The 89,973-nt window shown below is 36.9% G+C and carries 49 protein-coding genes (1 of these 49 running past the window's edge); 29 read left to right on the forward strand and 20 right to left on the reverse strand.

The features are described 5' to 3' along the window. The 8 genes from A3EE_RS0102475 to glmM all read right to left on the reverse strand — a co-directional run. A protein-coding gene (locus tag A3EE_RS0102475; protein WP_018341849.1) for an alkene reductase crosses the window boundary here: on the reverse strand, positions 1-262 show its 5' end (the start). The gene continues 827 nt to the left of window position 1, outside the view; 262 of the gene's 1,089 nt are visible here — the first part of the coding sequence; its start codon is at positions 260-262; the stop codon falls past the left edge of the window. Positions 263-460: 198 nt separating this feature from the next. Then, a complete protein-coding gene (locus A3EE_RS0102480; RefSeq protein ID WP_018341850.1) occupies positions 461-1,024 on the reverse strand; it encodes an RDD family protein in 564 nt (187 codons plus the stop codon). A gap of 223 nt (positions 1,025-1,247) precedes the next feature. Further along, a complete protein-coding gene (locus A3EE_RS0102485; RefSeq protein ID WP_018341851.1) occupies positions 1,248-2,522 on the reverse strand; it encodes a cation:dicarboxylate symporter family transporter in 1,275 nt (424 codons plus the stop codon). 114 nt (positions 2,523-2,636) lie between these two features. Next, positions 2,637-3,752, reverse strand: coding sequence for a hypothetical protein (locus tag A3EE_RS0102490; protein WP_157446844.1), 1,116 nt, complete (start codon positions 3,750-3,752; stop codon positions 2,637-2,639). 52 nt (positions 3,753-3,804) lie between these two features. Beyond that, the gene (locus A3EE_RS0102495) at positions 3,805-4,863 is read right to left on the reverse strand and encodes a hypothetical protein (RefSeq protein WP_157446845.1); all 1,059 of its coding nucleotides are present in this window, start codon (positions 4,861-4,863) and stop codon (positions 3,805-3,807) included. 137 nt (positions 4,864-5,000) lie between these two features. Beyond that, positions 5,001-5,546, reverse strand: coding sequence for a hypothetical protein (locus A3EE_RS0102500; RefSeq protein WP_018341854.1), 546 nt, complete (start codon positions 5,544-5,546; stop codon positions 5,001-5,003). 12 nt (positions 5,547-5,558) lie between these two features. Next, the gene (locus tag A3EE_RS0102505; protein ID WP_018341855.1) at positions 5,559-6,686 is read right to left on the reverse strand and encodes a cysteine desulfurase family protein; all 1,128 of its coding nucleotides are present in this window, start codon (positions 6,684-6,686) and stop codon (positions 5,559-5,561) included. Continuing rightward, positions 6,667-8,070 carry a phosphoglucosamine mutase gene (gene glmM / locus A3EE_RS0102510; RefSeq protein WP_018341856.1) on the reverse strand — a complete coding sequence of 468 codons (1,404 nt, stop codon included), beginning with the start codon at positions 8,068-8,070 and terminating at the stop codon, positions 6,667-6,669. Before glmM ends, A3EE_RS0102505 begins: the two co-directional genes overlap by 20 nt. Positions 8,071-8,241: 171 nt before the next feature. Here glmM and mazG point away from each other — a divergent pair, with 171 nt between their 5' ends. Continuing rightward, the gene (mazG, locus tag A3EE_RS0102515; RefSeq protein ID WP_033417427.1) at positions 8,242-9,045 is read left to right on the forward strand and encodes a nucleoside triphosphate pyrophosphohydrolase; all 804 of its coding nucleotides are present in this window, start codon (positions 8,242-8,244) and stop codon (positions 9,043-9,045) included. A gap of 144 nt (positions 9,046-9,189) precedes the next feature. Here mazG and A3EE_RS0102520 read toward each other — a convergent pair whose 3' ends face one another. Both A3EE_RS0102520 and A3EE_RS0102525 read right to left on the reverse strand, forming a co-directional pair. Further along, positions 9,190-10,011, reverse strand: a complete 822-nt coding sequence (locus tag A3EE_RS0102520) for a DMT family transporter (RefSeq protein ID WP_083921237.1) — start codon at positions 10,009-10,011, stop codon at positions 9,190-9,192. A 114-nt stretch (positions 10,012-10,125) separates the two neighbouring features. Beyond that, on the reverse strand, positions 10,126-11,172 hold the full coding sequence (locus A3EE_RS0102525) for an RluA family pseudouridine synthase (protein WP_018341859.1): 1,047 nt from the start codon (positions 11,170-11,172) through the stop codon (positions 10,126-10,128). A gap of 144 nt (positions 11,173-11,316) precedes the next feature. On the opposite strand from A3EE_RS0102525, the gene A3EE_RS0102530 reads away from it, so the two are divergent. The 5 genes from A3EE_RS0102530 to A3EE_RS0102550 all read left to right on the forward strand — a co-directional run bounded on the left by A3EE_RS0102530 (position 11,317) and on the right by A3EE_RS0102550 (position 18,164). Then, positions 11,317-12,213, forward strand: coding sequence for a 1-aminocyclopropane-1-carboxylate deaminase/D-cysteine desulfhydrase (locus tag A3EE_RS0102530; RefSeq protein WP_018341860.1), 897 nt, complete (start codon positions 11,317-11,319; stop codon positions 12,211-12,213). A 123-nt stretch (positions 12,214-12,336) separates the two neighbouring features. Beyond that, entirely contained in the window at positions 12,337-13,722 is a 1,386-nt protein-coding gene (locus A3EE_RS0102535) for a dipeptidase (RefSeq protein WP_018341861.1), read from the forward strand. A 163-nt stretch (positions 13,723-13,885) separates the two neighbouring features. Further along, positions 13,886-14,557: a protein-disulfide reductase DsbD domain-containing protein gene (locus A3EE_RS0102540; protein WP_026209554.1), complete on the forward strand. Its 672-nt coding sequence runs from the start codon at positions 13,886-13,888 to the stop codon at positions 14,555-14,557. Then, on the forward strand, positions 14,557-16,239 hold the full coding sequence (locus A3EE_RS0102545) for a protein-disulfide reductase DsbD family protein (protein ID WP_026209555.1): 1,683 nt from the start codon (positions 14,557-14,559) through the stop codon (positions 16,237-16,239). Before A3EE_RS0102540 ends, A3EE_RS0102545 begins: the two co-directional genes overlap by 1 nt. A 350-nt stretch (positions 16,240-16,589) precedes the next feature. Next, the gene (locus tag A3EE_RS0102550; protein WP_018341862.1) at positions 16,590-18,164 is read left to right on the forward strand and encodes a hypothetical protein; all 1,575 of its coding nucleotides are present in this window, start codon (positions 16,590-16,592) and stop codon (positions 18,162-18,164) included. A gap of 11 nt (positions 18,165-18,175) precedes the next feature. On the opposite strand, the gene A3EE_RS0102555 is transcribed toward A3EE_RS0102550, so the two are convergent. Together A3EE_RS0102555 and A3EE_RS0102560 are read right to left on the reverse strand one after the other, a co-directional pair. Further along, a complete protein-coding gene (locus tag A3EE_RS0102555; RefSeq protein ID WP_018341863.1) occupies positions 18,176-18,583 on the reverse strand; it encodes a winged helix-turn-helix transcriptional regulator in 408 nt (135 codons plus the stop codon). A 135-nt stretch (positions 18,584-18,718) separates the two neighbouring features. After that, positions 18,719-18,937, reverse strand: a complete 219-nt coding sequence (locus A3EE_RS0102560) for a hypothetical protein (RefSeq protein ID WP_018341864.1) — start codon at positions 18,935-18,937, stop codon at positions 18,719-18,721. A 235-nt stretch (positions 18,938-19,172) separates the two neighbouring features. On the opposite strand from A3EE_RS0102560, the gene A3EE_RS0102565 reads away from it, so the two are divergent. From A3EE_RS0102565 to A3EE_RS0102580, 4 genes are all read left to right on the forward strand, one after another. Next, the gene (locus A3EE_RS0102565) at positions 19,173-20,120 is read left to right on the forward strand and encodes a hypothetical protein (protein ID WP_018341865.1); all 948 of its coding nucleotides are present in this window, start codon (positions 19,173-19,175) and stop codon (positions 20,118-20,120) included. Positions 20,121-20,169: 49 nt separating this feature from the next. Then, positions 20,170-21,744 (forward strand): FMN-binding glutamate synthase family protein, encoded by a 1,575-nt coding sequence (locus tag A3EE_RS0102570; RefSeq protein WP_018341866.1) that lies wholly within the window; start codon positions 20,170-20,172, stop codon positions 21,742-21,744. Between the two features lie 61 nt (positions 21,745-21,805). Further along, a complete protein-coding gene (locus tag A3EE_RS0102575) occupies positions 21,806-23,761 on the forward strand; it encodes a sensor histidine kinase (RefSeq protein WP_018341867.1) in 1,956 nt (651 codons plus the stop codon). A gap of 63 nt (positions 23,762-23,824) precedes the next feature. Further along, on the forward strand, positions 23,825-24,469 hold the full coding sequence (locus A3EE_RS0102580) for an OmpH/Skp family outer membrane protein (RefSeq protein WP_018341868.1): 645 nt from the start codon (positions 23,825-23,827) through the stop codon (positions 24,467-24,469). A gap of 126 nt (positions 24,470-24,595) precedes the next feature. Here A3EE_RS0102580 and A3EE_RS0102585 read toward each other — a convergent pair whose 3' ends face one another. The 4 genes from A3EE_RS0102585 to A3EE_RS0102600 form a co-directional block, all read right to left on the reverse strand. Continuing rightward, positions 24,596-25,231 carry a peroxiredoxin gene (locus A3EE_RS0102585; RefSeq protein ID WP_018341869.1) on the reverse strand — a complete coding sequence of 212 codons (636 nt, stop codon included), beginning with the start codon at positions 25,229-25,231 and terminating at the stop codon, positions 24,596-24,598. A gap of 132 nt (positions 25,232-25,363) precedes the next feature. Next, positions 25,364-25,573, reverse strand: a complete 210-nt coding sequence (locus tag A3EE_RS0102590) for a hypothetical protein (RefSeq protein ID WP_018341870.1) — start codon at positions 25,571-25,573, stop codon at positions 25,364-25,366. Positions 25,574-25,583: 10 nt separating this feature from the next. Then, a complete protein-coding gene (locus tag A3EE_RS21585) occupies positions 25,584-25,862 on the reverse strand; it encodes a hypothetical protein (protein WP_083921238.1) in 279 nt (92 codons plus the stop codon). Positions 25,863-25,869: 7 nt separating this feature from the next. Then, positions 25,870-27,360, reverse strand: coding sequence for a dihydrolipoyl dehydrogenase family protein (locus tag A3EE_RS0102600; protein WP_018341872.1), 1,491 nt, complete (start codon positions 27,358-27,360; stop codon positions 25,870-25,872). A gap of 457 nt (positions 27,361-27,817) precedes the next feature. Here A3EE_RS0102600 and A3EE_RS0102605 point away from each other — a divergent pair, with 457 nt between their 5' ends. From A3EE_RS0102605 to A3EE_RS0102620, 4 genes are all read left to right on the forward strand, one after another. Further along, complete coding sequence (locus A3EE_RS0102605) at positions 27,818-29,284, forward strand: circularly permuted type 2 ATP-grasp protein (protein WP_026209556.1); 1,467 nt, start codon at positions 27,818-27,820, stop codon at positions 29,282-29,284. A 13-nt stretch (positions 29,285-29,297) separates the two neighbouring features. Beyond that, on the forward strand, positions 29,298-30,245 hold the full coding sequence (locus A3EE_RS0102610; RefSeq protein ID WP_018341874.1) for an alpha-E domain-containing protein: 948 nt from the start codon (positions 29,298-29,300) through the stop codon (positions 30,243-30,245). 69 nt (positions 30,246-30,314) lie between these two features. After that, the gene (locus A3EE_RS0102615) at positions 30,315-31,040 is read left to right on the forward strand and encodes a proteasome-type protease (RefSeq protein WP_018341875.1); all 726 of its coding nucleotides are present in this window, start codon (positions 30,315-30,317) and stop codon (positions 31,038-31,040) included. Positions 31,041-31,142: 102 nt separating this feature from the next. Then, a complete protein-coding gene (locus A3EE_RS0102620; protein ID WP_018341876.1) occupies positions 31,143-32,060 on the forward strand; it encodes a hypothetical protein in 918 nt (305 codons plus the stop codon). 483 nt (positions 32,061-32,543) lie between these two features. Here the strand turns inward: A3EE_RS0102620 and A3EE_RS0102625 are convergent, their stop codons facing one another. Continuing rightward, on the reverse strand, positions 32,544-34,160 hold the full coding sequence (locus A3EE_RS0102625) for an ABC-F family ATP-binding cassette domain-containing protein (protein ID WP_018341877.1): 1,617 nt from the start codon (positions 34,158-34,160) through the stop codon (positions 32,544-32,546). A gap of 131 nt (positions 34,161-34,291) precedes the next feature. Then, positions 34,292-35,215 (reverse strand): glycosyltransferase family 2 protein, encoded by a 924-nt coding sequence (locus A3EE_RS0102630; protein ID WP_018341878.1) that lies wholly within the window; start codon positions 35,213-35,215, stop codon positions 34,292-34,294. A gap of 149 nt (positions 35,216-35,364) precedes the next feature. On the opposite strand from A3EE_RS0102630, the gene A3EE_RS0102635 reads away from it, so the two are divergent. Both A3EE_RS0102635 and A3EE_RS0102640 read left to right on the forward strand, forming a co-directional pair. Then, the gene (locus tag A3EE_RS0102635) at positions 35,365-36,717 is read left to right on the forward strand and encodes a neutral/alkaline non-lysosomal ceramidase N-terminal domain-containing protein (protein ID WP_018341879.1); all 1,353 of its coding nucleotides are present in this window, start codon (positions 35,365-35,367) and stop codon (positions 36,715-36,717) included. A 135-nt stretch (positions 36,718-36,852) separates the two neighbouring features. Then, entirely contained in the window at positions 36,853-37,623 is a 771-nt protein-coding gene (locus A3EE_RS0102640; RefSeq protein ID WP_157446846.1) for a hypothetical protein, read from the forward strand. On the opposite strand, the gene A3EE_RS0102645 is transcribed toward A3EE_RS0102640, so the two are convergent. Both A3EE_RS0102645 and mfd read right to left on the reverse strand, forming a co-directional pair. Then, a complete protein-coding gene (locus A3EE_RS0102645) occupies positions 37,620-38,561 on the reverse strand; it encodes a sensor histidine kinase (RefSeq protein WP_157446847.1) in 942 nt (313 codons plus the stop codon). The genes A3EE_RS0102640 and A3EE_RS0102645 overlap by 4 nt on opposite strands. Positions 38,562-38,991: 430 nt before the next feature. After that, positions 38,992-42,360 (reverse strand): transcription-repair coupling factor, encoded by a 3,369-nt coding sequence (gene mfd, locus A3EE_RS0102655; RefSeq protein ID WP_018341883.1) that lies wholly within the window; start codon positions 42,358-42,360, stop codon positions 38,992-38,994. 385 nt (positions 42,361-42,745) lie between these two features. Here mfd and A3EE_RS0102665 point away from each other — a divergent pair, with 385 nt between their 5' ends. The 13 genes from A3EE_RS0102665 to A3EE_RS0102730 form a co-directional block, all read left to right on the forward strand. After that, a complete protein-coding gene (locus A3EE_RS0102665) occupies positions 42,746-47,317 on the forward strand; it encodes an Ig-like domain-containing domain (protein WP_051081592.1) in 4,572 nt (1,523 codons plus the stop codon). Positions 47,318-47,322: 5 nt separating this feature from the next. After that, positions 47,323-49,389 carry a fibronectin type III domain-containing protein gene (locus A3EE_RS0102670; protein WP_018341886.1) on the forward strand — a complete coding sequence of 689 codons (2,067 nt, stop codon included), beginning with the start codon at positions 47,323-47,325 and terminating at the stop codon, positions 49,387-49,389. A gap of 90 nt (positions 49,390-49,479) precedes the next feature. Next, positions 49,480-65,769, forward strand: coding sequence for a right-handed parallel beta-helix repeat-containing protein (locus A3EE_RS0102675; protein WP_157446848.1), 16,290 nt, complete (start codon positions 49,480-49,482; stop codon positions 65,767-65,769). 84 nt (positions 65,770-65,853) lie between these two features. Then, positions 65,854-67,548, forward strand: a complete 1,695-nt coding sequence (locus tag A3EE_RS0102680; protein WP_026209557.1) for a TonB-dependent receptor — start codon at positions 65,854-65,856, stop codon at positions 67,546-67,548. Between the two features lie 41 nt (positions 67,549-67,589). Further along, positions 67,590-74,702, forward strand: coding sequence for a fibronectin type III domain-containing protein (locus A3EE_RS0102685; RefSeq protein ID WP_018341889.1), 7,113 nt, complete (start codon positions 67,590-67,592; stop codon positions 74,700-74,702). 1 nt (position 74,703) lies between these two features. Next, a complete protein-coding gene (locus A3EE_RS0102690) occupies positions 74,704-75,618 on the forward strand; it encodes a hypothetical protein (protein ID WP_018341890.1) in 915 nt (304 codons plus the stop codon). A gap of 249 nt (positions 75,619-75,867) precedes the next feature. Beyond that, complete coding sequence (locus tag A3EE_RS0102695; protein ID WP_018341891.1) at positions 75,868-76,374, forward strand: REP-associated tyrosine transposase; 507 nt, start codon at positions 75,868-75,870, stop codon at positions 76,372-76,374. Positions 76,375-76,564: 190 nt separating this feature from the next. Then, complete coding sequence (locus A3EE_RS0102700; protein ID WP_018341892.1) at positions 76,565-77,602, forward strand: hypothetical protein; 1,038 nt, start codon at positions 76,565-76,567, stop codon at positions 77,600-77,602. Between the two features lies 1 nt (position 77,603). After that, on the forward strand, positions 77,604-77,882 hold the full coding sequence (locus A3EE_RS0102705; protein WP_018341893.1) for a hypothetical protein: 279 nt from the start codon (positions 77,604-77,606) through the stop codon (positions 77,880-77,882). Positions 77,883-77,997: 115 nt separating this feature from the next. Further along, positions 77,998-79,767: a T9SS type A sorting domain-containing protein gene (locus tag A3EE_RS0102710; protein ID WP_018341894.1), complete on the forward strand. Its 1,770-nt coding sequence runs from the start codon at positions 77,998-78,000 to the stop codon at positions 79,765-79,767. A 126-nt stretch (positions 79,768-79,893) separates the two neighbouring features. After that, positions 79,894-81,954, forward strand: a complete 2,061-nt coding sequence (locus A3EE_RS0102715; protein ID WP_211208912.1) for a tetratricopeptide repeat protein — start codon at positions 79,894-79,896, stop codon at positions 81,952-81,954. A gap of 6 nt (positions 81,955-81,960) precedes the next feature. Next, positions 81,961-83,034, forward strand: a complete 1,074-nt coding sequence (locus A3EE_RS0102720; RefSeq protein WP_018341896.1) for a TIGR03032 family protein — start codon at positions 81,961-81,963, stop codon at positions 83,032-83,034. Between the two features lie 1,479 nt (positions 83,035-84,513). Next, positions 84,514-89,973: glycosyl hydrolase family 8 (locus A3EE_RS0102730; protein WP_425386815.1), on the forward strand; the 5,460-nt coding region annotated here is incomplete at its 3' end.

The following is an 89,973-nucleotide window of genomic DNA, read 5'->3' on the forward strand; positions in this document are numbered from 1 at the left end:
CTTTTGTAACTTTCTTCCAGCCTTCAACTTGTTCTTTGCTGTAAATACCCGGGATACGTGCATAACCCAAACCGTTTGGTGAAGGTGAAGTTCCTTCTGTGATGATCAAGCCTGCTGCTGCACGCTGACCGTAATACGTTGCCATTAAATCGTTTGGAATATTACCGGTTGCTCTTGAGCGCGTCATCGGTGCCATTACAATACTGTTGGCTAGAGAAATAGAACCGATTTTCAGTGGTTCAAATAATTTAAATGTTTTCATCAGATAAAAGGATATGTTGGATAAAAGTGTGTTGAAAGACTATAAGCGGGAACACATATTATTAGTTCCGATTTACAGGTTACCAAATAGTAACCAATGTTATAGAAGGTATAAAAAATAACTGAGTTAAAAAATTCCAATAAAAAAAGCCATGGTTAAATTTTAACCATGGCTTTCAATAATAGATAAATCTATTAATTATTTAATATCTGATTTTTTGAAGACAGCAGTCTTAGCAACTAAATCATGTAATGCTTGTTTCTTTGCACCTAATACAAAAAAGCATCCGATGAAAATAACTAAACCTACAATACTACCAACTGTTCCAAGTATAGCAACACCTAAAATAGCACCTAATAAAGATAAGATGTTACCGCTTGCTTTAACAGCCCAACGAGTGATTAATGTACCAATTGGAGCAGCAGTACCATCCTGATTAGCAACTTTAATACCCAGGATTAATTTACCTAATGTAATACCAGTTAATCCTTCGATTAAATAATACACTACGTAAACTAAAGGCAAAACTACTATTAATGCCAAAAAAGTTCCTATAATTCCACCAGCTGCAGCTGCCACTGCCGGATCTGCACCAGTACTACCCGCAGCCTCAGCAGTAGCTGTTGCAGCTGCTGCACCTAGAAAGCCACCTAAAATTGGTGATAGTACAAATGAAATTCCGAAAACAATTACTACGTCTAAAAGTAGTGCTCCTAATCTAGAGCCAAAACCTACGCGTGTTACTTCTGTTGTGTTTTCCATTTTTTAAAATTGGGGTTTAAAAGTTAAAATTTTTAAAATATTAAATCTAAAAGGTTCAAACGCTAAAAACAATATTTTGTTTCGAATTCAAATTTAACATTTTAAATATATGTAAAAATTGATTTTTCTAAAAATTTTGTGGTAAATAAAACGCAAGACGTGTATATGTTTTTGCAGAATCATTGATCATTTAACGTCGTAGAGGTTTAAAAACCAGGTGATATTAAAAATTTGTATTAAATGCTTCTTCCATTTTAGACCGGTCGAATTCATTTTCATTGTTTGCCAGAAAAACAGTTGCTACACTGTTTCCAATGAAATTAGTAATAGCTCTTGCCTCTGACATAAAACGATCTACTGCAAGCAATAAAGCCAATCCTTCAACCGGAATAACTTTAACGGCTGTTAAGGTTGAAGCCAGAACAATGAAACCACTGCCAGCAACACCTGCTGCACCTTTAGATGTGATCATTAAAATACCAATGATGGAAAGAATTTGTGTGAGGTCAAGATGTACATGAAATACTTGTGCGAGAAATAATACCGACATAGAAAGGTAAATGGTTGTGCCATCTAAATTGAACGAATAACCTGCAGGAACAACCAAGCCTACAACAGATTTGGAACAGCCCATGCGTTCAAGCTTTTCTATGAGTGAAGGCAATGCTGCTTCAGAAGAAGAGGTTCCGAGCACGATTAATAATTCTTCGCGTATATATTTTAATAACGACCACAACCGGATTTTGTAATACCAGAGGATTGCTCCCAATACAATAAAAATGAAAAGCGCCATCGTAGTATACACCGTCAACATAAGTTTGCCTAAAGGCAATAAGGTTGTTAGTCCGTATTTAGAAATGGTGTATGCCATGCCACCCAAAGCACCAATAGGTGCGAGCAACATAACATAATGCAAGGCTTTAAAAAGTGCTTTGGAAATAGGCTGAAGTTTGCTGATAAAATGTTCACGTCTTGAGTATCGGCTTAAGAGGATTCCTGAAACAATAGCAATCAATACAACCTGAAGTGTTACATTGTCTTTTAAGAAATGTAGCCAGCTGAAATCTTCAGCACCTTTGGTATAGGTAGTGATATCTCCGCCGGAAATTGTTGAAGTGGCAATACCTTCTCCGGGTTGTATGATCCATGCAGCTGCAATGCCTATAAGTAATGCAAAAGATGTTACAATTTCAAAATACAATAATGCCTTTGCTCCAACCTTACCGGCTTTTTTCAAATCACTCATGGAAGCAATGCCTAACGTGATGGTTAAGAAAATAATGGGATTGATAAATATTTTTACAATGGAAATGAACAAACTGCTGAGCAATTCAGCAAAGGTTGTTTTGATTTCTATGTCTGTAATGAAGAGGTTTAATTTTATTGGTTTATCCAGAATAGGCATTAGTGCAGTTCGCGGATAAAAATGTCCAATCCATACACCAAGCACAATTGCGGTAAGCACCCAGAAGGTAAGATTGGAAAAAAGTTTTTTCATAAACGGATAAAGAAAATTTTATTGAAATAGCATGATGTATAATTCGATTAGATGATGCATTTGTGTATCAATAACATGTATGCAAGTAAACCAATATTATCAGTAAAAAATAGTTTAAAAGAAAAATCCTGATGTGACTTCTGCTTGGTGATAAGTAGATAATGTCTTATAAAAATTGAATCCCATGGAACACATTACTTTCATTCGATTATTCTGAAAGCCGAATGTTATTCCCTTATAAATGCTGGTTTGATTTTTTGAATATGACGCACCAAATAAAAATTTTTTGAAGCGCATATTTGCAGACGCATGCAAATAATTTATTTCTGTTAATTGATCCGGGTTAATATTGTATCTGTATTTATTGCTATTAGGCTGAACGTAATGAGCATCTAAGCCGAAGTAATGAATTATGCCAATGCCAAATATTGGCGTAAACGAAAGTGATGTGTTGGGATTTTTACAAAAGGTATAACCTATGTGGAATGTTGATTGAAGGGAATAAAAAATACTATTTTCCGAAATGGGTTGAGTTTCACTTTCTGTATTTGAAGATTTAGCATAGGTTGCATAAGAAATTTGTTCAGAGTAAGAATTTCTTGTAATCCCTAATTTTCCTAATAACAATAGTTTTTTACTGTTCAGTTGTCCACCCACTCCATATCGTAAGGAGGAATTATTATAGGAATACTTGTAATAATTTGTGGAGTCATAATGTAGATACACATGTTCAACAATAGGATTACATAGCATAGTATTTACAGAATTTCCAAGTTCCAGAAAAACGGAAGGAGAAAAAGTATATTTTATTTTATAAGGATTGTTTTTATATGTGATGTTGTATTTAGGAGCAATACAAATACCTAACGTTTTTTGATTTTCAATGGTGTAATATTTTTTATTACGGATGTTCTCAGAAAAGCTAAATTGATAGTTGTCGGTTATTAAATTATCTTTAAAAGAATTCTGCAAATAATAAATACCAACACCACAGCCAAATTTTTCAATCATTTGATCATAACAGATTGCAAGGTTACTTCCCTTACTATCGTCTGAAATAAAATTGTTTGCTCCGATAGATACTCGTTTTTGCTCTTTACTTCCTGCCATAGATGGACTAAGCAATAACGGTAATTGATTTGCCTGAACAAAAGGAATCTGAGCAAATATAAACTGGGTGGATCCAATAAACATAAATAACAAGAATATATAGAGTACTATACGATTCATATTATTTATGGGATTCGTTGATATACGACATTGGCTTTTAATTCAGAGAATTTTAATAATAAAGTGTTGTGCGTGAAGATTCGGGAGTAACAGAACCTCTACCTACTATTTTTTGAAAATAGTGATCTTCAAAAAATAGCAGATTATTGTTACTGTCTTTTTTGCATTCTCTATATCGTATGTCATTGCTGGCAAAGAGATACGTTTTGTAATTGCCCAATTGAGCAGAATTAACTTGTTTATTGAAAAAAGCAGCTTCAGGAAAGCTAATTATGCCATCAGGCATAAGATCAATTGAAAGTTCGTTTTGAAATGGTATATATTCATTTGAATAAGCGGTGTTGTTTAATTGGTTAAGTCCGTATGTATAGATTGGATGTTGATGTGTAAGGTCAGCCGGATCAAAAGTAATTAAACCAAGATCAGGATATACTCCATAAAAAGGATTCGGATAATTTCCACTGGTTGTAATAAAATAATGTGCTACAAATCTTTCTCTATATCCATATAATGCCGGATCATTGGGGTTATAGGGGTTTATTTCGCCTTTACCCAAAAATTCAATAGCCGTATTGCCTACAATAGAAATACTATCGACTAAGTTGTCATTCAAATAGTCAAAAGCAAGTACATAACTAACCTTTTCATTTGAATCATAATAGTATTTATATTTTTTTGATTGAGGAGAATTGTTTGGATTTATTTGAGTATAAGATTCTAAAGTACTTAAGAGTGTATACGGTACAATATTATATGTAAATAATTCTGTTGTAATTGTATTATAACCATTAAGGTAAGATATCTTTTTAGTAAGCCAGCCGTCTGTATAGATAAATAGTATTGAATCACCATTTGCTTTTTGCAAACTATCGTATTTAATTATTTTTCTTAATGAACCATCTGTATAATATTCATACTCATGAATTTTGACATACTCAGTCATTTTATCAAGATATTTAAAAGTAGACTTTTTAGGATGAGTAAAATCAATAGATGTAGATGTGCTTTCACTGGTAGAATTTCCGGTTGGAATTGTTGGTATTGGGTCCTGATGTTTTCTACAAGCCATTAAAAAACTGCTAATACTTAGAAATAGAATAAAATTTTTCATGATATATATCGATTATATCGGTTAGACAGATTAACCTACTAAAATGTTACAGGATAAAAATAGATTTATTTAAAAAAAACCGACGTCAAGTTTTAGAACCTTGACGTCGATATGATACCTATATAATTTCAATATGTCTATTCTTCTGAAAGTACTTCTTCTACTTCAGCTAATTTAGCTGCTGAGTATGCCCCTTTTGTAATGTGAACGATTACTCCTTTTTCATCTAAAATAAAAAAGTAGGGCTCATCGCTTTCGGTAATGTTTAACAATTTTTTATACGAAGCGAATTCACCAATATAGGTTAAGATGTATGGCTGCAATTCTTTTTGTGTATTCTCTTTTATCTTTTTAACTACATCATCTCCTGCAATCTTATTCGTGCCTGTGATCACGGCGACAAAGTATGTATTTACATTATATACTTCAGAAGCAAACATAGTTTTCTTTTTCTGAATGAATGTCTGATAAGCAGGTTGATACCAGGTCAATAAACTTTCTTCTGCTTTTTTAGAAAAGGCAACACCAATAATGCTGTATTTTCCTTTCACACTATCGGGTAAGGGAAAAGCTTGTCCGTTTAATTTTTTTGTCGGAAAATTCGGAAAAGCTGAACCTGTCTGTGCCAGCGCCGAAGCGGAAGCTAAAACAGATAAGAAAATAAATACGATTAATTTTTTCATAACAGGTTACGGTTATTTAATACTCTTTACTAACGTTTGAATGCAGTAATCTATTTCTTCTTTGGTATTATTTCTTCCGAAAGAAAAACGCACATAGCCCCAATCGTCTTTAGCGCCAATGGCTTCCAATACATGCGAACCAATATTTGTGCCACTTGTACATGCGCTGCCGGCAGAAGCAGATATTTTTGCAATATCTAAATTCATCACCAGCATCTCATTATTTTCGGATGGCGGTAAACTCACATTCAACACATGCATCAGACTTTTCTCGGTGTTGGCAGATTCTCCATTGAATAATAACCCGGGAATGCCGTTTAACTCTCCGATCATGTATTTTTTCAACGCAGTAATATGAACGCGATCTTCTTCCATGCGCTGATAGGCAAGTTCTAATGCTTTAGCCATACCAACAATTGCTGCAGTATTTTCTGTACCGCCACGCATGTTGCGTTCTTGCGCGCCACCATGCATGTATGGATAAATGGCAGAACCTGATTTTAAATACAACAAACCGATTCCTTTTGGTCCGTGGAACTTATGCGCAGACCCTGCAATGAAATCGACAGGTAAGGAATATAAATGCAACGGATAATGTCCGATCGTTTGTACGGTGTCGCTGTGAAAAAATGCTTTGTAATTCTGACATAACTCACCAACTTTTTTTAGATCTAGAATATTTCCGATCTCATTGTTGCCATGCATTAAACTTACCAATGCGTTCGGGTAAGTTTTAAGTAAAGATTCTAAATGAGCTAAATCAATCACACCCAATTCATTTACTTCAACATAATGCACCGTAACCCGATTCAGTTTTTCTAAATACTGAACGGTATGCAACACCGCATGGTGTTCCAGCTTACTGGTAATAATGTGCTTGATGTCGTGTTTGTCAACAGCACCGATGATGGCAGTGTTGTCTGCTTCGGTACCGCCCGAAGTAAAAAAAAGTTCTGCAGCAGTTGTGTTTAATAAGTCAGCAATTTTTTTGCGCGCAATCTCAATGGCGGATCGCGTTTCGCGACCATGACTATGAATAGAAGACGCATTACCAAAATGATTGGTTAAATAAGGCATCATGGCTTCAAGAACCAATGGATCTAAAGCCGTTGTTGCTGCATTATCTAAGTAAACACGCATTGGTATCGAGTACTTCTTTGATGTCACTGATTATTTTATGTGCAAGATTATCTGCAGTTGCATGTGTATCCGCTTCTGCGTAGATACGGATGATCGGTTCGGTATTCGATTTACGTAAATGTACCCAGCCTGCTTCAAAATCAAAGCGTACACCATCAACCGTAATCATCGGAGTTTTAGCATAATGATCTTTGATCTTTTCAATTACACAGTCTACATCGATTTCCGGAGTCAGTTCAATTTTATTTTTTGAGATCACATAGTTCGGATAACTTGCACGCATCATGGAAATAGATTTTCCATATTTTGCCAGATGCGATAAGAACAATGCAATACCAACTAAAGCATCTCTACCGTAGTGTAATTCGGGATAGATCACTCCGCCGTTGCCTTCCCCGCCAATCACCGCTTTATTTTTTTTCATGGCTGTAACAACATTCACTTCGCCAACGGCAGAAGCAATGTATTGTTTGCCATGTTTCTCCGTGACATCTTTTAATGCTCTTGTAGAAGATAAATTTGAAACCGTATTACCGGGAGTATGTTTCAATACATAATCTGCAATGGCAACCAATGTATATTCTTCACCGAACATGCTGCCGTCTTCGTTGATGAAACATAAACGGTCTACATCGGGATCTACAACAATTCCTAAATCGTAATGTCCTTTTTCAATTTCATTTGAAATGAAAGAAAGGTTTTCAGCTAAAGGTTCCGGGTTGTGCGGGAAGTGTCCATCAGGTTCGCAATAAAATTCTGAAACCTGTTTTACTCCCAATGCCTTTAATAACAAGGGAAGTGCAATGCCTCCCGTAGAATTTACGCAGTCTATTGCAATATTGAAATTTTTATTTCGGATTGCTTCAATATCTACCAATGGCAATTTTAAAATTGCATCGATATGTTTTTGAATATAATTATCGTCTTTGCGATATGAACCAAAGTGTTTTACATCTACAAAATCAATGTTCTCTTTTTTAGCAAGAACAAGAATTTTTTTGCCGTCACGTTCAGAAACAAATTCTCCGTCTGCATTCAGTAACTTCAATGCATTCCAATGTCCTGGATTGTGGCTTGCTGTAATGATGATGCCACCGGCAGCTTTTTCCCAAACCACGGCCATTTCAACTGTTGGTGTAGTTGATAGACCCAAATCAACGACATCGAAACCCAAACAACGAAGCGTTTCAGTCACAATTGCAGAAACCCACGGTCCGGATAAACGTGCATCACGACCAATTACGATGGTATTGCTTTCAGAATTTGTTTTTGCCCAAGTGCCATATGCTGCTGCAAATTTTGCTACATCGATGGGTGTTAATGAATCTCCCGGCTTACCGCCAATTGTTCCGCGAATGCCTGAAATAGATTTAATTAAAGTCACTGTTAAAAAGGTTTTGTTTCTAATCAAATTTACAAAAAGAAACCATATACAATCTTTTCTTTTAAAATTTATACTAAGAAAAATTTTATCAACAACGACTCAAATTTTCCGCTTGAAAGCAAGTATTAGTTCATAGAATATGGTTATTTGTTAGATAAACGTCTTATCGGTATGAATTCAAGAGAAGAACAATTAAAAGCATTTGACAGATTGTTAACCATCATGGATGAATTGCGCGAACAATGCCCATGGGATAAGAAGCAAACCATTGAAAGTCTGCGCTATTTAACCATTGAAGAAACATTTGAACTTTCGGATGCCATTGTTGAAAAGGACATGGATGAGATCAAGAAAGAAATCGGTGATATCATGCTGCATCTGGTTTTTTATGCGCGTATTGCCTCGGAGACAAAACACTTTGACATCGGTGATGTATTGAATTCGCTTTCTGAAAAAATGATCCGCAGACATCCCCATATATACAGCGATGTAAAAGCAGAAGATGAAGCAGCCGTCAAGCGGAACTGGGAACAGATCAAGATGACCGAAAAACCCAAGGAAGAATCTATTTTGAGTGGTGTTCCAAAATCGTTGCCCGCAATGATTAAAGCAACACGGATACAGGAAAAAGCAAGAGGTGCAGGATTCGATTGGGAAGAGAAAAAGCAAGTGTGGGAAAAGGTAGAAGAAGAGTTGGCAGAATTTAAAGCAGAATTTAACATTGAAGACGATAAAAAAATTGATGCATTTAAAGCCGAAGGTGAACTTGGCGATTTGTTTTTCTCCCTTATTAATTACGCTCGTTTTTTAAACATCAACCCCGAAGATGCATTGGAGCGAACCAACAAAAAATTTATTAAACGTTTTCAGTATTTAGAAACCGAATCGAAGAAAGACGGAAAGCAATTAAATACAATGAGCTTAGCAGAGATGGATGAGTATTGGAACGCTGCTAAAAAGCAAAGCTTTTTATAAATTCCAAAAATCAAAACACAAATTTCAAACGGAGTAAATAGTAGCTTTATTTTCTCTTCTTTTAAAAAATCAAAATATAGAAACGTTGTTGTTGTGTTTTCAGCAGTATGGAATTTATTTTTTGTGATTTGGAATTTCACAACGCTATACAAATACATTAAGTATCATTCCCAAAATCACCAAACCCAGTCCAACAGAAGACTTCAGGCTGATAAACTCTCCAAAGAAAGTAATACCGTAAATAAAAGAAAGTACAATGCCTAAGTAGTACACATAGGAAATATTTTTTACTTCTTCGTGTTTGTATGCTTTTGTTAAGAAGAGTTGCCCGACGTGAGTCGTAATTCCAATGAACAATAAGAACAGCCATTCCCGTGCATCCGGTGTTTTCCATTCGGTGAAAATAAATGGTAGCATACACGGAATCGTGATGAAGGGAAAGTAGAACATGATGACGGAGGTATCGTCGGTGTCACGTAATTTACGTACGACAAAGTGTGCCGTTGCGGTAAAGAATGCTGCACACAAACCCAATATGATTCCCAGTGTTGGAAGCTCTTTGTCCAATCCTTTCATTAACAATACACCTGCAAATGAGATTCCGAAGAAGAGCCATTTTATGTATGGTATTTTTTCTTTCAGAAAAAGAAATGCTAAGAACAAGGTAAAGAAAGGAACCAGATTTCCGATGGTTACTGCTGTCCCCAGCGGAAGCATTTGTATGGAATAGAAAAAGCAGATCAGCGAAAACATACCAACCAATCCGCGCAAGATCAGAAATGTTTTATTATTTCCCCAAACAGAAACCTTTGCTTGTTTGATAGCAATATAACAGAATACAATTGAAAAAATCGATCGCAGGAAAATCGTTTGTACAACCGGAATGTCTGGTATCGTTTTCACACACAAATGCATGAGTGAAAACGAAACGATAGAGAGGAGCATGTAGCGGATACCTAAACTCATAGTTCAGAGTACGGAGTACTAAGTACAAAGTACGTAGCGCTCTAACTTAGATTAATCAATAATAATTTCTTTTTTTGTACTCTGTACTCCGTACTATATACTTAGTACTTCTTCTTATTTTTCTTCGCCCACATAACGCTCCCACTTATCCAATACAGCCTGCATATCATCTGGCAGCTTGCTATCGAACTGCATAAACTCTTTTGTAGTAGGATGTATGAAGCCCAATGTTTTTGCATGCAGTGCCTGACGCGGTAATAGCTTAAAGCAATTCTCAACAAACTGTTTGTATTTACCGGTTACCGTTCCTTTCACAACTGAATCACCACCGTAGCTCATATCATTGAAAAGTGAATGACCAATGGATTTCATGTGTGCACGGATCTGGTGCGTTCTGCCGGTTTCTAAGTTACACTGGATCAATGCTACATAATGATAAGCAGCCAGCGTTTTAAAATGCGTGATTGCAAGTTTACCATCTTCTTCGTTTTCGTAGGTAGTTACGATCTTACGATCTTTTGTACTTCTGCCTAAGTAATTTTTAATGGTTCCGCTTTTAGGATCAGGAACTCCCCAGCAGATAGCATGATAGGTACGTTCAATGCTGTGGTCCGCAAACTGCTTCGCCATAAAGGTCATGGCGTAATCCGTTTTTGCAATCACCAATAAACCGGAAGTATCTTTATCAATACGGTGTATCAAACCCGGACGGATTCTGCCGTTTACGTGCGTCGGTAAATTTTCAAAGTGAAATGCCAATGCATTTACAAGTGTACCTGTCCAGTTGCCATGTGCAGGGTGTACAACCATGCCTGGTTTTTTATTTACAACCAAAATTTGATCGTCTTCATATACAATATCGATCGGAATATCTTCCGGGATCAATACATCTTCGCGTGGTGGGTGCGGCAGAGAAATGGTAATGACATCTCCTGGTTTTACTTTATAGCTCGATTTTGTTGATTTATCGTTTACTTTAACAGAGTCTGTTTCAATACCATATTGTATGCGCGAACGTGTTGCGTATTGAATACGCGACATTAAAAATACATCAATACGTAAGGGAGACTGTCCCGGATCGCAAACAACGCGGTGATGCTCAAATAATTCGTCTTCACTAAAGCCGTCTTCTAATTCTTCCGGTATTTCATTTTCTGCCATAGGGACAAAGATACGGAAAGCCTTTTGTCTGAACTAGGATTATAAAAGGATTAAAGGGATAAAATAGGATTAAAAAAATTTGCAGATTTTCATGTCAATCCTTTTAATCTCTTAAAATCCCAGTTCAGACAATTATATTTGTTTATGCAAAGTCCACTTCAACCCATTATTCTTCCCCAAACCGAAAAGGCTGGTGTGACTTTGTATCTGAAGCGTGACGATCTTATTCACCCTTTGTATGGTGGCAATAAGATCCGGAAACTGAAGTACAATGTGCAGCAATGTTTACGTGAAAGAAAAACAGGCTTGCTTACTTGCGGCGGGGCTTATTCAAATCATATTATTGCAACCGCAGCGTATGGTAAAGAACATGGATTGAAAACCAAAGCAATCATTCGTGGGGAAGAATTGCTGATTGAAAATCCCACGCTGAAAGATGCAGCAGCTTTGGGTATGGAATTCGTTTTTGTTTCAAGAGAAGCATACCGAGCTGTTCGTGAAAAGCCTGAGTTGGCTTTTGATATGAGTCATTCTACTAAAGAAGATTTTTATTTTATTCCCGAAGGCGGAACAAATACATTTGCTGTTGAAGGCGTTGCAGAATTGGTAAACGAAATTGAGATGCCGTTTGATTATATCGCTACGCCATGCGGCACGGGTGGTACGTTTGCCGGTTTGATGAAAGGTATTAAAAATGTGAATGCTAAACTGTTTGTGTTTTCGGCTTTGAAAAATGGCGAGTACGTTATTGATGAAGTAGCAAACTTATTGAAAGAAGATTTTGACAAAAGTAAGTTAGCGCTCTTTACTTCGGAGTATATGTTTGGTGGCTATGGAAAAATGAAACCTGAGCTAATTGATTTTGTAAAAAGCTTTGAAGAACAAACCGGAATTTTGCTCGACCCGATCTACAATGGAAAAATGATGTTTGGTTTGCTGGATAAAATTTCAACCGGATATTTTAAAAAAGGTTCTGTGATTGTGGCGCTGCATACAGGTGGTGTACAAGCGTGGAGAGGATTTCAACCAAGTTTTATGTAATAGGTTTTAAGTTCTAAGAATTTTCTAACATTTTTTGCTGTTGTATTGATTTTCTTTTCTTAAAACCTAAAACTTAAAACCTAAAACTTCTATATTTACATACTATACTCATAACCAAATACTATGTCTCAACTTACTGCTGCTTCTGTTTCTGCTTATGTAGAACAAAATAAAGATCGTTTTATTGGTGAATTGTGTGACTGGTTAAAAATACCGTCTGTTAGTGCAGATAAAAAATTCAAAGCAGATGTAATTCGTGCCGCTGAATTTGCGAAAGAACAATTTTTAAAAGCCGGTGCAGATAAAGCAGAACTATGTGAAACAGGCGGAAACCCGGTGGTATATGCAGAGAAGATGGTTGATCCTTCTAAACCAACAATCCTGGTTTATGGTCATTACGATGTTCAGCCTGCAGATCCGTATGAGTTATGGACTTCTCCCCCTTTCGAACCGGTCATAAAAGATGGCAACATTTATGCACGTGGTGCCTGCGACGATAAAGGTCAGGTGTACATGCACATCAAAGCGCTGGAGATTTTAACAGCGATGAAGGATGTTCCCTGCAACATTAAATTCATGATCGAAGGTGAAGAAGAAGTTGGTTCTGACAATCTTGGTCCGTTCTTAGAAAAAAATAAAGAGAAGCTTAAAGCCGATGTGATCCTGGTTTCGGACACGGCAATCTTTTCTGTAGAAACACCTTCAATCACAATTGGTTTACGTGGTTTAAGCTATCTGGAAGTTAAAGTTACCGGCCCGAATAGAGACTTGCACTCAGGCGTTTATGGTGGTGCGGTTGCGAACCCGATCAACATTTTGTGCGAGATGATCGCGGGTATGAAAGATGAAAACAACCACATTGTTATTCCTGGTTTTTATGGGGATGTTGTTGAATTGACTGAAGCAGATCGTAAAGCATTAAACAGCGCGCCTTTCAATTTAGATAATTATAAAAAGGCATTGGACATCGCCGATGTAGAAGGTGAAAAAGGATACTCCACATTGGAGCGTGTTTCGATCCGTCCAACCTTGGATGTAAACGGAATCTGGGGCGGCTATATCGGCGAAGGTGCGAAAACGGTATTGCCTTCTGTTGCTCAGGCAAAGATCTCTATGCGTCTGGTTCCAAACCAAACACCGGATAAGATCACGGAATTATTTACAAACTATTTTAAAAGTGTTGCTCCAGCATCGGTTAAAGTAGAAGTGATTCCACATCACGGCGGCGAACCAGCTATTACACCAACGGATAGTGCGGGCTACAAAGCAGCTGAAGCAGCCTTTGCTGAAGCATGGAACAAAAAACCGATCCCGATGCGAGAAGGCGGAAGTATTCCGATTGTTGCCTTGTTTGAAAAAGTTCTTGGATTAAAAACCGTATTGATGGGCTTCGGTCTGGATTCAGATGCGATCCATTCACCTAATGAGCACTATAGAGTATTCAATTATCTGAAAGGAATTGAAACGATTGTGTTGTTCCATAAATATTTCAGTAAATCAAACCTATAAGGTTTTTAAAAACTTATAGGTTTGATTTACTTATTAGGATGTTAAATTTCAGTATTCGTCTTTAAAAAGTGTGTGTTTATCTAAAGCTGTCAGGAAATGAATACGGAAACGACTAATTAGTCGTTAGAAACTTAATGGCTTAGAATTTTGTATAGTATTGAATATGAAACGAATTATAGTACTTGCCTTTTGTTTATTGTCGTTGCTTACGCAGGCGGAGAATGTTGATCCTGTAAAATGGTCTTTCTCTTTGTCTTCTAAAGAAATACATATTGGTGATACCATTGAAGTTATTGCAACGGCCAGCATCATTCCGGATTGGTATGTATATTCAAATGACTTTGATCCGAATCTTGGTCCGACAATTACGAAATTTCAATTTGCTGCTGAAAACGGTTATAAGCTATTAGGAAATACGAAAGCCATTAAGCCAAAGAAAAAATACAGTTCTATCTGGGAAGGAGATGTTACCTATTTTGTTGAACATGCAGAGTTCAGACAAAAGATCATCATTTTAAATGATGCTCCCAAAATCGCATTAACAGTTGATTATCAAACCTGCAACGATGTTCTGGGTCGCTGTATTCCCGGTGATGCAGAGTTTGAGTTTACTGGCTTAACGATTTTACCTGCAAAAAAAATTACTAAGTCCTCGGTTGGACAAACAGATCCCGGTCTGCAGGGCAAACCAGCCGAAGGTACAGTCAAAACAAATGATAAAGCAAGTTTAAAAAGCTTAGAGGCTGAAAAGAAAAAGTTGATTCAACGAGACGCACAAGGTAACGATGTGAGTGTTGACTATTTAAAAAGTTTCGTTAAAAAATACAGTAAATAATGAGAGCATATATTCTTTATCTGTTTGCCTTTTTGTTTTTATCCTTTCAGATACAAGCTGCAAAAAATGTTTCCATACCCGAAGCTGAATTGCAGAAACTTGCGCATCATATCGATAATCTCGTTAAGAGAGATAGCATTAATGAAGAGATTATAAAAATTTTACGCGATAGTTTAAAAGGTGAAAGTGCTTCTTTAACAAATCCACAAACAAAAAATGTTGAAGCTTCAACTGTAGAAATCACTGTTAAAGAACGTGGCGGAGTAACCGGAGATACATCTTTATTATTGTTTGTGGTCTTTGCTTTTGCAGCTGGATTGTTATCCATCATTACCCCTTGTGTGTTTCCCATGGTGCCGATGACTGTCTCTTTTTTCTCAAATACTTCTACTTCAAAAAAAGAATCTATCCGCAAAGCAATAATCTATGGATTATCGATTGTTGCTATTTATACATTGATTGGCGTAGTGATTGCACGGATCAATGGTCCGGAGTTTGCAAATTACATGAGCACACATTGGTTTCCGAATGTGCTGTTTACAGTAATCTTTATTGTCTTTGCCCTTTCCTTCTTTGGTTTGTTTGAAATTACACTTCCAAATAGCTTCATCAATAAGATTGATAAGCAATCGGATAAAGGTGGTTATATAGGTATTTTCTTTATGGCTTTCACGATTGTACTGGTATCATTTTCCTGCACAGGTCCGATTGTTAGTACAATCTTATTATCCGCTGCTGGTGGTGAAATCCTGAAACCGATTGTTGGAATGATTGCATACTCATCAGCGTTTGCTTTACCATTTACATTATTTGCTTTATTCCCTAATTGGTTAAAGTCGTTGCCTAAATCAGGTGGCTGGCTGAACACAGTTAAAGTAAGTCTGGGTTTTATTGAATTGGCCCTGGCGTTAAAGTTTTTAAGTATAGCCGATCAGGTTTATGGCTGGGGCTTGCTGAACCGAAACGCCTTTTTGCTGATCTGGATTCTGATCTTCTTCACATTGAGTCTGTATCTGATCGGACTGATAAAATTAAGTGATCACGACAAAGGGAAAATCAGTTGGCCAAGACGCGTGCTGGCGATAATGGTTTTTGTCTTTGCAGGTTATTTGGGAACAGGTGTTGCAGGTAATCCGCTCAAGCAGCTTTCAGGTTATCTTCCGCCCCTCGAAGATTATACAACCAGTACAGATAAAATTTGCGGAACACCAAAGTATAATGATTTTCTACATTTGCCTTTGGGATTACAAGGTTATTTTGATTATAAAGAAGCACTTGCCTGTGCAAAACAGCAAGGCAAACCCTTATTTATTGATTTCACCGGACATGGCTGTTCCAATTGTAGGGAGATGGAACGAAATGTATGGGCAGATTCTACGGTTCTTAAACACCTAAACGAAGACTTTGTTGTAGTCGCATTGTATGTGGATGATATACACGAGCTACCTGAAAAAGAATGGTATACATCAACGAAAGATGGAAAAACAAAAAAATCAATCGGCAAGCAAAATCACGATTTTCAAAATACACGTTTCAACTTTCTGGCTCAGCCATTTTATGTAATTCTGGATCCGAATACAGAAAAAGAATTGACACAGCCGATGGTGTATGAGCGTAATGTTGATATCTATATTGACTTTTTGAAAGAAGGCAAGTCGAATTATAAGAAGTTATACGAATGAGTTCTAAGCCGAAAAGATATTGAAGAGTCCCGCTATATGGCGGGACTTTTTGTTTTTACCGCAATGAATACGCAATGTTCATTTACAATTGCCTTTCATTCTTGGGGCGATGCCCCAAGAAATAAGTAATTTATTCAACCTTTCTTTTAATTTACCCTGAGTCTTTGGAGTAAAAAATTTTTAATAAAGCATGGACAGTAAAAACTACAAAATTCAACAAATTGAAAAATGACCCATTTTATTCAATAATTGTAATAAATCGTGTTAAAAATTAAATTTTACGTTTTCCAACAAATAATTATATTGCACTATAATCTGATTATTAATTCATTTAGGTATTTATAATTACTATGTCTAGGGTTAAGTCAAAAAGTCTATTTGATCTGATACATTCGCTGAGTCCGAATGAAAAAAGACACTTTAAAATCAATCATACTGGCAGCGGAGATCCGGATGATAAGAAAATGCTGCTTTTATTTGACTATTTGAACAAACAAAAGGTGTTTAATGAGGAGCGCGTGTCGGAAGTAATACCAGCAATCAAGTCTTCTCAGCTCTCTAACCTGAAGGCGTATTTGTACGAAAAGGTCATGCTCTCCCTCAGACAGTATAATTTACCTAAAATTCTGGATCTGCAGATCCGGGAACAGATTGATTTTGCGCAGCTTTTATTTGAGCGCCGTTTGTATCAGCAGGGAAAATCCTGTCTGAAAAAGGCTCGTCGCTTGTCTCAGGTACACGAAAATTTGGAGCTCACTCTGGAGATCATCAAACTTGAAAAGAGTATTTTGATGCTGACCATTGATGAGGATATTGAAGAAACGGTTGATACCATCATTGATGATGTGCGGAAAATCAATTCCCAGATCCACAACATCAATATGTTTTCGAATTTGAGCATCAAATTAAATTCCTATTATACCCGTATCGGGTTCATTCGTGATGAAGAAGACTCAATCCGTGTAAAAGAATACTTTATTAGTAATTTGCCTGATTATAAGGAAGAAGCTCTTTCTATTGGAGAAAAAATGACCTTGTATCTTTTATACATCGGTTATTATTATTTTCTGCAGGACTTTTCGAATGGACACCTGTATGCCAATAGGTTAGTGCACTTGTATGAAGAGAATCCAGACCGCATTAAATTTTCTCCAGAAAATTATGTTAAGGCATTGAATAACTTAATGATAGCAGAATTCAAGTTGAATTACTTCAATGAGTTCGTTGAGAGTAAGCATAAGCTGATTAACTTTACAAATGATAGTACCGTATATTTTAATGAACGTTTGAAAACCAGTTTATTAAAGTATTATTTTATTCATGAATTGAACCTTTTTTTCCTTACAGGAGAGTTTCATGCAGGTGTAAAGAAGCTGTTTGTGGACCGAAAAGAGGACATAGATGATCTGCTTCAAAAGCTCGATCCGCACTCTGCTCTGATCTTAATGTATAAGATTTCATGTCTGTATTTTGGAGCCGGACTATACAACCATTGTTTGAGATGGCTGAACAAGATTATCAATATTCCGAACGTTGATATTCGGGAAGATATTCATTGTTTTGCCCGGATCATAAATCTGATCTGCCACTATGAACTTGGGAATTTTGACGTGATCAAATACTATATTATTTCGACGTATCGATTTTTATGGAAGCGTGACGATTTACGGATGTTCCAGAAATACATTCTTAAATTCCTGAAAGATCTGAATGATGATGTAGATGTAAATGAATTGGTAAGCAGATTCCGAACCTTAAAAAATCAGCTGGAACCAATAGAAAATAGTGCTTATGAAAAAAGAGCATTTATCTATTTTGATATTATATCCTGGCTGGAAAGTAAAATTGAAGGAACAACCGTTCAGGAAATTATAATGAGCAAGGCGAAAGCCAAAGGATTTTATCTGGACCCGGAAGAACTATAAAATACGATCCACTACAATTGGTCAAAGAAAGATTCTTCGTCAGCACTTAAATTAAGTGTCGCTGGTTTCGGCTGTTCTGTAGGCGCAGATTTTAAGTCGACCAAAGAACGGCCATAGCTTTCCAGAGCGCTTAATGCAGGAATCATTTCTAATGCTTTTGCTGTTAATTTATAATCAATTTTTGGAGGATTTCCTTCAACAACAACACGTTCAATAAAATTTTCCTCTTCAAGTTCTTTTAATTGTAAGCTTAACATTCTATCTGTAATAGATGGAATGTTTTTTCTTAAATCTGAGAATCTTAGTGGTTTATCAATTAAATTCCAAATTATTATAAATTTCCATTTTCCGTATAGAACTTCGTTTAAAAGCTCTAAACCAGACTTGAACCACTTATTATTATATTTTATATCACTCATAAATTCAATATTTTAATATATAATATACAAATATAAAAAGAATAGTTATTTAATAAAATCCCTTATTTAAAGGTCAAAAAAAAACCTGTCCCGATGGCTATCGGGACAGGTTTTTCCAAATAAGGATTTAATTTTTTAATAAGGGTTTGTATAGCTATTAGGAGCTACAACAATGTACTGACCAACTAAAATCATAATTGCTGAAATTGCAATGATTGCTGCAAACATAACCTCTTTTGATTTTATAATAGCACCGTTGGAATCTCTCATCGCTTTAGCGTTTGAAAGCATATAGCCACTGAAATTTCCTACAATGAAACCTACCACGATCAATATTGTACCTAATGTACCCATAGTATATAACTGTTAATGATTTTAAATTTAATGACCAGCAGAACGCAGAAGCTTTCTACAATGTGAACAAAAATAATAGATACAAATCAATTCCACCACTTTTTTGACCATTTAAATTTTAAAATAACTTTAAATAATAAAAAAACAGCTATCCTTATTCTATATCTCTGTATTCTACTGTGGTTTCACACATTTATTAAGTAAATTTGGCTGTTAACTTAAAAAATTATTGTCTGTGAGAAAGTCTATTACGTTACTGTTTATCTTCTTTTTAACACTTTTCGTTTCTGTTGCACAGTTTAAAAGGCAACGTGAGTATTCAGGCTTTTTCGATACATATTATTATAGAGGTCCAATTACATTTACACTTGGAGGGGGTGTTACAACCTACAGAGGTGATTTAACAGATGGCATAGGCTTAAATGGCTTAGGTGCTGGATTTTCATTGGGTGCAAATTATAAACTATGGCCTCATATCGTATTCGGTGCAGAGTTTTCATATTTAAAATTGCATTCGAATGATTTCAATACAACCCGCAATTTATCTTTCAATACTACAGGTTATGAACTTCAGATCTATGGGAGATTGTATTTGATTGATGAGATTGTTCGCGTAGCTCCCGATAGAAGAAAGGAATCGCAGTATACGTTTTGCAAACCCTATATACATGCGGGTTTAGGCGGATTGTATTACAGTCCGACTGTCAATTACGATCCATCTATACAACTTGGTGGTGTGACGGGCAGCGGCGGGATGACGTTTGTTATTCCAGCAGGTTTAGGTCTACAGTTTACAATTACACAACGTTCATCACTTTGTGTTGAATACATATATAGATTTACAATGACAGATTACTTGGATGGGTTTTCAAATGCAGCTAAGAATGATGGATACGGACTTTTTCAAGCAAAATTCCAGTTTGCACCAACGGCACCTAAAAAGAAAAAGAAACTTAATTTAGCACCTCCGGCTAAATACGAAGGAGCAAAAGGAACAGAGACTTGGAAAACAAGAAAGGCACAAGGAGATACAAACAAACCTCAGAAAGAAGAATATCAAATGCCGGATGAAAACGTCGAACAAAATACAGACACTCAGGAAGGCGAAGAACAAAACCAGGAAGGTGAAAATCAAGAAGGCGAAAATCAGGAAGCACCTGCAGAAGAGGCAACTCCAGAATAAAACCAGTATTGAAATCTATTTTGTTTGAGGTTATTTAAAAGAACAATACATGAAAGAAATTATTGATACGCTTGCTTTAATTCCATGGTGGGTATATCCATCCTTATTGCTTGTGTTTATTGCGGTTAAAGATATTTTCTTTAACAGACGTCATACAATTAAACACAACTTTCCTATTGTTGGCCATTTAAGATATTTATTAGAAAAAATCGGTCCGGAGTTACGTCAGTACATTGTTGCAAACAATAGAGAAGAACTTCCATTCAATAGAAGACAGCGTTCATGGATTTATGCTTCTTCAAAACAAGAAAATAATTACCAAGGCTTTGGTACTGATCAGGATCAAAATAGTCCGGGATTTGTATTCATAAAACCTTCTATGTTTTCGTATGCAGTAAAAGAAGGACATCCAAATAAAAAGAAACCTGATTTTGTGCCTTGCGCAAAAATAATGGGTGAATACAATAAAAGAAGAAGGCCTTATCGTCCGCAATCCATCATTAATATTTCCGGAATGAGCTATGGTTCATTGTCTGCGCGTGCAGTTGAATCATTAAACAAAGGCGCGTTAAAAGCCGGAGCATATCAGAATACAGGAGAAGGTTCATTGGCTCCGCATCATAAACATGGTGCAGATGTTATGTTCCATTTTGGTACGGGTTATTTTGGTGTGAGAGACGAACATGGAAACTTCTCAATGGCTAAAATGAAAAAGCTTGTAGAAGACAATCCATGCATCCGTGTTATTGATGTGAAACTATCACAAGGTGCAAAACCAGGTAAAGGTGGCGTATTGCCAGCTTCTAAGATCACGCAGGAAATTGCTGATATCCGTGGCTTGCCTATGGGTAAAGATGTAATTTCTCCGGCATATCACAGTGCGTTTTCGAATGTTGCAGAGATGATGGATTTCATTGAACGCATTGCTCAGGAAACAGGCTTGCCTGTGGGCTTTAAGTCTGCTGTAGGTAAAATGGAAATGTGGATCGAACTGGCAGATCGAATGTTAGAAAAAGGTTATGGTCCGGATTTTATAACGATCGATGGTGGTGAAGGCGGTACAGGTGCTGCACCTCCTGCTTTTGCAGATCACGTGTCGTTGCCGTTTGTATATGCATTTAGTAACGTCTATAAAATATTTGCAGAACGTGGCTTAACAGACCGAATCGTGTTTGCAGCATCCGGTAAATTGGGTTTCCCTGAAAGTGCGCTAATGGCTTTTTCATTGGGTGCGGATGTCATACATGTTGCAAGAGAAGCAATGATGTCAATCGGTTGTATCCAGGCGCAGGTATGCCATAACAATACGTGTCCGTCGGGTGTGGCAACACAGAACAAATGGCTGCAATCGGGTATAGATGTACCGTTAAAAGCAGATCGTTTATACCATTACGTAAAAAACTTACGAAAAGAAGTATTGGAAATTACACACGCATGCGGCTATGAGCATCCTTCACAGATGACGATGCATGACATCGACATCAGTATGGGAGATAACAATTTAACCATGCCTTTGGTTGATGCGTATAAATATAATAAGGTGCCGGTAAAATTTGAATCAATGCAACAGCTATTGGATTGTGAATATTTAGGTAAGGCGGATCCGACGATAAAATTCAATTAACTTTTAAGGCAGGTTCATTTCTACTTTTTTTGTTTATAGAAATGAACCTGTATGTAATAATGTGAAAAGAACCGTATTGATTTTTTTATTTATTGTAGCCCGAATTTTTGTACATGGGCAATCAAGTCCACTAGTTTTAGAGGATACAACGCAACGCTTTGACTGGTCCAAAGGCTACTATTCCATCTATTATGATTCCTTAAATAAGAGATCATTTGGTGAAATTGTTGAGATCTCTAATAAAGGAATGTTTACACAAACCCTTTCAGATGCACCTAGGCTGCAGTCGTTTAATAAAGAGATGTGGGCAAAAATTGATGTTCAGAATAAAGGAACAACAACAAAAAAATACCTGATCGAATTATATGATTTTCACATAGATCTATATGATGTTTTTGTTTTTAAAAATGATACCCTCCGATATCATTTTTCAGGAGGCGATTTTTTTATTTTCGATTATAGAAAAGTGCAGCATAAAAATTTTATCAATGAAGTAAACTTCGATCCAAATTCCAACTATACTATTTTTGTACGTATTCAAAGCAAGCAATCCGTAACAGCTTTCGGTACAATCCGAACACCTGAAAATCTGGTTTATTATTCAAATAAAGAATATACATTGTTATCCATTTTTTATGGATTCTTATTGTTAATGGCGTTGTACTGTTTTATAGTGTATGTAGTTACCTTAGAAAGAACGTATCTATATTTTACAATAAATGTAATCAGTGTTGCATTGTATAGTCTGTCGAATGATGGTCTTGGATATCAATATCTCTGGGGCAATCATATAGTGTTAAATGAGTATGTTCAAAGCTTTTCCATTGCGTTATTTTCTGCTACTGCATTACTTTATTCCGCCTCTTTTTTGCAGGTATCACGTATTTGTAAAAAATCCATCTTAGCGATCCGTTTGCTAGTTTGCCTGCGTATCGGGATGTTTATTTTTGGTTTGTATTTTTATGAACCCTTGTTGTACATGTATCATTTTGATATTCTTATTTTAATCTTTATTTTTTATATAGGAATCTACGTTTATTATAAACAATTCATTGCTGCACGGTTTTTTATACTGGCCTATAACGCTTTATTTATAGGCTTTACGCTACATTTTCTAATGGTGTTGGGACTTATAGATAACAGTTTATTCACCGTATATGCGCTGAACTTCGGAACCATCTTTCAATTGTTTTTATTTTCTTTTGCGCTTGCAGATCAGGTCCGCCTTGTGAATAGAGAAATACGTATCACGCAATTGAATTTAATTAATCAATTAAAAGAAAATGATGCGTTAAAAGATAAAGTGACGCAGGAACTTGAAGGCAAAGTTCAGGAACGAACAAAAGAACTTGAATATAAAAATCAGCAGCTGGATGCTTTTGTTTATAAAGCCTCACATGATATCAAGGGTCCATTAAAATCAATTATCGGTTTAGCTAAATTGGGTTTACTGGATGTTGAAGATGAAAGTGCCCGGGAATATTTTAGTCATATAGAAAAAAGCTCTGAACGTCTGGATAAACTTGTTGCAGATCTGTTGCAAGTATCAAAAATAAAAAGCTCGTTTGTTAAAAAGACTCAAATTGATTTTGAAGAAATTATTGAAGAAATAAAATACAGTCTGAATAATTTACCCGATTTTGATGCATTTCAAATTGACTTAAATATTATTCAAGACGGAGATTTTTATTCGGACAGAAATATGATTTATTCTATTTTTCAAAATCTGATCGAAAACGCCTTTATCTATAGAGATGTTTATAAAGAGATCTGTACATTAAACATCCGGATAGAAATAGATAAGCAAAAATCCGTTTTTGAGTTTAGCGATAATGGAATAGGCATTAATAAAGACATAAAAGACAAGGTATTTGATATGTTTTTCAGAGCCAGTGATATTTCGGGTGGTTCAGGTTTGGGTTTGTATCTGGTAAAAATGGCTGTAAACAAAATTGGTGGTAGGATAGATATTGAATCAAAAGTGAAAAAAGGAACTACGTTTACAATAGTTATCTAAACTATAATTTTTATCTTTATCAAATAATTACGAATATTGATCAGAACATAAAAAATACTACCCGTGAATCAACGTTTGCCTCTTATTTCTCTAATTTTAAATGGTGTATTAGCCATTGCAGTTATTGTATTGTTTGTATTGCATTTTGATGCTCATAAGTCTCCGTCTGCTGATATAGCTGCTACAGACTCAACGCAGGAAGCAGAACTTACATTGGATAGTCTACCGGATCTGGGTTCAAATAATGGTGCGATTGCTTTTATTGATCTGGAAGAATTGACAAAAAAATATAAGTTCTATAATGATGGTAAAACCAATATTGAAAACTTTTTCAAGAATAAGCAGGCAATGCTTATGAAAAAGAAAGCTCAATTTGAAGAAAATGTGATGCAATACGAACAGCTTGCTCCGAACCTTACACCGGCAGTTAGAGAGAAGCGCGAAAAAGATTTGAATGCTGAGCGTGAGAGTTTAATGGAACTAAACGAAAAACTGAATATAGAATTACAGGATAAAGAACTTAATTTTGAAAAAGAATTTTTATCAAAAATTGATACTTATCTAAAAGTATTGAGCAAGGAAAAAAATTATTCGTATGTATTTACGTATGTGAAAGGAAACCCTGCTACAATCGTTTATGCAAAAGATACATTGAACATTTCAGATCAGGTGATTCACGCACTGAACGAGCAATACAAGAAAAAATAGTACACGATTAAAGAATGTCCAAGTCAGACAAGATTATTTCGTTCTCTTGATTAAAAATTCTTATAATAAAAAAGTCCCCCGATAGCTATCGGGGGACTTTTTTATTATAAGAATAACTTTCTCAACTTATTTATTTGGCTGTGGTGTTGTTCTTAAATAAGGTTTAACACGTGTGTAACCTTTTGGAAACTTCGCAGCAATATCTTCGTCTTTAACTGCAGGCGTAATCACTACATCTTCACCGTCTTTCCAGTTTGCTGGGGTAGCCACGCTGTAGTTAGCAGTTAATTGCAGCGAATCAATCACACGAAGGATCTCGGTGAAATTTCTGCCAGTAGAAGCCGGATAGGTAATGATCAATTTTATTTTTTTGTCATTGCCTATAATAAATAGTGAACGAACAGTGAATTTTTCACTTGCATTTGGGTGAATCATATCATACAACTCAGCTACTTTTTTGTTTTCATCCGCAATGATCGGGAAGTTTACAGTAGTATTTTGTGTTTCATTGATATCTTTGATCCAGCCTTTGTGTGATTCAAGACCATCAACACTTAACGCAGCAACTTTTACGTTACGTTTTTCAAATTCTGATTTAAGTTTAGCAGTAGCACCCAATTCGGTTGTACAAACCGGTGTGTAATCTGCAGGGTGAGAGAATAAAACTCCCCATTTATCTCCTAACCACTCATGGAAAGAAATTGGTCCTTCAGTAGTTTCTGCTGTAAAATCCGGTGCGATATCGCCTAATCGTAAACTCATGATCGTAGATGTTTTATAGTTAATTTTTTAATAAACATGAAATAATGTTCTGAATTTATGAAGTATTTTATTCAATTCAAAATAATATTCTGATTGGTACAACAAGGTGTTCCTGCAGAATGTTCCCTATTCTCAATCTTTTTTATCCTTAGAAATGAAGTGTTTGTATATCAGATAACAGAAATAACCGAAAGCGATAAAAACCAGCACATTTAACAAAAAGTTAAAACTGCTTTGAAAACCTGCATAAGCAGAATTATTCATGATCTGGATCTTTACAAAAAACAGTGTTGTGAGCAAAAGTACAACCAATCCGAAATTATTCAGAAAATCCTTTTTCATAAGACAACTCTTAACGCTTTTTTTCCAGAATGGTGGAATTGATTTCCTCGGATTGGTTTTTTGTAAATCCAGTTACAACATGTGTGGTGCTGTTGGTGAAAAAAGTTAACGTACTATATCCAACAAGGGGATTATCTATGCTAATAGAAACGATGTCTATGAATGCGATGAATGTAGACTTGCTGTTATATATACCGGGCTCTTTGATCTTGATACCTGTAGCTTCAATATGTATTTCTGTAGGGAAAATTTTATTTCCGGAAGATAATCTGGACGAAATATATTTCATGGAAGTATTATCTTAAATAAACAATATCGTTCGTGCAGCCATTTTCATCACATGATTTGCAGGTAAGCATTCCTTTAAAGAACTGAGGTTTTAAAACAGATGTTCCCAACAGCATGCGGATACATTCCTGTATCCCTTCAATGATAGAAGGGTGCGGGTGGATCATGTCTGCCAATTCTTCAACACCTTTATCCATTGAAATCAATAAGGCAACGGCTTGTATGGCACTTGAAGCATGTACACCTACAGCTCGCATACCTAAGATCTTCATTTCATTGTCGTTTGTTACAAGAATTTTAAAGAATCCATCGTTGTTGCGCATTGCAATTGCACGAGGGATCATATCGTAACGGATCTTAACAACTTTATAAGAGATCTTATCTTTTAATGCACGCTTCTCGTTCATTCCAACACCAGCAACTTCGGGCTGTACAAACATAATGGTTGAAACGTTGTTGTATGTAATCGGGTGACTGGAAACACCAAACATTTTTTCAATTACATGTCGGCCTTCTAATTCCGCAACATTCACAAGCGCTACATCAGAAGAAATATCCCCGGCAACATAGATGTTCGGCACGTTTGTTTGTCCGTCTATGTTATCAATATTTCCATTCGGTAAAATGGTTATACCCACATCTTCCAGACCTAAGTTTTTTGTATTTGGAATACGGCCAACCGAAACAAGTACCTTTTCTACACGGTGCATTTCTTTGCGGCCGTCTGTATATTCAATGATGTACTCCACTTCACCATCTACAATTCGCATGCTTAACAAGTTCGATTTTTTATGAACCGTAATGCCTTGTTTCTTCATGTTTGCTTCAACAACATCCGTTACATCATCGTCTTCAAATGAAAGAATACGCTCTGCTTTGTCAATGATGTTTACAGACGTGTAGCCGAAGTTTGAAAAAATGGTTGCCCACTCACAACCAATAACCCCTGCACCTAATATTACCAGGCTCTTCGGGAAGTTCTCAAAATTTTCGACACCATCACTGGTTACAATGATCTTTTCATCAATCGGAATATTTGGAATTTTACGCGGACTGCTGCCGGTCGCAATAACAATATTTTCAACTTCTATGACTTCTCTTTCTGTGCCTGTTATTACTTCAACAGCATGTTGGCCAACAATTTTTGCTGTACCTTTCAGAAATCTAAAGAGTCTTGCTTCCTGCTGAACAAGCGATTCGATCTGGCCTTCAAGATGAAAACGACGGTTGGCAATACCACCGCGAACCTGCGTCAATACTTGCTGATAGGTTACTGAAAAATGTTGATCAGGACTGTATTGCGCTAAACGTTTGCGTGCAGTTTGTATGTCTTTAGATAGCTCCCAGAACGTCTTAGATGAAATTGCTCCGTTATAGAGCCCTGCTCCTCCGATTTTTTCTTTTTCAATTAATAATACAGATTTGTTTAAATCTAACGCTCTGATTGCTGCTGCATAGCCTGCCGGGCCAGCACCTATAATACATACATCGTACTTCATCCTATTGAAATCTCGTTTATACCCCAAATTGCAAAAAAAATGCGCAGTTGCCAATCTTTATTATAAACAGCTCTAAAATTGTATTTTTTCTATAATATAAAAATTCATTAAAATCTATTGAAAAAGTACTATTTAAAAATATTGTGGTCTAAAAATGAATCAATATATAGTATAAATAATCATTTATTTAAAAATATGGTTTAAAAATGAACCAATTATATAATAAATATCTTTTTTGGAAAAGGTTTTTGTCTAAAAACGTAAATTTTAAGAATTATATTAGATTATTTATATTATTTATTATGTATAATTATGTAACTATTAAAATAAGCAAACGTACAAAAATGCTCTTATATGCATTATAGTAAATATATTATTTAAATATTTTGCGAATACAGAATATACCTATATATTGTCAACATATAAATTAAGTTATATAAATTATATCCGTATTGGTATGGAATCACAAACTGGAATATTTAATTCTTACAAGATAGACCCAGCTCATTTTGATGAAGCATGGACTCCAAACGGTGACATTAGAGGGCATTATAAGCATTTAATGGATACATTCAAACATTTAGATATGGATGAATACATCAAGATAAATGAAATTGCAAAAAGTGACTTGTTTAATCAAGGAGTGACTTTTAATGTATATACAGAAGAAAATGAAGGCGTAGAACGGTTATTTCCTTTCGATCTGTTTCCGCGCATGATACCAAGTGAAGAATGGAAGACCATTGAAACCGGGATTAAGCAACGCATTAAAGCACTTAATTTATTTCTTTGGGATATATATCATGAACAAAAAATATTAAAAGATAAAATTGTGCCAAGTGAATTACTTTTTAGTTCACAATTTTATAAAAAGGAAATGATAGGTGTAGACCCGCCAGGAGGGATTTACATTCATATAACAGGTATTGACATCATCAAACACAACGATGGAAAATATTATGTATTGGAAGATAATTTACGTTGTCCATCCGGTGTAAGCTACGTGTTATCGAATAGAGAGACTATGAAAAAAATATTTTTCAATCTCTTTAGCAGATACCATGTTAAACCCGTGATGCAGTATACAGAAAGACTCCTTGCAACAATTCGTTCGGTTGCGCCAGATAGAATTGATAATCCGCTATGTGTAGTACTTACGCCTGGTACATTTAACTCTGCTTATTTTGAGCATTCTTTTCTAGCACATCAAATGGGGATTCAATTGGTGGAAGGAAGAGACATGTTTGTTGAAAATAATTTCGTCTACATGAAGAACATACATGGTCCGAAGAGAGTAGATGTAATTTATAGACGAGTAGACGATGACTTTATTGATCCGCTTGTGTTTAATGAAAAATCGGTATTGGGTGTGCCCGGCTTAATGGCGGCTTATCAAGCAGGAAATGTGAATATTATTAATGCACCTGGTACGGGTGTGGCAGACGATAAAGCAGTGTACACATATGTTCCGGATATCATTAAATATTATTTAGATGAAGAACCTATTTTAAGCAACGTACCAACGTATCGTTGTGAACGTCCGGACGAAATGAAATATGTGTTGGAAAATATGCATAACCTGGTTGTTAAACCTGTGGATGAGTCGGGTGGTTATGGAGTTTTTATTGGTGATAGAAAAACCAAAGAAGAAATCGAAGATTACAAAAAGTTAATACATGCAAATCCTAGAAAATATATTGCACAGCCGATTATGTCTTTATCTATGCTGTCAACATTTATTGAAGATACAAATGAATCAGAACAACGCCACATTGATTTGCGCGCATTTGCTTTGATGGGTAAAGATGGCATCTATGTATTGAATGGAGGTTTAACACGGGTAGCATTACAAAAAGGTAATCTTATTGTAAACTCTTCGCAAGGCGGGGGTTCAAAGGATACATGGGTTATTGAAAATTATTAAAATTCGTTGAAGTATGTTATCTAGAATTGCAGGAAATTTGTTTTGGATGGGTCGTTACCTTGAACGAACAGAACATATCAGTCGTTTTGCACAAGCACATTACTTTTTCAGTATTGATGCACCCAAATCGATCAAGAAAGAACACATATTAGAATCTGTTTTAAACATGGCTGGTTCGTATGTTGAATATATTGGCCTACAAAATAAAATGGAGACCGATGAGGTTGCTTATTTTATTGGCTTGAATGATTACAATTCATCTTCTATTAAACAATCTGTTTGCCAAGCTCGTGAAAACGCCAGAGGCGCAAAGGATTCTATCTCTACGGAATTGTGGGAGTCAATCAATACCTATTACCATTATGTAAAATCAATGGATAAGGCGAAGTTTGAAGAAATAGGTATTTTTGGATTTTCAAAAAAAGTAATTGAGCTAAATGCCATCATAAATGCAAATGTCGACAATACATTGCTGCACGATGAAGCTTGGTCTATCATACATTTGGGAAAACACATTGAACGTACTACTCAGATCATCCGGATTATAGTAACAAAGATCAATGATATCAATCGAATTCCTAAAAAGGAATATTATAACATGATTGAATTATTTGAAAATGTTAATTTGCTTAAGAGTACAGAGGCATACGACATGAGTAAAATCCATTACAGAGAAGTACCCAATGTAAGCCATAGCTTGGAGTTTTTGACTTTAAATAGAAATTTTCCAAAGTCGATTGTATACAATCTAAGACACATTGAAAATTGTTTACTACGGATAACAAATGTTTCTAAGCATCAGCCAAACTCGCTGGAGTTCTATGCAAGTAAATTATTATCTACCGTGCAATACACTTCTATTCAGGATATTGAAAAAGAGCCACTTGCCTTTTATCATGATCTATTGAATAAAGTTGCAAAGCTGGCGGATATGCTTGAAATAAAGTATCTGCAATATTAAGTGATGTTAAGTCATATTTTAAAAACCATAAAAACCGTATATTTCGATTTGAAATAGAATACAATCATTATGACATATTGTTTGGGTGTTAAATTAAAAGATGGATTAGTTGCAATAGCTGATACACGCATAACTTCTGGTACGGATACAACAACTGCTAAAAAACTATTTGTTCATGAAAGCGGACATGGAAGCTTGTTCTTGATGACAAGTGGCTTACGTTCTGTTCGTGATAAAGCTATCACTTACTTCAAAGAAGTATTAAAAGACGAATCGGTTATTTACACACAGTTGTACGAAGCCGTGAATGCTTTTGGAAACCAGCTGCGCAGAGTGGCAGAGGAAGATCGGAAGGCATTGTATGCTGCAGGTTTTGCATTTAATTTACATACCATTGTTGGTGGTCAGTTAAAAAATGATACCGAGCCAAAATTATTTTTATTATACCCCGAAGGAAACTGGATCGAATTGACGCAAACAACTCCGTTTATGATTATCGGTAACAGCGGATATGGTAAGCCTATTCTGAACCGTACAGTCAAATATGAATCAACGCTGGAAGAAGTATTGAAGGCCGGATTTTTATCGTTCGATTCAACACGTGTATCTGCAAATGATGTAGATTTTCCATTGGATGTTGTTATTTATTATAACAATACATTTAAGATGATTGAACACCGTTTTGAGAAAAAAGATATGGAAATTATCTCCAGTACCTGGGATAATGAATTGAAAAAAGCGTTGGATAGCGTACCAGAAGATTGGATGAATGTGGTATTTGATCAAAAAAAGTGATTTAAAAGAAATATCTGTCAGTTGCTTAACTTAAATATATTTTATTATATTTATATAGAAACTAAACTTAAACAACAGACTTTTCATTAACCAACAATCATTATGGCACAAGAAGAAAACAAAAAAAGTAATAATCTGATTTTTATATTAATCATCCTTGCCTTATTGGGTGTGATCGGATATTTATTATTCAACAACAATCAGAAATCGACTAAGATTGAAGAGCAGGAGAAAACAATTATCTTAAAAGACGATTCGTTGGCTACCAAAGTTGCTGAATTAGAAGGCTTACAATTACAGTACCACAGTTTACAAAAACAAGCAGCTGACTTGGGTCAAAGAAATGATTCATTGGATGCTAAAATTGCAGAATTAGATAATGCAATTGCAAGCTTGAAAAAAGGTAACGCTGTTAACATGAAAAAGCTGAACGCTCAGATCGAATCATACAAAAAAGATCTTGAAGTGAAAGAAGCTGAAATCGTTAAGTTGCGTGAAGAAAACAAAAACTTAAATTCTTCTATCGACACATTAAAGCAAGACAAAGCTGTAATGAATGATTCAATCAACAATCTTCGTACAGTTCGTACAGATTTACAGCAGAAATATGAGTTAGCATCTATCTTGAAAGCTGAAAACATAAAAGTTAGTGTGATCAATGCTAAAGGAAAAGAAGAAACTGACACTGAATACAAAGCAAAACACATTGCTAAAATCAAAATTGTATTCACTCTTGCGGATAACAAAGTAGCTCCTAAGAACACAAAAGTAATTTACTTACAGGTTATCGAACCAAGTGGTGCTCCATTGTTTGATAGTTCTTTAGGTGGTGGTTTCTTCAAAACTTCTGAAGGAAAAGAAATTCCGTTTACTGAAAAACAAGCAATCGATTTCAACAACACCAATCAGCCTGTATCATTTGTATATGCTAAAGGTGGTGAATACAAAATCGGTACATACACACTTAAAGTTTGGCAAGATGGCAACTTGATTGGTACTACATCTTTAGTGGTTAAGTAATACGAACACGATTGATAGGATTAAAATTGAATACAGGATTTCCTTCTGTAGTTATTTGAATCCTTCGTTCATAAAATAAAAAGAAGTCCCGTTGATTCATTCAGCGGGACTTCTTTTTTTATTGTTTAATAAGTAAATACAATAGATATAGCATAAACATTATCACTTGTGGCGATATATGAATTTTCATATAAATCTCATTTGTGTTAAGCCTTCTTGTTTATTATGCCGTAGAAAGATTTGGCAACTACTAGTTCTATTGAATGCGAGAACCAAGGCAACTAAGGTTTATTTAATGTCTAAAACCCAATGACAACTATTTGTATTTAATGGAATACAATCCAACTAAAAAGTATTATTACGAATATAATGGATTTTTTTGAAAATATTTAATCCAACAAATAAATCTTCCAAAACAAAAATCCCGATGGAAAACTCTATCGGGATTTTTATTTTTAATTACTGACCACTGTCTACTGACCACTAGTATACCGCCAGCTTTTGTGTTTTTACTTTTTCGTCTTCCAGATATTCTTCGTATGTCATTGTTTTGTCAAGGAAGCCGTTTGGTCCCAGTTCAATGATGCGGTTGGCAACTGTGTTGATGAATTGATAATCGTGCGAGTAGAATAACATCGTACCTTTAAATTCCATCAAGGCGTTGTTTAATGCCGTGATGGATTCCAGATCCAGGTGATTGGTTGGATCATCCATTACAAGCACGTTCGCAGATTCCATCATCATTTTAGAAAGCATGCAGCGCACTTTTTCACCTCCGGATAATACGGTACATTTTTTCAATGATTCTTCACCTGTAAATAACATACGGCCTAAGAAACCACGAATAAAGCTTTCGTCCTTATCTTTAGAGTATTGACGCAGCCAATCCACTAAATTCAAATCTCCATCAGAGAAATATTCAGAGTTGTCTTTAGGGAAATAAGATTGCGAAGTTGTAACACCCCACTTGAATGAACCAGCATCCGGCTGTTCAATGCCCATCAACACATCAAAAAGAGCAGAGATACTTAAAGGATCTTTACTTAATATAGAAACCTTATCTGCCTTTTGTATGGTGAAGGTTAAATCTTTAAATAGATATTCTCCATCCGGCCCTTTTTTACTTAAGCCTTCAACGGTAAGTAATTGATCACCGGCCTCACGTTCAGAGCGGAATTGAATACCCGGATATTTTCTGCTTGATGCAGTAATCTCATCAATTACTAGTTTCTCTAATAATTTTTTACGGGAAGTAGCTTGTTTTGATTTAGAAGCATTGGCAGAGAAACGCTCTACGAAGTCCTGTAACTCTTTACGCTTATCTTCCACTTTTCTGTTCTGATCGGCTTTTTGTTTTGCAGCCAATTGAGAAGATTCATACCAGAAGGTATAGTTACCGGTATATAATTTAATCTTCGCATAGTCAATATCTGCAACGTGCGTACACACGGTATCCAGGAAGTGACGATCGTGAGAAATTACGATTACCGTATTTTTAAAATCAGCTAAGAAATTCTCTAACCACAATACCGAATCAACATCCAAGTCGTTGGTAGGTTCATCTAACAACAATACGTCGGGGTTACCAAAGATGGCTTGTGCAAGTAATACACGTACCTTGATCTTACCATCAACGTCTTTCATCTGCACAGCATGCAGTTCTTCTTTTACACCTAAGCCGCTCAATAATTCAGCCGCTTCTGCCTCTGCATTCCAACCATTTATATCAGCGAATTCAGATTCCAGTTCAGATGCCTTGATACCATCTGCTTCAGAGAAATCCGGGTTTGCGTAAATTTCTTCACGTTCCTTCATGATCTGATACAAACGTTTGTGACCCATGATTACTGTTTCTAAAATCGGAAACTCATCAAATTCATAGTGGTTCTGCTTTAATATCGCCATACGTTCTCCCGGCGACATCTCAACTTTGCCCGTTGTCGGGTCAATTTCGCCGGAAAGGATTTTTAAGAACGTAGATTTTCCGGCACCGTTTGCGCCTATTAAACCATAACAATTGCCTGATGCAAAACGAATGGTAACTTCTTCGAAAAGGGTTCTCTTGCCGTATTTAAGAGAGATATTAGAACAACTAAGCATGGGTATTTATTTATTGAAGTACAAAGGTACAAAAAACCCTACAATCAAGTAACTGCTGGTTCTAAAAAATACTCGAAGCGTCTAAAATTGGGTGGGGAACACCTAAGAGATTTTCAAAACCTCGTAGGTGTTCATTGTCCAGCTTTCGGCTGATTGTGAATATACGCCGTGATTGCTACTCCATAGAGCTTATAACGCAGTTTTTCAGGAAGAACAAACTGTAATATGCCGGCATCAAACAGGTTTAGCCAAAAAGGGTATTTCATCACCGAATACAGACCTTTAAGAAACAGCTTATGTTGGTGTTTTAATATGGGATCCTGGCCATACAGATCGGGCTTTAAGGATGCTGCCAGAATTCTGTTTTTTAAATATGCTTTTGAGCGTTCGGCATATTTTCTAAACGTAAACTGATCCAGATGTACAGCAATTGCGGTATCTAAATAAAACGTTTCAATTTTTTCAACTCTGGCACGTAATGCAAAATCGTAGTCTTCAATATCTTTTAAGGATTCATCAAAGCCTTTGAGTTTATTGAATAAGGATGTTGGAATTGAAAAATTTGCTGCAGATAGCACAACACGCTCACTTGGAATAACAGCGTTTCTATAAGTCTTCAGCGTACTGTTCCAGGTGGTGTTTAAATAATCTTTGTATTTTTTTATTTCAGAATCTTCTTTGGTAGCAGGTTCAAGAATCTCTCCCAATGCAATACGGTTTTTATGTGTGCTATTGAAAGAAATAAATTCCTGTATACAAGAAGAAGCAGGAATCATGTCGTCATCAAAAAATAACAGCAGTTCTGTTGTTGCCTGTGCAGCGCCAGTATTTCGGGCACTTGCGCGCCCGTTGTTTTTCTGTTCAATAATTTTTAACGGAAATAATTTCCATTCGATGCTATGGATGGCTGCCGCACTGCCGTCTGTTGAACCATCCAGTACAACAATCACTTCAAACGAGCGGTATGTTTGCTGTTCCAGAGAATTCAAAAGTCGGATTACTTTATTTCTGCCATTATAGCTCGGAACAATAATGGATACTTGCGGTGATGTCATTAAAAATTATTCTAAGTATTTGATTGCAAATACACTAAAAATTATTCGTTGCGCAAATTTATTGTTAAAGAATTCGGTTAAACATTCTTAGTAAAAAATACTTTTTTTGTCTTTTGAGCGTGTAACTTGCATACATTAATTTTGATACAATGCGTATTTTGAAAAAAGGGATTAAATGGATTTTAATTGTTGCAGCAATACTTATGCTATTAGCAGTATGTATCCTGACAACGGTTGATCGTACACCTTATAAGCAAATGCCTTATTATTCTGCGATGATGAAACAGTTGGATACGTTTCAGATAACGCAGCAAATCAAACAGGGAGACACGTTGCGAGCAGGCTGGTACAAAGTAGCCCTGACGCCTCATGCGTTCCCCTATCCCCTAGCAGGCTATGGTATCCGGGATAAAGCAACAAGGGTTGGTGATACCACTTATGTGCGAACATTTGTACTGGATAATGGTAAGACACGTGTTGGGTATGTGTGTCTTGACCTGTTGATTTTTCCTCCTGCATTAAAAGATCGTGTTCGTTCAGTATTAGAAAAAAAATATAAGTTGAATGTATATCTTACTGCTACGCATACACACAGTGCTGCTGGTGGCTGGGAACCTAAAATTGCAGGCAAGTTTTTAGCTGGTGATTATTCAGAAGAGTATGTTGATCTGCTCTTTGAAGCCATTGAGAAATCGATTGATGGTGCTGTTAAAAAATTACAAATAGTTGAGCAGGCATATGTGCGTGCTATGGCGCCAACCGCAGTGCGCAACCGTTTAAAGGGTGATGAAGCTCCTAAAGATGTATTTATTCGTGGCCTGAAATTCAGAACAAAGAGCGGTGAAGAAGCATGTTTGTTTACGTTTGCTGCACATGCGAATTGTCTGGATTCAGATGTTACCTATATCTCAGCAGATTATCCGGGTAAAGTTTCAGCATTGTTAGAGAAAGAAGGATGGGCTTCTTTTGTAAGTTACGCTGCCGGTGCTGTAGGAAGTCATGGTCCTGGTTTTAGCCAGCTTCAAAACGGTGAAAAGGAAGGAGATACCATCGCTGTAATTTTAGCAACGCAATTAAAAGATGCGAAAATTAATTATTCGTATACCAATACATTATACTATCACCGCTTTCCATTGCATTTACGCGAACCGCATTTAAGAATTGATAAAGATATCCGTATTCGTCCTTGGGTATTTCATACGTTGCTTGGATCCGATGCTCCGGACATTCAATGCATGCAGGTTGGTGAAACAATGTTCCTTGGCATGCCTTGTGATTATTCAGGCGAACTGATGCCGCCTTTGGAAAAACTATGTAGTGCAAATAAAACAAATCTTATTCTAACCGGATTCAACGGCGGTTATATTGGCTACATCACAGACGATGCCTGTTATGACTGGAGCAAAGGTGAAACGATGGATATGAACTGGCATGGTCCATATAACGCAGCTTATTTGACTGAAGTGAATGAGCGCATATTAAAAGGGGTCAGTGGACAGTAAACAGTGGTCAGTCTATGGATAGGGTTGGGTATACCAATGATCAATAAATTAACAAACGAAGAAATCCTGTATTCAAATTTAATCCATTAAATCGTGTATCTTTTGCCTTTTCCTGCATTATGTCAGAAAAAAGATATGAAACAGGCTATCAGCATCAGTATATTTTTCAGCATTTTTATTTCCTGTGCGCAAGTAGAAACCTTTACGATTCCATCCGGATGGGATACAACAGCCATATATTCAAACATCCTGGAACGAGCCATTCCTGATTCAAGTGCTACAGATTTTTTAACGTCGTATGCATCGCTGCGCAAACACATAGAAAGCAAACGCCTTGAATTAAATCTGCAATACATGAAAGCAACAACGCAAGACGCAAAAAATGTATGTCTGGATTCAGCGTCAAGATATTTGCAAATGGCCTTGGTTGAAAATGTATTTCCGTATTGGTATGGAACAGCCTGGGATTTTAACGGGATCAGCGATAAACCTCAGCGTGGATACGTTGCTTGTGGCTATTTCGTTTCAACTACTTTAAAACATTGTGGTATTGAATTGAACCGGTATAAAGTTGCACAGCAATATTCGCATTCAATCGTTAATACATTATGTTCAGATGTTAAAAAATACACCGCATTAAATGCACTGTTGGATTACATAGCGTCGCAACCGGATAATGTATATGTGGTGGGATTGGATAATCATGTGGGTTTTATTTCAAAGCAAAATGAAGCAATCACATTCATTCACTCAAGTTTTGTGGGACCTGCATGCGTTGAATCCGAGCAGGCAAAGGAATCGCCGGTTCTGGCATCTTCAAGATTTTATGTGTTGGGGAATGCTACGGGAAATAAAAATTTATTGCTGCACTGGCTGCAGAGATCACCTGTTGCTATTGTTCCTTAAACTTCTTCCAGCTCAACAATCTTAGGAGGTACGTGACCTTTAAGGTTTGGAAGCGTAATGGTGAAAATAGAACCAACACCTTTTTCTGACCATACCGTAATGCTTCCCTGTATTTTTGTAATTGCTTCTTTGGTAATGTATAAGCCTAAACCACTGCCTTTGGTCTTCTCATCGGTTTTGAAAAACATATCAAAGATCTTATCGATGTATTCTTTATTGATACCTACGCCATTGTCGGCAATGGATATTTCAATATTGGGAGAGAGATTTTTTACTTTTATGTTAACTGTTTTATCATTGTTCGTAGATTTTGAATAACGGAATGCATTTGAAATAATGTTATTCAGAATCATACGTAATCGGTTTTTATCTGTATGAAATTCACCCTCATAATCGCAATCAAGCGTTACGGCAACATTTTCATTGTATACCGAATTCATTTCAATGGAATTTAAAATTTCTTCTTTAAGGGGAACAGGAGAAATTTCAATTTCTAATCGGTTATTTTTTAAGTAATTTAAAATATCAAAAATGAAATTGTCCAACCTACGTAAACACGCTTCTTTCAGCGTTTCGTAGTACTTCAGTTTTTCCGGATCACTTTCTATTTTACTTATTTCGATTAGTCCCAATGCAGACGCAATTGGTGCACGCAAATCATGGCTGATGCTGTATACCAAATGATCCATCTCCGAATTTGTTTTAAGAAGACGAGCATTTTTGTATTCGATCTTTGCTTTAGATAATAAGATCAACTTGCTGGAAACAGAATGGTCGCGAATGATGAACCATGCAAAAAATCCGCATTGGCATAAAGCACATAAAAAATTTATTTGGCCGTTGGTGTTTGTAAAGCCTTCATCCAGTTGTTTAAAGGATTCATTTGTAGGCTGGTTGAAGAACATCAGATACGTACACAAGCCAATTGGCAAAATCATCTGAAATAAGATTAGAGCAATTTTTTTATTGTCGATAATAAATGGAATACCAATTAACAATGGCATATAAAAGCAAAATACCATGGACGCCAAACCTGTTTCGATGCATTGCACAAATACAATGAATGAAACAGTCAGTACCACAATGTTTGCAGCAAGATTTGTATGGTTTTTTTATTTAAAAAAAAGCAGATTCCGAATATTACTAAAACAAAAGAAACGGCAACAATGGTATTAGGCACCCAGTAAATAACTTCAGGGATCGTAGCTAACGAAATGATAAGGGATGCACCTTTGATAAGGTAATCTAAAAGCCTTTTTCGTTTATCTGTACTTTCTAAATTTAAATCTTTGAAAGGTGCTTCCAAGGTTGATACGAATTAAAAATAAGTTTCTCTAAGATCACGAAACTTTTTTACATCTGCAATGATTACTTTGAAACAACGATCGGTTTTTGAATTTCTTTAAGGATTTGTAAACCTTGTTCAATGGATTGAATTTCTGAAATGATGAGAATTAATTTTTTGTTAAGTTCTTTCATTTTACAATTCTTAGAATGAGTTTGTACAAATGTTAAAATAGTGCCAAAAACATCTGATGTATAATAGCTTGTTCGCTCTGAAGGCACAAACTGACAGCGCATTATGCCGCTCTTAATAGTTAGTTTCTCAAAGCCGAGCTCTTGAGCCAGCCAACGAAGTCTGATGGTTTCTGTCAGATCGATCACTTCTTTTGGTAGAGGGCCAAAACGATCTTTCAATGATGTAATAAACTCATTCAGTTCGATTTCATTTTTAATATTATCAATGGTAGAATATAATGACAACCGTTCTGAAATATTATTTACATATGTCTCTGGAATAAGAATGGAAAGATCGGTTTCGATAACACAATCCTGTACAAGATTTTTTAAACGTTGTTGATCCAATTCATTTTTGAATAGGTCTGCAAATTCTGTTTCTTTTAATTCCTGTATTGCTTCATCCAATATTTTGTGATACATATCAAAGCCTAAGTCTGTTATGAAACCGCTTTGCTCTGCACCCAGCATATTACCTGCACCACGAATATCCAGGTCGCGCATGGCAACTTTAAAACCATCACCTAAGTCTGAGAATTCTTCCAGCACACTTAAGCGTTTTCTGGAGTCACCTGTAAGAGCTGCAACCGAAGGTGTTAACAAATAACAGAATGCTTTTTTATTACTTCTTCCTACACGGCCACGCATTTGATGCAGATCAGACAACCCAAACATGTGTGCCGAATTGATGATTATGGTATTTGCATTTGGGATATCTAAACCGGATTCAATAATATTTGTTGAAACCAATACATCGTATTCGCCTTCAACAAATTTCAGCATAACTTCTTCTAACTTGTCACCTTCCATTTGTCCGTGTGCAAAGGTAACACGTGCATCGGGTACCAGTTTCTTAATCAGGAAAGCCATGCCTTCAATATCACGTACCCGATTGTATACAAAGAAAACCTGACCACCGCGTTTCAATTCAAATGCAACAGCATCACGGATAAATGCTTCATCAAATACATGGATCTCTGTTGTAACCGGCTGGCGGTTTGGTGGAGGTGTAGCGATGATGGATAAATCGCGTGCGCCCATTAAAGAGAAATGCAGTGTACGTGGAATCGGTGTTGCAGTAAGTGTTAATGTATCAATATTTATCTTAAACTCACGTAATTTTTCTTTTACCTTAACACCAAACTTTTGTTCTTCATCGATGATCAAAAGACCAACGTTTTTAAACTCAACATCTTTGCTGATCACACGGTGTGTACCGATCAGAATATCTGTTTTCCCTTCTTTAACACGCTTTAAGGTTTCTTTGATCTGAGCCGCTGTTTTAAAACGGTTTATGTATTCAACCACGCAAGGAAACTTTGATAAACGGTCTCTGAATGTTTTGTAATGCTGCATTGCCAGAATGGTAGTAGGTACCAGGATTGCAACCTGCTTGCCATCGCACACTGCTTTGAATGCAGCACGCACAGCGATTTCTGTTTTACCAAATCCTACATCCCCGCATACAAGTCTATCCATAGGGTGTGGCGACTGCATATCTTTTTTTACATCTGCAGTTGCTTTGCTTTGGTCCGGCGTATCCTCATACATAAACGAAGATTCCAGTTCAACCTGTAGAAATGAATCCGGTGAATACGCAAAGCCGGGAGCAGCCTTACGCTTGGCGTAGAGCTGGATCAATTCTTTTGCAATGTCTTTAACCTGACGTTTGACTTTGCTCTTTTTATTTTCCCAATCCGCCGAGCCCAGTTTCGACATCAGAGGCGGTTGTCCGTCTTTACCGCTATAGCGGGAGATCTTATGCAGTGCATGGATAGATACCACCATCAAGTCATCATCACGGAAAACCAAACGAATGGCTTCCTGCGCGTGACCGTTATTTTCAATGCGTTCAAGTCCGGCAAAACGTGCAATACCAAAATCTGAATGCGCAACGAAATCGCCGGGTTGTAATGTGCGTAGTTCCTTGAGCGTGATGGATTTTGATTTTGAAAAACGCTCTTTGGTTTTGTATCTGTGAAAACGATCAAAGATCTGATGATCGGTATAACACAAAACATTGCGTTGTATGTCAATGAAACCTTCGCGCAATGGAGAGATCAGTTCATCAAAGCGTAAGTATGGATCAAGTTCTTCCAGTATGGAATGCAAACGTTGGATCTGCTGATGCGACTCGGATGCAATGATAATTTTATAGCCTTGATTTATCCTGAGTTTCAGGTCATCAAGCAGCATGTTGAACTCTTTATTAAAAGAAGGCTGCGGTTTTGATTCGATCTCAATTTTTTCTGAACCGGAGATATGTGATTGAGAACCGAACTCGATAATGGAAAAATGTTCAATGCTTTTTTTGAATGACGTTTTGTTTTCAAACAAGGCATCGGGTGATGTGATTAGTGCACTGTTGCCGCTTGCAGCAAGAATGGTATCAAACTGTGCTTCTACTTTTGAAAACGATTCTTCAATGACTTCAGTAGTAAGTGTATAGTCTTTGATCCATATCAGCGTATCCTCGGGAAGAAACGTGAACAAAGCTTCACGTTCTTCTTTAAGTAAACGTGTCTGTACGTTTGGTGTGATGGATAAGACCGGAATGGTTGCTATGGAAAGCTGCGATTCCGGATTAAATGTTCTGATGCTTTCTATCTCATCACCGAACAATTCAATACGGTATGGGAATTCATTGGAGTAAGAAAAGATGTCAATGATCCCACCACGGATGGCGTATTGGCCGGCTTCATAAGCAAAGTCGTTGCGTTCAAAGGAATAGCTTTGTAAAAACTCTTCCATGAATTCGCGGTTCAGCTTTTCACCTACCCGGGCAATAAATGTATTTTCAACGAGCGAACGTTTATTGATTACTTTTTCAGAAAGTGCCAAGGGATACGTAACAATGTAAGATGGTTTATCTTGATTGTTAACAATATGATTTAGTGTTTCTGCACGTTGTAAAATATTGGCATTTTCAACCTGCTCGTAGTGATAGGGTTTTTTATAGGATGCCGGGAAAACAAAAACAGGCTGACCCAGCAATTGCTGTAAGTCGTTTTGAAAAAAGTAGGCTTCGTCTTTATCGTTCAGGACGAAAACCTGCGTTTGAGAACTGGTTTTGGCAAGTGCAGCGGCTAAAACAGCATCTAAACTTCCGGATAAGCCCTTTAAAAAGAGATTGTTTGTTCCCCTTTCTTGAAGCTTTTGTTTCAATAGCTGAATATGAGAGTCATTCTCATATATGCCCAATAATTCAGATACTTTCAAAGTGTAATAGCTGCGTACTTCTACAAAAATACAATAAAAATCAGAGGGATTGGCAGAATATTAGAGATTATGGTTGCATTAATAATATTGAATCTGTCAAACATAGGAACACATAAAATGGAATTATATGAAGTAAAAATAAAACTATATGAAGTAAATAATTAATGTAACATTTTAAAAAAATACATACCTAGTTGTAGGTATTTATAATCTGCTTTATGGAATTATTTTAAAATTATAAAAACACAAATTCCCCTATCCCTTATCAGATAAGGTGTTAAGAACGGATAAGTAATTAATAAGTCATTTCAAATGAAATGAAGTATAATTTGTAGTCATGTAATTTTATTCATAGTTTTGAGTCTTATTACCCTGGCTATTAAAAATGAATAAATTACTATTAGTATTTTTTGGAGTTTGTTTTTCAATATCTTCTTCATTCGCACAATTAAATGCCATGGGTGCTGCAAGCCGCACCTTAACTTCTGTAGAAAATGTTGTACAGGGAGCTCAGGCAAAAGTTGATGAAATTGAAAGTGTTCTCAACACTGTTAAAAACAACAATTTATATAAGTCGCTTATTGATGGAAAAGAATTTAAGTTTCCGATAGGCGTACTTCCAAGTGATGCCGACCGCAATTATGCGTTGGTTATTAATAAAGTTTTTATGACACCGGATGGTATGTATGCCGAGGTGTTTATGAAAGTAACTGTTTCATCCAAAACAACGCTTTACTTTTTAGCTGACAGAGTGCCCTATAGCCGTTCCGGTGGTTTTGCAGGAGACCTGCGTTTGTATTTATTGGTAACGGATTCCGTTCAGGTTGGTAAAGGCTATAATATAGAATTTAAGGGATTAGCAAGCTCGCTTAAAGCGAACCAAACAAGCGTGAATCTTGCGCAGGGCAATATAGATGATTGTTGTTTTATTACATTCAACTGTAAAGGCTTCAAAGATGTTACATTAACAGGGTCGGTAAATTTTGATAAAAAAACGATCGTATCAGATTCAAAAACCAAAGCACAGGTTTCAATAAAATATCAGATTCAGGCGGCAAAGAAGGTTTCCAATTTTACACTCGAGCTCAGTGATATTCCCGACTTTGAATTTACAAATCTGCCGGGCTTTAAATGCTCCATGCCGCATTTAATTGTCGATAACAGTGAAGTTGCAAATGCACAGGATTTTGCATTGCCTCAATGGTACAAAGATTCTGTTGCTGTGATAAACAACAAAAATCATGTAACAGCAGCAGATACTGCGGGTACTGGAAAGATTGATGGAGTACAATGGAAAGGTGTTTATATACCGTCTCTCGTCATTGATATACCAAAAGCATTTAAAGAGAAGAATCCGAATGAAATCGTTGTTATAACCGGTGAAGATATTATCATTGATGGAAATGGTGTAACGGCTTTAACACATGCTGAAGGAAAAAATAATACACCGTTTTATGATGGTACATTAAAAGGTTGGGAATATCGAATCGATCAACTCAACTTTAATATGATCGCCAGCTGCCTTTCTTCGGCAAGCATTCTTGGTGGTATTACGTTGCCGGTCTCTAAAAAAGGCGCCCAAGATCAAGTAGGTTTTATACTTCTTGTGTCAAAAAATCTCGCTGATAACGACATGAGTTATGCCGGAAAAGTTAGTCTGGAAAACACAGGTAATAAGAATGGTTTAATTAATGTACAGGCATTTGGGCTTGCAAAAATGCAGATCAGGAGTGCAGACATTTCATTTAATTATGCAGCCGGTCAATTTTCCCCGTCCGTAAGTATAACCGGTTCTCTATCACTAGCACCCAGCAAAAAAACAACAGATACCAGTGCAGCAGCTCAAGCCAAGCCTGCAGCGGGATTTGGAGTTGTCTTTCAGCGATTAATTATTTCCACGCAGGCACCTTATATTGATATTGACAGGACGCATGGCGGTTATTGTAAAATGTCTACAGGCGGACAAACCATGTCGAACTTTCCTGTATCCATTGACACAATTAGTTTGATTAAACAATCCGGCGGGCAACGGGTAGGTATTCAAATATCTTTAACGGTACAACTGCAAAAATCTGGCGGAGGAAGTAGCGGAGGATCAGGTTTTGGTGGCTCTGCAACATTTACCATTTGGGCGAAACGGGATGCTGTTACCAAGAAATGGGAATACGATGATTTCAGTTTAGATCAGATCATTATAGATGTAAATAATGATGCATTTAAACTTCATGGTGAACTGTCAACGTTTAGAGGCGACACACTTTATGGAACAGGCTTCTGTGGCAAAATTAAGCTGTCCTTAATGAAGGAAAAACTGGTTATTGAAGTAGCAGCTATTTTTGGACGAACAAAAGAATATATACCGAGTGTGGATACTCCGGTTGATACAGCCGCGCTTGGAGATAATGCTATTTCTTATCGTTACTGGTTTGTAGATGCCGGCGTTACGTTCCCTGTAATTCCTGTTGCACCAATGGTAGGGATCAATGGCTTTAATGGTGGATTGTATCACCACATGGAAATGTTGAAACCGGGTGCATTACCAAAAGTCCAATCAACAGTCAGCTGTAAAACTACATCCGGCTTAACATACGTTCCCAATAATAATATACACTTAGGTTTATTAGCCGGTATCGGTTTGCAATCGGTGCCTACCGATGCGGTGTTCAATGGTAAGATCACATTTGGTATTGAATTTAATAAAAGTGGTGGTGTAAACATGCTGGCGTTTTTTGGTGATGTAACCATATTTACACCACCTGTTAATGTGCCCGGTTCTGATAAGTTAAAAACAGCAATGAAAGTTGTTGCGGTTGATTCGATCAGCGCCAATAAAGATAAAACCAAAGCAGAAAAGCCGGTGGAAGAAGATCCAAAAGGTTCTGTACGTGTGAAATGGTTTACACAATATGTGTTCCCTACAGAAACATTTACGGGTGATTTTGATGTATATGTAAATGTGATCAATGTAGTAACCGGTGGCGGAGAAGATAAAAAAGCCGGGCACATTGCAGTAATGTTCTCTCCGACGGAGAAGTATGTGTACATGGGTGTACCTTCAGATCCTATATCGTTGGAGGTAGTAAAATTATTTAAATGTCAGGCATATTTCTGTGCCGGAAATAAATTACCGGTTCCTCCTATCATGCCTTTACCAGCTGAATTCGGAACGCCTCCGATCGATTACAATGCAATGGAGACAGGTGCAGGTTTATCTTTTGGTGCACGTGTAAGTCTTGAAGGCGGATTTAAAGGAAGTGCCAATTTTCTTGGTTGCAGTGTTAATCCGTATGCCAAGCTATGGGTATCGGCCGGTTTCGATATCCTGATCACACAAACGTCTCAGCCTGTATATTGTACAGGTGGTGTAGAGCGTGGTATTAATAATTGGTATGCTACCGGACAGGCATTTATTATGGGTGGAATAAATGTAGGCTGTGCGTATGATTGTAAAATCAAGAAAGGAGATTTCACACTCGTGTCGGCAACTATTTCGGCATATGTTTTTGCGCAATTACCTAGACCAAGTTATTTAGTCGGGAATGTTTCCATATCATTCAAGATCATAAATATGTTTGGCGGAACTGCAACCTTCAATGTTAAGTTTGGAGAAGAATGTGTGAAGGAAGAGCTGGATAAAAATATTGTATTCATCGAATCTATGCTTCCTTCAACAGGCTCTACAAATGTAGCGGTGACACAAAACATTGTAGTTAATTTTACGAAGCCTATTGAAAAATTCCATTTTGAATTAGCAGACGAAACAGACCCGGATAAAAAAGTTCAGTATAGAGGAATGTTATATCAATCGGATGTGATCGTGCGTTCCGGAGCAAAAATAATTCCGTGTGACTTTAAATGGAACTCTGATAAAACACAATTAACATTGGTGCCAAAAGAGTCTTATCCTGAAAATTCAGAAGTGGTAGCTGTTGTAGCGGTACGATTAGAGTGTGATAAAGGTGCCGGTTGGGTAGCTAGCGGTGAAATTGAAAAAGATACAACTATTTTTCATACAAAACTTGAGCCGTATAAAATCGAAGTATCGAACGTGAAGTATGCGTACCCGATGCCGAGCATGAAAAATTATTATAAAAATGAAAGTAATACGGGTTACATAAATTTACTTTCATTGCCAATTAAACCGATGCGCATACAACCAAACTTTGCGTATCAAGTGGTGTTTTTTGATGGTTCCACAGAGGTTGCGCGAGTTACCAATGTTACCGTAGTCAATCAAAATTCAAAAGATCAGTTTACGTATCCGATTCCAAATGCTTCGTTGCAGAATGGTAAAACGTACACGCTTAAACTTATGAAAGTAGAACTGGTTGATCAAACAAGGGATGTAAAAGTTAAGACCGATACAACCCAAAAAATAGGAACGTATGCGCAGGCACCTAAGGATACAACCATCTTAGAATATAATTTTACTGCTAGTAAGTTTGGAAGTTTTGCAGAGAAGATGGCTTATTACAATGTAACTGAAGTTGAAGTATCAGGCCGTGATGTAGTACATAGCTTAACACCAAACAGCAAAGATGTTAAGGCGAATAGTGCAGAAGGTTTTTCAGACATGGAAACATATGGTGTGATGATCGCAGCTGTAAAAGTCTCTGATGCGTTTGTGCGAACTTCAGGTGCTGATTTCTCTAACGGATTTGCACTGAACGGTGTTCAGATGCCGGATAGTGTTGTATATAGTTATTACAGCAATACAATGCTTGTTCAATACAATGTGTTCAGTGAATTACAAACACAAAACCAAGGTGTAACAGCCAAAGCGATTACCTGTACTGTGCAAAACGATATGAATACATGTGCTTCAGGCCGCGGTTCATCTACATTCCCTGCTGGTAAATATTATTACAAGATGGCTTATTACCTGCCTGGTAAAAACATAAAAACATCAGAAGTGACGATCGGATTTGATTTACCGTCACCAATTACAGTACCCTAATTAAAATGAAAAAAAGTATATTCTTATTCCTGACAATGTTTCTGTCACAGCTGATTTTTGCTCAGCAGGGCGATAGTCTTGGATTAATGACACAGGTTAAAACGAATAGCGTATTATTAAAATGGATTCCTTCCAACTACAATGCATGGATGGAAGGTTCCCGTTTAGGATATGTAATTCAGCGTACAGAAGTGCAGCAAGTGGATGGCAAGTGGAAAGTTGTTGGAACAGTTACGTTAACGTCTGAACCGATCAAGCCCTGGTCTGATGAGCGTATTGAAAAGGAAGCAGAAACAAATCCGGATTTAAAAAATGCAAAAGTATTGGTTGCGGGAAGAATTTTTGAGGAGAACCTGGGTCCCAATCCTCCGGTTGGAAGTGTAACTGAAATACAAAGTCAAAAAGATTATCTGCACATCATGTCTGTGCTTGCCAGTTTATTGAAAAATAAATCATCGGAAGCGATGGGTTTATTTTACGAAGATAAAACAGCCTTAGCCGGAAAAACTTATTTGTATGAAGTGCGCCTGAATACACCTGCCAGAGAAGTTAAAGGAATTGCTGTTGCTGTAGTGGGTATACCTGCACAGTTACCGAATGTATTGGGCTTTGATTATAAAGTAGTAAACAAAGCAGTAGAATTATATTGGCTTCAGGCTAAGTACTCGGGCTACTTTGCCTACGATGTTTACCGTTCTACATCAAAAACAGGTGTTTATACAAAGGTAAACAAAGATCCTTATATCGGAGAGATGGGCCTCAAGCTGGATGAGAAAAGAGTGAAGTACATCGATTCATTTCCGGAAATGAATAAAACATATTATTATAAAATAAAAGCTATAAATGGTTTTGAGCAAACGAGCGCGTTTAGTGAAATACTGATGGTTAAAGCGGTTTCGTTTATTCAGCTTTCACCAACAATTACCAAAGCATCTTCCAAAGATAATTTACGCATTGATCTGGAATGGGAAGTGAGTGCAGAAGATAAAGGAAATATTGTATCGTTTTCTGTATGGACTGCAAAAACTCAAAACGATGTAATGAAGAAATTAAATGACAAACCGATTTCCCCAACTACCTATACCTATACCGATGCACGGTTAAATAAACCGACGTTCAATTATTACAGAGTATGTGCGTATGGTGTCACGGGCGATTCAGCCTGCTCTATTTTGAAAGATGGTTTTTTAGTGGATTCCTTTCCGCCGGCAAAACCGATTGTAGTATCGGGTATCTGTGATACCAATGGTGTAGTTACATTGATCTGGAAGAAAAATAAAGAAGAGGACATGTATGGCTATCGGATCTTCAGAACATACTATAAACATAAAGAACCGAATCGTATTACAGACTCTACGTTTAAAGACACGTTGTACATTGATAAAGTTGATGTTAATTCCGGATGGAGAAAAATCTACTATGGTGTAGTGGCTATTGATCAAGTATTTAATGCCTCTATACAATCCACGTATTTTGAAGTTTTATTGCCGGATAAAGTGCCGCCGATCAGTGCTGTATTTAAAGATTTTAAAACGAATTATTCAGGTATTACACTCATGTGGACGTCTAGCCCCTCAGAAGATATTAAATACCAATACCTCTATAAAAAATCTGAGTTTGAATTTCAGTGGCAGCCCTTTTTAAAACTTGGTGGAGATAGTTTGAAAATAACATCTATACGCGATACCTTAACACAAACAGATGTGTGGTATCAATACAAGTTGGTGGCGGAAGACTCTTCAGGTCTTCGTTCGCCGGAGGAGCAAGTGATTCGTGTTCAGCAACCGGAAAAAGATCCGTTCCCGCAGGTGACAAATATTAAAGCAGTAGCAAGCAGACCAAATAAAATGATCAAGCTAACCTGGGATTTTAATAAACAGGCAGATGGCTTTAAGATCATGCGTTCGCAAAACGGACAGCCGGTAGAGACCTACGAATTTGTAAAGGGAAGTAAACGCGAATTTTACGATACCTGGTTAACAACCAATACCGAATATAGCTACGCCATTATAGCCGAACTGCCCGATGGCAGAGAGTCAGTAATGAGTGTTGTGATTAAAGTAACCTACTAATGAATATAGAAACGATGTATAGAATATGTGCATTGCGCAGATAAACAACACATCCGCTTTATATAAAAAGATAATTAACCATCTATGAAAATGAGACCATTCATTTCAACCGCACTTTTGTTTTTTGCATTGATTTTTTCGAATGCATTGATTGCGCGTACGTATTATGTAAACGCTAATTACACCGGCACGACCGAAAACGGTTTGAGCTGGGCAACGCCGTTTAAAAAACTGGAGCCGGCTCTTGCTGTAGCTGCAGCGAGTGATGAGATCTGGATTGCGAAGGGAACGTATGTGGCACCTAGTGCTGGGTATTATGTAAATGTTGGCATGAATATTTACGGAGGATTCGCCGGAAATGAAACAAGTATTTACGAAAGAGATTTGGTCCTGAATAAAACGTTGGTCAAATCCAGTGTTCATGGGGCAATTTTTTTTCTCAAGAAGAACAGTTCATTTAAATTAGATGGCTTAGAAATGAGTGATTTTGGTGCTGGTATATACCAACAGCAAGATACCATCACGTTCACGTACAATTACGTTCCAACCGATTTTTTTAAAATCAATATTAATAATTGTAAATTTTATGATGGAGGCCTTGGTATAGGTGGTCCGTACGGTTCAGATATTCTTGTCCAAAACACAACATTTTTTAATTTAAATTCTCCATTAGTGACGGTTAGTAATAATGGAACAAGTTATTCAGCTACTGACTTTCAATATGCAACAGTTAAATTTGATAATGTTACTGCTGGACAAAACAGTTCTGTAGCACTTTCTGTAACTAATACTAAATTAGAAGTTTCAAATTCTTCATTTAACGGATATAACTCACCGTTATTTGTAGGTGATTATTATTCAACATCTATACAATCTACCGTTTTTACAGGGTGTAACTGTCAGATAATTTCCGGCAATTTGCTAGATCCAAATGTTGTTATTGATGGCTGTACCTTTCAGGATTTCATGTTGAATTGTGGATTTATCAATTCAGGCAGGGTAAATCTTAAAATGAGTAATAGCAGTATTAAAAATGTTGTTACAAACAATAATTTTTTTACCCAGGATAGCATTGATTTTGACAATGTTGAACTGAAAAATATTACGTTAAATACGAAATTCTTTTCCCCTCAAGGCAATGTACGTATGAATAACTGCACCATTGATGGTGTTACAGCTGCGAGTGGTACTACTCAATTTTTGACTGCTCCTTTATTGTTGGATGTTCGGAACTCAACGTTTAAAAACAATGCCATGCAACTTTTTGAGCAAAATAATAACAGTGCAAAATGTAATTTTTACAATTGTGTATTTGATAATAATACCGGCGTACTGGCTGATGCCTCTTATTATCCTGATATGATGTATTTAACAGGTGAAGATATACGTATTGAGAATTGTCAGTTTACAAATAACAGTTATACAAATAGCTTAAATAATTCTACAACTTCTGGCTTAGTAACAATAAAAGGCAGCAATAACAGATTGAATCTGATCAATACAACTTTTAAAAATAATAAAACGGTTTATATATCAGGCGCTGTATTGATTTATTCCAGTACATTAGAAGCACAAATAACAGATTGTATTTTTGATGGCAATACTACATCAAGTATAGATATGACTGCAGTTGGAGCATTATACTTATCCGGTATAAGCTTAAATCCAATAAAATTTAAAAATACAAACTTCATCAATAATTATTCGAATAGTATTGGAGCTATTAATAGTGCAAACAATAGCCTCTTATTTGAAAATTGTTTGTTTCAAAAGAATAAATCAACTCAGGCAACATCTTCTGCCACTTATGTCGGATATCAGACAAATGCTGGAGTTATTACATTAATGCAACACGGCGGAGGTAGTTTGATTCCAAGTAAAGTTTATTTTATTAATTGTAATTTTTTGGAAAATGAATCAACATCAGGCTTAGCTGGAATAGCTTGTCAATTTTATTGGGGTGATTTAGTTATTCAACAGAGTGTCTTTAAAAAAAATAAATCATTAGCACCAATCATATTAAGCGCATCCGCAAATATAAAACTTGAAAATTCGCTTTTTGATAATAATATTGTCAGTGGCATTAATCAATTTGGCAGTATTATCTATCATAGGGCAAATACTGCAGTGGACTGTATCTTTAATGTTTATAATTGTACCTTTGTAAATAATGGATCTTCAGGAATTTATTCTGTATTGAGTGGTGTTCAAGCAAACACTATTAATAATTCTATTTTCTGGAATAATGGCACGAATCAGACACTTCGCTCAATAGGACCTTCTCCTATAATCAAAAATTCTAACATACAAGGCGGCGGTTATACAGGTACAAATTTGTACGATGTGAATCCTTTGTTTGAAGATGCAGCTGGCGGTAATTACCGTTTGTCCTGCCAATCTCCATTGATCAACAAAGGTAATAATGCCTATGCTTCCGGCTTCGACCTGGATGGCAAGGTCCGGATCTTTGCAGATACCGTTGACATTGGCGCATACGAAAAACAGGTAGACCCGGCAGTAGTGAATATGGCTATCGTTCCTGATTTTACTATTCCTGCAACGGTATGTAAAGATGAAGTAGCAACAACAGTCAATGTTACTGGGAATCCTGCTAACTACATATACCGTTGGAATTTTGGCAACGGACAAACATCTACACAAGTTGCCCCAACATTTTCTTACACACAGCCTGGTAGCTACTCGATTCAATTAACTGCATCTAATATGTGCGGTCAATCAAATTCCATTACAAAACAAATTACAGTACGTGCAAACAATGCACCAACCATATCTACAGCTTCTGTCGTTTGTCCGGGTGACGAATCTGTTTATACAACAAATGCAACCTGCTCCAGTCTGGTATGGACAGTTACCGGCGGTAACATTACAAGTGGAAATAATACAACAAGCATACATGTAACATGGGGCAATGGTGCATCCGGTAATGGAAAAGTTGAGTTGCTTGCTACAGGTTGTGGTACCGGTGCCTGTGAAATTCCCGTGTCTATTGAGATTCCGATTACTCCTGTAAACTTTACCTTAGCAGGTAATACTAAAGTATGTCAGGGAAGCATCACACATTACGGTACGGTAAATAAAGATAAATCACCTTCAACCATGTATACCTGGTCTGTAAAAAATGGAAATATTTACGGGACAAGTACAGGTTATAATCTTGCAGACATTGATGTACAATGGAGTACAACTGCTTTAGACGGGGTTGTTTATTTAACAACCTATAATGAATTTTTAAAGTGCGGCAGACAGGATTCATTTATTGTAGCATTACGTCCAACATTCCGTATAAGTGGTTCAACAGAAGCATGCGGTAATGGATTCAACAATTATAGTGTCACTCCTACAATAAATGTGTTGTGGAATGTTGCAGGTACGGGTAACACGATCAATACTGCAGGAACAGCAACGTGGGCAAATACAGAAGGTAGTTATAAAATAACAGCTGTACCTCAGAATTTAGATAATGCCTGCAATGCGATCGATACATTTATTGTACATGTTACTCCGCTACCTGTTGTAACAGGCATCACCGGAGAAAAAGAACTTATATTAAATTCTGTTGATACCTACACAGCCCAAACAGATATCAACCAAAACAATCTGAACTTTTTCTGGTCAACTCCCGGCGGATCAGTTTTGTCAACGTATGCAAATACGGCAACAATCAAAAGAGATAATTTCCTTCCGGATAATATTTCTGTTTTTGTAAAAACTAAAACAGGAAACTGTGCTTCTGCTCCGGTAAGTCTTGCGGTAACACAACAATTTGTGTATACCATTTCTGGTCCGGTGAATGTGTGTATTGGTGAGACGGGCTCATACACAGTCAATACAAATCCACTGAGTACATCAGATACGTATACATGGAAAAGTACATTGAGCGGTACATCCTTCACAGGAACTACGTTTGATGTAGCATTTACAAACCCGGGTACTCAGCAAATATTATTGACTGTTGTAAGCAATGGTAAAACATTTAACATTATAAGAAACGTTAATGTTAATTATACTCCTTCCAAAATAAGTATTGAAGGCCCTGCAGTTATTGACCCTGCAGGTTTGCAGACTTCAACCTATACAATTAAAACTCCAGCGAATGCTGCGTATACCTACAACGTTACCGGAGGTGTAATACAAAATAAAACAGGAAATGTACTTACCGTTAAGTGGAGCGGTACAGAACCTTTTGAAATTACAGCAACAGATTATTTTGGTGCATCAGCTTGTACAGGTGTTCCGGTGAAGTTCGTAGTGACGAAAGCGCGCGAGCTGGATAAATTATTTGCTGCAAGCAAGCCGGCTTGTTTGAATTCAAGTGTTGTATATACATTCACTATAGATGAGCATACAAAAGGTTTATCATGGAGTTTAAATGGCGGCGGTAATATTGTGCAAACAAATAACAATACTATAACGATTGAATGGACACAAACAGGTTCACATACACTTACATTAAATTATGATCGCTTTGGTGCGCAGGTAATAAGCTTGCCGATTGTTGTAAATGCATTGCCGCAGCCCCAGGTCAGTTCAGGTACAATATGCGGTACAAATGGTTTGACGTTGTCTACTACTCAAAATTATTCATCGTATCAATGGTATTTGAACGATGCACTTACTGCTTTCTCAACGCTTGCAAACCCATCGATAATAAAAGAAGGGATGTACATAGCTCAGGTAACAGATAACAACGGTTGTGTAAATTCAGGAAGTGAATACATCAAACAGATTCCATTACCTAAAGCAGGTATATTCAGTTATGATAAACTTGCAGTTTGTTATGATGCTGCTTCATCTGCAAATACAAACATCAGTCTTTCAACGTTTGAAGGGCAACACTACAACTATCAATGGTTTGTAGATAATGTTGCTGTCCCTGGAAATAATACGTATACGCTTCCGGTAGCTAAACCACTCAATGTACAACAAGTGTATTCGTATAAAGTGAAGGTTACGTTAGAGACATGCGAGCAGACTTCTGAAGTTGCATATGTTAGTGTAAGCCCATGCAACGGTGGCATCGCAACCGGCTGCACAGAACCTTCGGTTTCTTTTGTTGTAAATTCATTGTCAGCGTGTCAGCCGATAACATTTACAAATACATCACCTTCTACAGATGAGTTTGGCTGGAGCTTTGGTGACGGAACGTATTCAACTAAAAAAACTCCGGATCCAAAAACCTATACCGATGCAGGTTTATTTAATGTTCAGCTGACAAGACGTTGTCGTGGGTACGGGACTATTATTGAAGTTCCGGCTGCAGCTCTTTTCAAACTGGATGAGCCAGGCTGTAAAGGTCAATCATTATTATTTAAAGATCTATCAGTAAATATTCCACTTAGAAAAATTGCTGAATGGAAATGGAACTTCGGCGATGGTACTGAAATAATAACTACATCAGGAGCAAGAGATCAGCGTCACGCATTTGCGGATACTGGTAAATACACAGTAAAACTTACTATTAAAGTTCCCAATGCTCAGGGCGATTTATGTGACTATTCGTATTCACAGGTGTATCATATTACAGCTCCTCCGGTTGCAGACTTTCTGGTACTTGCACCTCTATGTACAGGATCTATCTATACTTTCATTGATAAAAGTGTTGTGACATATGGCAGAGGTAATAATGAATGGACATTCAGCAATTCGCAAACATCTTATCGTGATACTACGTTACAACAATTTATTCCGGGCAATCAATCGGCACAATTAAAAGTGACAGATTTGTTTGGCTGTACAAACACAAAGACAACAGCTCTTACGGTTACGGCTCCATATCAGATTGGTGCTATTACAAAAACATCAGCAGATACGTTATTGTGTAATGGAAGAAAAGTAACATTAACGGCTCCTCTTTCAGCAGTTGCTTATCAATGGAAAAAAGACGGCGTAGATATTTCCGGTGCAACAGCTCAAACATATGATGTTACGCTGGCAGGAAACTATAGTGTTACGTATGCTCCTGCTATTGGCTGTACGGCAACCACAGGAATTCATAGAGTGAACAGTTATTCTGTACCGAATTTAGTTTCAGGAGAAAAACTGAATTGTGTGGGCAGTTCAATAACGATAAAAAGTAATTTGAGTCCATCGGACTATTCTTATAAATGGAAACACAATACAGATAGTTTACCGGACAATAATGCTGATCTGGTACTCTACAACATTACCGCAGCACAAGCAGGTAATTATTTTGCAACGGTTACGCAAAGAGCAACGGGTTGTTTTGCAACATTGCCGGCATATGCGATTACTGTTAATCCAAATCCTGCTAAACCAAATATTTTTGCTGATGCATTAAATATCTGTTATAGCGGAACGACGAGCATTCATACAACAACTATCAAATCAGGAAATACATTCTCCTGGTATCAAAATGGCATTCAATTGACGTCTGTAGATACTGTGATTACTACGAACCCGTTGCCAGGAGATGCAACGATTTTTGTGAAAGTAAAAAGCAATGCAACAGGTTGTTCTACTTTATCCGATAATCTTATCATACGGGTTGCTCCTGCTATATCTATAGTACTTACAGGAGATACTGTAGTTTGCCAGCAAGTGTCTGCAGAATTAAGATCGGCACTAAGTACTGCTAATTTTGATTTTCAGTGGTATAAGAATGGTATAGCTTATGGATCAAATAATTCTAAGCTGTCGTTTTCTTCTATTCAGCAGGCAGATTCAGGATCATACAATGTTCGTGTGACCAGCAAAGGAACAACAAACCAGCTAGGTTGTACAGCTGTTTCAAACACCAAAACAATTAAGGTTAAGGCCACTGCTCCAACACCTGTTATTACAGGAGCTCCCGAATTCTGTTCAGGAAGCAGCACTACCTTAACAACAAATCTTGCTTCCAATTTTGTTTGGAATACAGGTGCAACAACACCTGCAATAACGGTATCTTCAGGAGGTTCTTATTTTGTTACTTCAACAAATCCTGCTTCTGGTTGTACTGTAAAAACTACTCAATTGGTTACGCAAAATCCACTTCCGGATCTGAACTTTATTCCTTCAGGTGAATATGCAAGATGCGGCACAAACAAAATTGCATTCGACGGACTTAACCCATACCCTACAACAAAATGGTTTATTAGCGGTCAGCTTTTCAGCACAAATAAAATTATTTATCCGATAGAATCCGGAAAATATACAGTAACCGTTTCAACCGCTAAAGGTTGCACAACTATTTCGGATACCATGATCATTAATACCCAGGAGTGTGCTTGTTATGTAATCAATACCAATGATAGCGGTGATGGTTCATTACGTGAAGCGATCAACTGTTCAAATGATAAGCCGGGCAAAGATGCGATCAAATTTAATATTCCTGGTACAGGTCCGTTTATAATCAAACCAATCACAGCATTGCCTGTTATTAAAGATTCTGTTTTTGTAGACGGGTTTTCACAACCGGGTGGAGGTATATATAAGATCATACTTGACGGTTCAGCGAATACGATTGCGCAGGCACTGGTGTTAAAAGACAATCTGTCGAATGTAAAAATCTCAGGTCTTACGTTTATTGATTTCAAAACGGCAATTGGCTTATCTGCAGGTACATTTAATAATACGATAGAAAAAAATATTTTCAAGAATACAGATAATACATCTGCTAACATTGTCATAAACGATAAAGCAAACAACAACCTTGTTCGCAACAATCAATTTGATGGAGGACGTTCAGCAATTGAACTTACTGCTAAGACAAATAACAATATTGTTGAATCCAATACAATTGCAAATACAGTAAATGGAGTTGAATTTAAAGGAGGTACAAAAAATACCGTTCGATTAAATACAATTTCAGGTTCTACAGGAAATGGTATTTTAGTACAAAATGCTCCCGGCAATACCATTATTTCAAATACGATCGGTACATCTGCAAATAACGGTATCGTACTACAATTAGGTTCTGACAGCACTACAATTTCTTCAAACTATATTGGAGTAGATGCTGCAGGTGTTATTCAAGCAAATCAGAAAAGTGGTGTGAGCGTTCTAACAAATGTTAGAAACACAATTATCAGTAGTAATACGATTTCAGGAAATGCATTAAGCGGATTACTTATTAAAGGTCAACAGGCAACAATTAAAAATAATTTTATTGGGATAAACAGTTCCGGCACTATTTTGCCTAATAAAGACTATGGTATATATGCAGCGGATAGCGCAATGATTAGTGGCAACACAATTTCCAATAACAAAAACTACGGCGTTCTGGTAACAAAATCTGCTACGGTTGTAAATAATACGATTGTAAATAATACTTCCGGCGGAATATATGCAGAAGAATTATTTAATACGATTTCTAAAAATAAAATTACAAATAGCACTACAACTGTTAAGGCAATTGACTTGCATGCAAGCACAACTACTCCGGGAAATGCAAATAAACAACCGGCAGTATTTAAAAGTTACAGAAGGTCAAGTTCGGGAGGGATCATCATAAGAGGTACGAGTGTTGCTGGTGATACTGTAGAAATATTTTATAATAACAACAGCCCTCAGCAGGCATTGTTCTATGTAGCGTCAACAAAAACAGATGCTGCAGGAAACTGGGAAATTGAAATTCCTCAGGGAGCTGCATTCAACCCGAGTGATAAAAACTATTATTTAAATACTGCTACTAATTCTGTAAAAAATACTTCTGAACTTTCAACGCCATTCTTAACAGGCTGCTTCACGTGTGTGTGCGAAGTACTAAATACAAACGATAGCGGAACAGGTTCATTGCGTGCAGTTATTGATGAGGCGAATGCAGGAGGCTGTATGACAATTAATTTTAAATTGACCTCTCCGGATACAATTCAGTTAGCAACAGCGTTGAATCCAATCACTGTACCAGTTACTATTGTTGGACCGGCTTCAAGTGGACCGGATCCTATGATCTTTATAAAAGGGTCAAACACATTTAATGGATTTGTAGTCAATAATGAAGGAGCTAAAATTATTGATCTCGGCTTCACAAATTTTAAACAGGCTGTCGTTCTTAAAGGAGATTATAATGTTGTACGAGATGTAACCATTATAAATTCTACCAGACCGCTTACAATTACAGGTAATAATTCTCAGGTGTTCAGTAGTGCAATTAATACTACCTGGGCAAATGATCTAAGTACATTTAAAGCAGATACGCTTGTGTACATTACCGGTAGTGGAAATCAGATCGGTGGAACAGGCGTTGACAATAAGATCACGAATGGTACTACAGGTGTATTAGTGGATGCTGGAACAACAAACAGTATTTTAAATAATGCGATCTATAATACGACCAAAGCGATTTCATTAATAAATAATGGAAATACGAATTACGATAAGCCGGCAAGTCTGCTTGGTTCTATCAGCGGATCAACAGCTACGATCACAGGTACTGCAAAACCAAATGATAAAATACAGATCTTTTCAAGTACGTATATTCCCGAACAGGCAACCGGCTTTGTTGTAGAAGTAACTGCAGATGCTTCAGGCAACTGGACAGCTACGATTCCGTCAGCAAACGTTGATCTTACGAAAAACAATTATTTTGTAGCAACTTCAACAAGTACTACTGGTAATACATCTCAATTATCTCCTCCTATACGTGTTGGTAATTTTGTGCAGGTATGTTATGTAACAAATACAAATGATACCGGTGGAGGATCATTGCGTGAAGCAGTAAATTGTGCAAACACAGCAGGCCTTGGTACAAATGGACTTCCGGCACGAATCGAATTCCAGCTTCCTTCAACTCCCAATGTAATAAGCCTTGCATCCGGTTTAGCGATTACAAATAATTATGGTGTTGAAGTAAATGCACGCAATATACCTGTATCTGTTAAAACAACGAATTCAACGTTGAACGCCTTTACCTGGTCAACAAATAATTTTAAAGTCAAAAACCTGACGTTTGAAAACTTCTCGAATGCGTTGTATTGTACAGGTTTGAATGCTGTTATTGATTCCAATAATTTTGTAAACAATACAAATGCAATTTATGTCAATGCTGCTGACAGTATTATGCAGCAAAGCATAACAAACAATTATTTTACAGGCGGAACAAGCAGTATCAACAGTACAAGAGGTTCATTGATTATCAATAAAAATACTTTTGGTATTTCTAAGGCAGGTGTTGCTGGACCGATTACAGGTTATGGTATTTCTGCTACGCGTGCAGCTGCTGTTGTAATAAACAATAATACATTCGCAAACATAAAAAATGCAACAGCAACTTCACCAGTAGCTGCAAACGGATATGTAATATCCATTGAAAAGGCTGTATCAACAATTTCAAACAATAGAATTACTGGAAATGTTTCAACGGCATTGCCGGCAATCAGATTGTATGCAAACAAAAACTCATCTGTTATAGCGAACAAAATAACTTCGGCTGCCGAAGGTATTCTGTTTGATCGTTGCGATAGTGTTATCGTTTCTCAAAATGCATTAGCTGCAATTTCTGACAGAGGTCTGAATATATATAAGAGCAATAAAGTTAAGTTAACACAGAATACGATTGTTGGTTTGGCGGCTGGCGAAACGCCAATTGATCTGAATCTGGCTGCTCCTGCAAATGCTTCTAACAGCAGCAAAGCGGCACCTGTTATTCTTACATCAACCTACCACGATGGAAAATTATTCCTGATCGGACAGTCGGAAAAATTTGATGAAGTAGAAGTGTTTTACTCAAATAATGATAAGCTTGATCTGGTTAAATACATAGAAAAATCAGGCGCGGATTCTACAGGTACATGGATTGTTTCATTCCCTATTTCTGCTCAAGGTTCTGATACGTTATTCTTCAGAGCCGTAGCAACAAAAACGAATAACTTATCTTCAGAAGCATCGGTTGCATTTACTCCTAAATTAAAAATCTGTCTGGTTACTACAGATGCAGATTTGGGTGTAGGCTCGTTGAGAGAAGCAATTGATAAAGCAAATTTAAATCAATGTAATCTGATTCAGTTTGCAATTCCAGGCACGGGTGTTGCTGAAATCGAAACAGTTTCTGAGCTTCCCGCTATTACTGCTCCGTTATTGATTATTGATGGTACATCACAAAACGGCTATAAAACAGGCTCTCCAACGGTAGATCTTATCAATAATATAGTTGTTCATGGATTTAATGGACAAGGTGGAAATCAGCTTGATATTTATGGAATGAAGATCACCAATTTTGGAATTGCAATAAATATTGTGAATAGTAAAATTGTTAATACAAGCGATAACGTTATTGCAAATGCAACAGATACAGGTATCAATATTAAAACGTCTGGATTTATGTATGGCAATATTGAAAACAATACCATTGCATCTCAAAGCTCATTCAATACAGGTATCAATGTAGATGGTACTTCAAAAATAGAGATCACTAAAAACCGCATTTCCGATTTCAGGAATACAGGTATCAGTGTTCAAGGAAACAATCAGAAACTTATAAATAACACGTTACGCGCTTCAAATAACACCACAGCAATAGGTATTTCTGTTACTAATTCTTCTAGTATATACATGGAAGGAGATACAATTGTACAGGCAAATGTTGGTTTCCAAATTAATAATGGATCTGCGAATTCAGTTGTATCGGGTGTAATCGGTAAAACAGATTCTGTTTCTAAAGCACGTAACTATATCGTTAAAGACATCGGTGTATCCATTACGGCAAGCAATAATTGTTTTGTTACAAACAATACAATCAATGTAAGTAAAAATGCAGTAGCAGTTACAAATGCGAAGGGCTATCTCATTAATACCAATACGATCAAAAAAGGTGAAACATCTGTTCTTCTATCAAATGCACCGAATGGCAGTGTAAGCAATAATACCTTAGATTCTGCGCTTGTTGGTGTGCAGGTTGATGCGTCACATGGTGTGGAGATATACAACAATGTAATTACACGTGTAATTAATTATGCTGTTGTTTTAAATACCGGCTCAGATACATGTGTACTTACAGGTAACCTGATTGGTGCAAGATATCTTGGAGATCCTACATATGCACAAGGCACTGGCGTGTTGGTTAAATCATCAAACAATTACATCGGTCCGGATGATGAATTGGGCTTAGGGAATTACATTAAACAAAATAAAAAGGGAGGGGTGATTGTTGATGGCGGAACTAAAAATGCGATTAAATATAACTTCTTCTACAACAATGATGTTACGAAAGGCAGACCAACAGCCTATGCAATTCAATTAATAAATGGTGGTAATAATACGAAGACAAAACCTTCTATTACTTCGCACAAATGGATTGGTGATACCCTGCACGTTTATGGAACAAATAATAATACCTCTGGTGATTCCATACATTTATATATGGGTACAGGTGGCTATGAAGAAACGTCGCAGTTTTTAGGACGGATTGATTCAAAGGTTGCAGGTAATTGGCACATCATTGTTGATACCGCAATAAGCAATTATATCCCTGCGCGCACTACCTGGTATATTGTAGCAACAGCAACGGATGCAAATAAAAATACATCGCCATTGAGTGATATGTATATCCTTGGTGATTGTTACATCACGTCATTAAAAGATACAACGGATAATCAATACCCATTGCCGAACACCATGCGCATGGCGATGAAGTGTGCAAACGGTCAGGCAAACCCTGTAGGTATATATTTCAATGTGGCACAAGGCGGTGCTAAAGAAGTAAAACTGCAAATGAAAATGCAGGATCTGAATAATGCATACGGTGTAAACTTTAGTGGTAAAAATATTCCGGATGGTGTTATTGCAGGAATGAACGCACAAAAAATGACAGGTACATCCTGGACGATAGCCGCAACAAATGCAAAATCGAGTATTACGAATTTCCAGATTGTAAATGCTTCCAATGGTCTTGAAGTTTTATCGGACAGTATCCTTGTTCAGAAAATGCGATTTGATAAAATTTACGGAACCGGTATTTTGGTTAGCAACAAGAAGATCGTTGTTGATTCATGTGTATTTGATTCGTTACGCATTGGTATATTCCCGGCTTCAAATGCACTTCGTTCTACGTTCAGCGGAAATACATTTAATGCTACCAATCAAGGGATTCTTGCAGCAAACGTAGATAGTTTGATTATCCGTACAAGTACATTTAATAATGGTGTATTTATAGGCATTGATATAAATGGATCAACGCACGCAGATATTTCAGCCAACAGATTCAACAGCAATCAGTCTCTTGCTAAATCAATTGTATGGAATAATTCAAAAGGTTCGATTCAAGGCAATACGTTTACCGCACATTTTACGCAAAATCCGGTTTCTGTTTTAAACGGGTCGCAGATAAACATAACAAACAATACATTTAGAGATAGTGCAGATGTTTATTTAGCACTTTCGGATGTTTCTTATGCCACAGTTACAAATAACACGTTTACAGTTGCAACGCAAAACAGCATCAAGACAAGCAATGTTACGCATACTACTATTATGAATAACACTGTGACACATGCACGAAACGATGCCTTCAATTTAGAAAATTCTTCTACGGTGTTTGTATCTAAAAACATTGTAACTAATGTTAGTCGTAGATCCGCAATAGACTCTGCTTTGTGTATCAATATTCATAAGGGCGAAGGTGCTCCTCAATCGAATTACGGAAAAGAAGAACCTAAAAATCTTACGTATGAAGTGAAGAACGGTCCGGATAGAAGAAAAGGAATTTTTGTAAAAGGTATTGCTCAAGCGGGTGACAGCATTCAATTATTTTTCTCGGATAGTATTTCTGCATCCATGAATAAATATGTTATGAGTGCATTTGTACCTTTAGATAGTAATGGCAGATGGGCTGTTAAAATACCTAGAGAGTTTTATTATCAGGATACAGTAACCTGGTATCATGTAATTGCTGTTGCTATTGGTGCCGATAGCAATACATCAAAGACATCTTCTGTATTGCATATTCCGCCGAGTCCGACTAAAATATATGTATTGAACGAATACAATGCAGGTCCGAACTCATTGAGACAAGCGCTTCTGGATGTTACGTATTCAGATCTATATTCAAAAGTTATTTTCAGTATTAAAGAACCGACACCTAAACCGGGTCCATATAATATTAGAATTGATAGCTTGTTCGATCCGGTGAATAGCTACATGGGCTTTGAAATGGATGGCGCAACACAAAAAGTGTTTGCTCCTTTCCTGGGTGATCAACGAATCATTGTAAATGGAAAGCTGATACAGAATAATTATGGCTTGGATATTATAGATTCTTCTAAAGAATGTTTATTGAAAAACATCTGGATGAGCAACACCAAAAATGGTTTGCGTATCAGTAACGATAAAAATACAATTGAAAAAATATATTTTATTAATACAGATACTTCCGGAGTGGCGCAATTAGACACGGCGTTTGTCATTCAAAGCGATGAGAATAAAATTAAGAACATTGGTATTTCAGATTACAAGCTGGGTGTCTTGTTCCAGAATCAAGTTGGTAAAAACCAGTTTACAGAATCAACAATAGACAGCACCGTTATTGGTATTGCAGTGAAAGATAGTTCATACCAAAACTATGTAGCGAAAAATACATTTACCAATACGTCACAGCATGCAGTACTGATTGATTCGGCAGCAGCGGATAATAAGCTGGAGAAAAATATTTTTGGTAAAGAAAATAAAGCAGTTAAAGGAAATGCGATCACAATCAGAAACAGCAGTAACCAGACTGTTGTTGCCAACCGCATATCGTACTTTGATGAAAGTATTGTGTCTCCTACCGGATTCAGTGCAATTGTTATTGAAGGTAAATCTTCAAACAACTTTATCTATAACAATAGAATTGGTTTGGATTCATTAGGCACCACAGTACACATAGCAAATACACGTGGTATTACCATTCAGAAAACGACTGTTGGTCAGCCTTCAGGCAATTCAATTGTAGGGAATGAAATTAACGGAACGAAACGTGCTCCGATCTACATTTCAAATTCGTCGCAGGATCTGATTAGTGAAAACATAATTGGTGGTGATTCTTCACGACATATATTTGGTATTGATACAACAGCAATTTTTGTAACCAACAGTATCAACGAGCAAATAAATGACAATACCATTTTAGGTTATTCTGATTATGGTATTGAATTGTTGACCGCGTCCGGCATTCAGATGCATCGAAATGTTATTTATACTAAGACGAATTCGAATAAGGCGATCAACATCCATGCAGATGATAATGCAATTGCATCAAATGGAGCGATCGCTACACCTACTATCACATCAGGTATATTAACCGACATCAGCACGATTAAACTTACAGGTACCGCTTTACCAAATGCAATGGTGGAGATCTATCAATCGGTTAAAGATACGCTGCATGCTATTGACTATGTTGATAAGGCTTTTGCAAGTACTAATGGAACCGGTGCTTGGGAATTAAATGTGCCCAAAACATTCTTCTCCTATGCAACACAAAATACATTTACGGCGCAAAACCATTTGAATGGAAATTCATCTGAATTGGGAAATACATTTACACCGGACCCTGTATTGTGCCAGCTTCAGAATACACCGTCAATAAAAATTATTGAACCTTTGTACACGCCTTGTCCGGGACCTGAATTCAACATAGAACCGACACAACTGGATAGTGATCTTCATTTTGCATGGAAGGCTCCTTCATGGGTTGATTCAACAAGAACAAGAAAAATAAGCTTAGCAGATACAACAGAAAATCTGGTGTTGAAAGTTACGGATAAGTTTGGTTGTGCACTTGTGCGTACAACAGATGTTATTTTCAAAGCAGAACCAATGCATCCAAACTTTATCATCAGCAGCAATGTGTATGCAGGCGATACAATTGTATTGGTAGATGTTTCCCTTCCTGTGCCTACATCTTATACGTGGTATAGTTCTGCGGGTGTAACGGTGTTGCATTCTAAGGATACGGCTGCCAGAGATCTGATTGGCGAAGATGGTAATGTATATCCAAAAGGTGTACGCTACATTCAGTTTGTATTGCCTGATTCCGGAATCTATTCTATCCGTCAGACATCTATCCGCGATGGTTGTTTTGTAGATCAGACGAAAGAAATTCATGCAGTAGAAAAAAATGTGAATGTTAACCATCCATACTTTGTTGCACCTGTTGTTGAAAGCGTATATGCGTATCCAAACCCTGCAGCAATCAATCAGGATGTATTCGTACATATTCAGGTAAATACAAAAGACGAAGTATCGCTTACCTTAGTTACTGTGGATGGTGCTGAAGTTGCTACAGCAAAAGTTTCCGGTAAACTGGTGTATGACCTGAAATTACTGGGTAACGGAAGCAATCAGTTATTTACAAATAATTTATCGGCAGGTGAATACGTATTGAAATTGGTGACACCTCAAAATGATAATATTGTCTTTAAAATAATTATCGGTGCAGTAAAATAACAGTAACTGTTTTTAAAGGAAAAGCTGAACCAAAATTTTCATAACCTTACATGCATAAAAGCTGTCCGGTGTTAATTGAATAAAATGAAAAATATTTTAAGTATTTGTTTTATGTTGATGGCTGTTGTGCTTCATGCGCAACAGCTTGAAAGCATAGGTATAAAAAAAGGAGTAAAAATAAATGGCGGTGTATCATTAGCCAATAACTTTTATACAGCATCGGGTATTTCAAACCGTTTGAATCCATACTCCTATGTGCTTTCCGGTAATTTGAACATCAATGCGTTTGGTGTTTCAATTCCACTTTCGTTTGCATACTCAAATCAAAACTTTTCATATAGACAACCTTTTAACATTGTTGGCGCAAGTCCTTCGTATAAAAAATTCAAAGCACACATCGGTTATCGGAATTTAACTTTTTCACCTTACACATTAAGCGGCCATAATTTTTTAGGTGGTGGTCTGGAATATAACGGAGATAAATTTTCTGTTGTGGTTATGTCGGGCCGTTTATTAAAAGCAGTTGACTACGATAGCAACAATGTAAATGCATTGCCGGCATACAAGCGTATGGGTGCGGGTATAAAATTATCATACCGCAACAAAGGGGATCAGATCTCGATATCAAATTTTTATGCAAAAGATATAATCAATTCCATCGACTCAGTTCCTGCGCGAGTAGGTTTGCAGGCACAGGAAAACGTTGTCTGGGGAGTTTCATTTAAAAAAGCGCTGGGAAAAAAATTCGCACTTACCGGAGAGCTGGCACGTTCTGCATGGACGAAAGACATTACCGCGCAGGAAGTTCCGAATCAATCAAAAGGCCCACTTGATGCGATATTTTATATTAGAGGCAATCAAAGTACAGTTACCTACAATGCAATGAAATTTAATGGTACCTATACGTTTAAACTGTTTTCATTGGGTGCAGGCTACGAACGCATCGATCCGGAATACAGAACACTCGGAGCATACTACTTCAACAACGATTTAGAAAATATAACAATGAATGCAGCAACTGCTTTCATGAAAAATAAAATTAAAGTATCCGGTAATGTTGGTTTGCAGCGCGACGATCTGAATAAACAAAAATCATCCTCCATGAAGCGTACCGTTGGTTCTGTATCGCTGGGCATGACACCAACAGCGCGCTTGAACATTAATTTGTCGTATTCGAATTTTTACAGTTATGTAAATATTAAACCGATCGATCTGCAGTACTTACCTAATGCCCGATACGACACACTGAACTATACGCAGATCTCTCAAACCATTTCCGGATCGGTTGGGTACACCTTATTGCAAAGCGATAAGGTTACAAAAATGATTCAGCTTTCAGGTTCACAAATGGGTGCAACAAGCAAGCAGGCATCTACCAATCGCACGAATACCATGCTGAATGCAACCGTTGCATACAATCAGGCATGGAAAGAATCAGGTATAAGTCTGGGTGTAAGTGCGAATGGGAATCAATCCAGATTTGAAGACAATACAAATCTATACGTTGGCCTTGGTATCATGGGCGGTGCGCCTTTGTTTAAGAAAAAGCTGCGTACCAGTCTTGGCCTGAACATGAATCAGAATTACGATAACAATACACTCGTTGCCTATCTGTTTTCGGTCAACAATGGTTATTCATACAGATTAGGCAAACATCAGTCATTGAATGCCAGCCTGCGTTATACGGGCAGAACAAAAATTGCGAATGCAGTTACCGGAAGATACAACACAAGTTTTAATGAGTTTATGGGTTCGCTTTCATATAGCTATAGCTTCTAACCATTATTGAATTTAAGACATTATACGAAATGAATATTTTAATGAATACGAATAAAATGATGCGGATTTTATTTTTGATGCTGTTGAGCGTAAGTATTTTTATTGTACCTAGCCAACGTTTGTTTGCACAACAGACGTATCCGGTGCAGATACAACCGGCTGTATCTTTTCCATCAACTATGTTGAATGATTACGGAGATCCGGCTAACACAAGCATCCGTGTGTATCTTGCCGATCTGACTAAAAATAATTATACGATCAATATTCGTATAAAGTTGACCAGTACAAAGCTTTCCTATACAAGTATCCATGGGATAAATATTACGATGGATGGCGGACAGGTATATTTTTTAAATGCCAATGAACTGTCGCGATTATTTGCATTGACCGATTTGACTATAGATGCTACTACAAAAAGTGATGAACCGAACTCCTTACCGGAAGGCCCTTATAACCTGGCTTTACAGGCATTTGATGTAAGTCTTTTTCCAACGTTGGTGCCGGTATCAAACGTTCTTTCAGATTTTACCATTTTCAATGTTGTGCGGTACGATCCTCCACTTTTGAATTCACCAACCAACAAACAAGAGTTTGATCTGCAAACAACAAATCAAAACATCTTCTTCAACTGGACACCACGTCACATTGTATATTCACCAAGTCAGCATATACAATACCGTTACCGCATGATTCGTGTTCTTCCGGTAGATCGTAATCCGTATGATGCCGTAAATACAAGTGTTGCAGGAGCTACAGGAAATATTGATGTAAATGCCTTAGACTTTGCAACGTTCATTTATTCTCCTTCAGATCTGCAGCTTGAACCGGGAGGAGTATATGCATGGCAGGTACAAGCCTATGAAATGATCAATGGAATTGTATCAACCAGCAGATTTAAAAATCAGGGATTATCAGAAGTATTTACGTTTTCCATTAAAGAAAATTGCGGACAGATCACACTTGCACCGCCAGTTGTTTCGGCTAGTTCTGTAACGTTTAACTGGAACAAAGATCCGAATTCAGTATACAACGAATATGAATTCAATTACCGCGCTGTAGGTTCATCTACCGGATGGATTCCGATCAGTACGGTGCAGAATACCATTACACTTACGAATGCCGTTCTGCAAACAGGTATTCCGTATGAATACAATGTACGTGCACGCTGCAACAACTGGCTTACTCCTGTACAAGGCAGCACCTTTACTCTGGCAACACCAACCTGCGTTGCACCTACTCCGATTACTGTAAATACAAGCGGTACAGCAACGGTGTTGAGTTGGACCGCTGCGCAAAATGTTGACAGCTTAAAATTATATTACAAAATCACTGGAAGCGCCGACCCATACAGTACAATTCTACTCAATCCCGGTGATGTCCAATGTTCATTGCCAAAGCTAACGTCTGGCGGTTATACCATACATTTAGATGCACTTTGTGGTACTTCACAAACGGCAGGAGCTACAAATGACTTTGCATATAATGATAATGGCATTGTAGGTCCTTGTCCTATACCGCTTCCGTTTCAGTTGATTGCTAGTCGTATCACAGGCAAAGTTGATATGGCTAACCTGAATTGGAATACTGTTACAGGCGCACATACAGGTTCAAGCATTACGTATTGGCACAAAGATTCGAGTACGGTAACCTATTCACTTAATGCATCAATAGCCAATGCAGGCGCAGGTGTATCCGGTTCACACATATACGATGATCAGCTATACAACTATAATATCACCTATTTATGCGGTACTAAAAATGTGACCACGCCAATAGGCATGTTCCGGATTTTGTCTGCAGCTGCTAAAGTTAACATCGATCCCCCAACGGCAAGTTGTTTCCCTCCCGTTGATATCCGTGCAGAAGCGCGCGACTCTGTAACCGCACGTGTAGAATGGGATAAAATATCCGGTGCAGATAATTATGAATTAAGCTATCGTGTAAAAGGAACAACAACACCTTTTATAACCTTTAACACAACTGCTACCAATGCCACATTGAAACCGCTACAGGAAAATGCGCAGTATCAGTTGCTGGTACGTGTAAAATGCAGCGGTGTATTCAGTATCTATTCCGATACGGCTTTGGTTGATCTATCAATTGGACGCAACCGTAATTGTGATACGGTAGTGTTTTTCAAAGCCCTTAAGAAAACGATAAATAATATACAAACCGCTTGGAACTTCGATAGCACGTGTACAGGCTATATCATTAAATACAGAGAAGAAGCACAGCCGCTGGCATCCGAGTATACACAAGCCTTTACAAATATTGACAGTCTGAAACACAACAATGTAGTATTGGATACAGTACGTTATACGTTTCAGAATTTAAAATCAGGCACAAAATATATTTTCCGTATTCAGAAAATATGCGGACAAAACAATGCATTGTTTAATCTGCCATTGGCTGCTTCTACTTTGCCGGATGCCAAAAGCAGCGGGGGCTGCGGAAGTGGTAATGTGTGTAATAAAGATTCGACAAGTAAATTACAATCTTTAAAAGTGAAGGATACGATTTATTGTGCCGATTACATTGTACTGGTCGATAGTATAACTACAGGAACATCCAATCCATCTATGGGTATCTACTCCGGCTTAGGCCACATGGATATGCCGGTGCCGGGATTAGGAGATTTTGTAAGCATGCATGTGAGCTTTAAAAATGTAAAGATCAACGCCAAACCCAATAGTTGTGTGTATGGCGGTACGATCAACATTGATAGTATGAATGCCAGCATCATACCAACGAAAATCCGGGATTCGGTCAAGGCATTGATGGCAAAGGCCGAGGGACTTATTGATGAAGCCAATGCAGCACTTGCTCAGGCACAAGGTTTGATAGATAAGCTGCAGGCTGGCTTACAGCAGGGTATTGATTATTTCCAGGGTGGAGATGGTGTAGGAAATGTTGTAACAGGCGAGTTGGGTGATAAGGAGATAGCCACAAATATATCATCTTCATCACCTGTCACGGTGAATGGTACTGAAGTAACCGTGAATGGAGTCAAGAAAGATGTAGGGACGCTTCCTGCTTTGTTAAAAGATACAGAAGGAGAAGTCTATCAGGTTACCTCAACCGGTCTGTTAACCTATGTAGGGAAGTACGATACAACGTTTGCTAAAGATACAACCTTAGATATTTCAGCACAGGTGGTGACTTATACTGAGTATACAGGAGCTATCTATGATTTTGATCAACGTGAAGCTGCATACAGTGTTTCCGAACAGATCGATCGCGAATACGAAAAAATAGGAGCCAGCTATTATGTAGCGGCTAAGTTTATCACTCCGGGTGTACTGGATAAAGTAACAGCAACGTTAAGCGGCAGCGGTGCAGATCCATCTAAAGTGGTCTTTTCAAACGGCAAAGGATTTGTCTATGATAAAGGAACTAATCCGGGTAATACCTTCACGCTGAATCTGGCGGGTGGCCCGGCTTCCGATGGACAATACATTTATGCCTGGTATGTAGATGGCGGTAAAAAGAAGGCTATTGGTAAATTATTGCTGCCGAGTTATGCAACGCAGACGAAGAATGTAGTATTGATACCTGTTAAAGGAGCGCAAACATATAATGCAGCAACGTATGAAACGTATTTGAATCAAACGTATCAGAAAATAGGTATTACCTATCATGTAACAGTTGATAATAGTTTTAAAACAAACACGTCTTGGGCTACTGGAACTAATTTGACTATACAATCCTCGGGGAGCAATTTATTAAGTAATGATTATCAAGGTAAGGAAAGAGATATTATTAAGGCTTATGTAGCTTTCAAAGGTGCAGCAAATATAGATCCCAACACAGCTTACTTTATAGCGGTATACGAACCGACACAAATAGAAAGTAAGCTACTTGGCAAGATGCCAGCGGAAGAACAATTTGGATTTTTATATTCGGGTAATTTCCCTAATAATGGTTCAGCACAGGATGATGGACTAAAACGTACCATGGCGCATGAGCTTGGTCACGGAGCTTATCACATGGAACATATTTTCAACGCCATATATCTGGGTGTAGGAAGAGATAGTGTGAATGTAAAATCATCACTTAACCTGATGAGTTATTATAATACCCAGTCAGCAAATGAACTCTGGAAGTTTCAGTGGGATATCATTCAGGATCCGGGACATGTGTGGGGTATCTTGAAAAGGGATAGAGATGCGCAAATGGCTAGTATATCTAATATAGAAGTTTTATATGCAAACTTTAAAAACGATGATGGATCTTTGACATTTTTAACTCCGTCTGGGAAACCGATTACTATTAAAGAAAAATTAAAGCAAGTAAATTTCGTAACAGGTGATTATTGGTATAAAATTAATTCAGATGGGTCTCGTACAATAACTGATGATCCTATTCCGTATGGTACATTGGCATCTTTTACATTGGAAAGCGGTGATACTGAATATCATTCAAGAGTAGACTTGACTTCGAAAATTTTTGAAGGTTATGTTAAAGCCAATTCAACTGATTATTATAAAGAATCACTTTCGTATACAAAAAAGTACACATATGTAATTACTGGAGTTCCATGTTTAAAGAGTGGTAGATTTATATATAATATATTTCATACAAATTTTTTAGAAGCTACTTCAAGTGCAACAATTCTTGCTGATGTTAAAGAATCTAATCAAGGCGAAGGTCTGTGTCAACCAGAATTATTTTTACAAAATTATTTATCAAATGCAAATGATGGAAAGGAAGTTTATGCTGTCATTTCTGGCTCAGAAACGTTTGAAAAAGTTTTTCTAGATACAAGATTAGATTCGAGAGGAGATGTATGTGGAAAGGAGGCTATTTTTGCATTCAAATGTGCAATGGTATTATTTGATGATGGACTGGGGGAAACAGAAGGATTATATAATTGTCTTGATGAAGCAGAAGATGCAGTAGTTCAATCATTGCACAATGGGTATTCTGAAATGGTTGGAAATAGCTATGTTCCAAGACCTGTTCCTGCTGTTTCAACATCTGTTTATAACGCTGCTCTTGATCAGGCAAATCAAGCTTCAGGCGATAAGTTCGCAAAAGATAATTTTTTCGAACATTTACTTCCAATACTAGTTGATCTTTCTAACATATTAATATACCATCAGCCAGCAGAATCTCTTGCAGATACTGATATTGATGACATTGTTGATTTTTTTATAATAAAAGATGCAAATGGAGAGACAAATATTGCCGGTAGAATGTGTCTTTTATCTAGTTTGGATATTAACATTAGAAAGAAAATTATAAAGAGAATTAACTCCAATACATGGTCTGATGAAAAGGAAAAATTAATGGTGGATATAATTTCAACAACTCCTAATGATCAGGGATTGCTGATGTTAACATTTTTAGCGGAAAATAATTACGAATGGTTTGAAAAGATATATGATGAAATTCATCTTTCTCATCGAGACCAATTTGTTTATTCAATTTCATATATGGCATTAAACCATTGGGACAGAAAAAATATAGCTCAAGCAATGCCACCGGATTATGATGCAGCAAGTAGTATTTTTAATAATTCTACAGATTATGTTTATGCTTGTGGTAATGAAATTCTTGATTGTGATACTAAAGTTTTTGGTGTAGATCGTGAAGTGTCAGGAATTAATTATAGTTTACTAGGTGATATAAATCCTTTAGCCAATTATCAGGTTAAGTTTGCTTATTCTTTAGGTGAAGGATGGGAAAAAGATTTTGTATGCAAAGCTGATCCGTTTGAATTTATAAAAGTATCATTTGTTAGTGATTTTAATTTTCCATTGATAACAAGTCCTACGGGTAAAACTATTAAAACAAATGAAATTGTTGAAGTTCCAGCTTTTTGGCTTTATTATATATTAAGAGAAAAAACAATAATTGAAAATGTTTATGTTGTTAGAATAATTGCAGATGTAGCTGCTGTTGGAGCTGCAGTATTAACGGCTGAACCAGGACCGGTTTTAATAGCAGAAGCACTTTTCGCAGGTGTTGATGCAGGTGTAGCAACTTACGTTGAAAAATTAAGTGATCATGATCCATTTGCGGAAAGCCTTAACGATTCTTGGAATACTATTTCATTAGGAGTGGGTGCAGTATTTATTACAAAAACAGTGGTAGGATCTGTTACTAAATTTGCATTAGACCCTCAAAAGTTAACAGCTTATATTGGTACTTTAAGATCACGAAACATACCAAGCGAAATAGATGCATATCTATCACAAACATCAGCTTTGTTAATTAATTTGGCAAAATTTAGCACACAATATGGAATAGATAAAGTTAGAAATATATTTTATTCAACAATGTTGAGTGCTTATATCGAAGTAAAAGCTTTAACATATACTAAAAATCTGAATACAAGCCTCACACAACTAGTAAAAAATGGGAATCAACTCGTACTTAGAAATGCTAATAATGTAGAAATACAAATTGCAAGCCTAACCGAAATTGAGAATACGGGATCACTTTCATTAACTTCAACGCGTTGGTTACCGGAAAATACTCCTGCAGCCTCAATCACAACAGTAGGGAAAGTAGAGAATATTACATATACTTATCCTAATCAACTTTCAAAAGTAGGAGATCTTGAATATGTGACAGTTGGAGCTGGGCAATTGTATATAAGAGTAGCTGTAAGCAGTTCAAACAAATTATTTACTGTCAATGAACTACAAGTACTTAAAAGAGCAGATTTACCTGATTTTGTAAGAAATAATCTTGATGACTTATTAAGTGATGCAAATAGAAATGTAATATGGTCTTTAACTGATGAAACAGCTGGTCAATTTAAGAGAGGGGATTTGATTGAAGAAATTTTTAATCAATGGAGCAGCAAATATAAAAATTATCAAAATCTTAATGAAGTTATACCAAATTACAAAACATTGGATTTTGATGGAGTATTAAATAATACTAACGAAGTAGTTTCTTTAAAAACATATCAACCAACTTCGGCAACAGAAAAGACTTTAGTAAGCATAAATGCGAAACTTGACAATTATACAAGTAAGCTTTCTACAGCGACTTTAGATCCTTCACACGCAGGAAAAACAAGAGTTTTGGACTTTACTATTAAAAAAGGAGAATGGGACAGTTTCATGGATGATATTTTGGATCATGTTGATGATTTACAACAGACTTATCCAAATGTAACAATTAGAATAACTGAGTTTTAAAATGAATAAAATTTCGATAGATTTTTCATTTAATAGTTTTTCATTCAAAAATGAATGGGTAAAATTTATTGATATGAATTTTCAATATGGGGTGATCAAATATGAAGTTGATTTTGATTGGTTTGAAACAAAAAATATATTTGACCTTCAACATATTGAAACAAATCATATCTCAATAGAATTAAAAGATGGAGGCAAAATTTTAATTCAAAATATTAAGAATTCATTACCCAGACTTTGCTTTTTAGGAATTGCTATTGAAAGTTATAACTCAATTATATTTTTTTTAGAGAGCAAATTCACAGCTGAAATTGTTTATGGTCGTGTTTTAGAAAGTATAGATAATATTTTACAAGAGAGTGATAAAATAGATTCATGGAGGAGAAAGAAAAGGTCTATTCCAAATAATATTGATATACTTCCTAATCCTATTTATACCAATGAAAGGGAAAAAGAAATTATAAGTATTGAAAGTTTACCAGGACATTCACATATAATGAATTATGGTGATATGCTATGGTTTGGAAGTTGTTGGCAAATGTATTTTAGTTCAATCTATTATAAATATATTCCAAAGTTTTTATTTGATTCTTTTATTGATTGTTATGAAAAAAAAATATTAGAAAATGGTTTGCAGAAGATTACTTTATTTGAAAAGGTAGAAGACTTTGATTTGCCTCAAAATAGAGCAAAACAATGGGCTTTCAGAAGAGCTTTAGGTATAGATAGTATTGCTCATGAACTTACAAAGTCTATGAATCGAATCGAACCTAAAAACTTATCAGTAAAAATAACAAAAGAGAATTCTTTGCAGGGAGAAATAAGAGTTGAAATTTATAAAAAAGATAAAATTGAGATTAAAGAATTTTTAAATGATGGGATTACAATAACCTACGAACAAACTAAATTTCTGTAACTCATGATATACATTTAAGAATACAATTCCTCCTAAGAATGTATTTTCGCCGTGGTTGGCAATCCCACTTCTCCCCAGACCTAACTGGCTCGCCGTTGTGCCTTTTCGGCCAAGCATCTTCTACTGCTGTTGGCGACCATCACTTTCACCTAAGCACCGCTCAACTTGCTGTTGTGCCAGCGGCCAACAGCTCACTGCTATCAAAGTGAAGTTTGAATAACAAATAGTAAAGAGTATTTTTGTTTTGCTATGGAAAAAATAATTTACTATCCTGTATTTTTTACAGCGACAATCAGACACTGGAAACGGTTATTAAAACTAGATAAGTATAAAGAAATAATTCTTGAACAATTGCGGGAACAAATAAAAAAGAATCAACTGATTGTGTATGCTTACTGTGTGATGGATAATCACATTCACATTATATGGCAAGTAAAAGGTATTATTGATACTTCAGAAGTTCAGAAACAATTTTTAGAAGGATGTAGCAAACATATCAAAGCAGATTTAGAACTGCATCATCCCAATGTGCTTCCTTTTTTCAAATCTTCACAAAAAGATAGAAGTTATCATTTCTGGAAACGGTGTGCTAAATCAAAGGAGTTGTATGACGATGATATTTTTGAACAGAAGTTAGATTATATTCATCATAATCCAGTAAAAGCAGGACTTTGTAACTTGCCTGAAGAATACATATATTCAAGTGCGCGATATTATTTAGAGAATAACTTTAGTGATGGTTTATTAACTCATTAAAGAGGATAGAGCAGTTGGCTGTTGGCCAGAAAAGGCACAACAGCGAGTTGAGCGGTGGTTAGGTGAAAGTGATGGACGCCAACAAGGAGATAAGGATTTATCACTAAAGAACAGGTGGGTAAATTGTTGGGAGTAGATTATCAAACCCTTGATCCAGATAATTATATTGATGATTTAATTACAAAACTAAATGAAGACGCAGTATTTAATTCCATCTTTAAAACTCAGCAGTAGAATTCATAATTTTCAGACACAAGACGAATTTTTATACGTTCAAATTTCACACGAAAATCGATTGTTAGTATATGAAAAATTAGAGTTTTATAAGGAATACGAAAACAAACCTGGATCAATGTACAATGTATCAGGAATTGTAGCATCTGATTATGCAAATTTTTTTGAGAGAGGAGAAATTGACTCTTTTGCTAGAGATTTAGGTTATACATATTCTGGACATCATTATAAAAATAAACATCTTATTGTTAAATTTCCTGAGATAAAAAGATCTTATTATGATAGAACAAATAAAACTATAACAGAGGCTACAGGTCATCATACTCTACCGGGATTTAACTTGTTTACAGATGAGTTTATCATTTATAGTGAAAAAAATGAATTAGATAAAGTTGTATATAAGGTAAAACGAGATTTTACAACCGGAGAAGAATTGTGGCGTTTTGATATTCGAACAGTAAACGCCGAACTTAAGATAGATAGATGGCAAGACCCTGTATGCCTATATGAAAATCTACTCATTTTTTCTAATCATCTAGACCTATTTGCATTAGATATAAATACAGGAAAACTAGTATATCATCAACCATTAGGTGGCTATTTACATCATATTTCGTTTGACAGCGGTGTTATTTTTTTGGAAGCATTTCGATCTCCTAACGATCATAAGTTTCAGTTGAGGGATTGTAAAACAGGAGAAATTATAAAAGAGAAAATATATAGTAGAGAGCTGTTTACTAAGAAAACGAATGAACAACCTACATTTACAAATGCTGTTATATATAAAAACTATTATGTCTTTGCATATATAAACTATCAAGTATGTTTTATGAACAGAGAAACCATGGAAATAGAACATTTATTTAAAATGAAACTTACGGTTCAAGAAAAAAGTAAAGCTTCGTTAGATAAAATTACTATATCAAATGGTATGCTACACGCTCGATCCTATAATTTTAATTTTTGGGTGTTTGATTTGGAAGGGATAGTTTGATATGGTGAAAATAGAAAAAGTAAACGTGCCTGCTATAATAGGATGTATAGCTGCTTGGGGAGCATTGGTATATTTTTTACTATATCCCGAAGTTTACGATTCAGATGTAGTTCTTTTGGAACATAGTCCACGTAAGCGTAATGCAAAGTTGGTTTATCTTATATTTCATTTTGCACATAATTTTATTGGGAAGTCCGGATTGTTTTTATTGTTGGGTATTGTAGGGGCAATCTTCTTATTTTATAGTGTTAGATTTCAAAAAAGAATAAATCAAGAATAATCCCCGCCATTGATTTCGCCATTTAAACTCTACACAATTTGGGTTTATTCAATAATTATTTTAGCTTTATGTAACTGTATATTTTCAATCTAATATATTTTTATTCAAACCAATAATGAAAAAATTACTTCTTTTACAGCTTCATTTAATAAAAAGAAAACATGCTAAGTTTGTTTCCAGACTTGAAAGAGCACTAGGCGATGGTAGTTTTCATACAATGCATCTGAATCAAAAGAATAAATTAGTACAACGTGTAGAAAGAGTAAAACTTCAATTGTCGCGTTTGGAAAGTCTTATTCAATACGGAAGTTTAGCTGCAGTAACAGCGCTTGCGTTAGTTGCTACAGATGCAGACGCTCAGACAATGACTCCTCAGGGAGCTGAATTCAGAGTGAACACATATACTACCAGCAACCAATCTCCGATTTATGTAGGTGCTCCTATTGATCAGATGGAAAATCCTGTTAGTAAAACTTCTGCAATGGATGCCAATGGCAATTTCGTTATCACCTGGCAATCTACAAACCAGGCTGGCGCTAGTTCAGGCTATGATATATATGCACAAAGATACGATGCTGCAGGCGTGGCACAGGGTGCTGAATTTTTGGTAAATACATATACGACCAATCAACAGTTTTTTCCAACTATTGGCATGGATGCTTCCGGAGACTTTGTTATTGCATGGCAATCGGTCGGTCAGATAGCTAGTTCAGGATATGATATTTATGCGCAGCGGTACAATGCTTCGGGTGTAGCACAAGGTACAGAGTTCCGTGTAAATACAAACACACCTCGTTCTCAGACTTCACCAGCAGTTGCAATGGATAATTCAGGTAATTTTGTTGTAGCATGGTCTTCTTATAATCAAGTTTCTACAGGTTCGTATGATGATGTTTATTTACAGCGTTATGATGCAGCCGGCGTTGTACAAGGGACAGAAGTGTTGGTGAATACGTATACGACTAAAACACAGCAATTGACATCTGTAGCGATGGATCCGACTGGAAATTTTGTTGTAACCTGGCAATCATATCACCAAAATGGCGCGTATAGCAATCTGGATATATATGCTAAAAGATATAATGCTTCCGGAGTTGTTCAAGGAGCGGCTTTTTTAGTAAATACAGGTACAACATATAATACACAATCGTATGCTTCGGTTGATATGGATGCAACTGGTAATTTTGTTATTGCCTGGCAATCCAATAATCAGCTTGCTTTGGATGGTACATATAATATGTATGCAAAACAATACACTAAGGAAGGATATTTATTGAAAGATGAATTTTTAGTGAACACAACAACTGGTAAGCATGCAAGAAATGCATCGGTTGCTATGGCCGATAATGGGAACTTTGTTATTGCATGGATTTCTATCAATATAGCATCTGCAAACTCTGTAAGAGATGTATATGCACAACGATACAATGCTTCTGCTGCAAAGCAAGGCGGGCAATTTCTTGTTAATACCTATACAACAGGTAGTCAAACCGTGCCGTCTGTAGCAATGAACGGAGCAGGTGATGTAGTAATATCATGGGCTTCAAAAGGTCAGGATGGAAGTGATTACGGTGTGTATGCACAGCGCTATTTAATAGCGAATCCAACAACAGATATACTTAATTCGAGTGCGGATTCAGATAATCTTTTCAGTTTTTATCCTAACCCTGCTAAAGGAGTAGTGAATATAAGTACGCTGAAAGATTTGGGAGAAACAGCAATTTCAATAAGTAATTCAACGGGAGAAATTGTATTAGAAGACAAACAGAACCTGAGTCAGGATGGTATCAATACTATTGATCTGTCAGCCTTACCTGCCGGGATTTATATAGTAAAATTAACATCTGCAAGCGGTGTTGAATCTAAGAAAATAGTTATTCAATAAAGTATAGTGAGCGGTATTGAAACAAAAGCTTTAATATGAAAATATTAAGGCTTTTGTTTTTTATTAGTAAAGCATTCAATATCTTTCAGGATAGGTATGAATAATTATTTGGATCAACTTTTCACAATGGCACATCGTGCCTGGCAGCAGAAGTCATATAAAACGGCTGAAAATACATACCGTCAGATTCTTAGAGATTATCCAAAGCATCCGGATGCACAGCATTTATTGGGGCTTGTATACAGCGAGCAGGGCAAATACGAAAATGCCATTCGGTATATTTCTGAAGCCATTACAACGAATCCCGATAACACCGCTTATTACTCTAATTTAGGAGAGGTATATCGCCTTGCAGGTGAATGGGATAAAGCATTATCTCATTTTCAAAAGGCGTTGCAGATACAACCTGACTTTGTAGAGGCTAAATTCAATCTTGCAAATGGACTGCATCAAAAAGGAGATACACAGCAGGCTTTTGCTTTATATGCAGAAATTTTAGTTGTACAACCAACCCATATAAAAGCAGCATTTAATAGTGCAAATATATTGATGGCAAATGGCCAGTACAGATCTGCGATTGATGCTTTCAGAAAAGTACTTGCTATGAATAATAACCATGCAGATGCCCACAATAATCTTGCGATTGTATTATCTGAGTGGGATCATTTGGATGAAGCAGAAATCCATTATAAAAATGCGCTTGCACTAAATCCACAATTTTCTGAAGCCAAAAAGAATTTAATTAATTTACTTGAATCAATTGGAAAATCAGAAGAAGCAAGAGAACTGATACGATCTGAAGATTCTTTTCGTAGGCAACAAACTTCAGCACTTCTTCATGAAAAATCAATTAGTCCAACAATACATTGTTCACAAACTGAAATAGCAGAATACAGAGAAGAATTGCTCAATCTCTTTACTAGCCTGCCTTTCAATAGTTTTAGTTCCGATGATTTTATTCGATTTTCAACATTGGAGTTACCTACATTATCCAATCTGATTTATCAGGGAGAGGATGATCTAAAAATTAAAACGTCTTACGCTGCATTATTCAAATCTGTTTTTCCGGAATATACACCTAAAGGTTCCGTATTTAAAAAACACATAGGTATTGTTGTTACTTCTGGTCACGAAGGAGTATTTCTTAAATGTATGAGGGGAATATTAAATACTATTTCTACTGAAACATTTAGAATTACGGTAATCTGTAGTTATCCTAATGGAGAAAAAATTATACGTCCTGTATTAACCAATCCGGATGTTGAATTTCTTTCTATTCCGAATGTATTATCTGTTGCAGCTGAATTGATTTTAAAATCTAACATTGATCTTTTGTATTATTGGGAATGCGGCACAGATAAAATAAATTATTTTCTTCCTTTTATGCGATTGGCTCCTATTCAATGTATAAGCTGGGGATGGCCTATAACCAGTGGCATTCCGAATATGGATTATTTTATTTCTGCTGCAAATCTTGAAACCGATAACAGTCAGAGTTTTTATACAGAACAATTATACATTCAAAAAAGGATACCTGTATATTATTATAGACCACCTATTCCGGTTAAAGATGTAATGAAACCAATATCGTACTTTGGTTTGAATGAAATCAATCACCATTATATTTGTCAGCAGAATTTAAGAAAAGTACACCCGGATTTTGATGCCTTAGTTAAGGGAATATTAGAGCAAGATCCTTTGGGAATAGTTATCTTTATTAACGACAAAAATAAATACGTTTCCGATCGATTCAAAAAAAGGTTGCAGGTAAGTTGTAAAGATGTATATAGTCGTATTGTCTTTTTGGAACGTTTATCTGAGAACGATTATTTGAATGTGCTTTTGCTGAGTGATGTGGCATTAGATACTACCCATTATGGCGGAGGAGCCAATACATGCTATGATGCTTTTGCATGCGGCACTCCTCTTGTTACATTAACCGGTATGTTTCATAGAAGCCGTTTTGCTTTTGCTGCTTATCAGCAGATGAACTATACATATTGCGTTGCGCATTCTTCAGAAGAATACATTCAAAAGGCTGTTCAACTAGGCACACAAAAAGAATTGCGTAAAGAAGTATCAGCGTCCTTAAAAAAAGCTTCTAACATTCTTTTTGAAGATATTGAAGCAGTAAAAGAATTAGAACATACATTTGAAAAATTAATTTCAATAAGTAAATCACACTAACATTCTATGAGCGTAACCTTACCTCCTTTTTCCTGTACACATTCTCCAAATCTTCCGGAGTTACTTTGGGAATTAAAATTTTCAATAGCCATTACTACGTATCAGGCAGGCAAAGTAATTATTTTTAGTGCAACAAGTCCTGAAGGTCTGATTCAGTTGCCTAGAAATTTTGAAAAGGCAATGGGGATGACAGTAGAAAATGGAAGGATGGCAGTTGCAACCCGCAATGAAGTTGTTGTCTTATCAAACTCAACGGCCTTAGCGCCTAATTATGGTATTCAGCCAAATGTGTATGACGGTTTATTTATTCCAAGAGCTGTTTATTTTTCTGGCGAAATTGATTTGCATGATATGGGCTGGAGCAAAGAAGGATTGGTTGCAGTGAATACACGCTTCTCCTGCCTCTCTCTTATTAATGATGAATTCAGTTTTAAACCAATTTGGAAACCAGCTTTTATAAGCGATTTAGTACCCGTTGATAGATGCCATTTGAATGGAATGGTTATGGTTGATGGTGCGCCTAAATATGTAACGGCACTTGGAGCAACAGATTCGGCGAAAGGATGGAGAACCAGTGTAGAAACGGGTGGTATACTAATGGATGTAGAATCAAATCAAATCATTTCTTCCGGATTGCCTATGCCACATTCTCCAAGAATATACGATGGGAAGTTATATGTTTTGCTGTCAGCTACAGGTGAACTTGCCCGCGTTGATGTATCTTCCGGCAAATATGATGTCATCACACGGTTCAATGGCTTTGTACGGGGCATGGCTAAGCACGGAGATTTTTTATTTATTGGATTATCAAAATTAAGACAAAACAGCTCTACATTCAGAGATCTTCCTATAGCTCAGAAGGCCTTACAATGCGGCATTGCTGTGGTACATTTACCTACGGGAAATGAAATTGGTTTTCTTAAATATGAAAATAGTGTAGAAGAACTGTATGATATTCAGATTTTACCCAATATGCGAAAGCCCGGTATTTTAGGAATTGATTCTATGGAACATCGCAAAGCGCTTGTCACTCCAACAGATTCCTATTGGTCAGAACCTGAACCAAATAAGGATCTATAGGGAGAATAGCTTACATTTTCCCTCCTAAACCTCTTTTAGCCCGCCGTGATTGGGCCAGATTGACTCCCTATATTTTTAAGAATAACCTATTCTGTTCAACTCGCTGTTGTGCCTTTTCGGCCAACAGCCAACTACTCTAAAAAGAAATTCCCTTTCGGATCGATTCAGTATAATAGGAATAGGTAAACAGCTTACTGCATTTTTATTTACCTTCCATTTCTTCAAATACATCACCTCCTTTGGAATGAACTCTATACCCTGTTTGACAGTCATTCCAAAATCACTTTTACAGCTAAAAATCAAGCAAATTTGATGTGTTTTATATAAAATACGGTTTCTGGCTAAACCCATTAAATTCCTAATAAATTAACATTTAACATTTTATAAGTAAATATTGAATTTATAATTACTGTTTTCAATACTAATAAATTTTTCACTTATCCACAGCCAAAATTGCAAGTCTTTTGTCCCGATTGAAAGTTACCAGTCAGAAATAGAACTACATTACAGAAGCCGTTTGATTAGGATCTATTGGATTAGCATCTTAAAACTGGAGGGAATCTACTTCGTCGGTTAAAAAGGAGATTTAAAGCACGGACAAAGCATTTAAAAACAGAATGACGATTTAATAATTTCGTGAAATCTAATCTTAATGTTGAAGGGTAGAAATATCTGTTGAAAATCGAGATAAAACATACATGAAAAAGGACTCACTTTTTCCGGCTTCGAAAAGCTTTTATGTCTAATAAATTTCTCAAAAAAGTGTCCGGGAAACTATTTTTTATAAAAAATAATATCTGATAAATGAACCCAAATTTTGTTGAAAATTCATTAAACATTTGCTTTAGAAGTCAAGAATTCAACTTCTTATTCAAAAAATTGTAGTGGTAATGAAAAGTTGATTTTGCAGAATGAAAATAATTTTTTAGCTCAAAAAGTGCTTTTTTATGTGGTATTAAGCGATTTTAAAAAATTAATCAAAAAATAGAATTTTTACCAGTTACTTTTGGACTCTTACAACGTATTCAATAAAGTAAAGTTGTCTCTAAGTCGGTTTAATTCAAAAGTAATATTGTATTATTGTAATATACAATAGCAATTATTCCTCACGTAGCATCTTTACACTCATTAAAAAGTTAGTCTATGATTCGGGTTTTTACGAATAAAAAGTATTCTCAGATTTCTTCCTTTTTCATGCAATGTATTACAACATTGTGTGTCGCTTTCTTAATTTTTACAGGTCAAAAGGCCAATGCACAAACCTGGCCAGGAGATACCATACATGTCCAGATCAATACAAATAATCCGGCATATCCTTTTCCTCAATTCTTAGAATATCAATCGGGTAAATCATTAGCTGCTAACAATGCGGTTGGTGTTACCCACGCAGATATGGAAAAAGCCATGCGCGAAGCGTACCAGATCATGATGCACCGTGCATTAAAAGTGCCGGGAAAAGTATTGAATGGTGTGCAATACATGCAGTATAATAATAATACAGTTCCGCAGAATTACGGAACCTTTGTTTCAGAAGGAGATGGATATGCCTTGTTAGCGGCGGCGTATTTTGCAGATAAGCCAACCTTTGATGGTTTATGGGCGTGGATACACGATAATCGCTTAAGTGGTGTTACAAAATATTATGATTGTTTGCCATTAAGAGCAGGATATCCCTATGGTGCAGGTTTTGCCGGCTGGAATTGTACAGCTGCGGATGGTGTTGGAGCTACATCTGTTAACTCTGCCGGAGATGGAGATGTGGATATCGCAATGGCATTATTAATTGCTAGCAAACAATGGCCTACAGGAGGAATCATGGATGGCTGTTCTACATTGAGAACGTATAAATCTGAAGCATTAAAAATGATCAAGGTGATGGTAGATACCTTGTATTATACAACAAGTCCATTTGGTGCACAAGCGGGTGTTAAAGGATATCTGTCTGGTATCGTTGGTATTGATGGGTATATTAAAAGTGGAAATACATGGGGAGAAGTTACGAACTGGCGTTACTCAGCAGCAAATACAGCCTATCCATGGGCACTGAACAAACCGGATCCGATTCAGGTAAATAGTCCATATGTCGATTACAATGCTCCGGCGTATTTTGAAGAGTTTGCTGATTTCTTAGCAGCCAATGGAGGTACCGCCTGGGAGATCAGTCAATACAGGCGCTGCGCCGCCTCTGCCGATTGGATCATTCAGCAAATGTACAACAAAGGCTATATCGCGAGTGCCGGTAATCATACGATCAGTGACAATGGAGCTACAACTACGTTTGGTTCGTTTAGTGCCGGAGAAGATTTCAGAATGGCATGGCGTACTATATTGAATTATATATGGCATGGCAATCCAACCACCACATGGAACCCGGTTACGCATCAGGTAGTACCAGGTGGAAATACATCGGAATATGATATGGCTTTACGTCATAAAGAATTTTTAAAATTTCCTAATTCACTTCCCAGTACTTCAGCGAATGCGTTTTGCAGTAAGCTTGGTGCTTCCCCCGATCCGGGTCAGCCGAACTGGAAAGGTGTTGCTCAGATAAAACAGCAATACGCACCGAACGGAAGTGTGTTGGCAAATTATGGGGTGAATTGGATGGCTGGAACGGGAATGCCTGCTGCTGTGGCTTCAGGTGATCTGGATTTAACGGCAGAATTATACAGACAATGCGAATTAAGCTGGGATGACCAGAGTGGTTCTGCTAAAGTGACTCCAGCAGAAGCTAGATATATAAACAGCACACCAAAATATTTTCACGGTTGGTTCAGAACATTAGGTATGCTTACGGCATCCGGAAATCTTCATGCACCTGAAGACATGGTTGCTGCAGCCAATATGAAAGTGTATATGGATGTAGATAAAACATTCGCATACGAAGGCGACCTTGTTAATTACGAAGTGAGCTACCGCAACTATGGATCAGTAGATGCCACAGGCGTAAGCATTACAACAATTGTTGATCCTGCTTATCAGATCGTTTCAGCAGTTGGCGGAACAATTTCCGGAAATACCATTACATGGAGTATTGGAACTGTACCGGGCTTTAAGACAAATGCATTAGCTGCAACAAAGGGTGTACGGAATTTTACTGTAAAAGTAAAACCTATAACAATTGCTACAATTGTTTGTCTTACAAGTACCATCACTTCAAGCAATGCACCCATATGGACAAGCAACGAATATCCAAACAATGCTACCTACACCATGGAACGCAATTGTGTGGATCTGTTGAAAGATCGTGTATTGGCTATTGAAAAGACAACCGATAGATCCGTTATGAATCCGGGTGATGTTGTAAACTTCACCTTGAATTTTGAAAACAAAACAGGTTCTAACTTGTGGTTGAATGGCGGTAGAGATCGCGTAATTCTTTCATATGCGAATTATCTTAGTGGCACAGGTTTTTATCAATTCTATAGAATCTGGCATTCCGCTCAGGAAGCCTATATCAACTTAGGAAATTACAGGGTTTCTTATTTTATGAACGATGGTGCTGCTATCGGGAAATACAATGCAACCACCAATCCTACAGGTTGGGATACCTATGTAGATAATCAAAATGATTTAGATAAATATGGATACAATCCATTAACGCTTCCGGTCAATCAGCAATTAAATTTTACCTATCAAAAAATCCCTTGGGGTTCGGATGCCAATGGTGCATGGAATCAGCGCGTGATCACACAGTTTGCGCAAGTATTGTCGGCTCCTTCAACACACATATTTGATAAATTAGATAGTGAATATTTAATTCATAAAGGCGTTGTTGGTCCAGGCTTTACCCGTACCCGATTTGAATCAAAACCTTCTTCTCCTTTAGCACCTAGAGTCGCAGACGATTGGTCTTATGATGCGACGGCTGCCAGTGGTAGTCTGGATGGTCAGGGATATTATTTCTTTCCTGTTACTCCTTCTTACACGAACGCAACCACTGTTCCAAAATTTGCACCGGTTGTCGTTAACAATTACAGCAAGGATGCGTGCGGCGGACCCGTTCAGAATTTTTCAAAAGTGTTGTTTGAAGAGTTTGATGGATATACCTGGAGACGTATTGCAGGGAATGGTCCATTACCGGGAAGAGAAACATACAATGTTGTTGTAACCGATTCTATTCCGATCGAATTGGCGTGGAGTGCATTTATAGATGACAATGCGGTTGGCATTACAGCTACTTATACGCCGTTAACAGGTAATCCTAAATTTTCCGGTTATGTAAAATGGTCCATACCTGTTATGCTTACCGGCGAAACAGGAAATCTGTCTTACAAAACAATTGCAAAGTCTCCGTGCGCTGAAAAAACATTTATCAACGCAGGCTGGATCTGGTCAGACGTAGACTCTCCGGATTCTTCAGCAGTTAACTTACGATTAACTTGTACTACAGTGCCGCCAACACCACCGATAGAAACTTCTTTGGTGAAGACAGCAGATAAAACAAATGTTGTGGTGGGTGATGTGATAAACTATACCTTAACATTTACAAACAAAGACGGTTCAACAGCATCGTGGGCCGGTGCAAGCACGGTACTTACAGACTGGCAGACATTGGGTTCAAATGTTACCATACCAAAATTGAACAATGCAGTTATTTCACTGGATCAGAATGGCGGCAACAATTCTCCGGGCAGCAATGGATATGCGTTTGGTCCGAAGAAAGCGCATGGTAAAAACGGTTATGTAGAAGCTACCATTGTACCAACCAATTCCAGTAATTTATCTTTTATATACCGTTATCAATCCGGTACACCTGGGCAATCTGATTTTGTTGGTGTACGACTTGAAATGGCTCCGAATAACGGCGGTAATAACGGTGTAACATTTACGCTTTATAATAACGCAACTGCAATTGCAACATTAACCGGATTAACATTCCCGGGAAGCTTCAATCCAATAAAGATCAGAACACAATTACTGGATGATAAATTATACATCTGGGTGAATGATTTTAGTGGTGCGCCATTAAAAGTAATTTCAGGAATCACTCAGCAAGGTGCCGGTTATGCAGGTATTTATGGAGGTGCTGGTGGTAATAGCTCTCAACAGACACTTTCTGCCTACACAGCACACTTTGATTCCGCATTTGATCTGGTATTAACAGATCCTGTGCCGACCCAATTAAACAATGTTGTTAATATTTCGGATGCAGGTGCATTGGTAGGTTCAACAGTTACCTGGCCATCCGTAGCGGGTCCGATTTTAGCAAATGCAGTTATTACACGAACATTTAAAGCAACCGTTAATACCTGTACAGACTTTATTACAAATATTGGTAAGGCAACTGTATATGGTGTTACCAATATTCAATCTCAGAATGTTGTTTTATGTGGTGCAGTAACACCGCCATGTACAAAACCTGTAATTACTTCATCTGCTACAGGTTCAGTGTGTTCTGGAATTGCACAGGCTTATAGCATCACGAGCAGTTTGCCATCAACGTATACATGGACAAGAGCTGCTGTTACAGGGATCACACCTGCGACCGGTTCGGGTTCAACTGCAACGATCACCGAAACGTTGACTAATAGCGGAACAACGCCGTTAACGGTTACATACGTTATTATACCAACTGCCACTTCTCCTTCTTGTGTAGGTAACCCGTTTAATTATGTTGTCACGGTAAATCCTACTCCAACAATAACAGGTACTGCAACTGTTTGCGTAGGTTCAACTGTAACATTAACGGGTTCGGCAACAGCACATGCAACAACACCATGGACATCCGCAAGTCCATTGATAGCAACAGTAACAAGTGGCGGAGTAGTAAGCGGAGTAGCAGCAGGTTCAAGTATAATCACGTATATGAATACCAACGGCTGTACACAAACACAGACCGTAACCGTAAATGCGAAACCAACCATTACAGGTGCAGCAGTAGTTTGTGTAAGTTCTACAATAACATTAGCTGGCTCTGCCACAGCGCATGCAACAACACCATGGACTTCTGGAAGTCCGCTGATAGCAACGGTAACAAGTGGTGGAGTAGTAAGTGGAGTAGCAGCAGGTTCAAGTATAATCACGTATATGAACACGAATGGCTGTACAGAAACTCAAACGGTAACTGTAAATGCCAAGCCAACGATTACTGGAGCATCAGCTGTATGTGCAGGTTCTGCAATAACATTAGCAGGTTCTGCCACAGCACATGCAACGACACCATGGACCTCCGCTAGTCCGTTGATAGCAACGGTAACAAGTGGCGGAGTAGTAAGTGGAGTAGCAGCAGGTTCGAGTATAATCACGTATATGAACACGAATGGCTGTACAGAAACTCAAACGGTAACTGTAAATGCCAAGCCAACGCTTACAGGTCCATCAACCGTGTGCGCAGGTTCAACAATAACATTAACAGGTTCGGTAACGGCACATTCAACGACACCATGGACTTCTGCAAGTCCGTTGATAGCAACGGTAACAAGTGGAGGAGTAGTAAGTGGTGTTGCAGCAGGTACAAGTGTTATCACTTATATGAATGCGAACGGCTGTACGGAAACACAAACCGTCACCGTCACAGCAAGTGTTACTCCTACTGTAGCGATAGCTACCCCATCAACAACAATCTGTACGGGTACAAGTGTAACATTTACGGCAACCCCTACAAATGGCGGCACGCCAACGTATCAATGGAGAAAAAATACGGTCAACATTGCGGGAGCAACCAATGCAACATTTACAACAACAGGAGCAGCAAACGGCGACAGCTATGATGTAGTAATGACAAGCACAGCAACGTGTGCAAGTCCTGCGACAGCAACCTCGAATGCCGTTGTGATGACAGTAACAACGGCAGCTACCCCAGCGGTTAGCATTACAGCNGTACCGGCAGGAGCAATCTGNGCGGGTGCGAGTGTAACGTTTACAGCAGTTGGTGGTAACGGAGGAACAGCTCCGACATACGAGTGGTTTGTGAACAATGTGAGCAAAGGAGCAGCA

Source organism: Cytophaga aurantiaca DSM 3654 (assembly GCF_000379725.1).
In the GTDB taxonomy this organism is placed as follows: Bacteria; Bacteroidota; Bacteroidia; order Cytophagales; family Cytophagaceae; genus Cytophaga; species Cytophaga aurantiaca.

Coding starts and splice junctions, on each gene's coding strand:
- A3EE_RS0102720 (WP_018341896.1), top strand. CDS start 81,961: ATGAGCGTAACCTTACCTCCTTTTTCCTGTACACATTCTCCAAATCTT.
- A3EE_RS0102525 (WP_018341859.1), bottom strand. CDS start 11,172: ATGGCAGAAAATGAAATACCGGAAGAATTAGAAGACGGCTTTAGTGAA.
- A3EE_RS0102620 (WP_018341876.1), top strand. CDS start 31,143: ATGGCACAAGAAGAAAACAAAAAAAGTAATAATCTGATTTTTATATTA.
- A3EE_RS0102610 (WP_018341874.1), top strand. CDS start 29,298: ATGTTATCTAGAATTGCAGGAAATTTGTTTTGGATGGGTCGTTACCTT.
- A3EE_RS0102555 (WP_018341863.1), bottom strand. CDS start 18,583: ATGAGTGATATAAAATATAATAATAAGTGGTTCAAGTCTGGTTTAGAG.
- A3EE_RS0102480 (WP_018341850.1), bottom strand. CDS start 1,024: ATGGAAAACACAACAGAAGTAACACGCGTAGGTTTTGGCTCTAGATTA.
- A3EE_RS0102625 (WP_018341877.1), bottom strand. CDS start 34,160: ATGCTTAGTTGTTCTAATATCTCTCTTAAATACGGCAAGAGAACCCTT.
- A3EE_RS0102530 (WP_018341860.1), top strand. CDS start 11,317: ATGCAAAGTCCACTTCAACCCATTATTCTTCCCCAAACCGAAAAGGCT.
- A3EE_RS0102600 (WP_018341872.1), bottom strand. CDS start 27,360: ATGAAGTACGATGTATGTATTATAGGTGCTGGCCCGGCAGGCTATGCA.
- A3EE_RS0102640 (WP_157446846.1), top strand. CDS start 36,853: ATGAAACAGGCTATCAGCATCAGTATATTTTTCAGCATTTTTATTTCC.
- A3EE_RS0102665 (WP_051081592.1), top strand. CDS start 42,746: ATGAATAAATTACTATTAGTATTTTTTGGAGTTTGTTTTTCAATATCT.
- A3EE_RS0102500 (WP_018341854.1), bottom strand. CDS start 5,546: ATGAAAAAATTAATCGTATTTATTTTCTTATCTGTTTTAGCTTCCGCT.
- A3EE_RS0102675 (WP_157446848.1), top strand. CDS start 49,480: ATGAGACCATTCATTTCAACCGCACTTTTGTTTTTTGCATTGATTTTT.
- A3EE_RS0102550 (WP_018341862.1), top strand. CDS start 16,590: ATGTCTAGGGTTAAGTCAAAAAGTCTATTTGATCTGATACATTCGCTG.
- A3EE_RS0102700 (WP_018341892.1), top strand. CDS start 76,565: ATGAAGACGCAGTATTTAATTCCATCTTTAAAACTCAGCAGTAGAATT.
- A3EE_RS21585 (WP_083921238.1), bottom strand. CDS start 25,862: ATGAAATATATTTCGTCCAGATTATCTTCCGGAAATAAAATTTTCCCT.
- A3EE_RS0102585 (WP_018341869.1), bottom strand. CDS start 25,231: ATGAGTTTACGATTAGGCGATATCGCACCGGATTTTACAGCAGAAACT.
- A3EE_RS0102685 (WP_018341889.1), top strand. CDS start 67,590: ATGAATACGAATAAAATGATGCGGATTTTATTTTTGATGCTGTTGAGC.
- A3EE_RS0102520 (WP_083921237.1), bottom strand. CDS start 10,011: ATGAGTTTAGGTATCCGCTACATGCTCCTCTCTATCGTTTCGTTTTCA.
- A3EE_RS0102485 (WP_018341851.1), bottom strand. CDS start 2,522: ATGAAAAAACTTTTTTCCAATCTTACCTTCTGGGTGCTTACCGCAATT.
- A3EE_RS0102505 (WP_018341855.1), bottom strand. CDS start 6,686: ATGCGTGTTTACTTAGATAATGCAGCAACAACGGCTTTAGATCCATTG.
- A3EE_RS0102680 (WP_026209557.1), top strand. CDS start 65,854: ATGAAAAATATTTTAAGTATTTGTTTTATGTTGATGGCTGTTGTGCTT.
- A3EE_RS0102495 (WP_157446845.1), bottom strand. CDS start 4,863: ATGAAAAATTTTATTCTATTTCTAAGTATTAGCAGTTTTTTAATGGCT.
- A3EE_RS0102710 (WP_018341894.1), top strand. CDS start 77,998: ATGAAAAAATTACTTCTTTTACAGCTTCATTTAATAAAAAGAAAACAT.
- A3EE_RS0102540 (WP_026209554.1), top strand. CDS start 13,886: ATGAAACGAATTATAGTACTTGCCTTTTGTTTATTGTCGTTGCTTACG.
- A3EE_RS0102490 (WP_157446844.1), bottom strand. CDS start 3,752: ATGAATCGTATAGTACTCTATATATTCTTGTTATTTATGTTTATTGGA.
- A3EE_RS0102645 (WP_157446847.1), bottom strand. CDS start 38,561: ATGATTTTGCCAATTGGCTTGTGTACGTATCTGATGTTCTTCAACCAG.
- A3EE_RS0102715 (WP_211208912.1), top strand. CDS start 79,894: ATGGCACATCGTGCCTGGCAGCAGAAGTCATATAAAACGGCTGAAAAT.
- A3EE_RS0102690 (WP_018341890.1), top strand. CDS start 74,704: ATGAATAAAATTTCGATAGATTTTTCATTTAATAGTTTTTCATTCAAA.
- A3EE_RS0102560 (WP_018341864.1), bottom strand. CDS start 18,937: ATGGGTACATTAGGTACAATATTGATCGTGGTAGGTTTCATTGTAGGA.
- A3EE_RS0102590 (WP_018341870.1), bottom strand. CDS start 25,573: ATGAAAAAGGATTTTCTGAATAATTTCGGATTGGTTGTACTTTTGCTC.
- mazG (WP_033417427.1), top strand. CDS start 8,242: ATGAATTCAAGAGAAGAACAATTAAAAGCATTTGACAGATTGTTAACC.
- A3EE_RS0102670 (WP_018341886.1), top strand. CDS start 47,323: ATGAAAAAAAGTATATTCTTATTCCTGACAATGTTTCTGTCACAGCTG.
- A3EE_RS0102695 (WP_018341891.1), top strand. CDS start 75,868: ATGGAAAAAATAATTTACTATCCTGTATTTTTTACAGCGACAATCAGA.
- A3EE_RS0102615 (WP_018341875.1), top strand. CDS start 30,315: ATGACATATTGTTTGGGTGTTAAATTAAAAGATGGATTAGTTGCAATA.
- A3EE_RS0102635 (WP_018341879.1), top strand. CDS start 35,365: ATGCGTATTTTGAAAAAAGGGATTAAATGGATTTTAATTGTTGCAGCA.
- A3EE_RS0102535 (WP_018341861.1), top strand. CDS start 12,337: ATGTCTCAACTTACTGCTGCTTCTGTTTCTGCTTATGTAGAACAAAAT.
- A3EE_RS0102545 (WP_026209555.1), top strand. CDS start 14,557: ATGAGAGCATATATTCTTTATCTGTTTGCCTTTTTGTTTTTATCCTTT.
- A3EE_RS0102605 (WP_026209556.1), top strand. CDS start 27,818: ATGGAATCACAAACTGGAATATTTAATTCTTACAAGATAGACCCAGCT.
- A3EE_RS0102705 (WP_018341893.1), top strand. CDS start 77,604: ATGGTGAAAATAGAAAAAGTAAACGTGCCTGCTATAATAGGATGTATA.
- A3EE_RS0102570 (WP_018341866.1), top strand. CDS start 20,170: ATGAAAGAAATTATTGATACGCTTGCTTTAATTCCATGGTGGGTATAT.
- A3EE_RS0102630 (WP_018341878.1), bottom strand. CDS start 35,215: ATGACATCACCGCAAGTATCCATTATTGTTCCGAGCTATAATGGCAGA.